Here is an 86,687-nt window from a genome sequence, read left to right on the forward strand (position 1 = left end):
CCCAATACGGAGCGTTTTTTGGACTGGAAGGATATCTACCCTGGATTGGATGAGTGACGTTCCCCTCTGGAAACGCCGCTCCCGGAGGAACGGCGTTGAGGTAAGAAAAAGAGTTTCCGCTTAGTCGCAGATGACGGCAATCTTGATGCCCTTCATCTGGACGTTCGTTTCCAGGGCTTCCGTGATTTCATCCAGCTTGAAGCGGTGGGAAATCAGCTTGGTCAGCGGCAGTCCGATGCCGTAGGCGCGCTTCAGGAAGTCGAACGTGGTCGGGTAATCCTGCGGGGAATACACCCAGGAGCCCACGGCGGTCACTTCCTTGTTGCAGAGGTCGTAATGGTGGTTGATGACGCTTTCCCCGCCGTCCATGAAAAAGCCCACTTCACACAGGCCGCCGCCGCGCTTCACGAACTTCCAGGCGTTTGCCCCGGCCTTGCCTACGCCCGTGCACTGGAAGACGAAATCCGCCAGGCGGCCGCCGTTATCTTTCTTCACCGCGTCAAGGAGGCCGTCCAGGTCCGCGTAATGCGTGAAATTATACGTGCGCGCGGCGCCCATTTCCTTAGCCAGTTCCAGGCGGGAATCATTGCCGTCCACGGCGATGATGGTTTCAATGCCCAGCGTGCGCAGCGCGGCGATCTGGAGCAGGCCGATAGGGCCGCAGCCCTGCACGAGCACCACGGAATTGAACTTGAGCAGTCCGGTGGACTTGGCGCGTTCCAGGGAATGGACCACCACGGCGGCGGGCTCCACCAGAATGCGCTGGTCCAGCGTCATGCCGGAAACGTTGAAAAACGTGGAACCCTTGCGGATGACCAGGTACTCCCCGAAGTAGCCGTTCAAATGCACGTCGTCGTCAGGCATCAGGCCGTACACGCCCACGTTCTCGCACAGGTTGGTGCGGGCCGGGGTATTCAGGCAGGCGTCACAGGTGCCGCAGGGGATGATGCAGGTGACGATCTTGTCCCCCAGGGCCAGGGGATTGCCCGCCGTGTCCTTCGTGATATTCCTGCCCATGGCGACGATTTCCCCGGTGCCTTCATGGCCCAGCACCACGGGGCAGAGGCCGAAGGGGTCCCGGTTGTACTCGTGGCCGTCCGTGCCGCAAACGCCGCAGGCTTCCACCTTGATCAGCATTTCATCATCCCCGATGGCGGGAATGGGGTATTCACGGATTTCAAATGTCTTGGGAGCTGTCAGGACAGCGGCGCGTGCGGTTTGTTGCATAGTGCTCCTACACTACCCTTTGCCGTTTGAACTCTTCAAGAACAAATAAAAATGAAAGGGAATTAACTTGCTGAAAACGGAGAAAAATTCCCCTTTTGCCCCTTCTTGCAATACTCCCGCATCCAGGGAAAACGCATAAAAACAGTGGTTTCCGGAAACTGTTCAGCAAATCTTCCGCTGTCTCTCCAGCTATCATCAAAAAGCCTCCGGGAGCGCTTCATGGCATGCGGCGCTCCCGGCATGTTTTTCTGCAATAACTGCGCCGCGCCGGCACAAAAGGCACGTTATTGCAGGTGCAGTTTTTCCATGAAGGTCCGTTCATTTGGCTTGCGTGGCGGAGGGATGGAGTGCAAGCTGTGCGCGTTATGCTCGACATCCGTGTAATACGAGAAAATCCGGAAGAAGTGAAAGCGCGTTTGAAGCCCCGTAGCGGCGACGCGTGGAAGCTTGTTGATGACGTTCTGGCGTGCGATGAAGCGCGCCGCAATGCCGAAACGGAAAAGCAGGCCTTGCAGTCCGAGCGCAATGCCACCTCCAAGCAGATCGGCATGCTCAAGAAGAAGGGGGAGGACACCTCCTCCATTGAAGCGCGCGTGCGCGAAATCGGGGACCGCATCCGGGAGCTGGACCGCCTGGCGGAAGAGAATTCCGCCCAGCTTGCCTCCCTGCTGATGAACATTCCCAACCTGCCGCATCCGGAATGCCCCGTGGGCGCGGATGAAACGGCCAACCCGGAGGTCAAGCTGTGGGGAGAGAAACCCGCCATTGAGAACCCGAAGGACCATGTGGAGCTGGCCGCGAACCTGGGCATGATTTCCTTTGAAGACGGCGCGCGGATCACGGGCTCCGGCTTTGTGGTATACCGCGGGGCGGGCGCGCGCCTGGAACGCGCCCTGATCAACTTCCTGCTGGACACGCAGACCGGGGAGAACGGCTATCAGGAAGTGGGCGTTCCCTTTGTGGTCAAGCGGGAGTGCATGGAAGGCACCGGACAGCTCCCCAAATTTGAGGAAGACATGTACGGCACGGAAGACCAGCAGATGTTCCTGATTCCCACGGCGGAAGTGCCCGTGACCAACCTGTACCGGGACACCATTTTACAGGAAAGCGAGCTGCCCATCAAGATGGCCGCGTACACGCCCTGCTTCCGCCGGGAAGCCGGGAGCGCCGGACGCATCAACCGCGGCATGATCCGCATCCACCAGTTTGACAAGGTGGAGCTGGTCCAGATTCTGAAGCCGGAAGACTCCTTCCGGGAGCTTGAAGTGCTCCGCAGCCATGCGGAATCCATTCTTCAGAAACTGGGGCTTCACTACCGCGTGATTGAACTTTGCACGGGCGACCTCGGCTTTTCCTCCGCCAAGACGTATGACATTGAAGTATGGGCTCCGGGCCAGGGGCAGTATCTGGAGGTTTCCTCCTGCTCCTGCTTTACGGACTACCAGGCGCGCCGCATGCGCCTGCGCTACAAGGACGCGGACGGCAAGAACCAGTTCTGCCACACCCTGAACGGTTCCGGCACGGCTCTGCCGCGCCTGTACGTAGCCCTGCTGGAAACCTGCCAGCAGCCGGACGGCTCCATCCGCATTCCGGAAGCGCTCGTGCCGTACTTCGGCGCGGACAGCATCCGCCCGGAACAGGGCTGAACCGGCATTTTCACGTCCCAACCCTGAATCAAGCCCATGCCTGACGAGGGCCCGCTGGAACACTACCTGACTGTTTCCCATGAGCCGGAGCCGGACGTTCCGGAACCGGCTCCGGAACGCAGTCCCGGACCGTGGCGGGAGAGGGGAATCATGCTGGGCCTGGGCTTTCTGCTGGGGTGCATCGGGGCGTATGCGCTGATTTATTCGGAAATGTCCGGCGGCATGCGGACGCTGAAAGAGTCGCTTTCAGAAGAACGCGATGCGAATGCTTCCCTGCAAAAGGAGCGTGCCCATTTGCTGGAAACGCTGGAGCAGATGCGCATGGACAGCCTGCTGACGGAACGTTCCCCCCTTTCCATGACGGGCAATGGCATTCCCGGGACGAGCCGTCGCCCCGTTCCCCAGCCTCCGCCGCTTACGCCGCTGCCTTCCCGCGGACAGGCTCCCCCGGCTCCCGCGCCGGAACCCGGCTCCGTGGAGGACCGCCTGGTCAATCCCGGTCCGGAGGACTGGAAGGAACGCTACCAGTACGCCGCTTTGAAATACAACCGGGTGGTGGAGGATTACAACAGGCTGAGGAAGCTTTACATGAACCTGGTGGGCCAGGGGGGAGCCGCCAGCGGGCTGGTAACGGGAGCCCAGTTTTACAAGGCCCTGCGGAAGGATACGCGGGTGGAGGCGCGCAAGCTGGATGAACGGTACATGAAGGGAGGGCTGCGCGGCAGCGAGCTCCGGGAACTGGAACGCAGCAGGGATGAAATGCGGCACCGGGACTGGTGGCTGAAAAAAATGGCGCGCCAGTTCCAGATAGATTGAACGGGGGGGAGGACATTCCCGTTGTGAGGAATAGTCCGGTGAAGCGGCTGGCTTGATGAAAGGCCGCACGGGGCAGGCAGCGCTCCGGGATTCCATGCAGCCATAAAAAGAGGCTTCCCGGAGAATGGCCTTTCCCGGGAAGCCTTGTATAAATAATAAGGCCAGGAGCATGAAAGCGCCGGGCCTTACTGGAAGTGTGGTGATCAGGAAGAAGCGAATGTTCTTCCCGCAATTTTACCGCTGTTAGCGGCGGTTGCGGCCATAGCCGTTGTTGTCGCGTCTGCCGCCGCCGCCATTGCCACGGTAACCGCCTCCACCGCCGCCGCCTGTGTTGGCCTGCGGTTTGGCTTCATTGACAACCAGGGGGCGACCCTGAAACTCATTTCCGTTCAGGGCGGAAATGGCATCGTTCATGGAATCGGTGGAATCCATGGTGACGAATGCGAAACCTCTGGGCCTTCCGGATTCACGGTCGGTTGGAATGAATACTTCAGTCACTTCGCCATGGGAACCAAACAAATCCCTCAGGTCCTGTTCGGTGGAATTGAAGGACAAATTCCCTACGTACATTTTTGTGTTCATATGATCAAAAGACAAGTGATCTGATTATTCTTAAATGCATTCCCGAAGAGCCGGGATTAGAAGTTAAAATCCGAATACGCAGACACCATTGTCTATAGGGCAGAATATCCTCTGGATATTGAAATGCCAAGAATAATATGGCTCATGCCTGATTATTTCAACATCCGGCTTCCATGGATGCCGGGAACCGCAGCCTTTTGAGAAGAAAAATCCCCCCCGTCAGCACAGTTCCGCCGCAATGGCGTCCACGAGCAGTCGGCCGCGGCCTTTCAGGATGAGCCTTTGTTCCGGGGAAATGTCCGCCAGGCCCAGTTCCCGGTATTGTTCCAGCAGGGGGCGGGATTCCGGAAGGATATATTTCAATGGCAGCCCTTCATCCGTCCGGAGCATCAGGGCAATGCGTTCCAGGCGGTAGTCTTCCGCGGTGACGGGTTCCTGTTCGGAGAGGGGGAGGCCGTTTTCCAGCGTGCTGCGTATGTAGGCGTCCGTGTCCCGCGTGTTGGAGTACCGTATGCCGTTGATGGTGCTGACTGCGCCGGGGCCTATGCCCACGTAGTCCTCACCCTTCCAGTACGCCATGTTGTGGGGGGAGCGGCAGCCCTCCCGGGCGTAGTTGGAGGTTTCATAGTGTTGCATGCCTGCCGCTTCCAGCATGTGTTCCGCCAATTCAAAGTAGGCTGCGTCTTCGTCCGGATCCTGCCTTTTTTCCTCCCGCAGCAGGCTCCGGAAGAATTCCGTGTCTTCCTCATAGGTGAGGTTGTAGGCGGAGACATGGTCCGTTCCGGCACGGACGGCTTCCCTGAGGGTGGCTTCCCAGGTGGAGAGGGTTTGCCCCGGAATGGCGAACATGAGGTCCATGTTGATATGGGGCATTCCCGCGTTTTTCAGCATTTCCACGGAGTGCAGGGCCTGTTCCGGGGTGTGTTCGCGTCCCAGCAGATGCAGAATGCCGGGGTCCAGGGATTGCACGCCCAGGGAGACGCGGTTCATGCCCAGGCTGCGCCAGAAGCGCACTTTTTTTTCCGTAAAGGTGGCGGGGTTGGCCTCAAAGGAGAATTCGTCCAGCCTGTCTACGGGCACGAGCCGGTCCAGGGTTTCCATGAGGCGTCCCAGGTGCGTGTCCGAGAGCATGGAAGGCGTTCCCCCCCCAAAGTAGAGCGTGGCCGTTTCCCCCCCGCGGTCCGTGGACAGGGCGGCGGCGCGGGATTCCGCCTCCCGCCCCAGCGCACGGATGAAGAGCTTCATGTCCGTGGAGGCCGGCGTGTGCTTGAAGAAGGCGCAGTACGGGCAGATGCGGTGGCAGAAGGGGATGTGGACGTAAAGATGCACGGGGTGCGGCGGGAATCAGCGTCTCCGGCGGCGTCCGGAGGTTCCTTCCCCGTCGCCCTTCTTGTTCTGGGAGAGCTCCAGAATCCTGTTGGAAGCCTCTTTCATTTCCGATTTGACGCGGGATTTTTCCGTGCCGTCCGCCAGGGACATGTAGTTCTTCGTCAGGGTGCTGTAGAAGGGGTGGATTTTCGTTTCCTTCTTGTTCTTGGGCTTGTATTTGAAGCCGTCCGGGCAGGTGTCCACCATGTTTTTCATCCAGGGTAGCAGCTCTTCCTTGGGAAGGGCCAGGCACAGGGCGTCCAGGGAGAAGGACATTTCCTGCTGGTCCACGTCCTTGGGCGCGTTCAGGGTGTTGTTTTCATCCCGGTAGAAGTTGAGGGCTTTCTTGAAGCCCCTGTCCACGGTCCTCTTGAGCCTGTCCGTGCCCTGGGCCTTGGCGTACGCTATCTGGTAGGCGGCCTGCGGTTCCGGGTAGGAGTTGCGCTTGGTCTCGGATTTGAGCCAGGACATGAGGTCCGCCCACTGGAAGGTTTTGTAGTCATGTTCCTGTTTCAGGGCGTTTTCCAGAATCACGGAGCAGAGCACGTTGACGTATTCCTTGGCGTGGTTGGCCAGCATTTCCTTGCCGTTTTTGTCCCCGCGGCCTACGGAGGAGACGTATTTGCGCGTCTTCCAGAGTTTTCTGATGCCCATGCCGTCCGGAAGGGCTTCCCGCACTTCATCCACCATCTTGGTGGCCCCCATGAGGTCCTGGGGAGCCTGCTTGAAGAGCGTGTACCAGGCTTCCGTGTAGAACGGGTTGGCCTTGAGAACGGTTCTCATGGCGGTCTGCGTGAATTCCCTGGGCAGCGTGCCGGAGGGGTCTTGAGCCTCTTCCGTGGAAGAGTTCGCGCCCGCGAGCTTGTAGATATTCATGGCGAAGCGGCTGTCGATGAATTTCTCGTAGTCGATGTTCATGGACAGGGCCAGTCCGGACTGGTATTCCGCATTCCCGGTGCGCGGCGCCTTGGAGTCCCGGAAGTACCAGAATCCCGTGGTGGCTTTCAGGGTGTCTACGCTCTGGCCCACGCTCAGCCAGCAGCCGTTGCCGTTGAAGTTGGTGGTCATCAGGTTGCCGTGGCCGGGCTGTCCGGCAGGGGCGGCGGGGATGCCGCGGGCAATCTGGGAGTTGCGGGAGATGAGGGACATGGTGCCGCAAACGCCGCCTTCATGAAGCTTGCGTTCATTGGATTCCCGGGACCATTCCGGATCAGGGTCAAAGCTGAACAGGATGGGCGGCTCCTTGTCGTCATCCATGCGGTAGGGGCCGTACAGCCACAGGCGCGTCGGGCCGCGCTGGCCCATGTAGCGTTCCCACACGCTGTCGCATTCCCGCAGGGGGCGCGTTTCCGAGAGGGCCATCATGGCCGGCCAGGGCGTTCCTTCCAGTGACACGCCGGTCCATTCCACGCGCTTGTGGTCCACGTCCCGCAGCTTGCTGCAGTTTTCATATTTGTCCACCAGGTAGGTGAAGAATTCCACCGGGGTGGGGAACGGGTCCCTCTTGCGCCTCAGCTGGCCGTGGCGGTACAGGTATTCGTGCAGGAAGCCGGCCAGGTTGCCTTCCGTAATGGCGGTGTCCCCTATTTCCGAGACCGTGGGGTATTTGTTGACCCATGCCTGCTTGGGCGTGATTTTTTTGCGGTCCAGGTAGGCTTCCACCTTCTTGTAGCATTCTTCATCCACCGTGCGCGGAGCGTTTCCGTACCAGTTCACGGGGGGCTTGCCGGCGCAGTACAGGTCCGCGGGCGGAGGCATGACGCCGGAGGACCTCAAGCCGTTCAGTTTGCCCAGGGCGTCAATGTAGCGGCCCTGCTGGGTGAGGTCGAAGGCGCCCATGCCGAATTCGCGGCGTCCCACCGCAAAGGCCAGGACGAGCTGGTTGTATTTTTCCGTTGTTTCCAGGCCCAGTTCATCAATCATGAAGGCCACATTGGTGGCGACGCTGGGGTCCGGCGGGAAGAACATGGCGAAGACTTCACGGTTGTTCTTCGTGTTTTTCAGCCATTTTTCAAAGTCCGGGGAGAAGGTGCCGCCGCGCTTTTTCACGTAGTCGCGCACGTAGGCTTCCGCGTAAAGGGGGTATTTAGCCAGAAGCTTTTCAGAAAATTTGCCCTTGGAGGCTATGGCTTCCTCCCGCAGCGCCTTTTCCATGGCGATGACTTGCGGGGAGGGGGAAAGATCGGGCGCGACCGGTTCCGGTTCAGGCTCGGGCTCCGGTTCCGGAGCTACCACGATGGGTTCCGGTTCCGGGGCAACTACCACGGGTTCCGGCTTGGGCGGAGCGGGCTTGGGTTTGGGCTTGGGGGGAACCACCACCGGAGGCGCCACGGTTTTGGCGACGGGTTCCTTTTTGTCCTTGAGGATCTGGTATCCCAGGAAGCCGAAGAGGACGAGCATCCCGGTGATGATGACCGTGATGACGGGGAAACCGCCGGAACGCTTTACCTTGGGCAGCGGCGCGCCGGGCGTGACGGCGCCGATTACCGGCTTCCGGAGCTGGGGCTGCTGCGGCTTTTTGGCCGGGCGCAGGGCCTGGGCGTGGGCAACGGCCGGCTGGGGCTGTGCCGGAGCTTGAGCCTGCGGCTGTGCCAGCGGGTAAAGGAAGAGCACGGTGCCGAAGCCCCTCAGCTTGCCTTCCGCATTGGCGGAGTACTGGGTTTCAAAGGCTTCCTGCGCCTGGGAGAATTGAGCCCGGTTTTCCGGGGCCGCGGACAATTCCCCGGTAGCCAGGTCACGGGTGACGAGGCCCTGGGGGCAGAATTCACGTATCAGGACGGCCTGGCCTTCCGGGGAGATGGCCTGGTACAGGTTATAATCCGGACCGCTTTCTACAAGCGCCGTGATTCTATAGCCGCCTATGTTGAAATGGGACGGAAGGGCAGGGGTTTGAGGAACTGTCATGACGAATCAAAAGATCAAAGACTCATTTATTTAAGGAGGTCCGTAGCCTTTTGTCAATTCCGGAGTGCGGAAGCTGTGCCATGGCGTCCGCATAGCGCGGGCACCCGTCTGGAAGGAGGGGAAAACCTCGTTTCAAGGAAACCGGAAGAAGGCCTTTTTTCTCCCTGCGAGCAGGGAGCCGCCGGGAAGGGCTAGCGGATGGTGACCTTGGTTCCGAGAGGTGTGTGTTCAAAGAACGTCTTGGCCATGTCTGCCGGGAGACGCACGCAACCGTGGCTGACCGGGTATCCGGTGACAAAGCCCACGTGCATGCCGTAGCCGCCCGTAATCCGCATCCAGTAGGGCATGGGGGCGGGGTCGAAGTAGGTTCCTGCGGGCGCGCCGCCGGCCCTGGCGTTATAGTCCCCGTTGACGACGGCACCGGTGGATTTGCTGCGCAGAACGCCGTACGTGCCGGATTTGTAGTTGGCGTCCTTCTGGATAATCTTGTAGGTTCCCTTGGGCGTGCCGAAGCCTTCCTTGCCGGAGGACATGGGAGAGACGCCCACCAGCGTGGCCCCTACATAGTAGAAGACTTTCTGCTGCTTGAGGTCAATGATGATGTGCTTTTCTCCCTGGATGCCCGAAGGCAGGTCCCAGTATCCCTGGCCCAGGCGGGCTTCCGGCGGCAGGTCCGTGTTCACGCCGGAGGTGGCGCCCACGCCGGACAGGTAGCTGTCCTGGCCGGACGCGCCCTGGATTTTCCCGGCGATTTTATCAAACAGGGGGGGCCTTCCATATGGATTGCAGGAAACGAGAATGGAACTGATAGAAGCTAATGCCAGTATGCCGGGTTTCATGGGAACGGGAGAATGACAGGCAGGTTATGGAGCCTGTCCGCCCTTTTGTCAAGATTTGCATGCTGTTATCCGTTGCTTATTCCGGGGGTATCTGTTATACACGGCGCAACCACCTCATCCATCCATATCTCCATGAGTGAACAATACGACCTTCTGAAAAGCATTCTTCTGGAAAAATCCGTGCGCACGGGAACCTTTACGCTGGCTTCCGGCAAGGTGTCAGACCTGTATGTGGACTGCCGCATGACCGCCCTGGACCCCGTGGGGGCCACGCTGGTTGGCGCGCTGGGCTGGAAGCTGGTGCAGGAGGAGATTCTGCCCCGTTTCCCGGAGGTGGCGGCCATTGGCGGAATGACCATGGGCGCAGACCCCATTTCCCTGGCCGTCGGCATGACCAGCGCTCTGGAAGGGGCTGAAAAGAAGCTCCAGGTGTTTACCGTGCGCAAGGAGCCGAAGGACCATGGCCGGGGACGCCGCATTGAGGGCAATTTCCAGGCCGGGGATACCGTGGTGGTGGTGGATGACGTCATTACGACGGGCGGCTCCACCCTGAAGGCGATTGACGCCATTGAGGCGGAAGGGGGCAAGGTAGCCGCCGCCCTGGTGCTGCTGGACCGCGAGGAAGGCGGCCGCCAGGCGATTGAGGAACGCGGCATTCCCGTTTATCCCCTGTACACCAGGACGTCCCTGCTGGGCAAATAATTTTTTTCCGTTCATGCTCCCCGCCCTGATCGGCATAAGCGGCCATGAAGTGGGCGCGGAAGAGGAGGCGGCCATCCTGCGTTTGCAGCCGGCCGGCTTCATCCTGTTTTCCCGGAATGTGGATTCCGTGGAGCAGGTGCGCAGCCTGACGGAAACGTTGCGGAAGCTCTGCCGCCACCATCCCGTCATTGCCGTGGACCAGGAGGGGGGCAGGGTTGTGCGCACCGCTTCCCTGGGCCTGAATTTGCCTTCTCCCGCTTCTCTGGCGCGGAGCGGCGGTTTTAACGGCATTGTGGAACTGGGCGCGGTGACGGCGATGGCGCTCCGGTACCTGGGGGTGAACCTGAATTTTGCCCCGGTACTGGATATTTGCCATGACCCGTCCGCGGCCAATGCGCTGCCCGGCCGCTGCTGGGGAGACAATCCCCAGGACGTGATTTCGCGCGGAGGCGTTTATTCCTCCAACCTGCGCCGGGGCGGCGTGCAAAGCTGCGGCAAGCATTTTCCCGGCATGGGGCGCGCCCAGGCGGACCCCCATTTCAGTCTTCCCGTGGTTGACCTGGATGAACGTGAGTTGTTCAAGACGGACCTGCTGCCCTTTCTGGCCCTGTGTCCGGAGCTTTCCTCCATCATGTCCGCCCATATCATGCTGCCGCAGATTGATCCCGATTATCCCGCCACCCTGTCCGAACGGGTGATCAGGGGGCTTCTGCGGGACAGGCTCGGCTTCCGGGGAGTGGTGTTTACGGATGATTTGTGCATGGGGGCGATTGCGGCGCGGCATGCTCCGGATGAAGCCGCCCTGCTTTCCCTGAAGGCCGGGTGCGATCTTCCCCTGATTTGCCATGACCCCCTCTCCTGGCTGGACGGCGTGGCTTCCCGCCTGGAAGGCCTGGACGCCTATGACCGGGATGATTCCTTCAAGCGGGTGGAGAAGCTGAGCGATTCCCTGTGCTTCCCGTTCCCGGAAAAGGCAGGACTGTGGGATTCCTGCCTGCGCCGCGCGGAGGCCTTGTGCCGCCTGGCGGAAGGGGAGGCGGATGAAGAGTCGCCTTCCTCTCCGGTTCAGAAGTATTGACGCGAATGCCGATGACGGCCTTATGCCGAAAGTGCGCCGGGAATGAAGCCGGGAGCTTTATCCCCGTGACAGGGGGAGGAAGGGAGTGTTTAAAGTCTGCTCCTTTTGCGGCGAGTCAACAGGATGGCCGTTCCAACCAGGCTCAGCGCGGCTGTAGCCGGTTCCGGCACGAGGTGGTTGTATTTGCTTGATGAATAGACTTTGACGTAGTCGATGTCGAACGCGGCTCCGGAGTTGGCCAGCGTATTCTGGTCAATTCCTTTATTAACCCCTGCATTTTCTACCCAGTTGCCTCCGATCTGCTGGTCGATGATCAGGTAAAATTCGTTTCCGTCTTTGTCAAAAGGCCAGTTTGCATTATTGGGCTTTTTAAAGGAGCCGGTTTCCTTTCCGTCCACATAAAAGGTGATGCCTTCTTCCGTCCATTCCATTCCGTAGGTGTGCCAGTTTGTTTTTTCAGCGCCGTCGCTCCAGCCGGGGGTGACCCCCTGGGATTTGTCTTGGTTTGGAACGCCGTTTTCAGACCAGTGGATCGTCTGGTAGACACGTCCTTCGTAATTCAAATGTTCCATGATGTCAATTTCCCCTCCTGCCGGCCATCCGATGCTGTCGGATTTGGGCATCATCCAGATAGCAGGCCAGACGCCCTGCACGCAATCGAATCTGGCGCGAACTTCTACGTAGCCGTATTGGAATTGGAAGGTTTTCAGAGAGTACACTCCTCCGCAGGCATAGGTCTGGGCTGGGGCGGTCTGATTGGTCTGGGTGGTGTAGTCTCCGTATTTTCCCCACAGGGTCATGGCGGAATTGCCGTCCTGTTCCCGGAATTCCACAAGGCTTTCGTCCTGGGATTGGTATTTGCGCCAATCCGGGGCGTTATGGTTTACGTAATCGATACGGCTCCAGTTGCGGGCATTCAGGGAGGGGCCGTCAAAGTCGTCTTCAAAAACAAGTTCCCAGTCTTTGCCGGAGACCCACGGGGTTGCCGCCAGGGCAGGCGGCCCGGCAAGGGAAACGATGGGGAAAAGAAGAAGGAGCGTTGTTCTGATGGACATAACAGGGAGGGGTGGGACAGGAGGAAGAGGCGTCAATGGCCAAGAACCGGGCCTTCAGCCCGAATATCGTGTAAGGGGGCTTTTCCTCGCTGGAGAGGTAGAGCCCCTTTTCTTCACAGGGGCATGCCCCTGTGAAGATTTCTTTATGGCAAGGATTGGTTTGTCATTGCAAGTTGGTTGTGGAAGGCTGCCCAATGTTAACGCGCAACGTTTCTGGCGGAATCCGCCTTGTACACGTGCAGTTCCGCCAGGCGGACCTTGCCCCCCTTCTGGAAGAGCTTGACGCGCAGCCTGTTGGTGGTGATAGGCTCAAACGTCCTCATGCACTTGATAAAGCCGTTGCCGGGGAGCTGGAGCATGCGCAGCACCTCTGGCTCATTGGCGTACATGGCTTTCTGCGCATCGCTGACGCCGGCGGTAGCGGCTCCCAGGGAACCCCAGTGGATGGGAATCCACTTGCCGCCCTTGTTGGCTTCAATGACGAGGCGGTTGTACCCCTTTTCAATCTTGATGTCCACGGCGCGCAGGGAGGCGGCGTTTTTCAGGGAGAGTTCCAGCACCAGGGGATCGTCTTCCGTGGGGGAGGCGTCCAGTTCCTCGATGGTGGTGGCGTCCCGGTCCAGCAGCTTGGCGGTGTCCACATGGCCTCCGGTGGAGGCTTTCAGCTTGTAGTCCGTGACTTCCTCCGTGGCGCTGCCCAGCAGCTTCAGTTCTCGCACGCGGCATTCCAGGCCGTGCCAGTCCGTGGAAACGCGGAACAGGCAGCGGGAGCCTTGCGTCAGGCAGGAGTCGTTCGGGGAGACCCAGGTTTTCTCCTTCTTCTTGTCGGTTTCATCATACACCTCTATCTGGTTGCCCTGGGAGGCGGCGGAGATGTAGGTGCCGTCCGGCAGGTGGAAGGAGCAACCCCAGTTGCCGTGGTCGCGGATCAGGATGCCCGGCACCCACAGGTGGTTGCAGTTAGTGACCGGGTGGGCTTTTTCCCCGCAGCCCACTTCAAAGCCGCCTACGGCGATGGGGCGGTCATATTCCACGTCCAGGTCGTTCACGCGCCATTTGATTTTGGCGCTCATTTTTTGCACGCCCGGCTGGGTGGGGCCGCTGAGCTCCTTCTTGTAGGAGTACACGTTCCACTGGCCGCCGAATTTGGAGTCGGGGGTCCAGGAAATGGTTTCCATGGGGGAGAAGGTGGTGGCGTCACTGAATTGGACGGTGCCGGCAAAGTCGTACTTGTAGGCGGAATTGGCCTTTCCTTCCAGTTCCTTGTCACGCTGGAGCCCGAGGGCGCGGCCCCCCAGCGGCTGCTGGACGTCCACGTTCAGGGAGTATTCCCCGGGCTGGGGCTTGTCGTCCTTCCGCTTGGGTTCAAAGAAGATGCGCACGTCCATGCCCAGGATCATTTCCGCACAGGTGGCCTTGGTGAGCTGGTCCAGGCCGGGAATGGCCATGATGGCTTTGGCGACGGGAAGGGCCCGGGCGTTGACGACGCTCATGAGCTTGAAGCGGCAGCCCTGTTCCACGGGGATGTTTTTCAGTTCCCGGATGGCGGATTTCAGGGAGCCGGGAGCCTTGGCGCCCAGCGCGGCGCTGACCATGGACCAGTTGCGCACATAGGTGTTCAGGAAGCGGGATTCCGTGTCAATGATGGGGGGAACCTTCCGGAAGGATTTGGCCTGGAATTCCGGCTTGCCCGTGATCGCCAGGTTCTGGCGTTCCGCGCACAGCGCCGTGATCCAGACGCTGGTGCGGATGTAGGTGCCGATGACCGGGTCTGCCGTCATCAGTTCCAGGCGGTTGGGGTTTTGCATCATGCCGCCGTCAAACGGGCGCAGGAGCGTCAGCTTCCAGCGGAACGCCTCCATGTTCTTGTAGTAGACTTCCGGGTTCGTGCGCCAGTAGGCGGGAAGGGCCCACATGATGGAGAGCGTCTCGGAGGAGTGGCCCTGGTCGCAGCCGCCGATGGGGCCTTCCCCGTACATGATGCGGCTGTTTTTAGTGTAGAGTTCCGGTCCCCCGCAGATGAGGGAGGCGATGTAGTACGGGCCGTGGCGGCCGGAGTAGGTGCCCCCGCATTCGCGGTTGGGTTCAAAGGTGAAGGCCTCCGTCATGCGGCCGTACGGGCCCATGCCGGTGGGGCAGATGGACTGGGCGTGGTCCATCATCTTGTCCAGCACGTCGTCTTCCGTGCGCGCCGGGGTTTTGCTGGCCAGCGCCAGGAACAGGCACATGTGGGAGCCGCCGATGCTGACGCCCGTGCCCGCATAGCCGGGGTGGATGCCGTGGCCGGTGACGAAGTCCCCGTAAAGAACCTCGTTTTTCATGCGCTGCACGCCGTTGCGGATGGCCGGCAGAACGGAGTTGTCCCGGTAGCGCAGCCAGTATTCGCACAGGAAGATGCCCGCGGAGGCCTGGGGGACGGCCCACCAGCACTGGGAGCCGGAGAAGGCGATGTACTGAGCCGCCTTTTTAATGACGGGATCATATTTCGGGTTGCCCGTGGCCATCAGGGCCAGCCCGGCCCAGCCCGTGTCGTAGTGGTTGCCGCAGTAGCCGCCCGGGCGTTCCCAGGAGCCGTCCTCGCGCTGCTGGGCCGCCAGCCATTCGCTCATCATGTGGACCACGGCCTTGCTCTTGGCGCAGTTTTTCGGGAAGCCGAGAGCGTAGCTTCCCAGCTGGGGAATCTTGAACGTGACGTTTTTCACGTATTTTTTCACGGAGTCCGGCAGGGTGGCGGAACCGCCCACATGGACAGCCACACCTACGGAGGCCGCCCCTCCGGGCGTTCCGGTGCCTTTCAGCTTCCAGTCTCCCTTGGGAATGTCAAAGACCAGGGAGGAGACGGCGTGAGCCAGCCACACCTTGCGCTCGGGGTCGTATTTGGCCGCGCCGTAGCCCACGCTGTATTGCAGGGGCTTGAGCTTGGTCAGCGGAACAGGGCCGCCGGGGCCTTCCAGCCTCAGGTCCGACCATTCGAAGCCGTCGCTGCCGATGCCGTTGCCGCCGTCATCCACATGAAGGCGCACCTGCTGGCCTCCCTTCACCGGAATGGAGAGGGAGACGGGCTTTTTGGCCCGTTCCTCCCGGAAGACTTCCTTCCAGAGCGGCTGGATGCCCTGGATTTTCTCTACGTTTTCCGCAGGAATGAGGTTCAGGGTGATTTTTCCGGCGCCTTCCGCCTTGTCCACCAGCAGGCCCGCGTGCATGTCCAGGCCGCGCCTGTCCTGGTGCTGGTAGGGACCGTAAAGCACATCCAGGCTTTGGGCCGTCTTGAAGGGCTGGCCGTCAATGCCCAGGATCAGGTCGCCCTCCTTCACGTATTTTTCAGCAGGGGAGCCTTCAATCACCTGGGTGACCATGTAGAGGTTCGCCACGGGTTCCCCGTTGGGGTCCAGCAGGGTTTTTGGGAAAAAGCCGCGGAAGTTCGTGTCCGGCCAGGAGGCGTCCAGGCCGCGGGCGCGGAAGCCCAGAGGGCCGAAGGTGGTGATCCAGCCCTTGGCCACTTCCTCGGAGTTGCCGAACCAGCTCGTGTACAGGTTGGCGTACTGCTTCCTCCACTGGTTCAGCGTCATGGCCTTGGCGAATTTTTTCACGTAGGCGTTGACGTCTCCCATGTTGGTGGTCTGCCTGGCGGCTTTTCCGCGCGGACGGCCGGGGGAGGCGGGTTTGACGGCAGCTTGTGCCGCCAGGGCCGGAGCATCCTTCTGTTTGGTGGGAGTTTCCGGTTCCGGCTGTTCCGCAGCCGTGGCGTCGTCTGCCGGAGCGTCCGCCTCTCCGGCAGGCTGTTCAGGTTCGGGAGCAGGTTCTTCCGCGGGAGTGGCGGAGCCGTCTTCGTCCTGTTCCTCAGGGGCACTGGCGGACGGCGTTTCTTCCGGCTGTTCCGCTGCTCCAGCCGGGGGGGCCTCCGCGGCGGCGCTTTCCTGTTCAAAGGGGTCTTCCACTTCCGCAACAGGCAGGGCGGCTTTCTTTTCCGGTTTGGGTGCTTCCTTTTTCTCTTTTTTGGGCTGCGTACTGGACGGTTCCTGCGGGGCGGCGGGGGCCTCCGCAGGCTTCTGCGTGTAGTAATAAGCGGCGCAGGCGCCTCCCAGCAGAATCAGGATAAGGATCCAGATGCCGGCGGAGCTTTTCTTTTTCCGGGGCTGGGGAAGGGGTACCGCATGGACGGGGGCCGCTCCTGCTGCGGGAGTGGCCAGGGTTCTCTGGTCGCGCTGGAGGGGCTCCACGGGAGTAGCCGGAAGCGGGGACTGCTCCGCGGCGGGATGAACGCCGGGCAGGGCATAAACCAGGTACAGGGTGCCCAGGGCGGGGATTTCCCCCAGGGAGCCGGTGCGGAACTGGGCTTCAAAATCGTTTTTCAGCGGAAGGACTTCCTGTTCGATGTCCGTAGTTTCCGGATAACGCAGTTTTCCGCTTTCCGGATCGCGCACGGCAAGGCCCTGCGGACAGAATTCACGGACCAGGTATTGCACGTGGTTGGCGTCCGACGCGTAATAGACATGGCAGAGGGCATCCGTCTGCTTCAGTGACTGGATAAGGTAGCCGTTGATATTAAATCCGGAAGGCAGTGGGGGAGTGGTTTCCATGGTCAGGAGGCAATTGATAATCCGGCTACTTATTACCACATCCGGAGAGCTCTTTCAATGTAAAAGGGCGCTTTCCGGCTGCGGCGTGTGACGCGATTAATTGATTATTTACTTGAATACATGGCTATTATGTGGTGCAAGCAAGGCTCGATTTTCCGTTTTTTCATTACGATCATGAGTTCCGACATTAGATTAGATGCCTTGCAGTACCATTCCCATCCCCGCCCCGGCAAGGTGGAAACGCTGCCCTGCAAGCCCTGCTTTTCGCAACGGGATTTGACGCTTGCCTATTCCCCGGGCGTAGCCGAACCCTGCCTCCGCATCAAGGAGGATCCTTCCCAGAGCGCCCTGTACACAGGACGCTCCAACCTGGTGGGCGTAGTGACCAACGGCACCGCCGTTCTGGGCCTGGGCAACATCGGTCCGGATGCGGCCAAGCCGGTGATGGAAGGCAAGGGCGTTCTGTTCAAGGTGTTCGCGGACATTGACGTTTTTGACATTGAATTGAACGTCAAGGAGCCGGAAAAGCTGATCGAGGTTATCAAGACCATGGAGCCCACCTTCGGAGCCATCAACCTGGAAGACATCAAGGCCCCGGAATGCTTCATGGTGGAGGAACGCCTCCGCGAGGAAATGAACATCCCCGTGTTCCATGACGACCAGCACGGAACGGCCGTCATCTCCGGCGCCGCCCTGCTGAACGCCGCAGAACTGACGGGACGCAAGCTGGAAGACATGAAGGTGGTCGTCGTAGGGGCTGGGGCCGCGGGCATTTCCTGCGCCAAGTTTTACATGACGCTGGGCGTCCGCCGCGAACATATCTACATGTTTGACTCCAAGGGGCTGATTCATACCGGGCGCATCGACCTGCACGCCACGAAGGCCCAGTTCTCCCAGTCGGAGGACTGCTCACTGGATGAAGCCCTCACCGGGGCGGACGTGTTCCTGGGGCTTTCCACCAAGGGGCTGCTCACGCAGGACATGGTGAAGCTCATGGCTCCTTCCCCCATCATCTTCGCCTGCGCTAATCCGGATCCGGAAATTACGTACCAGGACGCCAAGAAGGCGCGCCCGGACTGCATCATGGGTTCCGGCCGTTCCGACTGGCCCAACCAGGTGAACAACGTCTCCTGCTTCCCCTTCATTTTCCGCGCCGCCCTGGACGTGCACGCTTCCGTCATCAATGAACAGATGAAGATTGCCGCCGCCCGGGCGTTGGCGGATCTGGCGAAGGAACCCGTTCCGCAGGAGGTGGTTGACCTGTACGGGGGCGCTCCCCTCAGCTTCGGCATCGATTACGTGATTCCCAAGCCCATCGATCCCCGCATCATTGAATGGGAATGCCCGGCAGTGGCCCAGGCGGCCATGATTTCCGGCGTGGCCCAGTCCCCCATCCGGGACATGGAGGCTTACACGCTTGAACTGCGCAAGCGCATTGCCGCCGCCCGGGAGCGCGTTTCCGGCGTAGTGCGCAGTTATTTGTAAACGGCTCCGGCGTAAAGCCGGAAAATCCATGCCGCCGTGGTACGCGCCCGGCGGCTGCATTTGGCCGGGGGAGGTCCGTTCCCCCGGCTTTTTATGCCGGGTAGCGGTGAGGCGGTGTTGAGCTCTTCATTTGGAAAGAGGCCTTCAGGGGGGGAACGCCTCCGGCCTCTGCCGCTTCCGGATGAATAGGCGGTTGAAGGACGCACTGGCTTTTCCAATGTTCGTTCGTCGGCTCTCCGTTTTTTCAGTTGCCGCAAGGGGTTGCGGCTCTCCATCCGGCTGATGGGAGGGAGGGGGGCGTTGGGCGGAACGGTTCAGTGCTTAGCCAGCGCGTTTCTGACCTGTTCCGTCTGTTCCCGGTCCGGGATGAGTTCCGCGAGAACCTGGCTGTTTTCCTCCAGGGCGTCAAGCTGGTCGAAGTCTTCCGCCGTCCGGATAACCAAGTAGCGCATGCCCCATTGTTCCGCAATGGCCTTGAAGGAGTAGGCGTGGGGCTGCACAAGCAGGTTACGCATGGCTTCCGAATGGCTGGCCGCTCCGGGCAGGGCGCGGAAGATGCCGCCCCCGCCGTTGTTGATGACGCCGAGCACGCGGGTTCCCGTGTCCAGCTGGGAGAGGAGGGCCAGGGCGTTGGAATCGTACATGGCGGTCAGGTCTCCCACGAGGGCCCAGGAACGGGAACACCGGGCGGAGACCCCCAGAAAGCCGGAGATTTGCCCGTCAATGCCGTTGGCCCCGCGGTTGGCGCGGACGTTTTCCGTGGGGACGGCCATCTGGGCGAAGCTGTTCCAGTACCGCACGGGCATGGAGTTGCCCAGGTAAATGCAGTCGCCGTCCGCGGCAAAGCAGGAGAAGGCGCGCACCATGGCCTGCTCGCTGTCCGGGCAGGTGATGAGCAGTTCCTCCATCAGGGCCTTCCTGCGCTTGTTCATGGCGCGCAGGCCGTTGACGTCCCCCACGGGGTCCACGTCGCCCAGAGCGTGCAGAATGGCTTCCAGGTCTCCGGTGACGACGGCGGAGGGCCGGGCCAGCCCGGAGAATCCGGTGCGGGTGACGGAGAAGACTTCCGTGGAAGGGATGTCCTCCAGGTCGCGCCAGAAGCGGGCCACGGGCACGTCCCCTATTCTGAGCAGGATGGCGGGCGGGTTTTCCCTCAGCAGGGCGTCCGCATCCGTCAGGGCCAGATGGGCCAGTTCCTCCCGGAGGCCGGAGGTGGCGTCCGCCACCACGGGGGCTTTCAGTTCATTCGCGAGCCACAGGGCAGGGGCCTGCTCCGTGGGGTCCAGTCCGCCGAGCATGACCACCAGCCCGCCGCGCGATTTGAAGCGCAGGGCTTGGGCCAGTTCCGCCAGGGAACCGCGGAATTCGCTGTCTTCCGGCGGTTCCGCCGGGTAAAGGTCGCAGTTGCCGGGATTCCAGGCGGGGTCCGGGTCCGGCAGGCAGACGTTGATGTGCAGGGGGGAGGCGTAATCCCAGTCTTCCAGAATGTCTTCCGGCAGGCTGTCCGGCGTTTCCAGATCAATCGTGGGCGCGTAAATGCCGAACAGGTCCGCCTGTTCGATGGCCTGCGGAGCGGCGGAGCCGCGGTAGTCCGCCGGGCGGTCCGCGGTGAGCAGGAGCAGGGGCCGGCGCTCATAGTACGCCTCCACTACGGCGGGGAGCAGTTCCGCCGCCGCCGTGCCGGACGTGGTGACCACGGCCACGGGAAGCCCCATGTCCTGAATGCGGCCCAGCGCGAAGAAGGCGGCGGACCGTTCGTCAAAGTGGGTCCATTTCACCAGGTCCTCCGCGGCGGCCAGCACCTGGAGCAGCGCCATGTTGCGCGCGCCGGGGCAGACCACCCATTCACAGATGCCGCCCAGACAGCACTGGGCCAGCAGGGATTTGACGAAGGATGCGGAGGCACTCACGGGAATCAGCCTTGTTTTTTGGCCGTCCTGGCCGCTTTTTCAGCCAGCTTGGCCTTTTCCTCTTCCGAGAGAATGCGGGGGAAGACGGGGGCCGGATCATTGATGCGGTGCCCTGCGGGAAGGATTCCCCAGGCCAGCGTATCCGGCGTGCGGCCCCGGAACAGGTCCGCGGCGTTGAGCTGGTCCAGGATGCGGGCGGAAGCGTCCGGCAGGACGCAGCCGATGAGGTAGCCCGTCTGGGCGCAGCATTCCAGCAGGTGGCGCAGCACGCAGCGGAGGCGCGGCGCGGCGGCCTCATCCTTGGCAAGCTGCCAGGGCTGCTGCTGTTCAATATACGCGTTGCAGGCGGAAACCTGGGCGTTCAGGGCCGCCAGGGCGTCGGAGACCATGTTGTCGTCCATGTATTTGGAGAACAGGGTGACGGCCTGGTCCATGGTGACGCGCAGGGCCTTGGAGGCTTCGTCATCGTATTCCTCCGCACCGGAGATGACGGAATCGCAGTAGCGGCGCGTCATGTTGATGGAACGGTTGCACAGGTTGCCGAGGTCATTGGCCAGCTCCGTGTTGTACAGCATGACCAGGCGGTCCGCGTCAAAGTTGGCGTCCTTTCCGGTGGTGATGTCTCGCACCAGGTAATAGCGCACGGGTTCCGGGCCGAACTGTTCCGCCAGCAGGTTGGGGTCCACCACGTTGCCGATGGACTTGGACATTTTTTCCCCGTTGATGTTCCACCAGCCGTGGACGAGCAGGGTGGGCATTTCCTCGTCGGAGAAGCCCATGGCATGCAGCATGGCGGGCCAGTACACGCCGTGGGCGGGCACCAGGATGTCCTTGCCGATCACTTCGCAGTCCGCGGGCCAGAGCTTGGAGAATTCCGGCAGTTCGCTGTCCGGTTCCGCCAGGTAACCGGCGAAGGAGACGTAGTTGATGAGAGCGTCAAACCAGACGTAAGTCACGAATTCCGGGTCAAACGGAAGTTCTATTCCCCAGGAAAGGCGGCTCTTGGGGCGGGAAATGCAGAGGTCCGAGTCAAAGTCAATGGCATTGAGCACCTCCGCCTTGCGGAAGGCCGGAAGAACGAAGCCGCTGCTCTTTTCCACGAACTTCTTCATCCACTCCACATGGTCGGTCAGGCGGAAGTACCAGTTTTCTTCCTCCAGTTCCACCACTTCCCCCCATTCCGGGCCGAAGCTGCCTTCCGCGTCCCTCTCCTTGTCCGTCAGGAATTGTTCCTGGCGCACGGAGTAGAATCCCTTGTAGGATTTTTTGTAAAGCTGCCCCCTGTCCTTCAGGTTCGTCAGGATTTTCTGCACGCAGGCCTTGTGGCGCGGATCCGTGGTGGAGGCCCACCCGTCATTGCTGATGCCCAGGCGTTCCCACAGGGCCAGGAATTTGGCCGTGATGTTGTCCACATGCACCTGCGGCGTAATGCCCAGTTTTTCCGCCGTCTGCTGTACTTTTTGCCCATGCTGGTCCACCCCGGTCAGGAAATAGACTTCCTCCCCCTTCATCCGGTGCCAGCGCGCGAGAACGTCCGCAAGGACTTTTTCATAGGCGTGCCCGATGTGGGGCGGTCCGTTGGTGTAGTCAATGGCCGTGGTGATATAGTACATGCGGGGAACGATACTCCTTTCCTTCCGTTTTGCAAGCAAAGTCACTCCCTGCCAGTGTTCGGGGAGTGAAGACCGGCGTTTGCCCTCACACCGCCGGGAGCGCGCATGCCGATGCGGCTGCTGAAAAGAAAATGAACGCAGGAGAACGAATATTAAGAGAGCTTCCTTGAATAGCGGCCTTTGGCCGTGCATTTTAATGCCACAGAGGCCGGCGGTGCTCCCCGGAGGTTTTTCCCGGACAACCCCGGAAAGGGGTGTTTAGCCGTCCTGTTCTTTCAGCGGTGTTTCTCCCAGACGCCGGCGGTGACCGGCTGGGAATCTGGTGAACCGCAAGTGCGTAAAGTTCATGTGATCGCTTTATCCCTGGTTTGTTTGCCTGTCGAACGTCCCATCATGATACAGCAAAGGGAAGCGTGAACGCTTCCCTTTGCTGAAATGGACCGGACCTTACGGCCTTGAAGCATTTTTGTCAGAAACCGCGCTCCCGGTAGGCCGCTTCCAGCTGGTTGAGCGCCCGTTCCAGGATGGAGCGCGGGCAGCCCGCGTTCAGGCGCATGAAGCCTTCCCCTTCCTTGCCGAAGATGGATCCGTCATTCAGGGCCAGGCGCGCTCCGTCCACAAAGAATTCCGCCAGTTCCTTCTGAGGCAGGTTCAGTTCCCGGCAGTCCAGGAAAACCAGGTAGGAGGCGTCCGGAAGCATGGCCTTGATTTTAGGCATGCGGCGGCGCAGTTCCCGGTCAATGTAGCGGATGTTTTCCTGGATGTAGTCCAGTGCCTGCTTGAGCCATTCCTCCCCTTCCGGGCCGGAGTAGGCGCTGATGAGCCCTTCGTAGGCAAAGACATGGCCTTCCGCCAGTTCCCTGCCGCTGACGAAGCTCTGGTATTTTCCGAAGAGGGCCGGATTCTGGCAGATCAGGTAGGAGCTTCCCAGTCCGGGCACGTTGAAGGCCTTGCTGGGCGCCATGTACGTGACGGAGTTCATGCGCGCCTGTTCGGAGACGGTGGCGAATACGGTGTGCCTGTGGCCGGGAAGGGCCAGGTCCGCATGGATTTCGTCAGAGACGACCAGCGTGCCGCTTTCCGCGCAGATTTCCGCCACGCGGCGCAGTTCCTCCGGGCTCCACACGCGGCCGCCGGGGTTGTGGGGGTTGCACAGGATGAACATGCGGCAGCCGCGCACGGCCTCCCGCATGTGGTCAACGTCCATGCGGTAGCGCCCATTTTCCAGAAGGAGGGGGTTGTTCACGATTTCCCGTCCGTTTTCCCGGATAATCATGGCAAAGGGATGGTACACCGGAGGCTGGATCATGATTTTATCCCCCGGTTCCGTGAAGCACTGGATGGCGCTGGAAATGCCGGGAACAATGCCCGGGGCAAAGCCGATTTCCGAGGCGCGCACCTCCCAGCCGTGGCGGCGGCCCACCCAGTTCCGGATGGCGTCAAAGAAGGCGCGGGGCTTGACGGTATAGCCCAGTATTTCATGTTCGCAGCGGCGGCGGATGGCCTCCATGATGAAGGGGGGCGTTTTGAAGTCCATGTCCGCCACCCACAGGGGGATCAGGTCATCCCGGCCCCAGCGGGGCAGCAGGGCTTCATATTTCAGGGCGCCGGTGCCGCGGCGGTCGATTATTTCGTCAAAGTCGTACTGCATGGAATGGTCTGTCTGCGCGGGCAAAGGTCAGGAAAGCGGGGTAACGCCCTTTTTCAGGATGATGTTGCCGTATTTGGCGGTTTCACCGGTAATGACGACGGCATAGGCCTTTTTGGCGCGTTCATAGAAGGCGTAGCGCTCCATTTGTTCAATGTCCCCGTCATAGTTCAGCGCCTTGCGGTATTTGGCCTCCACCGCCGGGTCCAGGGAGTCTCCCGGCACCGGGGCCATCATGATGACGGGCGTGGCGTAGGCGTCCAGTTCAAAGAGGGGGATGACGGCGCCCAGCAGGGCGTCCGCCCCCAGTCCGTCCGCCCTCAGCACCGTGGGGTTGAAGGTGTGGCCGGGAAAGTGGGCGTCGGAAAAGACGATTTCATCGCCATGCCCCATTTCCGCAAGAATTTTCAGCAGGGAAGGGCTGATGAGGGGAGAGATGTTTTTTAACATGGTCCGCAGTATAGCACCTTCCCGCGTTCCGGTACTACCATAAAAGTTGAAGGAGCGCGGATGATTCTCCCTCAGCCGTTAACGGCATGAAAGCATTTACGGATGCATTCTTCCATTTCAGGCATCTGCTGTTCCATGCTTTCCACCAGCTTGAGCTGGGTGCGCGCCCGATGCAGGTTGTGGCGCTCCCTTTCCGTTTTAAAGTAGACGTCCCCTTCCAGGTAGTCCGTCAGGAAACGGATGCCGGTTTCCAGCGTGATGAGCAGGCCGGAAAAGGCGAGTTTGGAGATTTCCTGCGGTGTGATGAAGTCTTTGACGGCATCCAGGTAGCCCTTGACGACGGCTTCAAACATGGGCATGCGCAGGTAGGTTTTGTCCAGGTCTTCCTCATCTTCCGCCGCAGGAGAGGTCATGGTGCGCACCATGTCCCCGAAGTCGTACAGGATGCTGCCGGGCATGACGGTGTCCAGGTCAATGACGCAGACGGCCTTGTCCGTTTCCCTGTCCAGCATCACGTTGTTGATCTTGGTGTCGTTGTGGACGATTCTGACGGGGAGTTCCCCGCGCTCCTGAAGGTCCAGCAGCACGTCCACGTACCGTTCGCGGCGGCGGATGAAGTCCAGCTCCCTCCGGCAGGAGTCCAAACGCCCGCGGGAGTCCCTGGCAGCCGCTTTCTGCAACCGGTCAAAGCGCTTGCGGGTGTGGTGGAAGAACGGGATGGTTTCATGGATGTCCTCCGGGTTCATGTCGCACAGGAGCTGCTGGAAGGCGCCGAAGGCGCGGGCGGCCTCATACGCCTGGCGCGGATGTTCCGCCACGTCAAACGTGTGTGTGCTTTCAATGCAGTTGTAGCAGCGCCAGAAGCCGGAACCGGGGATTTCCAGGTACTTGCGGCCTCCACGGGCGGAGTACAGGTTCAGCGTCTGGCGGAAGGGCGTTTTCAGCACCCGGAGCATCTTCCAGCGGATGTGGTTGGTTACCTTTTCCACGTTGTGCATGACGTCCCTGGGGCACGGGAAAACGGCGTCATTCACGCGCTGGAAGATGTAGCGGTCCGTGGTGCCGTCCATTTTCCGGTAGGTGGCCCGGAAGGTCATGTTGATATGGCCGCTGTTGATGGTGTCGCAATGGAGGAATTCTCCGGCGATGGCGAAGGCGTCGCCCAGGGCGGCAACCTGTTCCTGGAGGGAATCAGTATGGAAAACGGCGGACAGTGGCATGAGCGGGGAAGGGAAAGGCTCCCGGCGCATGCGGGGAAGTGCCGGGAGCCGCGGGAGTAGGGATTGAAGGGCTTAGAAGGAGTAGGTGAGCCCCAGCCCCGCCACGAACGTGAAGTTACGGTAAATTCTGGCGGGGATTCTGGAGGGGAAGCGGTCGGAAGGACCGCGGTAGTTGCCCGCCATGCCTCCGTTGCCCAGCCAGACGGTACTGACGAAGGGGGTAAGGACCAGGCGGTCCACCGCCTTGAAGGGCACGGCCACGGTCACGGAAATGCCCTGGGTTCCGTTGGCGTTGAGGGAGTCCCTGTCAAAGTAGCCGGCGGAGGCGTTCCAGGTTCCCGCTACAATCAGGGAGGAAGACGGGTTGAAGTCATATTTGTAGCCCAGCGTGTTGGTGAACCACCAGCCGGACATCCAGCGGAAGGTGTATTGCACGCGGCAGTCCCAGAAGAAGTTTTCCAGTCCTTTCCCGAAGTCGTGGTGGATGTCCAGTACAAAGCTGTGTTCTTCGGAACGGCTGTGTTCAAACGCCGGGAAGTCGCTGGAGGTCTGGCCCAGATGGACGTTCATCAGGCCCGGCAGGCCGCCGTTGACGAACTGGTAGCCCAGGGAGGCCATCGTATAGTCGCTGAATTTGCGGCTGACGCCCAGCAGGGCCGTTGCCTCGTCGGAAATGCCCGTGCTGTTGTGCGTCAGGTCATTCTGGGTCAGCCACTGGTATTTCACGCCGGCCAGGATGGAGTATTTTTTGTTGAGGTCGTAAGCGCCTATGGCTTCCACGGGAACCACATGGTCGCTGCCGGACTGCTGGAAAGCCAGTCCGCGGCTGACGTACTTGGTAGCGTAGCCCGTTCCCAGCAGGGCGGAAAACGGACGGGACGCGTCATAAGTGGAATTCAGTGCCCGGAGGGGAATTTGAATATCGGCGGAAGCCATTCCTGAGAGAGCGAAGGCCGCCGTGCATGCCGCAGCGGTAATAGTTGTATATTGCATGGTTTGCCGACATAGTAATGGCGCCGTTCAATTCCGCAAGACAATCTTTATAAATTCGAAAGAATTTTCAGTTAAATTACAGCGGGAAGTTATAATGGAATAAGCCGGAGAATCCATTCCTTCAATTTTAACAGGGTTCCTTCCAATTTAAGGGACAGTTCGCGGATGTGCAGCAGCCGGAACAGGCCGCTCCGCACGTAGTCGATCAGGGAGCAGGCGAGGTAGATGCCCAGGCTGGCTCCCAGCGCCCCGGCGGCCGTGAAGTACCAGGGGCAGGCCTGCAATTCCGCAAACCGCGCCTTGATGATGTTTTGCCAGATGAGGGGATTGTTATGGATGAGGTAAACGGCAAAGGAAAGCGGGGCGAAGAAGGAAATGAGGCGGATGGCGGTTCCGCTGCTGATGCGCATGCGCGCGCAGGCCATGAGCAGGAAGAAGGAGGACAGGCAGCAGAACGGCGCCGTATAAGAGACAAAGAGTTTTTCCGCAATGCCCGGATTGAGGGGAAGATACCCCAACGCGATTACTCCGGCGGTGGGGAGGATGCAGCACAGGACGTAGTAAAGCGCGGGCCGCTTTAACGTGCTCCAGAGCTGGAAGTGCCCCAGGCAGCCGCCGACGACGTACAGGCAGACCAGCCAGATGGTGCTGTAGCCGCCCTGGCTGAGCCAGTTCCCGTAGCCGGATATGGTGGAAAAGAGGGAGAAGACAATCAGGACCAGCAGGCAGAGCCACCTGGCGGATTCCCTGCTGAGGGAACGGATGGCCGGATTAAGGAAGGGAATAAAGCAGAACAGGACGGCATAAGCCGTAAAGTACCAGTAGGCCAGGCGCAGCACGGGAAAGAATGCCTGGATCATTCCCTTAAAGCTTACACTGCCCGGCACGAGCCATTTAAATAAAAAGGTTATTCCAGCGGTGTAAAAGAAGACCTGAAACCATAAGTTGATAAAACGGGAAATCCGGTACGGCACATTGACGCCCACGTAGCCTGTGATAAGGGCAAAGCAGTTGACGGCGCAGTAGGCGCTGAGTTCAAGATACCAGGAGACGGCGTAATTGGGCGTTCCGAGGAAGCTGTTGTCCAGGTTGCCGCCCTCCCCCCATTTGAGCACATGAAGAAGGACGACGAAGAACATGGACAGGCACCGGAGAAGGTCAATGCCGTGATTTCTGGAATGGGCCGGGGCTGCCATGAGAAATGCCAAGGAAAAGGTGATGCTGCTGGGATCTTACGCCGGGACTGCCGCCATTGCCTGCAAACGCTTCATGATTTTATTTTTCTTCCTCAACGTTCTTCGCGGCTCCCTCCACGGCTCGCGCCATGAATTCCTCCAGCGTGAGGTTTTTCCGGACGGCGGCTTTCATGGCAAGATTGATGATCCGGTTTTTCAGGGGAACCGTGATGAGGGAAGATACCTCATTGGAGGCGGCCAGGGCTTCCTGGCCGTCCATGAACCGCTTGATGAGGATTTGGGCATGCCGGGAGAGCTTTTTTCTGACAAAGTAGTTGTCGATGGCGCTTCTGTTCATGCCAATGGCCGAAGCCAGCGTGGAGCGGCTGATATGATTTTCAGCCATCCAACGCCCCAGCTCCAGAATATCCACAAGAGGTTCTTCCATGTGGGGTACTTTGCTCATTGTAATGATGAATCAAAGATTTTGAGCGGAGTATGATTGATAATCGCTCAATGAATGTCCTTGTTGAACACAATAAAGGGTGGGTGCCATCAATGAGTGTTGTGGATTCCCCGGAGAGCCGGGTAATTTTTGGAGGGAGGCATGCGCCTTCCTTTCTTTTCTGGATACTTCATCCATTGGTCAGAAATGAATAAAAAATCATCGGCGGCGTTCTTGCCGCGGCCCGTAATCCTTGTTGATTCCGTTAGGGACATTCTCCATTCTCCGGAATCTTATTGCTTGAATTAAAGTTTCCTTGCCCTTTCTTAAATTCTGCCCTGCCGCATTTGCAGGGGCCGGAACTTGGCGAATGCATCCGGGACAGGCGGCCATGGAAGATAACAAGGCGGTCCCGGAGGGACATGGACGGACAGCGCATCAATTCATGGAGATGCATGCAGCCGAACGGATGAGGGCACATTCTTTTTCTGCGTAAGGAATGTGTTTTATCCCAGGCAGAAACTGGCGGAAGCTTCCCCCATGTGGCTTGGGCGGCATTTCTCCGGCTGTGACCGGGTATCCTTTCCCGGTGGACGGGGCGGATGTCTTTAATGGGTCTTTGCCCTTTAAGCCGACGGCTTTCCTGACGGCCGTTTAACATGGGCCAGATACGGCAGCAGGAAAGGGGTGAAACGTTTCAAGGCAAAATAGAACAGCACAATAGCCGTGAATGCCAGCAGCGGGGTGAACAGGGAGAAGGCACCAAATTTCATGGATGAAGGAAGGCATTCGTAAATGGGCAGGTGCAGCATGAACGTCAGAAAACAGGCGGGAGCCAGCAGGGCTATTCTGGCGGCAACGCCGGGCAGACGCTTTTCCATCCAGATGCCTGCGTACATAATCAGCATGACTCCCAGCAGCATGCCCGCGACCGTTTCCGTCCACAGGGAAAGGATTCCGGCGGAGTGCAGCAGAACCATCGCGGAGGAAACGAGAATGCTCACGCAGAAGACGACGCCGAATTTTTTGTTCAGCACCAGATGGATGTCGTCAATCCGGCGGGAACTGAGCACGACGCCCAGCAGGTAGAAGGCGCAGGACCCCACGGAGAGCGTCACCAGGGGATCGGGAGCCATGTTGCAGAAGGAGAAAAAGAGGAGCAGCGCGGGCAGCAGCAGTATTTTAATGCGGGCCAGCAGCGGCGTCAGCAGGGTAAGAATGATGATGTCCCGCAGAAACCAGGAGGGGCCGATGGGGGGAACGTCGGGGGACTCGCTCCCGAAGGAGAAGAGGTCCATGCCCGGCAGGAAGACGTCCCGGATGCCGGCCAGGTCCGCAAGCTGGAAGGAGCTGCCGGCAGGGAGGGAGAGAAGGAACAAGTACAGCACGTTCCAGATCATGTACGGGATGAACAGCCATAAAGCCCGGTCAACTGCCTTGTTCCAGGTGATGTTTCTTGCCAGAAAGTAGCCGGCCAGCACCAGGAAGAAGGGAACCCTGCCGTTGTAGAAGAGGTGGATGCCCGTTGTCTTGAGCAAGGGGGAGGACAGGTGCACGTACATGATCAGGAGCGCTGCAAGCACCCGCGACACGTCAATCCATGCGACACGTTTTTTAGGGATTTCCATGGGAAGGGAGTTTTTCTGCGGCATGAGCCGGATATTGAGTTGGCAGAGGGTTGAAGTTAATGAAGGGCGGAAGGTAGGGAACCGTCCGGGCGTCATGATCTGCGGATGCGGTGGTACGCCCGTGCCAGGAGTTTTCTTCCTTTTTTCCTGAGCCGCCCCCACCGGGACGGCGGTCTCCTGGTCAGTTTTTTCTCCGTCAGGCGGCTGTATTCTGCCAGGGTGGCATCCCTTTCCCCGGAGAACGCCTGCTGAAGCCATTCCCGGGATTGCGAGATTTTCTGTTCCAGCAGTTCATTGACGGGAGCGTAGTCCATCGTGAGCGGGACGTTCTCCGGCAGGGCTTCCGCGTCTTCGGGCAGCATGCGGTCCTGAAGCCGGAGAAGGTTCAGCAGGGAGTGGAAGCGCCCGGAGCCGCGCATGGGATTGTTGATGCACAAGAACGGCTTGTTGAAGATCAGGGCGAAGCAGACGCCGTGGAAGGAGTCTGTAATGAAAAACTCGCAGTGGAGGATGTTGCCGAGCCATTCATATAACGTGGCTTCCTTCATGGTATTGGGCAGGTTCAGCCTGCCGAGGTTGTCCACCTCCTTTTTCTGGATGTCCACCATGTTCAGCAGGGGGAGCCCGAGTTTGGAGGAGGCGTCCAGCAGGAGCTTCCTTTTTTCCGCCGCCGGGTCCAGGATGTAGGAGACGATGCGGCCTTTGCCCGCCGGAGGCGCCTGCCGTGCCAGCTCCTCCCAGCGTTCCCTGCCCAGCAGGAAGACGGGGTCCATCACCCAGGCGCTTTCACGCCCATAGTGCCGCTTGAGGTGCTCCACCATCGGTTTTTCCCGGACGGAAACGGCATCGAACCGTTTGAGCAGCATGGCCGTTTTTTTAAGATATTTCCCGGAAGGTTCCGTCAACTGCCCCATGGACGGCCCGTAGGCGATTTTCCGTTTCTCCCCCCTGGCGAAGTCCAGGAAGAAGAAGTGCCCCATGAAACCCTGGTTCCACACCTGGTCGGAGCCTACCATGAACGTGTCAAACTGGTCGTTTAAGTGGTAGGCGTAGTCCAGGGAGTGCAGCGGCGTTGTGGAAATGCGCTCCCGGACCAGGAATTTTCTGAATACCGTCGCAGGGTCTTTCTGCCGCTCCGTGAAGGAAAAATCAATCAGGGAAACGCTTTTTCCCATTTGCTCCAGCAGCCGGTAAAGGGCGAAGGAGGTGAGCACGGCTCCATAGTTGCACGTCATCCAGACGCCCAGCAGGCCCACCTCCGCCCGGGGCTTGAAGCGGGCCGTGTGCTGCGCCACCGCTTCCGTGAAGGGTTTCTGCCGGAGGTCCCGGAGGAAGTTCCGGCGCGCCAGCCGGGAGGGGAAGGCAGGCTGCCGCCGGATGCCCCTGTTGGTGTGTTTGACGGCCTGCCAGTTCTCCCGGTGCAGAAAGAGCTCCTTCCCGCATTGGTTTAAAAGTTCTTCCCCGCGGGGAGTGCTCGCCAGCAGCAGGGAGATTCCCCTGGAATCATCCCACTTGGGATGGAAGTATCCCGCGCCCCAGAAGTCGGCCAGGGTCAGGTCACTGGTGCGGGGGCCGGAAGCATGCGGGCAGTTGTAGCATGCTTCCCCCAGGCAGATGTCTGACAGGTACGCCTGCATGAAAAGGTCTTCCGTATAAATGCGCGCGCCGGAACCGGAGCCGTCCCGGTGGAATTTCATCACGGAGTAGTGGTTCCAGCCGTGGGTTTTGTCCCGGAAGTTGATGCAGCTTATCTGCCGGTCCGTGCTCCGTTCGTAATCCTGCCGGTACGCGTCAAAAAGGTTTTTGGAGGGTACGCCGTGGCAGGCGATGTCAATGATGAAGAGGCTGTCCCAGGGCTTTTTCAGACAGGCTCTCAGGGCCGCCGCCTGGCAGGGCGTGCCGGAAAACAGGACCGTTTTTCCCTCTTTCAGGTCCTTCTTGATGTCCCGGTAGGCGTGGCCGGGGTCCGCCTGAAGGTATTTGCTGCCGTTCAGGAGCTTGAGCTCCGGCAGGGAGTCCAGGCGCACATGGCGGACGGAAAGTTCCCCGTCCGTGTTCCACGCCACGCCGTAGACCACGCCTCCCTGTGCAAGAATATGCCGGGCCAGGATGGTGAATACGCCTCCGCTGGAGGAGTTCAGGCGCACGGCCTCGTCCAGCGCCCAGGCCGCGTATGCCCTGGGCTCGTCAAACGCCTGGGGGGACCGGGCGGGCGGATTCAGGTCCGGGCAGGTTTTGGTGCAGAGGCCGCAGTGGACGCACGCTTCCAGATTAACCGCGGGCGTTAAGAAGCCGGAGGGGCTCCAGTTCATGGAAATAGCGTCCCTGGGGCAGATGTTGGCGCAGGCGGAGCAGCCCGTGCACAGGGTGGAGAGCTCAGGCGGGGCATCAGTTTTTATCATGGCGGGAAGGAATCAGTTTTTGCAGGGGGCCGAGAAACATGTCCCGTTCATCCCGGTTGAGGTAGAAAAACCAGATGGTTCCCACGGCCAGGAGGCCGTAGCAGAAGGCGAAGGCCAGGAAGGAGAACCAGTTGTCCAGCGTTAGCAGGGCAACCGCTCCCAGCCCCGCCAGGATCATGACGGCGGAGGGCAGCAGCAGGGGCCCGTAGGTGCGGCGGAAGAAGAGCCTCATGTCCAGACCGGCGGTGCGGGCGTAGTAGCGGTTGATCATCAGCACCTGGCCGATGAACAGGGAAATGGCGGTGCCGATGAACATTCCGATGGTGCCGTAGTACAGGGAGATGAAGTAGCCCAGGATGACGCAGAGCAGGGAGGAGTAAAAGAGGATGATGGCCCTCCCCTTGTGGATGTTGAGGGCCTGGAGGATGGCGAGTCCCGTGTTTTGAGTCAGCGGAACCAGCAGGGGGAGCAGCACGATGACGGCCCCCACCCAGACCGTGCCTGTCTGGTCCCCGATGGTTTTCCCCACCCACAGGTGCAGGAAGTCGTGGCCGCAGCTGATGAAGGAAACCAGGATGACGCTCAGCAGGGCCAGTTGAAGGCGCCCCACCCGTATCATCATGCGGGTGAGCTGCTCCTTGGTGGAATCCAGGGCCACCATCTGCATGATTTTGGGGGCAATGACTCCGGAAATGGCGGTGGAAGCCGTCATGAAGTACTGGGAGAACGAGATTCCCAGCGTGAACAGGGTGACTGCCTGGGCCCCCGCCGTCCTTGCCAGGATGGGAGTGCCCGCCCGCCAGTAGAACAGGTCCATGAGTTGGTTCAGCAGAATCCAGAAGGAAAAGGTGAACATCTCCCGGTACAGCTTCCAGTCAGGCTTGCGGAAAATGATGCGCACGCCCAGGCAGCGGATGGTGTAATACGTTCCCCACGCCAGGCTGGCTACGCCGATGCCCACGCCCAGGACGGTGAGGGCGATCGCCTTGTACCCCCACACCAGGAGCAGAACCGTAAGAAGCGTATTGAAGAGGGAGAGTCCCAGGCTGACCAGCCCGGGAACGATGAATTTCATGTAGGACCCAGGCACGCAGGACAGCGGCCGCAGGGGGAAGGCCAGGATGATGTTGCCCAGCGTCAGCAGGTACAGGATTTTCAGGGTGTCAAGCTCCGGCCCGGACAGATTGGGGAACAGGGCGCCCAGGTTCACGTAGCAGATCATGCCCGCCGCGAAGGTGAGCAGCCCCAGGAAGGAGAACAGCATCATGGCCTGTCCCAGGAAATGGGCCTCCCGGTCGTTCTCCTTTTTCGCGTGATAGGTGGCGATGTATTTGTTGACGGTCACCCCCAGGCCGAAGTCCGTCAGGGACAGCCACGCAATCACGGAATTGCTGAGCATGAAAATGCCGTATTCATTTTCTCCCAGACTGGACAGGGTAAACGGGGTCAGAAAGAACTGCGTCGCCAGCCTGACGATGATGGATATGTAATTAATGCAGGCCCCCGTCTTGATTTCATTCATGTGGAATTTATTTCTTGTTGGCCAGCAGGTTCCCGAGCAGGTGCCCGTAATTTGATTTGAGGGAAAAGTAAAGTATCCGCGGCAGGTTGGCAAGCGTCACATATTTTTTTAAGGCGGAAAAAGCTTCTTTCCGTATGGCCTTTTCCCGGTCGGGGTAAAGGCTTTTTATTCTATCCGCAAGAAGTTTATAATTGGCATAGCAAAGCCTGAACAGGACCAGGAGGCTCCGGCTCCGCTGGAAATAGTTGCTGCTGTACGGGGAACGCCCGTCAATGCAGTTGCTCAGGTCCAGGATGGCGCGAAGGGCGTTCATGTAATCTTCCAGAGGCCTTTTCCGGTTGAAGAAATTGCTGGTAACCCCTGTTTCCCCGTCGGCGGAATATTGATAAAAAGGCTTGTTGATGACGGTTACGGAGCTGCAATGGCAGAAACATTGCGCCGTGAAATAAAGATCTTCCGCAAATTTGACGTTTTCCGGGAATTTAATTTTATTTTTAACCAGAATTTCCTTTTTATATATCTTGGCCCAGCAGGCCGGAATGTTGTTGTTTTCCACAAACGGTGTTCCCGCGTGGAAAACAGCCGTGGAATCCGGAGGCAGGGGACGGATGGAGGGGGACATGAAGCCCGTCCATTCCGCCGCGCAGGAAACGAGGCTTGCGCCGAAGACGACCATGTCCGCTGCGGTCTCCCGCATCGTTTCATGGCAGGCCTGGAGCGTTTCTGGGAGGAGCCGGTCGTCCGCGTCCACAAACGCCAGATGAGGGGCATGCGCCAGGCTTATCCCCAGGTTGCGCGCCGCGGACACTCCTTCATTCCGCTTGTGGATGACGCGGAAGCGCGCGTCCTTCCGGGCGTATTCATCCAGAATCGTGCCGCTGCCGTCCGTAGAGCCGTCGTCAATGCAGAGGCATTCCCAGTCCTCCAGGGTCTGTTTCCTGACGGAGTCCAGGCAGGCCGCAAGCTGCTTTTCATTCCGGTACACCGGGATGATGATGCTGAACAGGGGGATGTGCGCGTCCGGGGTCATGAAGGGAAAGTCAGGGGGGCGGCGGGTTCAACGGAAAGGGCGAGGGGGGAGTACATCTTCTTTTTGAGGAACAGGAACCTGCTCCAGCCCAGGGCATCGCATAATCTGGTGACTCCCAGGCAGGCCGCCAGCACCAGCGCCACGGACAGGGCGGCAAAGCAGATTCTGCTGGAATCAAAGGCCAGCACCGGTACCAGCGGCTTGCACAGGAGCGTGAAGGCGGGGGAAAAGATGACGATGGACAGGGAATTCCTGCCCAGGTAGGCGAACAGTTCCCGGATGGCCCTGCCTGCGGAATCGCAGGTTTTTACCAGAAAGCTGAGCGTGAGCATGCAGAGGCAGAGCCCCAGCATGCTGTCCCGGGCGGGGAGGGGGAAAAGGAGGCAGAGCGCGGCGGCGGGGACAGCCGCCCACAGGGTGGGGAAGAAGCATTTCAGGATGGGGAGCCCGGTCATCCGGAAGAAAGCCCCCAGGAGAAAGTAAGCGGCGTGAATCATTTGGAACGCCGGATTGAACCAGGAGACGGCGGCCAGGAGGGCGGCGCATACGACCAGCCGGGCCGGAGGGGACAGGCGGGGAATGCGGGAGACGGCGTAGTAAACGGGCAGGCACACGGCCAGCAGGTAGAGGTACCAGTACGTTCCGGCGGGGGCCAGCAGCAGCGCCTTCCAGAAGGCGGAGAACGCCGGGTCCAGCCGGTTGCTGGCGGGAACGGAGGCGGGCAGATGGGACAGGGCCAGGTAGTACAGCGATTCAAAGACCAGGTACGGCGCCAGAATGCCCAGCCACGTTTTCAGGAACTGGCCCGGAGTCTTGCCGGTATTGGCGAAGAAGCCGGAAAGGATGATGAAGCCGGACATGTGGAAGACGTACACGTACCGCGTGACGTCCAGGTAGTGCGTGGAGAACCAGGACAGGTGGAAAAGGACCATCAGGGTGATGAGAATTCCCTTGAGGTAGTCCACTTGCGGAATCCGGCCCCTGCCGGGCGCGGCTGCGGGCGGGGGAATGGCGCTGTCAATGGCTGCTTGCATGGCTGGAAAATGGGCGGCGGAAAAAAACGGTTGAGTGGCGCATGAGGCGTTAAAGATGCCTTGTTTTCAGCAGGAGATGGGCCATGCGGTACCTGCGTGCGGCCAGCAGGCGGCAGACCAGGTGGAAGTAGGGGCCGCACAGGCGCAGGTCAGCTCCGCGCGCGGCCAGTCCGCTGGAGAGGAAGTCCCGGAACACCGCCTTGCGGGCGGCGTAGGACTGCTGCTGGAGGGCGTGGAAGATCACGTTGATTTTTTGCAGGATGTAGCCTTTGACCACGGGAACGTCTTCCTGCGGGAGGGCCAGCGTGTCCGTCCACGCCAGGAATTTGGCTGCCAGCATGTCTATGTCCTGCACGAGGTTGAAGCGGCTGCGCTTGGCCGCGCCGTTTTCCTCCTCCCGCGCCCGGTAGTGGTAGAAGGCCCTTTTCACCAGGCTGATGCCCGGAGCGCAGGCGGAGAGGTAGTCCAGGACGAACTGGAAGTCCTCAAACACCACCGCGGAGGCGTTGAAGCGGATGCCGTTTTTTTCCAGAAGCTCCGTGCGGAACAGTTTGTTGCAGGAGGATTCCATGTCCAGGCTGGTCAGCAGGTAGCGCAGGAAGGCGCCCGTTTCTTCCGCGGGAATGTACTGGTCCCGGCTGGGCAGCGCGGTTTCCGTGCGGGTAAGGCGGCAGCCCGTGTGGAAGTCCTTGCTGATTCCGTAGCAGTGGAGCGCGGCTTCCGGCGTGCGGAGGGCGGCGTCATGAAGGCAGGCCAGCATGTCCGGCTCCACGGAGTCGTCCCCGTCCACGAAGGCGGTCCAGGTTCCCCGCGCCCGGGAAAGGCCCGCGTTGCGGGCGGCGCTCACGCCGCGGTTTTCCTGGTGGATGGCAGTGAAGCGCGCGTCCTTCCGGGCGTATTCGTCCAGAATGGCGCCGCTCCCGTCCGGAGAGCCGTCATTGATGCAGATGCATTCCCAGTCCGTCATGGCCTGGTTCCTGACGGAATCCAGGCAATCCCGGAGAAAGGGGCCGGAACGGTAAACGGGAATGATGATGGAAAAGAAGGGATTCATGGAAAAGCGGGAAGAAATGGGGGTCAGCGCGCCGTCTTGCCGGAGCCTTTTTTCTGTTTCTCAAATTGCCGGGCGTCCACGAGGGTCCTGTACCACCAACCCTGCATGAAATGCCACAAAAATCCTTCCCGTCCGTCCAGAAAACCCAGCTTGAGGAAGTAGCGGTAGCAGAAGTAGGCGAAGGAGCGCCAGAAGAGAGGCTGCCGGGCGTAGCGTTCCTTCATGGCGCGCTTCCTTTCCGCCTGCCCGTTGATGCCGGAGTCCGCCGCAGCGGAGGAAAGAATGTCTTCCAGGTCAGCCAGCTCCCGGGCGGAGTAGTCCACGTGCTTGTGCGCCCACCAGCCCAGTCCGTTCAGGTTCTCGTCCACGAAGTCGTGCTCGAATTCCACGGCGCGCCCGCGGCTGAGCTCCATGTGCTCGTCCATATGGCGCTGTTCGCATCTGGCCGCTCCGTAACGGAACAGGCGCAGCAGCTTGACCGGGTAAACGCCGTGCTTCATCCACCGGCCCAGGAAGATGTGCCTGCGCTTGTGGATGACTCCGGTGACGTCCGGGGGAAGGGCGGGCAATTTTTCCTTCAGTTCCTCCAGGGCTTCCGGCATGAACCACTCGTCCGCGTCCAGGCGCAGAACCCAGGCGGTGGTGATGGGGCAGTGGTCCAGCGCCCAGTTGAACTGCGGGGCGTAGAGGCCGGGCCATTCGTGCTGGAGGACCTGCACGTGGGGGTATTCCCGGCAGATGGCGGCGGTGTTGTCCGTGGAAAAGCAGTCGATGACGAAAACTTCTTTGGCCGCCGGGAGGATGTTCTCCAGGCAGCGGCGGATGTGAAGTTCCTCATTCTTGGCAAGGATGATGACGGAGAGGTCGAGCATGGTTCAGCGGAGCGTGCGTTGTTTGATGAACTTGGCCGGATTCCCGCCCACCACCGTCCATGGGGCCACGTCCCTGAAGACGGCGCTGCGGGCTCCCACCACGGCTCCCGTGCCTATTGTCACCCCCATGCCCACGAAGGCCTGCGCCGCCACCCAGGCCCGGTCTTCCACGGTGATGGGGGCGGTGACGAGGGCGTGGCCGGGGTCTGAAATGTCATGGGAGGCCGTGCAGAGGAAGGTTCCCTGGGAGATGACGGCGTGGCTGCCGATGGAGATGGGGGCCTTGTTGTAGATTTCCGTATCCGGGCCGATGCAGGCGTATTCCCCCATGGAGAGGTTCCACGGCGCCCATATCCTGCTGCTGGGGTACACGAGGGATACGAGCGGTATTTTTGCCCCGAACAGGCGCAGCAGCAGATTCCGGGGCACCTTCATGGCGTTGGTGGCCATCATCCGGAAGAGGGTCCGGTTGATGACGTACCAGACGTACCGTTTGAGGCGGTGGCTGAGGGAGTAGTGTTCCTGGTAACGGGACAGGTTCATGGCGGGAGGATGTCGTTTGAATGGTGAAAGGCGTTCAGGGCCGGGAGGCCGGGGCGGCGGAAGGTTCCGCGTCTGTTCTCATTCCGGTGGAGAAGGGGCGCAGGGGGCCGTCCGCGGATTCCCCTGCTTTCTGGAAATAGGCGGCCCGGAAGGCGGCTCCCTCTCCGCTGCCCCACAGCGGGGCGTTCCAGGGATGCTCCGGGTGGTGGAGGTGGCCCTCCCACAGACGCTGCATGTTGGCAAGCCGCGCGGATTCCGTGAAGGCGAGCGTGGGCGCGGCCTTGGCGAAGACGGAGAGGCTGGGCAGGGCCGCCAGCGCCAGATAGCAGACGCACCATGCGCGCCACGGGCGGGTGCCCACCGGCTCCGCAAAGATGCGGGTGAAAAGGAGGGCCAGGCAGAAGAAGCTGACGCTTGAGGCCTTGTAGCAGAACTCATTGTAGCCGCCCACGGAACCTATGTAAATGAAGTAGGTGAGGGTCAGAACGGCCAGCGCGGTCCAGAAGAGGTCGTCTTTTTTAAACCGGCGGAACAGGAGGACCGTCGGAGCGCCGACCGTCAGCAGCCAGGACCCGGCCAGCGCGCCCCAGAATTTCCAGCCGCCGTGCCGGAGCAGGTCAAAGGGGGAGTCCTCCCAGGTCAGGCGGATGCGGTTGTTCCCGTTGCTGCTCGTGAAGTAGATTCCGGCCAGCAGGACGAGCGCGCCGCCCGCCAGCACCGTCCAGGAGGAGAAGTACTGCCTGGCGGGGGTGTGGCGGACCAGCGCGCGGACGGCAATGAAGACCAGCAGGCCCAGCGAACCGATGGGGGAGGCCAGCAGGCACAGGGAGGCCAGGAAGAGCTGGTGCCGGGGCGGTATGTCCCAGGCAACCGCCATGGCGAGGAACAGCCACAGCAGCGTGGTGTGGTGGAAGGTGTAATGGAGCTGCATGGTGGGGGCCACGCCGCCGAAGAAGGCCAGCACCGTCAGGTAGAGTTCATGGGCCGTCTGCCCCTGCGGGTTGAATAAATGAACGCTCCATCTGACCACGCCGTCCAGCGGGCCCTGGAAGATGAGCAGGACCAGGAAGAGCAGGGTGGCCATGCGGAATTTGCCCCAGAGGACCGTGAGCGCCAGCGCCAGGCCCAGTTCAATCCAGGCGGTCAGGACATAGTTGGCGATGAAGACGTCCGACCAGGAGAAGCATTTGCATATCAGGGCCGGAGGCAGCCAGAAGGCGAGGTAGTAGATGAAGTGCCTGCCGTCCGCTTCCGCCAGCGGCCAGTCGCACCGGATGAGTGTTTCGTAAATGGGGTTGCGGACCACGAAGTCCGCGTGCTGGAGGGCCACCCCCGTTATTCCTCCCGCCAGCAGCCACAGGAGGGAGAGAAGAAGGGCGCAGAGGTAAACGGCCAGCTGCCGCCTGGTGAAGTGAAGCGTGGGGACCGGGAGCTTCACGCACAGCAGGACGGAAGCCGCCGCCACGGCCATGGCCGCCGGAACGGAGAACAGGGGCCTGACCCAGCCCAGCAGGAAGAGGATGGTGGGCAGAGCCATATAGGCCACGGCGCAGGAAGCCAGGAGCCTGCCGCTGATGGTGAACGCTGTGTCCGTGTTTTTCCGTGTCTGTTCCATGAGGTGGCTGAATGAAGTTCTGCTAGGGGGTGGGCGTATTATTGCGGAAGACTTCCTCCCACTGGCGGACGACGTGTTCCCGCGTGAATTTCCGGCTTTTGGCGGCGGCTTCCCGCGCCATGGCGTGCAGGGCGGCGGGGGACTGCATCAGCCCGGCGGCCATGTCAGCCATCTGCCGCGCCTGGAACCCGCCGGACGCCGGCAGGATGCAGCCGTTCTGCCCGTGGTCCACCAGGTCATACGCGGAAGAGAAGCTCCCGTAGAGAAGAGGCACGGCGCCGAAGGACATGCCCTCCACCACGGCGAGCGGCAGTCCCTCGTATTCCGAGGCCAGAAGGAGCAGGGAGGCCTGTTCGTAATACGGGGCCGGGTTCCGGAAGCCCTCAAAGGAGACGCGTTCCAGGCGGCGCTCCGCGCAGAATGCCTGAAGGGCCTCCTTTTCCGGGCCGTCCCCCACCAGGCGGAGGGTCCAGTCCGGGAAGCGGGGTTCCAGCAGGGCCCACGTTTCCAGCACGCGGGAGACTCTCTTCTGGTTGGGTTCCAGCCGCCCCACAAAAAGAAGCTCCTTCTTCTTGAAGGCCGGATCATAGCGGAATTCCCGGTTTTCCACGGTGACGGGGTTGGGAATCGTCAGGAGTTTCCCGGTATTCTTCAGTCCGGTGATGCTCCGGAAGGCCCGGTGGAAGCTGTCGGAAAGGAGGATGTAACGGTCGCTATGGGCATAAACGTAGCGCAGGCTGGCCCCGGTAGCCATGGCGCAGCCTTTCAGCAGGAGGCGCAGGAAGGCCCTGTTTACCGGATTCCCCGCCCGGGCCATGCGCATTCTGAGGCCTTCCAGCCGCGCGTTGCAGTCCGGGGCGTTGTGGTGCACGGCCAGCAGGCGGCAGGAGAGGCCCCGCATGGCCTTCCGGCACAGCCGGGTGACGTGGAAGGGCAGGCACCACTGGTTGATGACGATGTCAATGCGGCGGGAGGAGAGGAGGTCCCGGAGGGCGGCGAGATTGGCCTGGCTGGAGACAGGATAGCCCAGCCGGTGCAGGGTGACGCGGCTGTCCAGCGCGGGGGAGGGCGTCTCCGTCACTTGTTCAAAGGAGACCACATGCACCTCATGGCCCCGTGCGGAGAATTCGTTCGCCAGAATGGCGGTGACGGTTTCCACGCCGCCTATGGAGGGGAATTTCCCAAGCAGAAAGAGGAGGTTCATGAAAGGTCGACGAATTCCGGTTTGGGTTCCTGCCCCAGCAGGTAACGGTACAGGCGTTTCATGCTGGCGGCCACCTGGGGCGAGGCGTAGGTTTCCATGATGAGGCTGCGCCCGCGGTCCCCCATGGCGCGGCTTTCCTCCGGCGTGAGGTTGAAGGCTTCTTCCAGCGCGGCGGCCAGGGCGGCGGGGCTGTTGTCGCGCCACCAGCCGCATCGGCGGGTATCCAGCTCCTCCCACGGCGTTCCTTTACTGGCGATGACGGGCGTTCCCGCCAGCAGACCTTCCGCAATGCTCATGCCGAAGTTTTCCTGATGGCTGGGAGCGCAGAGGACGTTGAGCGAGGCGAGCAGTTCGTATTTCTCCCTCCCCGCGGCGAAGCCCGTAAAGCGGATGCCGGGGCCGCCCACTTCCGCCGCCAGCCGTTTCAACTGCGCTGCGTAGTCCTCCGGGCCGTCCCCGATGAGAAGGAGCTCCGCGTCCCGGAGGTTGAGGCTGCCCCAGGCCCGGATGAGGCTTTCCAGATTTTTAATGGGGTGGAAACGGCCCAGGAACCCGGCGCGGAAACGCTCTCCCGCGCTCCGCCGGATCTGGCCAATCCATGAAGGCACGGCCACCGGATTGGGGATGACCGCCACGGGGTTGGCAAAGCCCAGTTCGCGCAGGTGCCGCGCTTCCTCCCGGCAGGTGGCGTGAAGGCAGTCCGCCTGCGCCAGGTCCCGGCGGTGGCCCAGCGCCAGCATGAGCTTTTTCCTCCACGGCTTGATGGCCAGCGCCTGCGGGTAAAGCATGCCGTGGGGGGAGGCCACGCAGGGCTTGCGCGTTTTCCGGGCTTGCGCGCAGGTAGCGTGGTTGACGTCCAGCCACAGGCCGTTGGTGTGGTAAAGGTCGTAGTCCCGCCAGGCTCCGAGCCGGCGGCGCAGATTCATGGAAATGCCCAGAGGGGTGCAGAGGTCGTTGGGGACGGCGCGGATGAAGGAGCTTTCCTCTTCCGCGGGACTCCCGGCCCTGTCTTCCACGGTGAGGATGTCCGTAGCGCAGCCGAGGTCGTTCAGGGCCTGCACCAGTTCGCGGGTGCAGGCCGTGGTTCCCCCGGACTGGGAGGCCATGGAGGCGATGGTGTGCAGGATCTTCATGATGCCGTTTCCTTGAGGGGAGCCCAGGGAGCTGCGGGGCGGTTTTCTTCCCGGCCTTCCGTATAATGAACAATATGGACCAGATAGCGGGCCGCCGCGGCTCCGCTGATGGTTTGTTCCGCCCACGCGGCGATGGCCTTCCGTTCCGCGGGGGAGAGGCGGCCCTTGTCCAGCCATTCCCGCAGGGCGCGGCGCAGGCTTTCCGGACGGTCCGGGTCAAAGGAGCCGCCGCGCTGGCGGCCGTCAAGCAGGCTGGCGGCTCCGCACGCCGTGGAGCACAGCACCCTCATGCCGGACTGGAGCGCCTCATTCACCACGGCGCCCCACCCGTCAAACAGGCTGGGGAGGACGAGCAGGTCGCACTGCCGCATCAGGCGGCGCGTTTCTTCATTCCCCAGCGTGCCGAGCAGGGAAATCTGTCCGCAGTCCTCCGTTTCCAGGGCGGCCTGTTCCCGCAGCGGGCCGTCCCCCACCACGAGGCAGCGGCGGAAGGCGCCGCGGCATTGCCGGGCCGCGCGGAGGAAGGGCAGGAGGTTCTTGCGGGGGATGAGCTGGCCCACGAACAGGAGATCGGGCTTTTCCCCGGGAGCGGGGGGAGCCATGGCGGGAGTTTCCGCGCCAGCCGCGGATGCGGCTGATTCCGTGAAATAGCCCCATTCAAAGACGGAGTCCGCCGGGAATCCGGCGCGGCGGTAGCATTCCACGCCCAGCCGCCCCGTCGCCAGCAGGGCCGCGATTTTTTTCCCGTACCGCAGGCGGAGAAAGCGGTACTTGACGCTCCTGAGCAAGCCGCGCCAGCCCTGGCGGCGGTAGGGTTCCGCGTACACCATGGTTTTCAGGCCGCGGCGGACGGCCTGCTTGAACGCCGCGTAAACCATCGGGTAGGTGCTGATGCCGGAAAAGACGTGGACGGCCGCGGGATGGGCGCGCAGGGTTTCCTCCACCGTCCGGGCGTCCGGGGAGATGAGGATGCGGGCGTTCCCCATGTCCGGCACCGTCCAGCCGCTGGATTCCCTCTCCCCTTCAAAGTCCGTCTGGACCGCCAGCAGGACGCCGTGCTCCCGGGCCAGCGCCTTGATGAGGGCTGACTGGTGGATGCTGATCATGTTTTGCCAGAAGACGAATTGCATGGTGTTATTTTCCTCCATTGGGCAGGTTGCGGTACGCATGGGCCCCCCCGATGACGGCCCAGAAGACGGCGGAAAGTCCGGAACCGGCTGCAAAGACGTACCCTTCCGCAATCATGTGGACGGCGAAGAGGGCCAGGGCCGCCTGCGCCGGGGAAACGGGCGGAGAGCCCGGCGCGCGGAACGGGCGTTTGAGCAGGTTGCCGAACAGGATGAAGAGGAAGGGAATTCCCCCCAGCAGTCCTGTCATGGCGAACACGGCCCCGTAGGACGTGCCCGGTTCAATGATGCCGGTCACCAGGGATTGCTTGAATGAAATGATTTTCTGTGAGGCGAACCCCACGCCGTACAGGGGGGAGGAAAGGAACTCCGTTGCGCGGTCTTCCCACAACTGGGTGCGGGAGGACATGGCGCTCCCCATGCTCAGGTTGGCCTGCTGCTTGGCAAGCGTGTTGGCGCCGAAGTGCTGGACAAAGGGCACCAGCAGGATGCCCAGGAAGAACAGGGCGAGAAGCACCCGGAAAAGCTTTTTGGGGGCATGCCTGAAGTACATGAAGAAGACGTACCCCACCCCCATCAGGGTGGCTACCAGGGCGGAGCGGGAGGCGGAAAGCAGGATGGAGCCCAGGCACGCGACCATCAGGCCCAGGCGGAGTTTGGTCTCCTTCCTGCCGGAATCCCGGTTTTCCAGATGGAGGACGGTCAGATAAACCAGCCCCAGCCCGGCGAGCAGGCCCAGCGTGATGGATTGCCAGACCAGCCCCCCGAAGAGGCCCGCCACATTGATCATCTCACTGGTATTGTAGCGCATGTAGTTGATGCCCAGGAAGTAGCCGATGAAGGAGCCGGCCCCGATGAAGACGCAGAAGCGCATGAGCCAGAGGAACAGGTTCAGGCGGAACGCGTTCAACAGGCGGGAGGAAGTCAGCGGGGTAAGCGCCAGCAGGAGGAGAAGGAAATAGGCCAGGCGGTACCAGGGCTTGAAAATGGCGGGCGGATGGTTGAACGCCAGGCTGAGGACGCATGCCGCCGCCATGATGACCAGGGGCATGCTGGTCTTCTTCATTTTCGTCACGCACACCGCGGCGGCCACCGCCAGCATCACCGGATACAGGGGGGCAAGAAAGGAAATGGCGCCCGTCATGGTGGAGGCGATCGCCGCCATTACCAGGAATGACCAGGTTCCGTGTTTCTTGATGTATTGCAGAAGGGATGCCATGCTGTTCAGGGGAAATTCATGCGGACGGGGAAGGCGTTCCTATCCGGTAGCCCAGGCGTTCCAGCTGCGGGAGCAGGGAGGCTATCCGCGCTTCCCAGGGAGCGTGCTCGCAGGCCGCCCGGTAGTTTTTATCCACCAGGTCCTGATAGGAGGAAATGTTCGTTAAAAGGTTCGTGATTTGTTCATGGGCGTTCCGTTCGCTTATTTCCACGACGGGATTGTACCCCAGCAGGTTGACCAGTTCCTGCGGGGCCCTGCCTGCCGGGAGCGTGCGGGACAGCATGCATTCCCAGTAGCGCTGGGTCAGGGTTTCCACCTCTCCGGCCATGGCCGGGTGCGTATCGCAGCGGGGGTAGGAGACGGTGATTTTTGCGGAGGCCAGCCCCTCGCAGAGGGAGCGGAAGTCCGGGAACAGGAGGGGACCCTCCGCGGCGGGGAACAGATGAACCCATTCGGGATGTTCCCGGCAGGCCCGGACGGCGGCGCGGTGGAAGAAGGGCATCTGCCTGCCGAGCTCCAGAATATCGGCGGGCCTTTCCCGGAGGTCCTTTCCGGGCAGGTAGCCCGCCGGGTCAATGCCTTCCGGAACGTGGACGGTCCGGATACGGGGCAGTTCCTTCCGGACGTGTTCGCAGACCTGGGAGGAGGTGCACAGGAAGGTGCGGACGCGGTGGCGCTTCAGGGAGGAGATGAGGCGCGGCCAGTACCGCGGCCAGACGTCCCACAGCATGGGGATGATTTCATGCGTATAGGCATGCGGCCATGCGAAGGAGTCCGGATAGCCCGCGCCGGGGACCAGCAGGGCGTTCCGGCGGGAGGAAAGCGGGGGCAGGTTGGCGGACAGCTTCAGCCGGGCCACGGCCAGCAGCGCGGGCCAGGGAAGGGGGCGCCTGCGCTTGATGCCGCCCCCGCAGGCCTCCCACGCCCGGGCAAACCAGTCCATGAAGAACTGGTGGTTCCCCTTTTTGCGGACAGGTTCCAGCAGAAGAAGCTCTTTCATGGGTTCACCTCCTTGAGCATGCCGTTCCATTCGCGGATAATCCGTTCCAGCGTGAAAAATTGTTCCTGCGCGCGCGCCTTCCGCGCGTACGGGGCCAGGTCCTCCCCGGCCATGGCGTGCATGGCGCCGCACAGGGCGCGGCTGTCCCCGGCGGGGAACAGGCGCCCCGCTCCGCTGTCCCGTATGAGTTCCCGGCAGATGGGGATGTCTGCGGCGATGACGGGGAGGCCGCAGCTCATGGCCTCAATCTGCACGAGGCCGAAGCCCTCGCACCGGGAGGGGAAGAGCAGAATGGCGTGTTTGGGGTATTCCCGCTCCATGGCTGTGTGGCTGCCGTGCAGGCGAACGCGGGATTGCAGGCCGTGTTCCCGGATGAATTCCTCCATCCACGGGCGCAGGGGGCCGTCTCCGTACACGTGCAGGTTCCATTCCCCGTTATTCCTGCTGAATTCCCCGAATGCCTCCAGGGCCAGGTCCGCCCCCTTGTGGGAGGACAGGGAGCCCGCGAAGACGAACGTTTTTGACGTCAGCGCGGAATGCCGTTCCGCCGTGAAGCTGGCCGGGTTGTAGATGCGCCGCGTTGCCAGGTGCTGGCGCGTTTCAAAGTTCCGCCTGTCGTGGTCCGACAGGACGACGATTTGGTCGAAGCGGTGGTAGAACCGCTTGAGCGCATGGCGGAAGTAACGGGAGAAATGGGGGCCCTTGAACCCGAAGTAGTCTTCATAGGCCGCGTGGGACCAGGAGATGATTCTGGTGCGGGGGGAAAGCCGCGGCCGGAGCAGGGCGAGCAGCAGGGAGTCCTCAAAGCCGGACCCGAAGACGACGGCGTCATATTGGTGGCGGTTGATGTGGCTGGTGAGGCGCTTTTTAAAGGAATGCGTGTACCGCAGGAAAGCGTACGCGCGGGCGCCTGCGGAGGAGGAGAACAGGGGAGTCCGGGTGACGAGCCTGTCCATCACGGAACGCCTCATTTTCTCGTAAACGTTCATTTCATGGTGGAAAAAGCGGATGTTCTCCAGATCCAGCCCGTACGCGTTTTCCAGCGGTGGGCGCCGCAGGCAGTACACGCTGATTTCATGCTCCCGGCACAGCGCATTCATGATGCGCGTCAGGACGCGGGAGACTCCCCCCACGCCGAAACGTTCCCAGGCGATGAAACAGATATTCATGAGTAAACGGAAAGGGTTCGGTTCATCTGGGCTTTTCCGCCAGCTTGGAGAGCAGGTTTTCCCACAGTCCGGCGATGCGGGATTTGCCGAATTTCCCGCTGCTCCGGAAGCAGGCCGCGGACATGGCTTCCCTCTTCCCTCCGTCCCTCATCAGGTCCAGGAGCCGGGCGGCGTACTGCTCCAGGTCAAAGGGAGGGACCAGGATTCCGGTCCGGTCCGGTTCAATGATGTCCCGCACGGCGGTAAAGGATTCAAAGGCCATCGGGATACAGCCGTGCTGCATGCCTTCAATCAGGACCATGCCGAAGCCCTCAAAGGTGGACGTCATGCACAGGATTCCGGCTTTGCGGTAGTATTCTTCCGGATGGTCCGTGGCTCCTTCAAAGGAATAGTTGGTGCAGCCGCATTCCTCCGCCAGCGCGGCCAGGTATTCCCGGTCCGGTCCGTCCCCCACGATGCGCAGGAACCAGCCGGGTTCCCGGCGGCAGACCATGCTCCATATCTTCAGCAGGCGGTCCACCCCCTTCACTGGATTGTCCAGCCTCCCCACGAACAGGACTTCCCTGGCCTTTCCGGAAGGGATGCTCCCGTTCTCAAAGGAATTCATGTTGGGGATGGCGGTGATTTTTTCCTTCCGGACTCCCGGCAGAAAGTCGTAAAAGTCCTGTTTGAAGGACTCTGACAGGACGACGAAGGCGTCCGCCTGCGAAATGCGGAGATAGAAATTCCTGCGCCACGTGACGTTGTAATACATCCTTTTCAGGAAAGGCGCGCGGAGGCGGCCGCGGATGTCCGAGTGGTGCATGTCGACAATGGCGGGAGTTTTCCCGGAAAAGGCTTCCAGAAGGCGCTTCCTGCCTGCCGGACCGGGGAACAGGGCTCCCGCCCCCAGCAGTTCCCCGTCATGAATGATGATATCCGGCTGCCGTTCCTCCAGGGCCTGCCTGAAAGCCGCCTGCCGCTCCTCCCTTATCCGGGAGGAAGGAGTGGGCAGGATTTTCTGAATCCCGGAAAAGGGCTCGTAGGGGGTGTTCCGGTACCAGCTCACGATGGCGCATTCATGCCCATGGGCCTGCAATTCATGAATCAGATTGCACATGGTGCGCTCCACCCCGCCGCAGGATGGATTGAGCGTGCCCATGAAACAAAAGAGAATCTTCATTGAAAGGTGGACGGTTAGTGCTGAAGCAGGGAGTTCCATTCCCGCACGACGTTCGCCGGGGAGAAAAGGGCGGCATGCTGCGGGCCTGCCTGCGCCATGGCGGAGCGGAGGGGGGCGTCCTGCATCAGGCGGAGGAGCTGGCGCGCGTACTCCTCCTCGTCAAAGGGGGGGGCCAGGATGCCGGTTTCACCGGGGATGACGAGGTCGCGCACGGCGGCGTAGCTGTTGAAGGCCATGGGAACGCAGCCGTGCTGCATCGCTTCCGGCAGAACCAGCCCGAAGCCCTCAAACGTGGAGGTCATGCAGAAGATGGAGGCCCGCCGGTAATAGGGGGCCGGGTTCCGGAAGCCTTCAAAGGAAACGTTGGAAAGTCGCAGGCGTTCCGCCAGTTCTTTCAGGGCGGCGGCGTCCGGGCCGTCTCCCACAATGTCCAGGTGCCAGTCCGGCAGGGATTTTCCGGCGCGCGCCCATATCCTCAGCAGTCTGTCCACGCCCTTGACGGAGTTGTCCAGCCTGCCGACGAAGAGGACGCGTTGTTCCTTTTCCTGCGGCAGGGGCGGCGCTTCAATCGGCGGGACGGGGTTGGGAATGGCCGCCAGTTTTTCCGCAGGCGTGCCGGGAGCCAGCAGCCGGAATTCCTCCATGCCGCCGCGGGAAAGAGTGACGATGCGGTCATAATTGGCCGCCAGTTCCCGGAACAGGCTTTTTTGCAGCCGCCGCGCCCGGAGCCGCTTCACGGGGAGCGCCAGTGCGTTGAACAGGAAGTCCCTGCATTTTCCGGAGAAGGAGGCGGCGCCCCGGCGCTTGTGGACAAGATGGTAATAACGCAGGGCGGAGTATTGGGAGCTGTGCTGCACGGCGACCAGCTTCACGGGAGCCTCCTCCATCTGGGTGCGCGTGCGGAAGATGCCCCAGCGGCCCGTGACGCCCCCCTCCGTCTGGTCAATAAGCACGTCCGTCTTTTCCTCCCTCAGCAGTTTCAGCAGGTAGTCCCTCTCTCCGCTGCGGGAAAGGCCGGAAGGAAGGAAGGCGAGGGGTACGGGCGCAAAGTACGTTTCCCCCAGCCTGTTTTTCTCACGGCAGAGCAGCAGAACCCTGTGTCCGGCGTCCCGCAGCATTTCAGCCAGGCCATGGGTGGCGCGCTCCATGCCGCCCTGCTTGCCCAGAGGCTCGTAAGGGAGATAGATGACGATGTTGCTCATGGTTGTTCTTGCAGGCATTCCAGCCATTGGGGAATGACTTTTTCCGGCTGGTAACGGGATAATACTTCCGTGCGGGGCGGCACATGGGGGCCGCTCATCAGTTCGTCCAGCTCCCGGGCGAACAGGCGCAGGCTGAAGGGCGGAATGAGCCGCCCCGTCTCCCGGTCCGGCAGCATATCTTCAGCAGCGTGGAAGCTGTTGAAGGCGATGGGGGTGCAGCCGTAGGAAAGGGCCTCGTTAATCACCATGGGCATGCCTTCGTGCGTGGAGGTGAGGCAGAGTATCCGGGCCTTCCGGTAGTAGGGCGCGGGGTCCTGCACTCCTTCAAAATGGACGTTTTCCAGGTTCAGCCGTGCCGCCAGCCGTTCCAGGTTGCCGCGTTCCGGGCCGTCCCCGACCAGGTACAGGCGCCAGTCCGGATGCAGGGGCTGCACCCTTTTCCAGACCTTCAGCAGGCGGTCCGCCTTCTTGGGGGAATCCACCAGCCTCCCCACGTAAAGAACGGCATTTTCCTTCCCGGAAAGGCCGGGCTGCACGGGATCATAGGTCAGCAGGTTGGGGATGGCGTACAGGCGCGCCCTTTCCGGTGCGCCCGCCAGTTGAAGGGCGTCTTCCGTGTAGCGGGGGGAAAGGAACACCACCTTGTCCGAGCCGCGGAACATGTCCCTGTATTTCCTCCTCTTGTTGCTGACGGCCACATGCTTTTTGTACGGCAGGAGCGCCCGGCGCAGCAGCGTTTTCACGGTGTTGCCCCAGGTGCTGAAATCCTTCCGGAGCAGGGCGGAAAAGTAATCCAGCCCGGTATGGACGTCAAAGGAGATCCAGGAGACGATGGACGCCTGGACGGAAAGGCGCTCATGGCTGAAAAAGAAGGAGTCGTCCTGGTTGGCTCCGCAGTTGATGATGCAGTCCGTCTGCTGCCCGGCGCACAGGGTTTCCACGTACTCCCTGTTTTCCGCGCAGGAGAGCGTGCCTGTGCGGGGAAGGAGGAAATAAGGCGGTTCCGCAGGCAGTGAATCCGAGCCCCGGAGGGACAGGAAGGAAACCCGGTGGCCGTGCCGTGACAGGGCCTGCGCCAGAAGATACGCCGCCCGTTCCGTTCCGCCCGCATGGGGCAGGATGGGATGGTCAAAATAGAAGAGCAGGTTCATGGCGGCGGAACGGGAAGGCAAATGGGACAGTGAAAGGGGATATTACCGGGTTTGGAAAAAGTAGCGGACGGGATTGCCCGTGGTGCCCGCCTTGGACAGCAGCCGGGTGACGCCGTAGTGCCACGGGCACGGAAGGCTGTTTTTCCTGAAGGCCTGCCTGTTCTGGCGCGTATTGCGCAGGATGGCCCGCAATCCCGCCGTGCTGGAACCGCCGGTGCGCATGAAAACCATGTTGCGGTCGATATAGGCTGTGGAGATGCGGTTCTTTTCAATAAAGCGGAGCATCAGCTCAAAATCCGCCGCGCTGCCGATGGAGGGGTCAAAGCCGCCATAGCGGGTGAAGCAGTCCTTTTTGCAGTAGAACGTGGGGTGCGCCGGGCACCATCCGCGCTGGAAGGAGCCGGGCTTGTAGTCCGTTCCGCGCCATGTCCGGACGACTTTCCGGGCCGCATTGATGTAATGCAGGTTGCCGTGGACGGCGTCCGTCCCGTGCTGCGCGAAGGCTCCGGCAATGGTTTCCAGAACGCCGTTGTCCTGGTAATAGTCGTCCGCGTTCAGAAAGCCGACGACGTCTCCGGAACTCATGCGGACACCCTTGTTCATGGCGTCGTAAATGCCGTTGTCCGGTTCGGAAATCCATTTCAGCCGCCCGTGGAAGCGCCCTTCAACGTCCTGAAGCATTTCCAGGGTGCCGTCCGTGCTGCCGCCGTCCACGACCAGGTATTCATAGCCGGTCCAGGACTGCGCCAGCACGCTTTCCAGGGTGTCCTGGAGAGTGGCGGCGCTGTTGCGGCAAACGGTGATGACGGTGATTTTCATGGCGGCGGATGCAGGGAAAAAGCGGGCGTCCCGCCCTTCCCGGCGGAGAAGGGGTTACAGGCGGAGTTTGGTGAGCATGTTGGCATTGTGGGCGTCTGTTCCCCACCACAGGTACAGGTTTTCCTTCTGGAATTTCCGGGCGGCCGCCTGGCAGGATTTCCCGTAAAGCCCGAACAGGGAGCCTATGTTGCCCTGGAAGCTTATTCCCTGTGAGGCCAGGGCAGCCAGTTCCTCCGGAGGCATGATCTTCCCGTAGCGTTCCGGATGGGCCAGGACGGGAACGAAGCCTTTCTCCTGGACCAGTTGGAGCCTGTCCCTCCAGGCGCTGGGAAGGCGGAACTGGGGAAACTCCACGAGCAGGTGGCTGCCGTCGTGGCTGAGCGGCTCTTCCTCCTCAAGCGCCTGTTCAAAATGGTGGTCCAGCATGTATTCCGCCGCCAGGCGCAGGTCGAAATCCCGGTCCGGCAGTGCATCCAGAAGCTGCTGGAAGCGGGCCTTTAGGCGGGCGGGCGTGTTGGAGGGATAGCGGCTGCTGATGTGGGGGGTGCAATAGGCTCCCCTGAATCCTTTTTCTTTCAATCGGGAAATGATTTCCAGACTGTCCCGGAGGGTGTGCGCTCCGTCGTCCACGCCCCACAGCAAATGGCAGTGCATATCCATTCCGTCCGGACAGAGCGCAGCGGTTTTAAGCCTGGGTTGAAAGAGGGAGGAAAACAAGGCCGGGAATCAGGAGGGGTTGTTCTTGGAGGTGTTGCCGTAGTGGTAGCCGTAGCCGTAATAGCTGTAGCTGCTGGATTTGAAATCCACGGCGTTGATGACGAAGCCCATGTTGGGAAGCTGGCCGGATTCCGCAAGCTGCTGGACGGTGGCGATGTGCCGCTTGTCTATCCTGTTGCTGCGGATGACGTACAGGGAAATATCCGCGTGGCTGGCGAGGATGGCCGTGTCTGCCAGGATGCCGTATGGCGGGGAGTCAATGATGACGGCGTCATAGCGTTCCTTGAAGAGGCGGATGAGCTCCTCCATTTCCGGCAGGGAAAGGAGGGTGACCGGGTTGGGAACCTGGGGCCCGGCGTACAGGATGTCCACTCCGGGATGTTCCGGCAGGGTGCGGATGACGGAGAACGGGTCTTCCACCTTGCGGAGAAGGATGGTGCTCAGCCCCTTGCGGCCCTTGCCGTCAAGCTGCTTGGACAGGGAGGCCTTGCGCAGGTCCCCGTCAATGACCAGGACGCGCTTGCCGATGTTGGCAAAGGACATGGCGAGGTTGGCGGAGATGAACGTTTTCCCTTCCCCCTGCATGGTGGAGGTGAGGAGGATGACGTGCCCCTGGTTCCGGGTGACGGGGAGCATGGAGTCCGCATTGTGGCACAGGATCTGGAAATACTCAGAAATGACGGAGTGTTCATCCGTGAACATGCGGGCCACCTGCCGCTGCTCCTTCTTGGTCATGGCCGGAAGCTCCGCGACCACGGGAAGGTGCGTGACGGCGTTCAGGTCCTTCCTGTTCTTTATCTTGTTGTTGAGCAGGGCCAGCCCCAGGAAGCCGAGGATGCAGACGATGGCGCCCCCCGCCGCCGCGGTCAGCACGGATTTTCTGGTGTTGGGAGAGATGGGGTAATCCGTGCCGTGGGCGGATTCCAGCACGCGCGCGGAGGATTCCGTCAGGGCCAGCGTCAGGTCGTTTTCCAGCTCCTTGCTTAAAAGCGTCAGGTAAAGTTCCTCCTTCACCCGGTGTTCACGGTCCAGGGGGGTCAGCTCCCGGGCCTTTCCGGAGGTGGCCGTCAGCCGCTTGGCGATGTCCTGCCTCTTCCTGGTGAGTTCCTGGAGTTTCAGCTCCAGATTGTTGCGGAGATTGTCCAGGGACCTGGACGCCGCGCTGCGGGTGGCGTCCATCCTCTTCGTGAGGGTGACGACAATGGGGTTCTGCCCCCCGGCGCTTCCGGCGACCTTCTGGTATTCCAGATAGGCGGCGTTGTAGGCTTCAATCTGGCGGGAAACCCCGGAATCCGCAATGCCGGTATCCAGGGAAATGAGACCCGCCTTGTGGCCCAGGGCGTCCAGGTTTTCCTTCAGGCCGTCCGCCAGCTTCATCTGCGTCTGGAGCTCAAAGATGGAATTGTCCAGGGTTTGGGCCGCGTTGAAGTCTGCGGAGATGGACGCTTCCGTGTCTGCGATGATGTCGTTTTTGATTTTGATATCATCCATTTTCTGGTCCACTTCCTTCAGGTCCGCGCCGATCTGGCCGCGCTGCCGCCGGATGAAATCCTTCGTCTTCACCGCCTTCGTGCGGCGTTCCTCCGTGGAGTGGTCATTGTAAACCGCGATCAGCTTGTTCAGCGTGTCCGCGGCCTTGTCCGGATTGGTGGAGGTCAGCGTCATTTGCAGGATGCTGGATTCCTTGGCGTCCGGACGCGTGACCGTAAAATTGGCAAGGAGCTGGTCCGCAGCGGCGTTCACGGGAATGCGGCGCACGGTGATGGTGGTCCCGGAAACGGTTTCCGGCATGTTGGAGGTGGGGTAAACCGTGACGGTGGCGAAGGGGAGGGAAATGGGGGCGTGGAGCTTCCCTTTCTCCTGGATGGGGTTGCCGGCGGCGTCATGGTACGTCAGCGTCACGGCGTTTTCCGGCTCCAGCGTAACGTCAAAGGTGCAGAAGCGGTTCTCCGCGATGTCGTCAAACGTCACGGTGATGGGGCTGTCCTTGTACAGGTCTATTTGGCGCAGGTCCTGCTGCTTCCAGTAGGAGACGTTCAGCGTCAGGTCCTCCACCGTGTTCCGCATCACTGTGCTTGAGCGGAGGATGAAGCTTTCATTGGCCAGGTTGGCGGCTCCGGAATCCATGCCCAGTTCTACCTTGATGCGGTCCGAGGAGGAGGAATCCTTGTTGGATTCCCGCATGATGACGCTGGCCGTTTTTTCAAAAATGTAATTCTGCTTGCCGGTCACGTAATAGGCTCCGGCGCCTCCGAGAAGGGCGAAGAGCAAAATCCAGTACCAGCGTCTCAGAAGGATGCTGGTGATGACATCCAGTGACAGGGAAGATTCCGGTTCCTCGGCGGGAGGGGCTGCGGGGGGAGCAGGAGTATCTGGCATAAAAAGGAATCAATCAAAGAAGGCTCCGCCTTTCCGGAGGACGGAAAGGCGGGAAATGGGGGGATGTGCGCTTACAGGGCGCACAGGGCAACGATGCCGATAATCAGGCCGAGGCCGGAAGCCGTCCAGCCGATGTATTGGACGGTATCGCTGCGGGTGTTGATCTTGCGTTCGGCAGGCGTCACGTAAATGGTGTCGTTCTGCTGAATGTAATAATAGGGGGACTGGAAGAGATCCTTGCTGCGGAGGTCCACGGTGGCGATCTGGCGGCGTCCGTTGGTTTCACGGATCAGGGTGATGTCCCGGTTGCCGTCGATGTTCAGGTCTCCGGCGCGGCTGAGGGCTTCCAGAATCGTCAGGCGCTGGCCGTCCACGTTGTAGGTGCCCGGGGAGGCTACTTCACCCAGGACGGAGAACTTGAAGTTGGTGATCTGGACGTTGACGGAGGCGTCGCTGATGTAGTCCCTGTTCCGCAGGGTGGCGGCAATTTCATCCCCCAGCCGGGAGCAGGTCTTGCCGGCCGCCTTGATCTTTCCGATGACCGGCAGGACGATGTAGCCGTTGGCGTCCACCAGGTAACCCTTCCGTGAGCTGGTGCCCTGGCTGCTGGACCCTATTTCGGAGACGGCAAAGGGGGCGGCCAGTTCAGGCTGCTTGCTGCTGACGGTGATGGATAACTGGTCGTCCTTCTGGATGACGGTCTGGTAATTCCCCTTGATCTTTTCATTGGTCTGTCCGGAGACGTCCTGGATATACAGGACTTCCTTGGGGCTGACGCAGGAGGGCAGGAGAGAGGAAGCGGCCAGCACTGCGGAGCAGAGGGCGGCTTTGCTGATTAGGTTGTTGATGTTCATTGGTTGGAGAGAGGTTGGATGGAGGTATTCAGAATGATCTTCTGGGAAGGGGGGGAGGAGGGCAGGGAAAGGTCGTTATGAACGAGGGTCTGCCCCAGCTTGCTCTGGAACGCCTCGTTGCACTGCTGGATTCCTTCACGGATGACGACCGTGCGGGCCGTCTGGAAAAGGAGGGAGATATCCATTCTCAGATTGACGTTCTGGACGTAGATCAGGTCATAGCAAAGGCGGCGGCAGAAGGGGATGCCGTTGCGGCCGTGGATCTGGGCCATGCCGGTGATGCCGGGACGCACGGAGCAGCGCTTCCGGCAGTAGTTGGGCGGGAATCCCGCCATCTGGGTGGGGATCCAGGGACGGGGGCCCACAAAAGCCATGTCACCCTTCAGGATGTTGATGAGCTGGGGAAGTTCGTCCAGGGAGGAGCTGCGGAGGAAGCGCCCCAGCGGGAACAGCCTCTGCTCATCGGGCAGGAGCTGCCCGTTTTCATCCTTCCGGTCGTTCATCGTTTTGAATTTGATGATCTTGAACAGTCTTCCCCTGTACCCTACGCGCGTTTGAAGAAAAAACGGGGATTTCCCTGTAGAAAGTACAAGAAGTACCGAAACGGTCAGCAGCAGCGGAATGAGGATGATGAGAGCTATTCCGGCAAGGAGGCTTCCAAGAAACGGTTTGCAGATATGTATGTACATAAGCGGCGCGGCAGAGTTACCGGATTGCAAATCCGATGTCAATAGTAATCATTAAAGAAAAAATACTTATTTATCATTCCCGCGCCTTAAAAAACTAAAAAAATTTAACTCAAACTATTGTTTTCTGTATATAAATATATGTAATTAAGTGTGTTATGATGGAATTTATCGTACCCTATTATTTTGATAGGATTTGCAATCCGCTGGATATTTTATTACAGGTGCCCAAGTATTGAATAACATGTCTTTTTATAATAGAAATATGGTTGAATTAGTGTAATCAATAAGATAGGAAGGTTGAATTGGTTATTGCTGTATTTGTGTTGGTTTGAAGGGGAATGAAGCCGTTTGCGCAGGTAAGGGAAGGACTATGCATGACGCTGTTCGGTGGAGTCCGGAAAGGAGGCTCTTCCGGGTTTTTCCTTCCTGAAATCTGTCATTTCCACCGTAATCGGGAGAAACCTGCGGCCTTCCGGACCCCCTCCTTTTGTTTAGCCTTGAGTTGGGGGCGCGGAGTTGTTAGGATAGAAGGCAGGTATGGCATTGGATGTGCAGGAGCATCATGCATTTGAGCGTGAAGAGGGGCGTCCCCCTGTTTGGATAGGAATGGCGTGGGGCGTCGTGTCCCTGCTGGGCGGGGCTGCGCTGCTTGCGGCCATGCTGACGTTTGACGTGCGGGAAATAGGCTGGAGTTATTTAAATGATTCCGGTCAGGTGATTCCGGGCACCTCCAATGTGCTGGGCGTGGCGGGATTGTACGGCGCGGGGATTCTTTATTGGGCGCTGGGCGGCATGGCCTGGATGCTGGTCATTCTGTTGGAATGGTGGGGGCTTTACCGTCTGCTGCACCGTGGAAGTCTGCCCCGCAGCGTGGTGTACGGCGGCCTTTTCCTGCTGTTGTTCGGCTGCCTGTTCCTGACGGCCGGGCATGTGCCGGGTGACGCATGGGTGGCGCGCCACCAGATTCAGGGCGCCGGCGGCCTGGCGGGACATCTGCTGGGAACGGGGCTGCTTCTTCCGTTGACCGGCACGTCCGCCGTGCTGGTTCTTTCCGGGCTGGGCTATCTGCTGGCCCTGGTTTATGCCGCGGGAATGCATCCCCGCCCGCTGTTCCGCGCCATGCTGCGGGAGTGGCGCGCCTGGCGCATGAACAGGAAGGAGAAAAGAATGGCGCGCCAGTCCGCGCAGCTTGCCAGGGAGGCGGCGCGCGTAAGGGCCAGCATGGAAGATGCGGCCCTGTCCGCCCCCAGGCCGGCCGGAAAGGGCAGGGCATCCTCTCCCCGCCTGCAGCGCACCGGGGACGACCTGGAAGGCTTATATAATGAAGTGGCCGCGGCTTCCCCTGGCAGGTCCGCAGACCCCGCTCCCGCCCCCCGCGCACCGCGTACGCAGGGGCATCTTCCGCTGACGCCGCGCCCCAGGATTACCGTGGCGAAGCCGGCGGAAATCAAGCCCGCTCCCAGGGAGCAGCCTTTCTCCAAACTGTCCACGCCGCCTACGGAGGAATTCCGGGATTACGAGCTTCCTCCGTTTGAGCTGCTGCATTACGAAGAAAAGCCGGAAGGCCCTACGGAAGAGGACAAGGATGAAATGCTGGAAATCCAGCAGAAGATCATTGATACCCTGACGACGTTCCGCGTGGACGTGACGCCGGGGGACATTACCCGCGGCCCGACCATCACCCGCTATGAAGTTTACCCCGCGCGCGGCGTGCGCGTGAACACCTTTGACCAGTATGCGAAGGACATCGCGCTGGCGACGAAGGCGGAGAGCGTGAACATCGTGGCGCCCATTCCGGGCAAGGACACGGTGGGCATTGAAATCGTCAACCGCAACAAGGTGGCCGTGCCATTGCGGGAACTCTTGCAGGACCCCGGCTTCTGCTCCCCCAAGAAGAAAATACCGCTGGCCCTGGGGAAGGACGTGTATGGCCGCACCGTGATCGGGGACCTGGCATCCATGCCGCACCTGCTGGTGGCCGGGGCCACCGGGTCCGGCAAATCCGTGTGCATCAACAGCATTATCTCCTCCATGCTCCTGAAATTCCGGCCGGATGAGCTCAGGCTCATCCTGGTGGACCCGAAGGTGGTGGAAATGCAGCCTTATTCCAAGCTGCCGCACCTGATTGTGCCGGTGGTGACGGACCCCAAGAAAGTGCCCAATGCCCTGCGCTGGTGCGTGAATGAAATGGAGCACCGCTACCACTGCTTTGCCAAGGTGGGCGTGCGCAACTTTGAAGCCTTCAACAAGCGGCCGCCGGACGCGCCTGCGGAAGAGGCGGAGGAACCGGAAGACGGGGAGGTGGATGAAGCCCTGGCGGAATCCATTGCCCGTGACCTGGAATCCCAGGGGGAATGGCCCGCGGAAGAGGATGATGAACTGGACCTGGAGGACGACGGCGTCATCCCTGAACGCTTCCCCTACATCGTCATCATCATTGACGAACTTGCGGACCTGATGCAGACGGTGGGCGCGGACATTGAAACGAACATCGGCCGCCTGACCCAGAAAGCCCGCGCCGCGGGCATCCACCTCATTGTGGCGACGCAGACGCCCAGAAGGCAGGTGGTGACGGGGACGATCAAGGCCAATATTCCCACGCGCATCGCCTTCCAGGTGGCCAGCGGCACGGACAGCCGCGTGATTCTGGACAGGCAGGGCGCGGAAAAACTGGTGGGCAAGGGCGATCTGCTGTACCTGCCGCCGGGTTCCGCCCAGGTGGAGCGGGCGCAGGGCGCCTTTATTTCCGATGACGAAGTGGAAGCCCTGGTAGCCCACTGCGCCTCCCAGGCCAGGCAGAAATTCCATGAAGAGGTTCAGAAATCCCTGGACGAACCCTCCCGCGGAGGGGCGGACAGCCCGCTGGACGACGCGGAGGAGGAATGCTACGCCAAATGCCTGGAAGTGGCTGTCATTGAGCGCAAGGTGAGCACGTCCCTGCTGCAGCGGCGTTTGAGCATCGGGTACGGACGCGCGGCGCGCATGATGGATTTGCTGGAATCCCGCGGCATCATTGCCCCGGCGGACAATACCAACCGTCCGCGCAAGGTGCTGGTGGAATGAAACGACGAGAAAAGCCCCTCCCCATGAAACGAATCCTTTCCCTGCCTGCTCTGGCGGCGTTCGCGCTGCTGGGCGCCTCCTGCTCCCAGCAGGTGCGGCCCGTCAAAAAGACCGCCCGGCCTCCCGTGTACGTGGGGAAGGTGGAGCAGGTGTACCCCAGCCACAACTATGTGCTCATTGCGCTGGCCGGGAACGTTTACGAGCCGGGAACCGTGCTCATTTCCCAGTCTCCGGGCAGGGAGGAAAACCGCAGGGTCGCGAACCTGATCGTGACGGAGGAACGTATGGGCCGGGCGCGCATTCCGGCGGACATACGCAGCGGAGCCGTGGAGGCAGGGGACCTGGTGTTCCTGTACCGGAACCTGGCCGCTCCGGAAAGCTCCGGAAAAAAGGATAACCCGGACCCGGACAATCCGGAACCGGGGACGGATGAAGACGGCAAGGAGGTCACCCCGCCGATTTCCCCGGACGGCGGCAAAACGCCGGACGGGCTGCTGCCGGTGCCCGGGGAGGCCCCCGCGCCGGACCCCGCGGACCAGGAGCGCATTTCCCGTGAGCGGGAGAAAATCCTCCGGGAGCTGGAAAGCGTTCCGGGCAAGCTGGATGACCCGTGGCGCGAGGCTTTTTCCGGAAAATCGGCAGGAAAATGATTTTTTAGATTCATTCAATAAAAGCTTGTTTTTCGGCAAGCCCGGATTAGGATAATCCCGCTTACGCAACCAGATGACTAATTTATGAAATCCATCAAAGGAACAGAAACAGAAAAGAACCTTCTCAAGGCTTTTGCCGGAGAATCCGAAGCGCGCAACCGCTACACCTACTTTGCCGGCGTGGCCAAGAAAGCCGGTTATGAGCAGATTGCCGCCATCTTCCTGGAAACCGCCGACAATGAAAAGGAACATGCCAAGGTGTTCTTCAAGCTGTTGAAGGACGCCTGCGTTGAAGTAACGCACACCGTTTGCACGGCCCCCCTGGAATCTACGGAGGAATGCCTGCTGGCCGCCGCTGCCGGCGAGCGCGACGAATGGTCCGAAATGTACCCCACGTTTGCCGAGGTGGCTGACCGTGAAGGCTTCCCCGCCATTGCGGAAACCTTCCGCCAGATTGCCACTGTGGAACAGCACCATGAGGCACGCTACCTCAAGCTGGCTGAAAACGTGCGCGAAGGCAAGGTATTTGCCAAGGAAAAGGAAATCCAGTGGAAGTGCCGCAACTGCGGTTACGTGCACACCGGCTCCACCGCCCCCAAGGTGTGCCCGGCCTGCGTGCATCCCCAGGCGTTCTTTGAAGAACTGGCGGACAACTTCTAATCGTCCTTTCTCCAGAAACATGATTGGGGCCGGTTTCACGAGCTGATCGTGTGATCGGCCCTCTTTTTACTTACGGACGCCTTACGCTGATGGACTGGAAACGCACGGATGCGGTGTGGATGAAATATGGGCGCAGCCTCTGGAAATTCGCCGGAAGCTACGGGCTGGGCATCGCCCTGATGCTGATCCTGCTGGTGCTGACGTTTGCCGGAACGCTGCATCAGGTGCGGCTGTCTTCCTCCATGGGGCCGGAGGCGGCCATAGAATCCTTCTTCGGCGCGCCGTATGTGCTGATACCGCTGGGCGGGGAAAACTCCCTGGTTTCCCTGCCGCTGCCCGGCATGGGCATTACCTGCGCCTTGCTGTTTGCCAACCTGTTCATAGGCGGGATGTTCCGCGTCCGGTGGACCTGGAGGCACGCGGGCGTGCTGGTGGCCCACGGCGGCATTCTGCTGCTGCTGGCCGGCATCATGCTGGGCAATAAAATGACGGTGGCCGTGGACCAGGTGGAACTGCCCCAGGGCGACCGGGTGCACGAGCAGTCCCTGCCGTTTGACCTGCGCCTGAACCGCTTCGTGCCGGAATTTTATCCCGGCACCTCCAAGCCCAAATCCTATGAATCCCAGGTAACCGTCTTTCCGGAATCCGGCGGCCAGTATGATGCCGTCATCCGCATGAACGAGCCTCTCCGCCTTTCCGGCTGGACGCTGTACCAGATGAGCTGGGGGCAGGACTCCCTGCATCCGGGCAGGCTCATCTCCATCCTCCGCGCTTCCCATAATCCCCTGGAGCAGATGCCCAAATGGTCTTCCTACATCATTGCCGCGGGACTGCTGTGGCACTTTGCCTGCGTCTTCGGAAGGTACCTGCGCCGCAAACCCGGCCAGCCTCCCGCCGGAGCGGAGGCGGCGGACGACCATCTGGAGCCGCCCGCTCCCGGCGGCAAGCGCCGCCTGCGCCTGATAGGCATTTGCGTGCTGGTGGCGGCAATCTTCGGCGTCGGCATGCTGGCGGCCCGGCCTGCCTCTCATCCGGTCCGGGTGGAGCATTACGTGCCCTGGTCCTCCTTCCTGGTGGAACGGGCCGGGGCAATGGCCGTCCAGGACGGCGGCCGCCTGAAGCCCGTCTCCACGTACGCGGGCTTCCATCTGCTCCGGACGCTGGGCAAAAGAAGCTTTGGCATGGAGACGCCGGAGGGGAAAAGGAAACTCTCTCCGGTGGAATGGATGCTGGACTGCATGTTCCGCCCGGAATTCGCGGAACAGTATCCCGTCTTCCTGGTTAACCGGGAGGAAGTAGTCAGGCGTCTGCACCTGCCGGACCAGGCGGACAAACGGAAAAAATACTCCTATGCCCAAATTGCGGAGCACTGGGAGGAAATGACCCGCGCCGTCCGGGAAATCCGGCTGCTGGGAGAAACGAACTTGACGGAAGCCCAGAAGGAAATCCTGGCCCTTTCCCGCAACTTTGACGTGGTGCGCGGCTGGATGCTCGGCTCCCGTATCATGCTGGAAGACCCCTCCGCCATGGAACGGATGGAATTCCCCCGCTGGTTCCCCTCTGCGGGCCAGAATGGGGAGCGTCTCTGGACGGCTGCCCCGGACAAAGCCACCGGAGCCTTTCTGGCAATGGCCTCCCTGCTGGAACGCAAGGCCATCGGCATGGAAGGCGCGGAAGCCTCCGGACTGCGGATGAAGGCGGAAGGACTGCTGCTGGAAAAACTGGCGCAGCCCAATGAAGCCGCCTCCGCCGGGGAACGGCACAGCCTGGAAAGGGAAATCTTCTACTACCGCCTGGACCCGCTCTATGCCTCCCTGGCCGTCTTTGTGGCGGCGTTCGTGTGCCTGCTGCTCTGCGCCCTCTTCCGTCCTGCCGCCAACGCTCCCCTCTGGCGCCGTTTTCTGCGGCCCGGCGGGTTCAGCCCTGCGTGGCTGCTGGGTGCGGCGGGGACCGGCGTGCTGGCGGCGGCCCTGGTCATCCGCGTGCTCATCACCATGAGGTCCCCGGTGGGCAACACGTATGAAACCATCGCCTTCATCGCGTGCATGGGCGTGCTCTGCGCGCTGGTGGCGGAGCTGTTCAGCAAAAAGGGCATCGTGCTGGCGGCGGGGCTTCTGCTGGGGGCCTTCTCCTGCCAGATGGGCATTCTGTACGAATCCTCCCAGGCCGTGGACCACATGGACCCCCTGGTAGCCATCCTGCGCTCCAACTTCCTGCTCTCCACCCATGTCATCACCATTGTGCTGGGGTACGCGGCCGGGTTGCTGGCGGCGGTGCTCTCCCATGTGTACCTGCTGGCCTCCCCCCTGCGCCTGATCGGCAGGAAAACGGAACAATCCCTGGACCGCATGGCTTACGGCATCCTGTGCTTCTCCCTGGTATTCACGCTGGTGGGAACGGTCTTCGGCGGCATCTGGGGCAATGAATCCTGGGGGCGCTTCTGGGGCTGGGATCCCAAGGAAAACGGGGCTCTGATGATTGTGCTGTGGCAATTGACCGTGCTGCACGCGCGGAAAGCCGGGTGGCTGTCCCCCTGGCTGCTCCACTTCAGCAACGTGGTGGGCGGCGTCATCATCGCCTTTGCTTGGTGGGGCGTCAACATGCTGGGCGTGGGCCTGCACTCCTACGGCTTCACCTCCGGCCGTGACGCCCTGGACATTTTCTACTGGTCTGAAGCCGTCCTGTGCGTCCTCTTCGTCATCCTGCATTACCGCGCGCTCCGGCGCGTGGACATCAGGTAGGCGGAGAAGGACGCATTTTTCTCATTTTCTCCTTGCCGGTCCGGGTTCTCCGGTATATATTCCCGCCACCTCATGCACGGATAGCTCAGTGGTAGAGCGGCTGTCTTACACACAGTTGGTCGGGGGTTCGAATCCCTCTCCGTGTACCATTAATAAACCCCGCAAGCTTAATGGCTTGCGGGGTTTTCTTTTATAGGTGGTTTACCAGGCGGATACACTCTGGCCTTGGTCGGGTGCGATATTTATTTTTGAGTTTGGTGTTCGAGATTGGAAAGGCGTAAATTAATTTCGGTAAGGGTGCGGGTTTGTTCATTGATGAACGTCCGCATGTCGGCATACATGATTGCAGCGGCAGCAAAGCCTACAATCATGACAATCTCGGCCTTGTACTCTCTCAGGAGCGTCAGGTAAGCGCGGGTTCTGGTGCACATGATTACTTGCTTGCATGTTGCTGCATAACGGACGGCATGTCCGTTCCCGGCTGTGCCCGGGAATAGGGAATATGCCTTGATTCCCGGAGCAGGGCGGCGGTATGGCAGCTTGCCGTGTATTCCGCCCCCGCATCCCCGGAATGTCTAACGTATCCACTGGCGCCCGATGCTGCCATGGTTGCCGCCATCAGGTATTTGACCCGTCTCCCCCAGCGGCCAGACTCCGCCTGTTTATCTTTTTTATTATCTTGTTTGTTGATGTCCAATCTATTATTTAGTAAAATGCTTGAAAAAATCTACAGCGGCGGAGTTCATGAGCACAAAATCCGGATAATGGACGGAGGTGAATCTCCGGTGTCCTCCGCTTTCATTGACGGCGTCAACCGTCAGGACCACACCCTCCGTCATCTCAATAGGACTTTCCTGCTCTCCTTCCGGAACCTTGGAAATGAACTGCTCCACTCTAGCCCACACCTGTTGGACCTGCCAGGGCGCGCCCATGGAGACAAGGGCTTCTACCACAGCTTCCAGGGCCGGAGCATGAAAAGGAGGAATGTCGTTCTCCGTGTAAATGCGGGACTCTATAAAACCTCCGGAAGAGGGAAAAACGGCAGTCATGTTCAATTTGTCCCATTCTCCCAACAATGGGAATTGTATTTGTATTTGTGCTTTCATCATGATTTAACTTCCATCATTTCACACCATTCCGCCACTACGGATTTTTCCCCGTAAAGGCCTGTGTAAGTTTTTAACGGCTCCACTCCGACCTCCAGCGCTTCTCTATCACATAATAGCCTTATATTTTGCATATTGACACAATTGTGATAGGATGAGGTGAGCCATGTGTTCTCACAAATGCGGTAGGCCTCCAGCCGGCCTGCCGTCTTTTCGTTGGTTCCCACAACCCATATACCCCCATTACCGTCATTTCCCCATCCTATCGCAATCCCCCGCAACCGGAAATTGTCAGGCAGCAGCGCCGTCTTGCTCAACAGCTCTACCTGTTTGGTGTTGTGATTAAATCTGCAAAGCCTCCCGCGCGCGGGAATTTTGTTGTCCTGGTCCGCGAGCTGGTCTCCAAAATAAACATCCCACCACATGGATACACCTTCCGTAGGGCTGGAAAACGGATAATCGTCAGGTCCGGACCACTCCTCATTAAGCGTGACATTCAACAATCCGCCAGCGACAACCTGGAACATGCGCTGATATCCCAAACCGGTAGTCAGTGGTAAAAAAACTCCGGTCACAGCGGTATAAGACCCCCCACGATCGCTTTCCTGCCCAAAAGGCGCGCATCGGAAATTAAAATCCACCCAGCCATTTTCCGTTGCCGGTTTAGGCCAATAGGTAGCCAGCCAGGAAAACGGCGAGAGCAATTTACCAAACGGAGGCGTGGAAAAATTGAAATAATTCCGAGCGGCTCCATTGGAAATCTCGTTAAGTACCCTGACCTCATGTTTTCGCGCCGCGTCCGTTTCCGTGACAGGATCAACGGGAATATTGATGCCGCCGTTGGCGTTGTAGGTCCCTGCCGTCGTCAGGCTTCCGGCAAGCGTCATATTGCCGCTCTCATCCAAGTGGGGAGCGGTATTCCATCGGTTGCGCTCCTCTTCCGTGATATGGACTGACGCGTCCGCTTTGTGGGCATCGAATGTTTCCGTGCTTACTTTGGAATTAACTTCAGATGCTTCAGCCTTGGAGTTCCAGGCCGTTCGTTCATCCTCTGTGATGTGAACGGAATTATTTTTTTCATGCTCATAAAAATCATTATGGGCCGTCAGTAAAATTCCGTTGATGGAGGTAATTTTATCCATGATTTTTGTTTATTATTGGTTGTAGTGAGGTAGTTGAACAACTTTGGCGCCTCCTTATCCATGATGAATTCCGGCTCATCCGGCATGGAAGGCTTGCACCTTCCATGCGGGCTGGCTTCTTCAACGGTCAGGGCAACTCTGGACGGGGTTCATGAGAACCTCCCCTTCCTTCGGTTGCGGATGGGCTGAAATTTGATCCAGCGGCGCCCTGGCTTGAAGTGCCTTACATTCCCCGGATAAAATGGAAACGGTTGAAACCCACTTCGGAAAAAATCTACGGCTGTCCCGGAGAAAGGTCATCCCGCATGGAACGTTAAGACTGCATGAATGCTGCTGTACCCCGGTTTACCGGGCCTGATTCCTCCGGGTTCTCTTTTTTAATGCTTCTCCCTTTCAACGCAATTTGCCTGGAGCATCATTTGGACGTCTGCCGTTATGGATAAAAAAGCTGCCGCACCTTTCGGTGCGGCAGCCCCTGTTTAATGATGTATTGAATCGGTTCCTGAATGGGAATGAATCAGGCGCCGAAATCCAGCGCCTTGGGTTCGCGGGCCCAGACGCGGTGTTGTTTCATGGCCGTGATGAAAGGTTTCATCAGGGCCTTGGTGTCTTTCGGCGTGAGCAGCCCGGCGTCGTCCATATCCCGGGGCAGGTCCGTTGCTTCCAGCATTTCACTGGCGTCGCCGGGCAGGCCGATGGCCTTCAGGTGCCGGTATGCCTGGCGCAGGTGGTACTTGGCGTCTCCGTTCATCAGGAGCGTTTTAATGCTCTGCTCTCCTTCCGGCACGATGACGGCGTCAAACACGACGGAGGGGTTGCCGGACAGGGTGCCGTCCACAAGCAGGTCTTTCCCTTCCTCTGTATTCACGCTTCCCATGTGCGGGGCAAGAATTTGGGGGTGCACGCCTTCCTTGTGCAGGGCGCTGCAGATTTCCTCCACGGATTTCAGGCTGACGCCGTCCGCCGCCAGCAGGGAGACGCGCATGCCCTTGAGGTTGCCGTCCGGGTTGGCGTACAGGCTCAGCGCCGGGTCTTTTTCCAGGCCGCAGACCGGTTTGGGCAGTTCCCGGCTAAGCTGTTCCTCCGTGAGTTCAATGCCCAGGTTTTTAGCTACTCCGGCTGCCAGGTTTGGGTCAATGCGCGTCAGCAGGTCCACCACCCGTTCCCGGATGTACGGGCGCGTCACCTTGCCTACTTCAAAGCTGAAGGCGTCAATGATGTGTCTTTGCTCCACGGGAGTCTGGCTCATCCAGAACAGGCGGGGCTGGGCATAGTATTCCGCGAAGGAGGGGCTCCTGAGGCGTTCCTTGACGCCGCTCACCGGCTGGGGGGCGGTGGAGAAACCGCCTTCTTCCGGGGGCGTTTCACGCGGCCAGTTGTCCCCGATGGAGTTGGGATCGTAGTTGGCCGGAGCGGTGTCTATCTGCATGCGGTGGAAGCCGTCCCTCTGGTTATTGTGGAAGGGGCAGACGGGCCGGTTGATGGGGATTTCCGTAAAGTTGGCTCCGCCCAGGCGGTGCCGCTGGGTGTCGCTGTAGGAGAAGATGCGGCCCTGAAGCAGCGGGTCGTCGGAAAAATCGATGCCCGGCACGATGTTGGCGGGGCAGAAGGCGACCTGTTCCGTTTCCGCAAAGAAGTTGTCCGGGTTGCGGTCCAGCACCATCTTGCCGACGATTTCCACGGGAACCAGCGCTTCCGGAATGAGCTTGGTGGCGTCCAGAATATCGAAGTCGAATTTGTCTGCGTCCTCTTCCGGAATGAGCTGCAAACCGAGTTCGAATTCCGGATAATCCCCGGCTTCAATAGATTGCCAGAGATCCTTGCGGTGGAAGTCCGGATCGCGTCCTGTCAACGCCTGGGACTCATCCCAGATCAGGGATTTTTTACCATACGCCGGTTTCCAGTGGAAGCGGACGAAGGTGCTTTTCCCTTCTTCATTGACCAGCTTGTACGTGTGAATGCCGAAGCCTTCAATGGTCCGGTAACTCCGGGGAATGCCGCGGTCGGACATGAGCCACATGACGTTGTGCAGGGTTTCAGGCTGGAGGGAAACATAATCCCAGAAGGAGTCGTGGGCCGTCTGCCCCTGAGGCATTTCATTGTGGGGCTCCGGCTTGACGGCATGGACGAAATCCGGGAATTTGATGGCGTCCTGAATGAAAAAGACGGGCGTGTCGTTGCCCACCAGGTCATAGTTGCCTTCCTTGGTATAGAACTTGGTGGCGAAGCCGCGGATGTCCCTCACCGTATCCGGAGATCCTCGGAAGCCCTGCACGTTGGAAAAACGCACAAAGACCGGGGTCTTTTCTCCCGGATCCTGCAGAAAGCCCGCCTTGGTGTACTTGGAAAGGGACTTGTATACCTGAAAATAGCCATGTGCCCCGGAACCTCTTGCGTGAACCACGCGTTCCGGTATCCGCTCCTGGTCAAAATGAGCCATTTTTTCCAGAAAGTGGAAGTCTTCAAGCAGAGAGGGGCCTCTGCTTCCGGCTTTAAGTGTATTTTGGTCATTGGCTATTTTAACTCCCAGGTTGCTTGTGAGCGGCTGGTCCATGCCGTTGGAGCGCATGGTGTCCAGATCCTTGATTTTTTCCGTGGTATTGTCCGGCATTTTCATGGAGCCGGGAGCGGAGGGTTCCGCATTGGGCGGCGTAGGCTTCGGAGTGGGCTTGATCAGCTCCGGATCAATCGTATCCGTGTAATGGGGTTCCGCTTCCTTTCCGTCGGTGAAAGGAGCGAGGCTGTCTTCCATGGGCGGCGTCTTTTTTTTCATTTGCTTGTTCATGATGGGACCGAATTTCTTCTATACGGGTAAGGGTTCGACTTCTCTTTTTCCGGTGATGTTCTGTCATGTTTTGTCAGCAGCCTCCGTTCAGGGATGATGGAGATTCGTTGAAAAGAACTCGACTTGAAACGTTTATATGATAGAGAATGGCATCTATGGAAAAGGCTTGTTTGATTGGCATGGCTTTTCTGCCTGTGGTCCATGCTTCATTCGCAGCAGGGCAGCAGGCGGAAGACCGCGGGGATGTAGCCGTGGACACGCGGACGGCGTTCGGGAAGCCTCCGCGTTCCCTGCATCTGGAACCGGTGGAGAGCCTCTCAGTGCCGAAAAATCCGGATATTCCCTACGGCATGATTAGCCGCGTGCATCTCTATGCCGACCGCTCCCATGGCTCGGGTGAAGATTCCATTTATCTGGTGGCGGAAATGAATTTCTGCGGGGAAGACGGGGACCAGCCCCATATTGTGGGAATCTTTGCCGGTTCTCCCGCAGGGGAACCGTGCATGAGGCTGGCGGACCTGGACAGGGACGGCATTCCTGAACTGGTTCTGGTTCATGAAGCGGGAGCAGGAGCTTCATATATGCGCATTTTTCGCATTTCCCAAGAACCGAATGTCTCCGACGATAAGAGCTGCATCTCCGCCTCTGCCATGCTGAAGCAGGTGGGCTGCTGCCGCACGGGAATGGGAACCGTCAGGCTGGAGGATGACGGAACGGTGGTGGTAAAGACTTATCCGGAAGGAGGAAAGATTCCGGCATCCGTGAAAAAATACCGTCTGGAACAGGGGGCGGACGGAATGAAGGAGGTGGAATAAACAGGAGCGGAGCAGGGGAAGCCGGAATAGGAGGGAGCAGCGCAGCGGCGTTTCCGGCGCAGCGGGACGGGGGTACGCTGCGTACATGAAATGGGACGGAACTTCCACAAATTTTCATAGACGCGGGGAATAAATAGGTTATGATTTTTATGTCAATCGGGTATTGGAAAAAAGGCTCATGCCGTTATGGCGCGGAGCGGCTTTTCCGGTATGGAACCATTTTCCTATTGAATTAAAGTGATGACGGTGCAAGAAATAGCTGAACAGAGTTTGAAGAGCCTTCTGGCCTCCCTGGGTTTTTCCGCGGATATTGAAGTAACGGAGGCGGACGGCATCGTGTGCCTGAATATTTCCTCCCCGGATTCCCAGTACATCATCGGGGGAGACGGGGACAGGCTGGACGACCTCCAGTACCTGGTCAACCGCATGATCCAGCGCAAGATGGAGGATGCACCCCGCGTGAAGGTGGATTGCGACCACTACCGGGAACGCAACGAGGCCCGCCTGCTGGAAAAGGCCCGTTCCCTGGCCGAACGCGTGCAGGAGAGCGGCAAGCCGATGAAGATGCAGCCGCTGAACGCCTACCACCGCCGCCTGGTGCACAATGCCCTTCAATCCATGGAAGGCATTGCGACGGAATCCGAGGAAGGCGACGGCCGTTACAAGCGCATTACCATCCGGCGCGCCTGAAGCCGGCAGTTTTCATGAAGGTTGCAGCGGTTATTGCGTCTGTTTGCCTGGCGCTGGTGACGGCGGTTCCGGGCCGTGCGGAAGCGGAGGATTCCCCCGCTTCCTGCGCCGCGGCTCCTTCTCCGCCGCCTCCCGTGCTGGTGGTGTACGGTTCCGCGGAACCCGGCGCGGCGGAAGCCCGCTGGCTGAAGGCGCTCCGTCCAGGAACGGAAGAACGCCGTGCGCTGGATGAACATGTCCGTGACGTGCAGTTTGTCACAGTGCCCAAACGTCCCTCCGTGAAAGATTGGGAAGAAGGCGGGAGCCTGTTCCGTGCTGCGGAGCATGGCGTGCGCGTGCTGCCTGCGGTGGTTTTGCTTGATTCCAGGGGACGTGTATTTGACTTGGTGGAAGGGGGAGCGCAGGCCGCATCCCTGCGGGAAAAGGCGGCCCTGCTGGCGGATAAGGCCCGGCGCGTGCGCCCGGTGACTTTGGTGAATGACGTTCCGAAGGGTGGAGACCCTGCGGAGGAGGCCGCCGCCATTTGCCGGGCGTTGGAACCGGTGCCGGCGGAAGCCTGGTTCCGGGATTATCCGGGAACGATGAAACGCCTGGAAAAACTGAATTGCACGGTTCCGGCCTTTCTGAACGCCCGCGCGGCAGCCCGCCGCCTGGAGAAAAACCGGGAAACGGCGGCGCTCCTCTGCGAATCCTTCCAGGCCTGTGATGCCCCTTCCATCCGGAAATGCCTGGAAGCGTGGCGGAAAAGGGCGGATGATCCCTCCCTTCCCGTGGAAGAACGCCAGTTGATCCTGCTCTCCATGGTGCATCCCCTCTGGGTCCGGCTGGAAGAAGCGCTGTACCGGGACGCCCACACGGCGGAGAGTGAGGAGGCTTTCAACCGGGCGGTTGCCGTTCTGGAGGAAGTGCGGGACATGGACCGCGCCAGCGTTTGCGGCAGGCGCGCGCACCAGCTCCGGGAAGAGCTGAGGAGGGCTCGCCTGGCTGCCGCGCGGTATGATTGATGCGGTTTTCCGGAGCTTCCGGAAACGGACAGGAAGGCTTCCCGGTTGCCGTCACGGAATCAAGGGACGCGTTTTTTCTTCGTGATTCCCTTCTCCACAGGAAGGGCCCGGCAAATTGGCTTGATTTTGCCCCTGTCCGGGGCTAGTCTTCGGACCGTTATGACAGATTCATCCATCCCGGACATGATGGCGGCGGCGCGCCGTGACAAATGGACTGACCAGCAACTGGCCGCCAAGGCTGTGGAACTGGCGGAATCCATTCTGAAACAGTCGAATGCCGGGATGCGCAGGAAGGAGAAAAAGCAGGCGGAGCAGATGGAGCGCATGATGAACGACCCTGCGGGCAAGGCCTTTACGCTGGCGCTGGCGGACCGCGTGTTCCGCCCTTCCTCGCCGGCGCGGGGCGCGGAGCTGTTCCGCTACCTGCTGGACGGCTACGGTATTCCCCGTTATTTGTCTGCCGCGGACCGGTTCGCCATGAAGCTGGGGGACAAATTCTCCGTACAATTTCCCGGCGTAGTGATGCCCATGATTACCAGCCAGTTGCGGAAGGAGAGCTCCAACGTGATTCTTCCGGCGGAGGATGGAAAACTGCGCTCCCACCTGCGCCGCAGGCGCAAGGCCGGCATCCGGATGAACATCAACCAGCTGGGAGAGGCCATTCTGGGTGAAAGCGAGGCCCACCACCGCCTCCAGCAGGTCGTGGACCGCCTGGCGGACAAGGACTGCGACTATATTTCCGTCAAGATTTCAGCCATTTTCAGCCAGATTCATCTGGTGGCCTTTGAAGAAACCGTGCAGCTGATTCAGGAGCGCCTGCGCATCCTGTACCGGGCGGCCATCACGAATGCGGTGACACTGCCGGACGGCTCCAAAAGACCCAAATTCGTGAATCTGGACATGGAGGAATACCGTGACCTCCACCTGACGGCGGAAGCGTTCAAGCGCACGCTGATGGAGGATGAATTCATGCAGATGGAAGCCGGGATTGTGCTCCAGGCTTATTTGCCGGACTCCTGGGAGGAACAAATGAAGCTGTGCGCCTGGGCGAAGGAGCGGGTGGAGAAGGGCGGCGCGCGCATCAAGATACGCCTGGTGAAAGGCGCCAACCTGGCGATGGAGAAAGTGGAGGCCTCCATGCATGACTGGGCGCAGGCCCCATACGGCACGAAGGCCCAGGTGGACGCCAACTACAAGAGAATGCTCCATTACGGCTGCATGCCGGAGAACGCCAGATATGTGCAGTTCGGCGTTGCCTCCCACAACCTGTTTGACTTGTGTTATGCCATGCTGCTGCGTGAGCGGGAAGGCGTCCGGGACCATGTGGAATTTGAAATGCTGGAGGGGATGGCGAACCATCAGGCGCGCGTCATCCGCCAGGCGGCGGACGGCCTGCTGCTGTATGCCCCTGTGGTGCTGAAGGAAGACTTCCACAGCGCGATTGCCTACCTGGTGCGGCGGCTGGATGAAAACACCAGTGAGGAAAACTTCCTGCATGACCTCTTCGGCATGACGCCGGGCTCCCGGAGCTGGGAGGCGCAGAAAAAGCGGTTCTTAAAAGCCTGCCAGGAGAAAGACGACGTGAAATACGGCCCCAACCGTACGCAGAACCGCGCTACGGACCCCGTGCAACCCACGCATTACCGGGACGCCTTTGCCAATGAGCGTGATACGGACTGGTCCCTGCGGCAGAATGCGGAATGGATCAACGGCCTGATTGCCGCGGAAAAGGAAAAATCCGGCGAGGAAATTCCCCTGGTCATCAACGGTGAGGAAATCACGACCAACCTGTGGGGCGTGGGGCGCGACCCGTCCCGCCACAATGAAGTCTCCTACAAATTCGCGTATGCGGACTTTGACCAGATTGAACACGCGCTGGACACGGCGGACAAGGCCCGCGCCTCCTGGGCGTCCAAGAGCGTTGGCGAACGCGCTGAAATCCTGCACCAGGCGGCGCAGGAGCTGTCCAGAATCCGGGGGGAGGCCATTGCAGCCATGGTGAGGGACGCCGGAAAGGTGCCCACGGAGGCGGACGTGGAAGTGAGTGAGGCCATAGACTTCTGCCGCTATTATGCGGAAGGGCTGGACCGCGACGGCATGAACGACGGCGTGGAAATGACCCCGCTGGGTACCGTTTGCGTGATGTCTCCCTGGAACTTCCCATTCGCCATTCCCACGGGCGGGGTGGCCGCCGCGCTGATGGCGGGGAACACGGTGGTGTTCAAGCCGTCCGAGCTGGCCGTTTATACGGCCTGGCAGATCGTCCAGGCGTTCTGGCGCGCCGGGGTACCTAAGAGCGTGCTTCAATTCGTGCCGATGCCGCGCAATGAAATTTCCCACAAATTCCTGATGGACCCGCGCCTGAACGGCATCATCATGACGGGTTCCTACCGCACCGGGAAAATGCTGCGTGAACTGCGGCCGGACCTGCATGTGCTGGCTGAAACCAGCGGGAAGGACGCCATGGTCATCACCGCCACGGCGGACCCGGACCAGGCCGTGAAAGATTTGGTAAAAAGCGCCTTCGGCCATTCCGGGCAGAAATGCTCCGCCGCCAGCGTGGCTATTGTGGAGGCCTCCGTCTATGACAACCCGGCCTTCTTGCGCCAGTTGAAGGATGCCGCAGCCAGCCTGAAGGTGGGGGGCTCCTGGGAGGTCAGCTCCGTGGTGACGCCGCTCATCAAGGAACCGGAAGGCGACCTGCTCCGGGCGCTCACGCAACTGGAACCCGGGGAGGAATGGCTGCTCAAGCCGGAACCCTCGGAAGACAACCCGTGCCTCTGGTCGCCCGGCATCCGGTTGGGCGTGAAGCCTGGAAGCTGGTTCCATCAGACGGAATGCTTCGGCCCGGTGCTGGGCATCATCCGTGCGGAAAACCTGGAGGAAGCCATTGACATCCAGAACGACTCCGAATTCGGCCTCACCGGGGGACTTCAGTCCCTGGATGAACGGGAAATCGCCCTGTGGAAAAGCAAGGTGCAGGTGGGCAATGCGTACATCAACCGCGTCATCACCGGCGCCATCGTGCGCCGCCAGCCGTTCGGCGGGTGGAACCACTCCTCCATGGGGCCCGGCTCCAAGGCCGGCGGCCCCAACTACCTCACCATGCTGGGAAGCTGGGAGGAAAAGGCGCTCCCGCAGAAACTGCGCACGCCGGGGGAACGCATCACCGGGCTGGTGGAAAAGCTGTGCTCCGAACTGCCGGACTGCGCCAAGCGCATCCGTTCCGCGGCCGGTTCCCAGGCCAAGTGGTGGATGGAGGAATTCGGCGTGGAGCATGACCCTTCCCATATCTACGGGGAAAACAACACATTCCGTTACGTACCCGTGAAGGGGATACTGGCCCGTGTGGAAAACATGTCTGACGCTGACGCCGCCATCCTGCTGCTGGGCGCGAAACTGTGCGGAGCAGCCCTGCACCTGAGCGTGGAGGAAGGCCATCCCTGGATTCAGAAAATGAACGGTTACTATGCGTCCCTGACGGTGGAGACGGAAGCCGAACTCATCGACCGGATGCCGGAGGCAGCCCAGGGCGTGAAATTCCTGCGTGGAACGGGCATCTCCGAGGCTCTGGCGAATGCCGCACGCGCCCGGGATGTGGAAGTGCTGGATCGGCCCGTGCTTGCCAACGGACGCCTGGAACTGCTGGGCTATTTTCGGGAACAAGCCGTTTCCGAAACCGTTCACCGCTACGGCAACATCATCCCGCCTCCGGGCAGTTTCAAGACGGCCGGGGCGTGAGGGGAGCCTTGAACCCTGGCTCCCAGGCGGCGTGATTATGAGTATAAAGACAGCGCAGGAAAATGCCCCCGCAGTCCAAACGGAAAACGCCCTCCTGGGAATGAAGGCCGGGCGGCCTTCATTGGATGAACTGCCGCCGAAGCCCTGCGGAGGGATTTTTCTTGCAAGGGCGGGAAAACCGGGCTTACCCGGTTGGGTAAAAGATAAACTCTGCCGGATACAAGAAATTCCCTCCGGCAAACGGTGAAAAGTTAAAGTAGCACGGAAGAGGGCCTGCGGCGTTTATTGCGCCCTTCGGGCGGCAAAAAAGTTGAAATCCACAGGAAACGCGGCCTCTTCTGACTGGCTTGCCGCTGTTTTTAGCTTCTTCCCGGGCTTTCTTCCGCTCTCGTAGGCCTGTTCCTGGGCGCTTTTGTTTCTTTTCCCCATTTTGTGATAGAACGTTTCCGGGAAACGGGTATATTTCCTGGAACGTCCGCGACGATGCGGCAATTTTCCCTACCACACATCCATGAGCACCAACCAACCACTGACCTCCCACGGCACCCACATCGCCTGGGTTGACTTCCTGCGCATCCTGGCCTGTTTTCTCGTTGTAGTGGCCCATTGCTGCGATCCGTTCGTAGGCAGTTTTGACGGCACCTTCAACTTTAAATCCGCCGTCTTCTGGGGCAGTCTGGTGCGGCCGTGCGTGCCGCTGTTCGCCATGATCTCCGGCGTGCTGCTCTTTCCCGTCACCATGGAAATGGGCGCTTTTTACTCCAAGCGCCTCAAAAGGGTGCTGATTCCGCTCGTCGTCTGGTCCCTGGTGCTTCCCTTGCTCTACTTCGGCTACTTTGCCGCGGGCGTGCATACGGCCAGCCCCAACATCGTGATGGACAACTACACCTGGAGCGCCACCGTCGGCAAGCTTTACACCTTTCTCTTCAACTTCAACTATGACACCACGCCCCTGTGGTACGTATACATGCTGGTGGGTCTCTACCTCTTCATGCCCATCATGAGCGCGTGGCTGACGCAGGCCAAAAGGAAGGATGTGAAAATCTTCCTGGGCATCTGGATATTCAGCATGATTCTCCCCTACCTCCAGATGCTTGCCCCGGCGCTGGGCTATGAAGGCAATTACGGCAACATGGGCATTCTGGGCGTTTGCGACTGGAACCCGTACGGCATGTTCTATAACTTTGCCGGCTTCCTGGGGTACATGGTGCTGGCCCATTACCTGGCCAAATACCCGCTGGCCTGGAGCTGGAAAAAGATGCTCGCCATCACTGTTCCCCTCTTCCTGGTCGGCTTTGCCGTCACGTTCTTCGGCTTCCTGGAAACGCAGAAGCACTTCCCCGGCCAATATTCCAAGCTTGAGGTACTCTGGTACTTCTCCGGCATCAACGTCTTCCTGATGACCTTTGCCATCTTTGCCATCGTCAGCAGGCTCAGGATCAAGCCCGGCCCGGTGCTGGGCAAGGTGGCGGCGCTCACCTTCGGCGTGTACCTGTGCCACTTCTTCTTTGTCCAGTGTTCCTATGACTTCGTGAACTTCATTGGAATGGGGGGGCTCCCCGCCGCCGTGAAAATACCGTTGCTGGCCTGCCTGGCCTCCGCCGTCTCCCTGGCGCTGGTATGGCTGTTGAGCCTGAACAGGTGGACGCGCAAAAGCATTATGTAAACCGCGGATATTTTCCGCAGGGCGCTTCAGGACCACGGCAGTCCCGGGGCGCCTTTTCTTTTGTGGAAAAGAGAATAAGGCGGTTTCCGGGGAGGGGCCTGCAAAATTCTGGACGGGAAAGAGGGAACAGGCTAGGATATTCCTGCATCGTGCACAGGCCCTGGTTGCCGGAGATGTGGGCTTTTTAACGCATGAAAAGCGCGTCTCCCGGTCTCCCTTCCGCCAACCCCAAGCTCACAGAAAATTCCCGGGACACCGGCGATTTACGTAATCCGTTGGGGTTCTAATCTTGACAACTATCATCTCTTTTTTACGGCCTGGAATACGTGTGCCTCCATGGGAGGTTGGCGCAAAACACCCGTTGCGCTGTTGATACTCAAGCCATAGGCGTCCAGGCCGTCGCACTCTCACGAGTGCGTGGATTGAAACTCCACGGCGCGCATGCCGTATATGCGGGAACCGCGTCGCACTCTCACGAGTGCGTGGATTGAAACCACAAAAATTCCTCCCTCTACTACAAAATCCGCGGTCGCACTCTCACGAGTGCGTGGATTGAAACCGGAAGTAACGGCTTCTGCGCAGGAAGTTCCGGGTCGCACTCTCACGAGTGCGTGGATTGAAACTGGCTCATGACGCAACTGACAGCAAGACGAAGCCGTCGCACTCTCACGAGTGCGTGGATTGAAACTCCGTCGTCTCCTACTTCAACCCGGGCGAAATCGGTCGCACTCTCACGAGTGCGTGGATTGAAACTTGCCGTCAGAATAGAGAATATCGAGCGGAAGCTGTCGCACTCTCACGAGTGCGTGGATTGAAACATGATGAACTGTCTTCTATCCGCGTTAATGGCTCGTCGCACTCTCACGAGTGCGTGGATTGAAACTTCAAGCTGCTGCCCGGACAATCCGGCCAGCAATGTCGCACTCTCACGAGTGCGTGGATTGAAACCGATTGACTCCGGAAGAAATGAATCATCCGGACGTCGCACTCTCACGAGTGCGTGGATTGAAACACCAGGATGCGGACAGCTACGCCCACACGGACCGGTCGCACTCTCACGAGTGCGTGGATTGAAACATTGTTGCCATGAAGCAGGGGTGCCGATTGAAGGAGTCGCACTCTCACGAGTGCGTGGATTGAAACTGTTGTCTAGTGGTTGTAGGGGTGTACTTAGCTACGTCGCACTCTCACGAGTGCGTGGATTGAAACCGTCCAACTTTCTTTCCCCTTTTCATGAGCGTAAGTCGCACTCTCACGAGTGCGTGGATTGAAACTTTATTATGAAGATATTCTTCCACAGAAGGTATAAGTCGCACTCTCACGAGTGCGTGGATTGAAACTTTATTATGAAGATATTCTTCCACAGAAGGTATAGTCGCACTCTCACGAGTGCGTGGATTGAAACGGAAAAATGCTTTTTAGTGTTGACAATAGATAGCGTCGCACTCTCACGAGTGCGTGGATTGAAACTTTATCCAGTCCGACATCCTGATACACTTTCATGTCGCACTCTCACGAGTGCGTGGATTGAAACATCTTGGCAAGCACCTAATAACCTCTAACAAAATGTCGCACTCTCACGAGTGCGTGGATTGAAACTTCCTTCTTCTTTTTCCTTTGCATTGTAGTAAGTCGTCGCACTCTCACGAGTGCGTGGATTGAAACTTTTGTGTCATACGTCATGTTCAATCCAAACATGTCGCACTCTCACGAGTGCGTGGATTGAAACCTTAGCCAGTTCATCGAGGATAATCACTTCATCAGTCGCACTCTCACGAGTGCGTGGATTGAAACAGAATAAAGTGGAATCCTATCATCATATCCCTCTGTCGCACTCTCACGAGTGCGTGGATTGAAACTCCTGCACTGGCACAAAGTTTTTATAACTTGTGGTCGCACTCTCACGAGTGCGTGGATTGAAACCGTTATACCGTGTCTTCCCGGCTCAACCTTTTACCGTCGCACTCTCACGAGTGCGTGGATTGAAACAAGGTCTTCTCTCCCGGGTTGGAAAATGTTGACTGTCGCACTCTCACGAGTGCGTGGATTGAAACTAAAAGCCTTTAACCCGTTGTCACTTAGGTTATTGTCGCACTCTCACGAGTGCGTGGATTGAAACTGGATTGCTTCCTTTACTTCCCTTAGCGTATCGACGGTCGCACTCTCACGAGTGCGTGGATTGAAACGTAAATCAGGATATGCAGTTTACTTATTCCCTCAGTCGCACTCTCACGAGTGCGTGGATTGAAACTTCCATTTCAGCGGGGGAAATGTCGATAATTGGAAGTCGCACTCTCACGAGTGCGTGGATTGAAACTCGTGCGGCCAAAACGTCCGGGGAGTATTGGCGAGTCGCACTCTCACGAGTGCGTGGATTGAAACCGTGGCTTGGACCCGGATGTCAAATTCGCCTTTGGTCGCACTCTCACGAGTGCGTGGATTGAAACTTTCGGCGTGGGCATCTTCAGTCCGGGAATAAGGGTCGCACTCTCACGAGTGCGTGGATTGAAACCGGTCATGTGGTATATCGGGCGCAGAATTCAAATGTCGCACTCTCACGAGTGCGTGGATTGAAACTGGGCCTTGGCCCTGGCTCTGCACTCCCTGACTTGTCGCACTCTCACGAGTGCGTGGATTGAAACAGGGAAAGCCAGAATTCCAGGTCATCCTTGCGGCGTCGCACTCTCACGAGTGCGTGGATTGAAACAGGCCATACGAACGAAACATGTCCCTGATACTCCGTCGCACTCTCACGAGTGCGTGGATTGAAACTTCAGAAAATAATGGAAGAAGATGATAGTTTAATGTCGCACTCTCACGAGTGCGTGGATTGAAACACCTGCTCCGGAATCTCCCGGCCGCGCTCTTCATGTCGCACTCTCACGAGTGCGTGGATTGAAACCGGTAGATGAATTCGGAAGCGTAAAAGACTGCGCGTCGCACTCTCACGAGTGCGTGGATTGAAACGTGTTCCTTATTTCCGGCTGCGCCCTGCTGGAAAGTCGCACTCTCACGAGTGCGTGGATTGAAACCCATCCCGGCCTGTATCTCCAGCACTCCGGTAAAAGTCGCACTCTCACGAGTGCGTGGATTGAAACTGAAAGTGGAACGGAGTTTTTACGGAACACAACGGTCGCACTCTCACGAGTGCGTTAATTGAAAGTCCACATGTCTGCGCGGGGCGCAAGCCTCTCATGCACTGCTTCTTGAAAGAGGATCAGATCAAAGCTTTATTTTCCGCAACCGTATCGTTTAGTGTTTGGTCTGTTCCCCTGTTATTTTAAGAAAGGACGGTAAGAATCCATAGTGGAACGGGATGACGTCTCCCTTCCGTTTACCTCTCAGATTGGCATGGTTTGCAGCCTTTTAATGTCCGTCCGCGGCGGGTTGCCGAACATGCGCTTGTATTCCCGGTTGAATTGGGTAGGGCTTTCGTACCCAACGCGGAAGGAGGCGTTTCCTGCGTCCATGTTTTCCACAAGCATCAGGCGGCGGGCCTCATTGAGGCGGATGCGTTTCTGGAATTGAAGCGGGCTGATGGCCGTGAGGGTACGGAAGTGCTGGTGGAAGCTGGACGGGCTCATGCCGGCGCGGCTTGCCAGTTCCCCGATGCTCAACGGCTGGTCGAAGTGCTTTTTTATCCAGTCAATGGCTTTTGCTATCTGGCTGCTATGGCTTTCAGCCACGACGATCTGCCTCAGGCGCCCTCCCTGTTCGTCCATCAGGAGACGGTAATAGATTTCCTGCCGCACCAGGGGAAGGAAGACGGGGATGTCCGCGGGAGTTTCCAGCAGTTCCATCAGGCGTTCCACTGCATTGAGCAGGGCGGGAGTCATTTTGCTGACGCCGATGCCCCGGTCTGTGGGGCATTCCGGACGCGTGGCCACGCTGTCGTGAAGCATCAGTTGGGAGATTTCCTGTAAATCCAGTTCCAGCGTCAATCCCAGGTAAGGTTTTTCCGGGCTGGCCTCCATGATTTTAGAGACAAGGGGAAGCTCCACGGAGGAAACAACAAAACTTTGCGCATCATATAGGTAGGCTTCGTCCCCCAGCAGGATCTGCTTGGTTCCTTGTGCGATCAGGCAAAGATGGGGGGAAAACATATAGCTGTGCGGTTCCGTGGGGGATTCCCAGCGGTGGAGCTCCAGCCCGGGAATGGCCGTGCTCACCTGGTGTTTCCCATCCGTCCAGCCTGCAATCATTCCGGCAAGGCGCAGCGGTTTCCGTTGACGGCCAGCAGGAGTTGGCAGGGAGGCGGACGTTTCCCCCTGTTCCTTTTCTTTTTCCTTCATGAAGGCTTCATGTTATTCAAGGCAGGGTGCGGGAGCAACTTCATTTTGTTTCATTTTGCAGGATCAGGCAATAATGCAGGAGGACCGGGCTACCTGTTTTTTCCTCTGCCTGTTAATATTGGCAGGGTCCGGTGGGAACGCCGGAACAATAAAACAGGAAAGAACAACCAATGAATACGAAATTTATCATCACACGTAACGCCGGAATTCTGGCGGCAACCGCGCTGGGCGCTTTTGCCGTGTCCGGCAGCATGGCTTCTCCGGCGGACAAGCCCTCGGACGCAGACAATTTTTATAAGAGCGACCGGGTCTCCCTGCAGGAGGTTAAGTTCAATAACCAGTATCGCATGAAGGTGGCCGGGAACCTGTTCCTGCCCAAGGACATGGATAAGGAGGCCAGGTGCCCCGCCATTATCGTGGGCCATCCCATGGGAGCGGTGAAGGAGCAGAGCGCGAACCTGTACGCCGCGAAGATGGCGGAACGGGGATTTGTGACGCTGGCCCTGGATTTACCGTTCTGGGGCGGGAGCGACGGAGAACCCAGGAATTCCGTTTCTCCGGATATGTATGCGGAGGCGTTCAGCGCGGCCGCGGATTATTTGGGCACGCGGCCTTTTGTGGACCGGAACCGCATCGGCGTGATCGGGATATGCGGCAGCGGCAGTTTTGCCATCAGCGCCGCCAAGATTGATCCCCGCCTGAAGGCCATTGCGACCGTCAGCATGTACGACATGGGGGCTGCCAGCCGGAACGGTCTCCGGAAGTCGCAGACACCCGGTCAGAGAAAGAAGATTCTGGCGGAAGCGGCGGAGCAGCGGTATGTGGAGTTTTCCGGCGGATCCGTCAAGTATACCGGCGGGACCGTGCATGAACTTCGCGAAGATTCCAGTCCCATTGAGCGGGAGTTTTTTGAGTTCTACCGCACTCCCCGCGGCGAGTTTACTCCGGAGGGACAGTCGCCGGAGCTTACCACGCATCCGACGCTTGCCAGCAACGTGAAGTTCATGAATTTCTATCCGTTTTCCGATATTGAGACGATTTCTCCCCGCGCCCTGCTTTTCATCACCGGGGAGGAAGCTCATTCCAGGGAGTTCAGCGAAGACGCCTACAAGCGCGCCGCCGAGCCGAAGGAGCTTTACCGGGTGCCCAGGGCCGGGCATGTGGACCTGTACGACCGGGTGAATATGATCCCTTTTGACAAATTGACGGATTTTTTCAGTAAAAACCTGAAGTGAGGCCTGGTGCTGCCCGGGAGTATCACATGGAAGCTTTTTCCCGGTAATGTTCCCGGAGCACACGATTAGAGAACGGAAGGGAAGGTCTTATTGGGACCGTGTGAACGGGAGAGCCTCTTTTATTGTATCATTGGCAGAAGGCCATGGCGTACAAGAAGAGTAAGTGGATGGATTTTATTCAGGGTTCTCCGCTTTCCCGTTGCCGGGGCGCCCGGTAGTTCCCTGGGCGCGGAATGGTCCATGGATATTGTCACTTGAAGAATTGAAAAGAAAAACAGATGGATATATTGGAAAGAATGCGCCGGGGAGAGTTGATACGGTTGGACGATCCCGAGTACCCGGTCATAGAAGAGTTGATCACGAGGGCCTTCCGCATCACCGGAGAGTTGAATGCAGGCTACCATGATGCCGCAGAGACGCGGGCTGTCATGAGCGAATTGACGGGGGAGTTGATCGATGAAACGACTTGGATCGTGCCGCCTTTTTATACCGATTTCGGCCGTTTTACACGGTTCGGCAGGAACGCGTTCGTGAATTGCGGCTGCACGTTCATGGACCGTGGCGGAATCACGATTGGTGCCGGCGTGCTGATCGGTCCGGGAGTGAAGCTGATTACGGAGAATCACGCGGAGGAACCGGAATTGCGCCGTCATGTTTATGGGCGCCCCATCGTGGTAGGACGGAAGGCGTGGATAGGGGCCGGGGCTACCGTTTTGCCCGGCGTGACGGTGGGGGAAAATGCCATCGTGGCCGCCGGGGCCGTCGTCACCGGGGATGTTCCGGCCAACGCGATTGTAGGCGGCGTTCCGGCCCGGGTTATCAGGAATATCAGGCAATGACGATTCAGGGCGAGCAACGGAAAGGAGCCGCAGATCCCGGGGAATAACGGCGTTGAAATGCCCGTGGAGGGATTAAGGCGTTGACGGATGCCGGCGCCGTGATAAGAAATGGCGTGGACTCCGGTTGATTGATTTTACCTTTGCAAGGCTGAACGGAGAGGGGGCGGCTGCGGTTGTCCGCAGAGGCGGATTTTCCCGGAAGGTACTGTCGCCACACGGAAGGAGGACGGTTATGGGCCGGGCTATCGGCACCGGCAATTTTCAGCCTGAATGGTTCGGAGTACCTCTCCCGCCGTGCGGCTGCCGTTCCTGTGAAGAGCCGGGAGAAGTTCTTTTCCGGAAGGAGCGGAGGGATAAAGTTCACGGGAAAGAGGGGAAGTGCCGGAGGGGCGGCCTCCTGCCGAAGAGGGACGGAGAAGATTTTTTCAGGCAGGAGGCGGGGTGCCCCCGCAGCACGTATGACAGGACGGTTGCGCGGGTTTTTTGATGACGGCATGCCCGGATGGTATGGGAGGTTGTTTTAAAATGCGTTTACCAGTAGCATGTTGAGTAATGTTTAAATGAAGGATGTTTTGCGCCGCGCCGGGAGAAGGGGAGAAGAAGTTGGGTGAGGCGGCCATGGGAAACGTCCTGATTCTTGAGCTTTTTTTCTCGCATGCTGTCAAAGGTTTATACAGCATGGAATTGTACGATCAGGTAGAAAGAATAGTTGATGATGGAACATTCAGTAATTTTTCCGGACCATCGGAAGGTTTGCGCCCTGGGGCAGGGAACCTGGAAGATGGGAAAATCCGCGTTGAGGGAAGCCGAAGAAGTAGAGGCGCTGCGTGCGGGCATTGAGCTTGGCATGAGCGTGGTTGACACGGCGGAGATGTATGGCAACGAGGAGTTGGTGGGAACGGCAATCCGCGGATTGCGCGACCGTGTTTTCCTGGTTACCAAGGTCCTGCCCGGCAACGCCAGCAGGACCGGAACCAAGGCCGCCTGCGAACGGAGCCTGAACAAGCTGCGGACGGATTACGTGGATTTGTTCCTGCTTCACTGGAGCGGTCCCCATCCCATTGAAGATACGGTTGCCTCCATGATTGAGCTGCAGCAGGAGGGTAAGATAAAGGCCTGGGGCGTCAGCAATATGGATGTTCCGGAAATGGAGCGTTTTTATGCCGTCCCGGGGGGAGTCTCCTGCGCCGCCAACCAGATTCTTTATAATCTGGCCCATCGCGGCGTGGAGTACGACCTGCTGCCGTGGTGCCGGGAGCGCCACATTCCCGTGATGGCCTATTCGCCTGCGGATGAAGGGCGGCTGTCCCGCAATCCGGTTCTGATGGAGATTGCGCAGAAGCATGAGGCCACCCCGGTGCAGATCGCGCTGGCCTGGATTCTGCGCCGCCCCGGAATGATTGCTATCCCCAAGGCCGGTTCCGTCATGCATGTTCAGGAGAATTACTGGAGCTTGTCCATTAAGCTGACTGCGGAGGATGTGGATTTGCTGGACGAGGCTTTTCCGCCTCCGGGCAGGAAGGTGCATCTGGATTCCTGGTGAGCCATGGTGCGGGCCGGCCCGCGGGCGAAACGGGGCGCACGGATTTTTCCCGCATCATTAGGAGCGCCGCAAGCCCTTGCGTCAACTGGGGCGGAAGGGCGCCAGCGAACGGTTTTTAATACACGCGTGCCCTGTGGACATGATGGGGCATTGGCTTTTTTTGTTCATGGAGACCGGGGCATCGCCTGTGCGTCTCCGGAAGGGGCCCTTCCGGAGATTTTTTCTACTTGAAATGGAAAAAGGAAGCAGGGAAAGGCGGCAAATCTCCGTGCCACATAGTGGAAAAGGGAGGAAAACACTCATGAACGGTGCATCAGAGATGCTGCCATTTTCTGGTTCCAGCCTCTTCCGGTTGCGCAGAGGATTTTAACGCAGCCGTAAAAAAGGCCGCCCTTCCGGAAATACGGTGTTCCGGGAGGGGCGGCCCATGGTGAGGGCGGGATAAAAAGCGTTACAGCGGCTGCGCGTCCGTCCTGGGTATCCAGACGGGCGTGTTCTGGAAGGTGCTGGCGTAGTACCAGGAGCCGCGTTCCGCGCGCAGGATGAGCGGGGTGGATTCCGGCAGGGTGATGACCGCCGGGCTGTTCATGTCCGCCGCGTGCCTGCCGGGCGTTTTCTGGGTGACGACCAGCAGCCGGTCCGCCGGGATGGATTCCGGGGTTTCCGGGTACATGATGTAGTTCATGATGGCCGCCACGGTGACCAGTCCGCTGAGGGTGGCCAGGATGGTCAGCAGCGCCCCGTGCCTGCGGGTGACGGTCAGGAGTGCCAGGAAGGTGAGCATGACGGCGCCGGACAGGATGGAGATGGGGCCGAGCGCATCATGGCTGATGTAAGTGAGCCACTGGTTTTCCATGGTGTTGGCGGGGAGGATGGCCCCCTCCTTGCGTTCGATGAATTGCAGGTTGTATCTGGCTTCCGTGAAGTACGGGGAGAGTTCCAGCGCGCGGCGGTAGTTGAGGGCGGCCAGACCGGGCTTGTTCATGCGGTAGTAGGAGTTGCCGATGCCGAAGCTGGCATAGGCGCGTTCCGACTTGGAGAGGTCCGTATCGTTGCTTTCCCTGCTGAAGTAGTCAATGGCCTTGGCGTATTCTCCCTGTTCATAGGCCTGCACGCCCAGGTTGTCCGTTTCCGCGGCGTTTCCGGCTGCTCCGGCCACGGACAGGGCCAGGACGGCGGCCATGATGAGCACGGGAAGCTTGGCGATGGCTTTTTTAATGGCCTGGAGCATGTGCTGGCGTTCCGCGTGCGGCAGTTCGTCTGAAGAGCCGGAGGGCTTGAACGCCCTGTCATCCCGGAGCTGAAGGATGGTTTTCATTTCTTCATTCTGCTTGGAAGGAGGAATGTAGGATTCAATGAAGTTGCCGGCGGCTCGCAGGAATTCCGTGGGGCTGGCCTGGCGCGGCGTGGAGGAGAGCCTCCGGAAGGAACGCATGCGTTCCCGGGCCGTGAAGCTTTCCTTCTGGACTCTCCGGATGTAGCGGATCAGGGCCATGCCCAGCAGGACGACGGCGGGGATGTAGGCCAGGAAGTACCATCCCCAGTGGGCCGGAGCGGTGAGGGCGTTCATGACGGCGGCGGGCATGATCCCGTAAATGTCCGTCATTTCCGCTACCGGAATGGTGCCTGCCGGGGGCGGCGTGGCGGGAGCGGCTCCGCCGGCCGCCGTTCCGGTGATGGCGGAGGCCTTCCATTCCAGGGGAATGGGGGAGGTGGTTACGGTTTTGTACTGTTGCGTGCTGGGGTCAAAGAAGGTGAGTTCAAAGGGCGGGATGGCGTCCGTCTGGGCAATCGGGCGCATCATTTGCTGGAATTCCACGGTTCCCTGGATGGAGCGCGTGTTCTGGCCCGGGTCCAGCTTGTTGGGCGGGTAAAGCTTCCAGTTGGAAGCGTCCGTGAGGGCCGGGCAGGCAATGCTGTGGATGTTGCCCGTGCCTGTCACCTTGATTTTAACGGTGATGGGTTCATTGGCGCTGAGGTCCCGGGCATCCGTGCTGGCGGAGATGCGGAAGTCCCCCACGGCGTTGGTGAAAGAGGCGGGCGCTCCCTCCGGGAGTTCCTGGGCCGTGATTTTCACTTCCGGAATGGACATTTCCACCAGCACCTCCGAGCGGATGAAGTTGGCGATGAGGGGGTCCGCTTCCGGCAGGGCGGCGCGTGCCGTGACAGTGCCCGCCGCCGTGACTTCCCCGGCGCGCAGCGGGAACAGAGTGCTCTGGAAGGTCATGACGTTCCAGTTGACGCCTTTATAGAGCACGGAGCCGCGGGGCTGGCCGCGGAGCAACTCCACCAGCGTGGGTTCAAAGCGCCATGTAGCCAGGTTGGAGGTGGTGATGGTGGGCGCCGTGTATTCCAGAATGTATTCCGGAGCATAAATTTTCAGTTCGCAGCGGTCCGGCTGGTGGACATAGGGCTTCTGGTTGTCCACATGCCACAGCATGCCATACGGAACCGTAGTTCCGTTCAGGTTCAGCGTGTTCCACTTGATGGCGCTGTACGGGTAGACGGTCAGCGTCTGGGGAAGCGTGGTATAGGAGCGGCCGTTGTTGGCTTGCAGGGTCAGGGACGGGATTTCCACGGTGCCCACTTCGTCCGGAGTTACTTCAATGGCCATCAGGAAGGCGGACTGGTTGGGGGACCCCGGCCAGCGGATATAGTTGCCCTGGCTGACCCAGCGCAGGCTGGCGCCCTTCACCCTGGGAAGCGGGTCCTGGCGGGCGATGCTGCCGTCCGTCAGGATGATGAACAGGCGGGTTTGTTCTCCCGGCACAACGGCGTCGGACAGCCAGGTGGTGACCACCTGCTGAGCCATGAGCGTGACGGTCATGCAGAAGAAGAGCGAAAGAATGGCGAGCAGTTTTTTCATCATGTTGCGGGATATGTTTGAAGGGTTGGCATCGTGGATGCGGGCGGAACGGGTTAATAATCCTTGTCCGGAGGAATTTCCGGCGAACGCTGGGGAACGGGGCAGCCGGGTTCAATGTCCCTGCGTTCCATCAGGATGGCTCTTGCCTCCCGGCGTTCCTTTTCCTCCTTGCTTTCCTTTTGCGTGGCTACCGGTACGGGCTTGTCCCCTTCCGGCTGCGGTTTTTCCATGCCGGGCGTTTCAGGCAGCTTGTCTTTTTCCGGGGAGGAGGGGAGCTGGGCGTTTTTCATTTCATTTTCGTCCCTCTTGTTTTCCTTGCCCGCGGCGTTATCCTTGTCTTGGTCCTTGTTCTGGTCCTTGTCTTGGTCCTTGTCTTGGTCCTTGTCTTGGTCCTTGTCTTGGTCCTTGTCTTGGTCCTTGTCTTGGTCCTTGTCTTGGTCCTTGTCTTGGTCCTTGTTCTGGTCCTTGTTCTGGTCCTTGTTCTGGTCCTTGTTCTGGTCCTTGTTCTGGTCCTTGTTCTGGTCCTTGTTCTGGTCCTTGTTCTGGTCCTTGTTCTGGTCCTTGTTCTGGTCCTTGTTCTGGTCCTTT

General features: G+C 59.8%; 64 protein-coding genes, 1 tRNA gene and 1 CRISPR repeat array (1 of these 66 cut by a window edge). Of the genes, 19 read left to right on the forward strand and 46 right to left on the reverse strand.

Features of this window, described 5'->3' with window-relative positions; translation table 11 throughout:
* A protein-coding gene (locus QSJ36_RS07875) for a hypothetical protein (RefSeq protein ID WP_102749256.1) crosses the window boundary here: on the forward strand, positions 1-57 show its 3' portion. Its footprint begins 462 nt before the window's first position; the window shows 57 of its 519 coding nt (coding positions 463-519); its start codon lies beyond the left edge, outside the window; its stop codon occupies positions 55-57.
* 63 nt (positions 58-120) lie between these two features.
* Here the strand turns inward: QSJ36_RS07875 and QSJ36_RS07880 are convergent, their stop codons facing one another.
* Entirely contained in the window at positions 121-1,227 is a 1,107-nt protein-coding gene (locus QSJ36_RS07880; protein ID WP_102722488.1) for a zinc-binding dehydrogenase, read from the reverse strand.
* Positions 1,228-1,592: 365 nt separating this feature from the next.
* Here QSJ36_RS07880 and serS point away from each other — a divergent pair, with 365 nt between their 5' ends.
* Together serS and QSJ36_RS07890 are read left to right on the forward strand one after the other, a co-directional pair.
* Complete coding sequence (gene serS, locus QSJ36_RS07885; protein WP_285468059.1) at positions 1,593-2,873, forward strand: serine--tRNA ligase; 1,281 nt, start codon at positions 1,593-1,595, stop codon at positions 2,871-2,873.
* A gap of 36 nt (positions 2,874-2,909) precedes the next feature.
* The gene (locus tag QSJ36_RS07890) at positions 2,910-3,689 is read left to right on the forward strand and encodes a hypothetical protein (protein ID WP_022397344.1); all 780 of its coding nucleotides are present in this window, start codon (positions 2,910-2,912) and stop codon (positions 3,687-3,689) included.
* Positions 3,690-3,932: 243 nt separating this feature from the next.
* On the opposite strand, the gene QSJ36_RS07895 is transcribed toward QSJ36_RS07890, so the two are convergent.
* The 4 genes from QSJ36_RS07895 to QSJ36_RS07910 form a co-directional block, all read right to left on the reverse strand.
* Positions 3,933-4,271, reverse strand: coding sequence for an RNA-binding protein (locus tag QSJ36_RS07895; RefSeq protein WP_102722486.1), 339 nt, complete (start codon positions 4,269-4,271; stop codon positions 3,933-3,935).
* 219 nt (positions 4,272-4,490) lie between these two features.
* On the reverse strand, positions 4,491-5,600 hold the full coding sequence (gene hemW, locus QSJ36_RS07900; protein ID WP_022397342.1) for a radical SAM family heme chaperone HemW: 1,110 nt from the start codon (positions 5,598-5,600) through the stop codon (positions 4,491-4,493).
* A gap of 15 nt (positions 5,601-5,615) precedes the next feature.
* A complete protein-coding gene (locus QSJ36_RS07905; RefSeq protein WP_102722485.1) occupies positions 5,616-8,543 on the reverse strand; it encodes a hypothetical protein in 2,928 nt (975 codons plus the stop codon).
* A gap of 191 nt (positions 8,544-8,734) precedes the next feature.
* Positions 8,735-9,382: a L,D-transpeptidase gene (locus QSJ36_RS07910; RefSeq protein ID WP_102722484.1), complete on the reverse strand. Its 648-nt coding sequence runs from the start codon at positions 9,380-9,382 to the stop codon at positions 8,735-8,737.
* 132 nt (positions 9,383-9,514) lie between these two features.
* Here QSJ36_RS07910 and pyrE point away from each other — a divergent pair, with 132 nt between their 5' ends.
* Both pyrE and nagZ read left to right on the forward strand, forming a co-directional pair.
* Positions 9,515-10,084 (forward strand): orotate phosphoribosyltransferase, encoded by a 570-nt coding sequence (pyrE, locus tag QSJ36_RS07915; RefSeq protein ID WP_022397339.1) that lies wholly within the window; start codon positions 9,515-9,517, stop codon positions 10,082-10,084.
* A gap of 13 nt (positions 10,085-10,097) precedes the next feature.
* Positions 10,098-11,162, forward strand: coding sequence for a beta-N-acetylhexosaminidase (nagZ, locus tag QSJ36_RS07920; protein ID WP_102722483.1), 1,065 nt, complete (start codon positions 10,098-10,100; stop codon positions 11,160-11,162).
* Between the two features lie 89 nt (positions 11,163-11,251).
* Here the strand turns inward: nagZ and QSJ36_RS07925 are convergent, their stop codons facing one another.
* Both QSJ36_RS07925 and QSJ36_RS07930 read right to left on the reverse strand, forming a co-directional pair.
* The gene (locus QSJ36_RS07925; RefSeq protein ID WP_102722482.1) at positions 11,252-12,217 is read right to left on the reverse strand and encodes a family 16 glycosylhydrolase; all 966 of its coding nucleotides are present in this window, start codon (positions 12,215-12,217) and stop codon (positions 11,252-11,254) included.
* 197 nt (positions 12,218-12,414) lie between these two features.
* Positions 12,415-16,797: a DUF6288 domain-containing protein gene (locus QSJ36_RS07930; protein WP_285468067.1), complete on the reverse strand. Its 4,383-nt coding sequence runs from the start codon at positions 16,795-16,797 to the stop codon at positions 12,415-12,417.
* Between the two features lie 174 nt (positions 16,798-16,971).
* On the opposite strand from QSJ36_RS07930, the gene QSJ36_RS07935 reads away from it, so the two are divergent.
* Entirely contained in the window at positions 16,972-18,282 is a 1,311-nt protein-coding gene (locus QSJ36_RS07935; protein ID WP_102727218.1) for a malic enzyme-like NAD(P)-binding protein, read from the forward strand.
* 314 nt (positions 18,283-18,596) lie between these two features.
* Here the strand turns inward: QSJ36_RS07935 and menD are convergent, their stop codons facing one another.
* The 31 genes from menD to QSJ36_RS08090 form a co-directional block, all read right to left on the reverse strand.
* Positions 18,597-20,192 carry a 2-succinyl-5-enolpyruvyl-6-hydroxy-3-cyclohexene-1-carboxylic-acid synthase gene (gene menD / locus QSJ36_RS07940; RefSeq protein ID WP_180972940.1) on the reverse strand — a complete coding sequence of 532 codons (1,596 nt, stop codon included), beginning with the start codon at positions 20,190-20,192 and terminating at the stop codon, positions 18,597-18,599.
* Between the two features lie 5 nt (positions 20,193-20,197).
* Entirely contained in the window at positions 20,198-21,997 is a 1,800-nt protein-coding gene (locus QSJ36_RS07945; RefSeq protein ID WP_345783931.1) for a class I tRNA ligase family protein, read from the reverse strand.
* Between the two features lie 277 nt (positions 21,998-22,274).
* Positions 22,275-23,456, reverse strand: coding sequence for a MalY/PatB family protein (locus tag QSJ36_RS07950; protein ID WP_102722497.1), 1,182 nt, complete (start codon positions 23,454-23,456; stop codon positions 22,275-22,277).
* A gap of 27 nt (positions 23,457-23,483) precedes the next feature.
* Positions 23,484-23,903 (reverse strand): L-fucose mutarotase, encoded by a 420-nt coding sequence (fucU, locus tag QSJ36_RS07955; RefSeq protein ID WP_022397329.1) that lies wholly within the window; start codon positions 23,901-23,903, stop codon positions 23,484-23,486.
* A gap of 71 nt (positions 23,904-23,974) precedes the next feature.
* Positions 23,975-25,123: an aminoglycoside phosphotransferase family protein gene (locus QSJ36_RS07960; protein ID WP_102731389.1), complete on the reverse strand. Its 1,149-nt coding sequence runs from the start codon at positions 25,121-25,123 to the stop codon at positions 23,975-23,977.
* 72 nt (positions 25,124-25,195) lie between these two features.
* A complete protein-coding gene (locus tag QSJ36_RS07965; protein ID WP_146019384.1) occupies positions 25,196-26,116 on the reverse strand; it encodes a hypothetical protein in 921 nt (306 codons plus the stop codon).
* An 89-nt stretch (positions 26,117-26,205) separates the two neighbouring features.
* Positions 26,206-27,312 (reverse strand): acyltransferase, encoded by a 1,107-nt coding sequence (locus tag QSJ36_RS07970; RefSeq protein WP_285468074.1) that lies wholly within the window; start codon positions 27,310-27,312, stop codon positions 26,206-26,208.
* A gap of 79 nt (positions 27,313-27,391) precedes the next feature.
* Positions 27,392-27,757 (reverse strand): hypothetical protein, encoded by a 366-nt coding sequence (locus tag QSJ36_RS07975; RefSeq protein ID WP_022397325.1) that lies wholly within the window; start codon positions 27,755-27,757, stop codon positions 27,392-27,394.
* A gap of 605 nt (positions 27,758-28,362) precedes the next feature.
* A complete protein-coding gene (locus QSJ36_RS07980; protein ID WP_285468076.1) occupies positions 28,363-29,364 on the reverse strand; it encodes an acyltransferase family protein in 1,002 nt (333 codons plus the stop codon).
* Positions 29,365-29,456: 92 nt separating this feature from the next.
* Positions 29,457-31,766, reverse strand: coding sequence for a polysaccharide pyruvyl transferase family protein (locus QSJ36_RS07985; protein WP_285468078.1), 2,310 nt, complete (start codon positions 31,764-31,766; stop codon positions 29,457-29,459).
* On the reverse strand, positions 31,753-33,288 hold the full coding sequence (locus QSJ36_RS07990) for an oligosaccharide flippase family protein (protein WP_022397322.1): 1,536 nt from the start codon (positions 33,286-33,288) through the stop codon (positions 31,753-31,755). The genes QSJ36_RS07985 and QSJ36_RS07990 overlap by 14 nt, the downstream gene beginning before the upstream one ends.
* 7 nt (positions 33,289-33,295) lie before the next feature.
* Positions 33,296-34,318 carry a glycosyltransferase gene (locus QSJ36_RS07995; protein ID WP_285468081.1) on the reverse strand — a complete coding sequence of 341 codons (1,023 nt, stop codon included), beginning with the start codon at positions 34,316-34,318 and terminating at the stop codon, positions 33,296-33,298.
* On the reverse strand, positions 34,315-35,352 hold the full coding sequence (locus QSJ36_RS08000; RefSeq protein WP_285468083.1) for an acyltransferase: 1,038 nt from the start codon (positions 35,350-35,352) through the stop codon (positions 34,315-34,317). Before QSJ36_RS08000 ends, QSJ36_RS07995 begins: the two co-directional genes overlap by 4 nt.
* A gap of 49 nt (positions 35,353-35,401) precedes the next feature.
* Positions 35,402-36,406 carry a glycosyltransferase gene (locus tag QSJ36_RS08005; RefSeq protein ID WP_022397319.1) on the reverse strand — a complete coding sequence of 335 codons (1,005 nt, stop codon included), beginning with the start codon at positions 36,404-36,406 and terminating at the stop codon, positions 35,402-35,404.
* Between the two features lie 23 nt (positions 36,407-36,429).
* Positions 36,430-37,278 (reverse strand): glycosyltransferase family 2 protein, encoded by an 849-nt coding sequence (locus tag QSJ36_RS08010; protein ID WP_022397318.1) that lies wholly within the window; start codon positions 37,276-37,278, stop codon positions 36,430-36,432.
* A gap of 3 nt (positions 37,279-37,281) precedes the next feature.
* A complete protein-coding gene (locus QSJ36_RS08015; protein ID WP_285468084.1) occupies positions 37,282-37,821 on the reverse strand; it encodes a putative colanic acid biosynthesis acetyltransferase in 540 nt (179 codons plus the stop codon).
* A gap of 34 nt (positions 37,822-37,855) precedes the next feature.
* Positions 37,856-39,436, reverse strand: a complete 1,581-nt coding sequence (locus QSJ36_RS08020; RefSeq protein WP_285468086.1) for a hypothetical protein — start codon at positions 39,434-39,436, stop codon at positions 37,856-37,858.
* Between the two features lie 22 nt (positions 39,437-39,458).
* Positions 39,459-40,640 carry a glycosyltransferase gene (locus tag QSJ36_RS08025; protein ID WP_285468088.1) on the reverse strand — a complete coding sequence of 394 codons (1,182 nt, stop codon included), beginning with the start codon at positions 40,638-40,640 and terminating at the stop codon, positions 39,459-39,461.
* On the reverse strand, positions 40,637-41,773 hold the full coding sequence (locus tag QSJ36_RS08030) for a glycosyltransferase (protein ID WP_102722467.1): 1,137 nt from the start codon (positions 41,771-41,773) through the stop codon (positions 40,637-40,639). The genes QSJ36_RS08025 and QSJ36_RS08030 overlap by 4 nt, the downstream gene beginning before the upstream one ends.
* Entirely contained in the window at positions 41,770-42,903 is a 1,134-nt protein-coding gene (locus tag QSJ36_RS08035) for a glycosyltransferase family 4 protein (protein ID WP_285468090.1), read from the reverse strand. The genes QSJ36_RS08030 and QSJ36_RS08035 overlap by 4 nt, the downstream gene beginning before the upstream one ends.
* A gap of 4 nt (positions 42,904-42,907) precedes the next feature.
* Positions 42,908-44,119, reverse strand: coding sequence for an O-antigen ligase family protein (locus QSJ36_RS08040; protein ID WP_102731329.1), 1,212 nt, complete (start codon positions 44,117-44,119; stop codon positions 42,908-42,910).
* A 16-nt stretch (positions 44,120-44,135) separates the two neighbouring features.
* Positions 44,136-45,119, reverse strand: a complete 984-nt coding sequence (locus tag QSJ36_RS08045) for a hypothetical protein (protein ID WP_285468092.1) — start codon at positions 45,117-45,119, stop codon at positions 44,136-44,138.
* A complete protein-coding gene (locus QSJ36_RS08050; RefSeq protein ID WP_102722463.1) occupies positions 45,116-46,288 on the reverse strand; it encodes a glycosyltransferase in 1,173 nt (390 codons plus the stop codon). The genes QSJ36_RS08045 and QSJ36_RS08050 overlap by 4 nt, the downstream gene beginning before the upstream one ends.
* 22 nt (positions 46,289-46,310) lie before the next feature.
* Entirely contained in the window at positions 46,311-47,450 is a 1,140-nt protein-coding gene (locus QSJ36_RS08055; RefSeq protein ID WP_022397308.1) for a glycosyltransferase, read from the reverse strand.
* Between the two features lie 14 nt (positions 47,451-47,464).
* Positions 47,465-48,652, reverse strand: a complete 1,188-nt coding sequence (locus tag QSJ36_RS08060; protein WP_215443573.1) for a glycosyltransferase — start codon at positions 48,650-48,652, stop codon at positions 47,465-47,467.
* Positions 48,649-49,803: a glycosyltransferase gene (locus QSJ36_RS08065; protein ID WP_285468097.1), complete on the reverse strand. Its 1,155-nt coding sequence runs from the start codon at positions 49,801-49,803 to the stop codon at positions 48,649-48,651. Before QSJ36_RS08065 ends, QSJ36_RS08060 begins: the two co-directional genes overlap by 4 nt.
* 42 nt (positions 49,804-49,845) lie before the next feature.
* The gene (locus QSJ36_RS08070; protein WP_215443572.1) at positions 49,846-50,622 is read right to left on the reverse strand and encodes a glycosyltransferase family 2 protein; all 777 of its coding nucleotides are present in this window, start codon (positions 50,620-50,622) and stop codon (positions 49,846-49,848) included.
* A gap of 54 nt (positions 50,623-50,676) precedes the next feature.
* Positions 50,677-51,276 (reverse strand): CpsB/CapC family capsule biosynthesis tyrosine phosphatase, encoded by a 600-nt coding sequence (locus QSJ36_RS08075; RefSeq protein ID WP_253231626.1) that lies wholly within the window; start codon positions 51,274-51,276, stop codon positions 50,677-50,679.
* Between the two features lie 72 nt (positions 51,277-51,348).
* Positions 51,349-53,718, reverse strand: a complete 2,370-nt coding sequence (locus QSJ36_RS08080) for a tyrosine-protein kinase (RefSeq protein ID WP_022397303.1) — start codon at positions 53,716-53,718, stop codon at positions 51,349-51,351.
* 71 nt (positions 53,719-53,789) lie between these two features.
* Entirely contained in the window at positions 53,790-54,572 is a 783-nt protein-coding gene (locus QSJ36_RS08085; protein WP_285468102.1) for a polysaccharide biosynthesis/export family protein, read from the reverse strand.
* Positions 54,569-55,261, reverse strand: a complete 693-nt coding sequence (locus QSJ36_RS08090; RefSeq protein WP_250714990.1) for a sugar transferase — start codon at positions 55,259-55,261, stop codon at positions 54,569-54,571. Before QSJ36_RS08090 ends, QSJ36_RS08085 begins: the two co-directional genes overlap by 4 nt.
* A gap of 537 nt (positions 55,262-55,798) precedes the next feature.
* Here QSJ36_RS08090 and QSJ36_RS08095 point away from each other — a divergent pair.
* From QSJ36_RS08095 to QSJ36_RS08115, 5 genes are all read left to right on the forward strand, one after another.
* Positions 55,799-58,324 (forward strand): DNA translocase FtsK, encoded by a 2,526-nt coding sequence (locus QSJ36_RS08095; protein WP_285468105.1) that lies wholly within the window; start codon positions 55,799-55,801, stop codon positions 58,322-58,324.
* A gap of 23 nt (positions 58,325-58,347) precedes the next feature.
* On the forward strand, positions 58,348-58,974 hold the full coding sequence (locus QSJ36_RS08100) for a hypothetical protein (RefSeq protein ID WP_102722445.1): 627 nt from the start codon (positions 58,348-58,350) through the stop codon (positions 58,972-58,974).
* An 84-nt stretch (positions 58,975-59,058) separates the two neighbouring features.
* Positions 59,059-59,634, forward strand: coding sequence for a rubrerythrin (rbr, locus tag QSJ36_RS08105; protein WP_022397298.1), 576 nt, complete (start codon positions 59,059-59,061; stop codon positions 59,632-59,634).
* 50 nt (positions 59,635-59,684) lie between these two features.
* Positions 59,685-62,375 (forward strand): cytochrome c biogenesis protein CcsA, encoded by a 2,691-nt coding sequence (gene ccsA, locus QSJ36_RS08110; RefSeq protein ID WP_285468106.1) that lies wholly within the window; start codon positions 59,685-59,687, stop codon positions 62,373-62,375.
* A 74-nt stretch (positions 62,376-62,449) separates the two neighbouring features.
* Positions 62,450-62,524, forward strand: a tRNA-Val gene (locus QSJ36_RS08115).
* Between the two features lie 93 nt (positions 62,525-62,617).
* Here the strand turns inward: QSJ36_RS08115 and QSJ36_RS08120 are convergent.
* From QSJ36_RS08120 to katE, 5 genes are all read right to left on the reverse strand, one after another.
* Positions 62,618-62,806 carry a hypothetical protein gene (locus QSJ36_RS08120; protein WP_022397296.1) on the reverse strand — a complete coding sequence of 63 codons (189 nt, stop codon included), beginning with the start codon at positions 62,804-62,806 and terminating at the stop codon, positions 62,618-62,620.
* Positions 62,807-62,808: 2 nt separating this feature from the next.
* Positions 62,809-63,072: a hypothetical protein gene (locus QSJ36_RS08125; RefSeq protein WP_285468109.1), complete on the reverse strand. Its 264-nt coding sequence runs from the start codon at positions 63,070-63,072 to the stop codon at positions 62,809-62,811.
* Positions 63,073-63,076: 4 nt separating this feature from the next.
* The gene (locus QSJ36_RS08130) at positions 63,077-63,424 is read right to left on the reverse strand and encodes a hypothetical protein (RefSeq protein WP_285468110.1); all 348 of its coding nucleotides are present in this window, start codon (positions 63,422-63,424) and stop codon (positions 63,077-63,079) included.
* Positions 63,425-63,480: 56 nt separating this feature from the next.
* Complete coding sequence (locus QSJ36_RS08135; protein ID WP_102722441.1) at positions 63,481-64,623, reverse strand: hypothetical protein; 1,143 nt, start codon at positions 64,621-64,623, stop codon at positions 63,481-63,483.
* Positions 64,624-65,140: 517 nt separating this feature from the next.
* The gene (gene katE / locus QSJ36_RS08140) at positions 65,141-67,396 is read right to left on the reverse strand and encodes a catalase HPII (protein ID WP_345783932.1); all 2,256 of its coding nucleotides are present in this window, start codon (positions 67,394-67,396) and stop codon (positions 65,141-65,143) included.
* A 191-nt stretch (positions 67,397-67,587) separates the two neighbouring features.
* Here katE and QSJ36_RS08145 point away from each other — a divergent pair, with 191 nt between their 5' ends.
* From QSJ36_RS08145 to QSJ36_RS08165, 5 genes are all read left to right on the forward strand, one after another.
* Entirely contained in the window at positions 67,588-68,223 is a 636-nt protein-coding gene (locus QSJ36_RS08145; protein WP_250714985.1) for a hypothetical protein, read from the forward strand.
* A gap of 240 nt (positions 68,224-68,463) precedes the next feature.
* Complete coding sequence (locus QSJ36_RS08150; protein WP_022395960.1) at positions 68,464-68,913, forward strand: R3H domain-containing nucleic acid-binding protein; 450 nt, start codon at positions 68,464-68,466, stop codon at positions 68,911-68,913.
* Between the two features lie 14 nt (positions 68,914-68,927).
* Entirely contained in the window at positions 68,928-69,917 is a 990-nt protein-coding gene (locus QSJ36_RS08155) for a hypothetical protein (RefSeq protein ID WP_285468117.1), read from the forward strand.
* A gap of 159 nt (positions 69,918-70,076) precedes the next feature.
* Positions 70,077-73,658 (forward strand): bifunctional proline dehydrogenase/L-glutamate gamma-semialdehyde dehydrogenase, encoded by a 3,582-nt coding sequence (locus tag QSJ36_RS08160; protein ID WP_022395958.1) that lies wholly within the window; start codon positions 70,077-70,079, stop codon positions 73,656-73,658.
* A gap of 511 nt (positions 73,659-74,169) precedes the next feature.
* Positions 74,170-75,324, forward strand: coding sequence for an acyltransferase (locus QSJ36_RS08165; protein WP_102722438.1), 1,155 nt, complete (start codon positions 74,170-74,172; stop codon positions 75,322-75,324).
* Between the two features lie 398 nt (positions 75,325-75,722).
* A CRISPR array of direct repeats spans positions 75,723-78,487; the repeat unit is 31 nt; unit sequence GTCGCACTCTCACGAGTGCGTGGATTGAAAC.
* Positions 78,488-78,665: 178 nt separating this feature from the next.
* On the opposite strand, the gene QSJ36_RS08170 is transcribed toward QSJ36_RS08165, so the two are convergent.
* On the reverse strand, positions 78,666-79,616 hold the full coding sequence (locus QSJ36_RS08170; protein WP_285468118.1) for an AraC family transcriptional regulator: 951 nt from the start codon (positions 79,614-79,616) through the stop codon (positions 78,666-78,668).
* 170 nt (positions 79,617-79,786) lie between these two features.
* Here QSJ36_RS08170 and QSJ36_RS08175 point away from each other — a divergent pair, with 170 nt between their 5' ends.
* From QSJ36_RS08175 to QSJ36_RS08185, 3 genes are all read left to right on the forward strand, one after another.
* The gene (locus tag QSJ36_RS08175; protein ID WP_285468119.1) at positions 79,787-80,851 is read left to right on the forward strand and encodes an alpha/beta hydrolase; all 1,065 of its coding nucleotides are present in this window, start codon (positions 79,787-79,789) and stop codon (positions 80,849-80,851) included.
* A gap of 278 nt (positions 80,852-81,129) precedes the next feature.
* On the forward strand, positions 81,130-81,690 hold the full coding sequence (locus QSJ36_RS08180) for a sugar O-acetyltransferase (RefSeq protein WP_285468120.1): 561 nt from the start codon (positions 81,130-81,132) through the stop codon (positions 81,688-81,690).
* Between the two features lie 715 nt (positions 81,691-82,405).
* Positions 82,406-83,233, forward strand: coding sequence for an aldo/keto reductase (locus QSJ36_RS08185; RefSeq protein ID WP_345783933.1), 828 nt, complete (start codon positions 82,406-82,408; stop codon positions 83,231-83,233).
* A 451-nt stretch (positions 83,234-83,684) separates the two neighbouring features.
* On the opposite strand, the gene QSJ36_RS08190 is transcribed toward QSJ36_RS08185, so the two are convergent.
* Together QSJ36_RS08190 and QSJ36_RS08195 are read right to left on the reverse strand one after the other, a co-directional pair.
* The gene (locus tag QSJ36_RS08190; protein WP_285468122.1) at positions 83,685-86,102 is read right to left on the reverse strand and encodes a tetratricopeptide repeat protein; all 2,418 of its coding nucleotides are present in this window, start codon (positions 86,100-86,102) and stop codon (positions 83,685-83,687) included.
* Between the two features lie 50 nt (positions 86,103-86,152).
* Positions 86,153-86,687 (reverse strand): hypothetical protein (locus QSJ36_RS08195; protein WP_285468123.1); only part of this gene is annotated, 535 nt, incomplete at its 5' end.

The organism is Akkermansia sp. NBRC 115031 (assembly GCF_030268505.1).
Lineage (GTDB): Bacteria > Verrucomicrobiota > Verrucomicrobiia > Verrucomicrobiales > Akkermansiaceae > Akkermansia > Akkermansia massiliensis.

Excerpts from the sequence above, each read along its gene's own strand:
- QSJ36_RS07895 (WP_102722486.1), bottom strand. The coding sequence starts at position 4,271 with ATGAACACAAAAATGTACGTAGGGAATTTGTCCTTCAATTCCACCGAA.
- QSJ36_RS07970 (WP_285468074.1), bottom strand. The coding sequence starts at position 27,312 with ATGGCAGCCCCGGCCCATTCCAGAAATCACGGCATTGACCTTCTCCGG.
- QSJ36_RS08100 (WP_102722445.1), top strand. The coding sequence starts at position 58,348 with ATGAAACGAATCCTTTCCCTGCCTGCTCTGGCGGCGTTCGCGCTGCTG.
- QSJ36_RS08030 (WP_102722467.1), bottom strand. The coding sequence starts at position 41,773 with ATGAAGATCCTGCACACCATCGCCTCCATGGCCTCCCAGTCCGGGGGA.
- QSJ36_RS08120 (WP_022397296.1), bottom strand. The coding sequence starts at position 62,806 with ATGTGCACCAGAACCCGCGCTTACCTGACGCTCCTGAGAGAGTACAAG.
- QSJ36_RS08020 (WP_285468086.1), bottom strand. The coding sequence starts at position 39,436 with ATGGAACAGACACGGAAAAACACGGACACAGCGTTCACCATCAGCGGC.
- QSJ36_RS08185 (WP_345783933.1), top strand. The coding sequence starts at position 82,406 with ATGGAACATTCAGTAATTTTTCCGGACCATCGGAAGGTTTGCGCCCTG.
- QSJ36_RS08040 (WP_102731329.1), bottom strand. The coding sequence starts at position 44,119 with ATGGCATCCCTTCTGCAATACATCAAGAAACACGGAACCTGGTCATTC.
- QSJ36_RS08055 (WP_022397308.1), bottom strand. The coding sequence starts at position 47,450 with ATGAAGATTCTCTTTTGTTTCATGGGCACGCTCAATCCATCCTGCGGC.
- katE (WP_345783932.1), bottom strand. The coding sequence starts at position 67,396 with ATGAAAAAAAAGACGCCGCCCATGGAAGACAGCCTCGCTCCTTTCACC.
- pyrE (WP_022397339.1), top strand. The coding sequence starts at position 9,515 with ATGAGTGAACAATACGACCTTCTGAAAAGCATTCTTCTGGAAAAATCC.
- QSJ36_RS08035 (WP_285468090.1), bottom strand. The coding sequence starts at position 42,903 with ATGCAATTCGTCTTCTGGCAAAACATGATCAGCATCCACCAGTCAGCC.
- QSJ36_RS07980 (WP_285468076.1), bottom strand. The coding sequence starts at position 29,364 with ATGGAAATCCCTAAAAAACGTGTCGCATGGATTGACGTGTCGCGGGTG.
- QSJ36_RS07960 (WP_102731389.1), bottom strand. The coding sequence starts at position 25,123 with ATGCCACTGTCCGCCGTTTTCCATACTGATTCCCTCCAGGAACAGGTT.
- QSJ36_RS07945 (WP_345783931.1), bottom strand. The coding sequence starts at position 21,997 with ATGCACGGCCAAAGGCCGCTATTCAAGGAAGCTCTCTTAATATTCGTT.
- QSJ36_RS08025 (WP_285468088.1), bottom strand. The coding sequence starts at position 40,640 with ATGAACCTCCTCTTTCTGCTTGGGAAATTCCCCTCCATAGGCGGCGTG.
- QSJ36_RS08085 (WP_285468102.1), bottom strand. The coding sequence starts at position 54,572 with ATGAACATCAACAACCTAATCAGCAAAGCCGCCCTCTGCTCCGCAGTG.
- rbr (WP_022397298.1), top strand. The coding sequence starts at position 59,059 with ATGAAATCCATCAAAGGAACAGAAACAGAAAAGAACCTTCTCAAGGCT.
- QSJ36_RS07975 (WP_022397325.1), bottom strand. The coding sequence starts at position 27,757 with ATGAGCAAAGTACCCCACATGGAAGAACCTCTTGTGGATATTCTGGAG.
- QSJ36_RS08010 (WP_022397318.1), bottom strand. The coding sequence starts at position 37,278 with ATGCTCGACCTCTCCGTCATCATCCTTGCCAAGAATGAGGAACTTCAC.
- QSJ36_RS08095 (WP_285468105.1), top strand. The coding sequence starts at position 55,799 with ATGGCATTGGATGTGCAGGAGCATCATGCATTTGAGCGTGAAGAGGGG.
- QSJ36_RS08080 (WP_022397303.1), bottom strand. The coding sequence starts at position 53,718 with ATGCCAGATACTCCTGCTCCCCCCGCAGCCCCTCCCGCCGAGGAACCG.
- QSJ36_RS08130 (WP_285468110.1), bottom strand. The coding sequence starts at position 63,424 with ATGACTGCCGTTTTTCCCTCTTCCGGAGGTTTTATAGAGTCCCGCATT.
- QSJ36_RS08165 (WP_102722438.1), top strand. The coding sequence starts at position 74,170 with ATGAGCACCAACCAACCACTGACCTCCCACGGCACCCACATCGCCTGG.
- QSJ36_RS08050 (WP_102722463.1), bottom strand. The coding sequence starts at position 46,288 with ATGAATATCTGTTTCATCGCCTGGGAACGTTTCGGCGTGGGGGGAGTC.
- QSJ36_RS08065 (WP_285468097.1), bottom strand. The coding sequence starts at position 49,803 with ATGAACCTGCTCTTCTATTTTGACCATCCCATCCTGCCCCATGCGGGC.
- QSJ36_RS08135 (WP_102722441.1), bottom strand. The coding sequence starts at position 64,623 with ATGGATAAAATTACCTCCATCAACGGAATTTTACTGACGGCCCATAAT.
- QSJ36_RS08000 (WP_285468083.1), bottom strand. The coding sequence starts at position 35,352 with ATGCAAGCAGCCATTGACAGCGCCATTCCCCCGCCCGCAGCCGCGCCC.
- QSJ36_RS07985 (WP_285468078.1), bottom strand. The coding sequence starts at position 31,766 with ATGATAAAAACTGATGCCCCGCCTGAGCTCTCCACCCTGTGCACGGGC.
- QSJ36_RS07965 (WP_146019384.1), bottom strand. The coding sequence starts at position 26,116 with ATGCAATATACAACTATTACCGCTGCGGCATGCACGGCGGCCTTCGCT.
- QSJ36_RS08180 (WP_285468120.1), top strand. The coding sequence starts at position 81,130 with ATGGATATATTGGAAAGAATGCGCCGGGGAGAGTTGATACGGTTGGAC.
- QSJ36_RS08070 (WP_215443572.1), bottom strand. The coding sequence starts at position 50,622 with ATGAAAATCACCGTCATCACCGTTTGCCGCAACAGCGCCGCCACTCTC.
- QSJ36_RS07905 (WP_102722485.1), bottom strand. The coding sequence starts at position 8,543 with ATGACAGTTCCTCAAACCCCTGCCCTTCCGTCCCATTTCAACATAGGC.
- QSJ36_RS08150 (WP_022395960.1), top strand. The coding sequence starts at position 68,464 with ATGACGGTGCAAGAAATAGCTGAACAGAGTTTGAAGAGCCTTCTGGCC.
- QSJ36_RS08160 (WP_022395958.1), top strand. The coding sequence starts at position 70,077 with ATGACAGATTCATCCATCCCGGACATGATGGCGGCGGCGCGCCGTGAC.
- QSJ36_RS08155 (WP_285468117.1), top strand. The coding sequence starts at position 68,928 with ATGAAGGTTGCAGCGGTTATTGCGTCTGTTTGCCTGGCGCTGGTGACG.
- QSJ36_RS08190 (WP_285468122.1), bottom strand. The coding sequence starts at position 86,102 with ATGATGAAAAAACTGCTCGCCATTCTTTCGCTCTTCTTCTGCATGACC.
- QSJ36_RS08060 (WP_215443573.1), bottom strand. The coding sequence starts at position 48,652 with ATGAGCAACATCGTCATCTATCTCCCTTACGAGCCTCTGGGCAAGCAG.
- QSJ36_RS08005 (WP_022397319.1), bottom strand. The coding sequence starts at position 36,406 with ATGAATCCCTTCTTTTCCATCATCATTCCCGTTTACCGTTCCGGCCCC.
- QSJ36_RS08175 (WP_285468119.1), top strand. The coding sequence starts at position 79,787 with ATGAATACGAAATTTATCATCACACGTAACGCCGGAATTCTGGCGGCA.
- QSJ36_RS08045 (WP_285468092.1), bottom strand. The coding sequence starts at position 45,119 with ATGAAAGAGCTTCTTCTGCTGGAACCTGTCCGCAAAAAGGGGAACCAC.
- fucU (WP_022397329.1), bottom strand. The coding sequence starts at position 23,903 with ATGTTAAAAAACATCTCTCCCCTCATCAGCCCTTCCCTGCTGAAAATT.
- QSJ36_RS07890 (WP_022397344.1), top strand. The coding sequence starts at position 2,910 with ATGCCTGACGAGGGCCCGCTGGAACACTACCTGACTGTTTCCCATGAG.
- QSJ36_RS07880 (WP_102722488.1), bottom strand. The coding sequence starts at position 1,227 with ATGCAACAAACCGCACGCGCCGCTGTCCTGACAGCTCCCAAGACATTT.
- QSJ36_RS07925 (WP_102722482.1), bottom strand. The coding sequence starts at position 12,217 with ATGTCCATCAGAACAACGCTCCTTCTTCTTTTCCCCATCGTTTCCCTT.
- QSJ36_RS08170 (WP_285468118.1), bottom strand. The coding sequence starts at position 79,616 with ATGAAGGAAAAAGAAAAGGAACAGGGGGAAACGTCCGCCTCCCTGCCA.
- QSJ36_RS07950 (WP_102722497.1), bottom strand. The coding sequence starts at position 23,456 with ATGCAGTACGACTTTGACGAAATAATCGACCGCCGCGGCACCGGCGCC.
- QSJ36_RS08090 (WP_250714990.1), bottom strand. The coding sequence starts at position 55,261 with ATGTACATACATATCTGCAAACCGTTTCTTGGAAGCCTCCTTGCCGGA.
- QSJ36_RS07995 (WP_285468081.1), bottom strand. The coding sequence starts at position 34,318 with ATGACCCCGGACGCGCACATCCCCCTGTTCAGCATCATCATCCCGGTG.
- QSJ36_RS07930 (WP_285468067.1), bottom strand. The coding sequence starts at position 16,797 with ATGGAAACCACTCCCCCACTGCCTTCCGGATTTAATATCAACGGCTAC.
- QSJ36_RS07935 (WP_102727218.1), top strand. The coding sequence starts at position 16,972 with ATGAGTTCCGACATTAGATTAGATGCCTTGCAGTACCATTCCCATCCC.
- QSJ36_RS07910 (WP_102722484.1), bottom strand. The coding sequence starts at position 9,382 with ATGAAACCCGGCATACTGGCATTAGCTTCTATCAGTTCCATTCTCGTT.
- serS (WP_285468059.1), top strand. The coding sequence starts at position 1,593 with ATGCTCGACATCCGTGTAATACGAGAAAATCCGGAAGAAGTGAAAGCG.
- QSJ36_RS07990 (WP_022397322.1), bottom strand. The coding sequence starts at position 33,288 with ATGAATGAAATCAAGACGGGGGCCTGCATTAATTACATATCCATCATC.
- nagZ (WP_102722483.1), top strand. The coding sequence starts at position 10,098 with ATGCTCCCCGCCCTGATCGGCATAAGCGGCCATGAAGTGGGCGCGGAA.
- QSJ36_RS08145 (WP_250714985.1), top strand. The coding sequence starts at position 67,588 with ATGGCTTTTCTGCCTGTGGTCCATGCTTCATTCGCAGCAGGGCAGCAG.
- QSJ36_RS08015 (WP_285468084.1), bottom strand. The coding sequence starts at position 37,821 with ATGAACCTGTCCCGTTACCAGGAACACTACTCCCTCAGCCACCGCCTC.
- QSJ36_RS08075 (WP_253231626.1), bottom strand. The coding sequence starts at position 51,276 with ATGCACTGCCATTTGCTGTGGGGCGTGGACGACGGAGCGCACACCCTC.